The following is a 110,944-nucleotide window of genomic DNA, read 5'->3' as shown; positions in this document are numbered from 1 at the left end:
GCCTCCCGTGTCGGTGGGCGTCGCCAGCCGTACGAGGCCGTGGCCGAGGGTGAGCGCGACCAGCGCGCCCGAGATCACCGCCACCCGTGGCCGCAGGACCGCGACCGAGGCCGGGACGAACAGCAGCAGGAACGTGATGCCCCACACCCCGGTGACCGACGCGGTCTGCAGCACGGGCAGGAAGTCGGCCTGCGTGTACGCCAAGCTCCACCACGCGCCGTGCTGTCCGGCGAGGTTCATGGCGTACTCGACGGTGACCAAGACGGCCGGGAGGGCCACCGCCGCCGACAGCGGACGGCCGCGCGCCAGCAAAGTGCGGAAGAGCAGAAGCGCCAGGCCGTAGCAGAGTGCGGGGCCCGCGACGCGCTGCGGCTCGCCTCGGAGGCCGGCGCGGCCAAAGAGGCGCTCCACCGCAACGCCGCCAGGTTCCGGACCGGCATGGACCGGGCCGGGTTCTCGCTGCTGGCGGGGGAGCACCCGATCGTGCCCGTGCTGTTCCCTGACGCGGTGACCGCCGTCGCCGTCGCCGACGAGCTGCTCGCGCGCGGCGTGTACGTCATCGCGTTCAGCTATCCGATCGTGCCCAAGGACAGCCCGCGGATCCGCGCGCCGTTGTCCGCCGCGCACACCGACGAGGACATCGAGGAGGACATCGAGGAGGGCATCGACCGGTGCGTCGCCGCGTTCACCGAGGCGTGGACGGCGGTGCGTGGGTACCGCGCAACACCAGCGCCGGAGTGATCGTCCGTTCGACCGGCGTGACCTCGCCGCCGATGGCCGCCAGCAGCATCGTGGCCCCCAGGTCGGCCATCGCAGCGAGGTCGGTGCGGACGGTGGTGAGGTCGATCATCGGCCGGCTCGCCATCCCGATGTCGTCGAACCCGATGACGCTGAGGTCGGCGGGCACGCCCAGGCCGAGCCGCCGGGCCGCCGACAGGGCGCCGAGCGCGATGACGTCGTTGCCGCAGACGAGCGCCGTGGGCCGGTCACGCCGCCTCAGCAGCTCGACGGCCTCGGCCTCGGCCTCGTCGTGCGCGAACGGAACCTGTCGGGCCAGGTCACGCCGTACGGCGATGCCGCGCTGCCGCAGCCGGGCGCGCAGCGCCTGAGCGCGCTCCCGGCCGGTGGAGGTGGCCACCGGGCCGTTCAGCATGCCGACCACGGTGTGCCCGAGATCCACCACGAGGTCGGCCACCTGCGTCGCCCCGAGGCGATTGTCGACGCCGCAGCTCGGCGACTCGGCGTGGTCGAGCACGCGGTTGAGGAGCACGTGGGGGACCCCTCGCTCGGTCAGGTCGCGGGGCAGCGTGGAACGCCGTGGCGTGGTGGTGAGGATGACGCCGTCGTACGAGCCGTCGGCCAGCGCCGGCAACGACGCCGAGCCCGCGTCGTCCGCGACCACGACGCACCGGTAGCCGTTCACCTCAAGCGCGGCCCGCAGCGGCTCGACCAGCTCCGGGTAGAAGGGGTTGGTGAGCTCCCCGGCCACGATCGCCACGCGGCGGGTCGTACGCGTGACCAGCGCGCGTCCCCGGTCACTGGGGATGTAGGAGAGCTCGCGCGCCGCGGCGAGCACCCGCTCCCGCGTCTCTGGGCTGACTCCCGGCGCGTTGCGCAGGGCGCGCGACACCGTCGGCTGCGTGACCCCGGCCAGACGGGCGACGTCGAACCCGGTCGGCCCGACGTCGGCGGGGTGACGTGGGCGAGGGGGCATGTTGACAAGCATACGTATGCGGGCGAACGTCGTCGGCATGTCCAGACACTTGAAGTCGGCCGTAGGCGCAGCGGCGGACGAGGCCGCACGACGCCAGGTCGAGGCCACGGTCGCCCAGGTCATCGCCGACGTGCGCAGCGACGGCGACGCGGCGGTGCGCCGCTATTCGGAGCGGTTCGACCGCTGGTCCCCGGAGAGCTTCCGGCTCTCGCAGGACGAGATCGAGCGCATCGTCGCCGGCGTGCCCGAGCAGACGATCGACGACATCAAGGCCGTCCAGGCGCGCGTGCGCAGGTTCGCCCAGCACCAGCGCGACTCCCTGACCGACTTCGAGGTCGAGACCGAGCCCGGCGTCCACCTGGGCCAGCGCAGCATCCCCGTCGAGGCGGCCGGGGCGTACGTGCCGGGCGGACGCTACCCGCTGGTGGCCTCGGCCCACATGACGGTCGTGACGGCGAAGGTCGCCGGTGTCGAACACGTGCGGGCGTGCACGCCGCCCATCCGCGGTGAGGTGCCGGCGGCCACCGTCGCCGCCCTGCACCTGGCGGGCGCGGACGAGATCCACCTGCTCGGCGGCACGCAGGCCGTCGCGGCGATGGCCCTCGGCACCGAGAGCATCGGCAAGGTGGACCTGCTCGCCGGCCCCGGCAACGCCTACGTCGCCGAGGCGAAGCGCCAGCTCTTCGGCGAGGTCGGCATCGACCTGTTCGCCGGGCCGACCGAGATCCTGGTGATCGCCGACGACGTCGCCGACCCGTTCACGGTCGCGGTCGACCTCCTCAGCCAGGCCGAACACGGCCCCGACTCGCCGGCCGTACTGGTGACCACCTCCGAGGCCCTGGGCCGTGAAGTCATGCGGCTCGTGGCGGAAATCCTTGTCGAGATGCCCACCGCCGACATGGCCGCCCCCGCATGGCGCGACCACGGCGAGGTCGTCGTCGCCGACGACCTGGACGAAGCGTGGCGGATCGCCGACGCGTACGCCTCCGAACACGTCCAGGTGCTCACCCGCGAGCCCCGGCAGGCCCTTGAGCGAATGCGCAACTACGGGGCGCTGTTCCTGGGCGAGCGGACCTGCGTCAGCTACGGCGACAAGGTGATCGGCACCAACCACACGCTGCCCACCCGCGGCGCGGCGCGTCACACCGGCGGCCTGTGGGTCGGCAAGTACCTCAAGACGGTCACCTACCAGGAGGTCACCGACCCGGCCGCGAGCGCAGAGCTCGGGACACTGTGCGGACGCGCCGCCCGCGTCGAACTCTTCGAGGGCCACGCCCGCTCCGGCGACCTGCGCGCCCACCTGTACGGCGGCGCCCCCTTGCCGTGGGCCCCGACGAGGGAGGCCCGGTCATGAACGTCCCCACCTACGACTCCGGGTCCCGCCTCGGCATGCGCTGCTATGGCTACTCCCCCCTCCACCTCACCACGATGCACGCGAACGCCCCGATCCGCATGATCGTCACATTGCGCTCGTGCGCCAAAAGCCGTGCCACCTGCTCCTGCAGCCACATCAGCAGGAGCCCCGGCGCGTAGAACAAGAGAATGGGCCCGAACACCGCGAAGATCATGGTCACCAGGAAGGCCACGACGAAGAGCAGAACGCTGAGCACCGGGATGTCGGGCATGCGTTCGACCAGGTCCACCAGGATGAACACGTGCTCCGACACCGCCGGTATCAGAAAGAACGCCGACCCGATCGCGGACAACACCAGGAGAGCACCGGCGTTCTTGATGACGGGGGCGAGACGTTTCAGGCGCTCGGCACCGACGATGTCCAGCAGGATGGTGAGCCCGCCCACGAAGCTCAGGACCTTCCCGATGCGACCGACCCACACCATGGACATGACCCCGAACAGATCATGGCCGAGCGTGGACTTCCCTTCCCACCAGATCCCCCACGCCTCGAAGTAGCCGATGCTCGCCACACCCGGAGCGTAGGACGCTGTCGCGACCCCTTCCACCCATTACGGCCTGTCGGTGCCACTTCGATCAGCTCTGAAGCCGGCACGGATGTGGGATGCACACCGGCGTTTTGGTGCTCTACCTTTTGAGCTACACAGGCCGAAACCCGCGGCGGGACTCGAACCCGCAACCGCCCCATTAGAAGTGGTAACCGACACGCTTCGACCCGCGCCGACATCAGACCTGACCAGCCCACCAGGCCAGACAGGACGCGGATGTGCTGAGCGGGCACCGGGGTTTCTCTTTTACAGAAAGATAACCGGCACCCATTCGACCCGCGCCTCATCGGGCTCGTGAACTACATCCAACCGTACCGGTGGGCGTGACACGTCACACCTGAATTTCTAAGGAACACCCCTCGCGGACTTGAAGGGGAGCAAAGGGGCCGGTGAAACCTGTGCGAGTCATCCGTGAGTGCTGCACACCATTCCAACGAACTTCACCTCCACGGCCGTACGCCTTCGCGACATCAAGAGCGCGACGCGTTCAGGCTGGAAGGGCGCGGCCATGACCCACCGTGCCCGGGCCATGCGCGGGGAGCGCGTCCAATCTCCGATCGGAATCGACCCCGATTCGACCACGGGCCTGATCAAGACGCTGACCCAGGCGTTTCCGCTCATGGCCGTCCACATCGAGGAGATCGACCCAGATGTCTGCTACATCGGTCGTGCCCACGGGATCACCCGAGAGAAGCGCCTGCGCCACCAGGAGATCCGCCCGGCGGCGAACTGGTCACGCACCGACTCCACGAACAGGACACCGGACATCACCCGCTTCGACGTCGGCGCGGGTACATAGACGCCCTCCACGCGATCGGCGGAGACCCACCAGCGCATTGATCTTCAGCAGCAGTCCAGCCAGAACGGCGGCGGGCCGAACCAGACCCCTCACCCCGTCCATCGGCCGCCTAGCGCTCCTTGAGGCGCTGCGCTTCCTTGCGCACCTCGGCCTGAACCGACCGCTCGCGCTTGAGCCATTCGGGCTCCTCCGCCTTGATGGCGTCGATCTCGGCGGTGGTGAGCGGCCCGGTGATGCCACCCCTGGCCAGACCCGAGTTGGAGATGCCCAGCTTCACGGCGGCGACCTGCCTCGGATGCGGCCCGTTGCGCCGCAGCTCGGCCAGCCACGCCGGCGGATCGGCCTGCAGCGCGTTCAGCTCATCCCGGGAGACGACTCCCTCCTGGAACTCGGCGGGAGTGGCCGAGAGCAGCACACCCAGCTTCTTGGCCGCGGTCGCGGGCTTCATCGTCTGAGTGGTCTTGAGCTTGGCCATGGTCTCAAGGGTATGACGCGAAGCCGCCTTCCCGGAAACCGGTACCGTGATGAGGTGACTGACAGGGAATTCCGGCTGGCTTACGTGCCTGGTGTGACGCCCGCCAAATGGGTCAACATCTGGGCCGAGCGTGTACCCGACGTGCCACTCACCCTGATCTCCGTCGCCGCCGCCGACGCGGTGAGGTCCCTGCACGACGGCACCGCCGACGCCGCCTTCGTGCGCCTGCCCGTGGACCGTGAGGGACTCAGTGCGATTCCTCTCTATATCGAGACCACCGTGGTAGTAGTGCCGAAGGAGCACGCGGTGACCGCCGCCGACGAGGTGACCGTCGCCGATCTCGCCGACGAGGAGGTGTTCCATCCACTGGACGACACCCTCGGCTGGACGGCCCCGCCCGGACTACCGGCTTTCACCCGCCCCGGCACCACGGCTGAGGCGATCGAACTGGTGGCGGTCGGATCCGGTCTGCTCCTGGTCCCGCTGTCGCTCGCGCGCCTGTATCACCGCAAAGACCTGACCTACCGCCCGGTCGTGGAGACCCCGCAGTCACAGATAGCACTGGCCTGGCCCACAGAGGCCACGACCGACCTGGTCGAAGACTTCATCGGCATCGTCCGCGGCCGCACGGTGAACAGCTCCCGAGGCCGCACCCCCGCGCCGCCCACAGAAAAGACCCGCAAACAGCCCCGGAAGCCCACCCCGAACGGCTCGGCCCGCCGCGGCACCCAATCCACCCGTGGCAGAAGAGGCCACCGCCCCCGCTGAACCGCGTGCTGCCGCTCACAGATCTTGTCACCTACGGTGCCTATGCTTGCCGTCCATGAGTGCGGATCAGACTCCTGTTGTGCACGCCATAACGCTGAACGTGGGCCCCGGCAGACGCTCCGGGCGAGTACGGCCTCTTCCATGCCCTGCTCACTCGGCCGTCCGCCGAGGCCTGACACCACAGTGATCAGCCGAAACACCTGCCAGATCTCAGGTGTTCAAACTGGCCGGCCGGATGGCGGACAGGCAGAAGAAGCACTCGGATGACTACAGTAATGACGCAGATCACGATTGGCCGCCGATTCCCGGCTGCACGCCGAAAGGGTTGTCGATGGCATATCGCCAGCGCCCATCTTGCCCGCGTCGCGCGACATCAGTGGCGGTGCCCTCGATGTACACAGTGCGGCCATCACGGTCTGTGCCGTCTATGAGCCAGTCAACGATCAGCAAGGCGATGTCGCCCGTGGTGTAGACGTGCCGCGGCCGAACAGTGATCGGCAGCCCAAGTCTCAGGAATCGGCCATTGGCGGCGTGGGCCTCCTGCCCGGTCAGCGGTGAGCCCGGCTCCGGGACGAATACCGCCCCGGTCTCATAAACTTCCGCCACGGCCTCAGCATCCCCGGTGTTGAACCGCTCGGCGAACACCATGGGCACGTCCTCGGGGCGATCGGCAAGCTGCCGCATCATCGATGCATGTCCTTCCCAGCAGATAGATATCAATCAGATGCGGCAACGCTAGGAGGCGTCCTCGTGACTCACCAAACAGTTGGTCACCCAGCCCGGCCAGGCCTGCCTGACGACCCTCGCGCCAACGTCATCGAACCCACCCCCTCCTGTCCAGTGGAGATCACCCTCGCGGCACTGCATGGTCGCTGGACAACGCTGGTGATCCGCGAATTCCTGAAAGGCGACCACACCTTCACCGAACTCCGTCATGCCCTGCCCGAACTGTCGGACAAGGTGCTGTCCGATCGATTGGCGCACCTGACAGGCACCGGTGTGCTCGATCGCCGCCGCCAGCCGGGCTGGCCACCCCGGGTCCACTACACACTCACCTCGCACGGGCGCCGCCTCGGCCCTGTCCTCCAAGCACTATGGGACTGGGGCGCCCAGCACCAGCCACCCTCTTCGACCGAAACCCGATAGCCACGAGCCCGCGACATCGCTATGTGGCGGCCGTGGCAGCGCCGGTCGGAGCGTTCGCTCCGTACGCCGGGGCCAGCGCGCGGTGCCCGGCCCGGTGTCCCGCCACCGTCCTGGACCGGCCCCCAGGCCGCACGCCCGGACGGCGGGCGAGCGGCGTCCAGCACCGGAAAGCGGACCATGGTAATCCCCGATCTGATCACCGAAACGGGGACCAAAGAGTTTTGGGCCCCACCCGGCTGCCCCTTATCGGTGCACTTCCAAGGACTGTCGGCCGCAAGGCGTAGTCGGATGGCGTCCGATTTGCCCTCAAACAAGCCCGACTTCGACAAGATCAAGACGGCTCACGCGCACGCCATGCCATAGGCGGGGACGACCGCGTCCCGCCACGATCCGAAACCGCCCCAGCCCGCCGTCCCCGCACTTGCTTGACCTATCGAGATTCGATAGCTTCTCATCGTGACTCGATAGAAGGATGGGATATGGGAAAGCTGACAGTCCAGGCGCTTCGCGTCGTGCTCGTGGCGGTGTTCGCCGGCACCGTGTTCGTACAGGTGTTGACGGTGTGGGCGTTGGCCAGCGGAAACGACCCGGAGAACGGTTCGCTTCCCCTGACACCGATGCGCGTGATCACGATCCTGGGCATGGTGGCGGCCCAAGTCGCCCTGATCGGCGTATGGCGGCTGGTGACGATGGTCCGGCGCAAAACCGTGTTCTCTTCCGCCGCCTTCCGGTACGTGGACGCCGTGATCGGCGCGATCGTGGCGGCCGCCCTCCTATGGTTCGCGGTCACGGCCATCAACGCGCCGGATCAGCGGGACGACCCGGGCGTCACCGTCATCATGGGCGGCGTCGGCCTGGCCATCTTGGGGGTCGCGCTCATCGTGCTCTTGCTGCGGATGCTGCTCGCCCAAGCCATCGCGCGCGACGTCGAAGCGGCGGAGATGCAGGCCGAACTGGACGAGACGATCTGATGCCGATCGTCGTCGACATCGACGTGATGCTGGCCAGGCGGAAGATGTCCGTGGGCGACCTCGCGGACCGCGTCGGGATCACACCCACCAACCTGGCGGTACTCAAGAACGGCCGCGCCAAGGCGGTGCGCTTCACGACACTCGCGGCGCTCTGCGAGGCACTCGACTGCCAACCCGGCGATCTGCTGCGCTGGGAGGTCGAAGACGCCACGAACGGACAACATGCCCACAGCGGGGGCGAAAACGCCTGACACCACTAGCCTGACACGGCACGTCGACCGCATGAACGTGGATCGCCGCACGCAACAGCATCCCGACCTCGTTGGGCATGTTCCGGATGACTCACACCGCACGTCCTGGCCGACGACCACGACCCGCGAACGTGACCTCCCCAGCGCCCCCGTTCTTCCAGCGAGAAAGGGCGGGGGTTCGTCACAGGGGGAGCCAGGGGTTCGCCGCAGTCTCCCACAGCACGCAAGGCAAGAAGGGTGGGGTTGCCGCGTGATTAACGCACGAAGGACCTGCAGGTCTCATTCAGTCGCCGAACGGCGGCAGCTCTCGCGACTGCGGCGTTCGCATCCCTGTCGGGGTGGTCGCAGATAGCGGGGATCGGGTTGAGTTCCGCAACGCCTCTCAGGTTCAGGCAGATAAGTACCGTCGTGGTGGCAGCTGGCCAGCTGGCTGGTCGTAGCGCAGTCAAGATGCAGGCTCGCGAGAGGAGCCTTGGAGAGCGGATCGGGCACGCAACGGGCGCGGAAAGCCGAACCAGGCGGTTCACGAACAAAATCAGGCCAGGGGCATAGCCTCTGGCCTGCCTCTTTGTTGGGTGGAGCCTAGGGGATTCGAACCCCTGACTTCCTGCTTGCAAATCGGCCTGATCTTGGTTCGTATGGGCTCTGAGCTGGGCGGCGGGCTCCCCCCGAGTGACCGTGACTGACCGCTGTTGACCACCCACGCTCATGAGCAGAGCGGCAGATAGGAGCTGAAGTGGTCGACCACGATGTCTGCCACGGCCTCCGCATCGTCGAGCCCATCAACCTCAAGGACTCGTATGCCCAGGCGACGAGCGGAGCGGGCGGCCTCGTCAGCGACGAGGCGGTCTCGGGCGAGTCGGTTGCGCTGTGCTCGATCAGGGTCGCTGAGCGCGTGATGGACGGCGGCGGCACGGGGCAGTTCGCGGAGCTGACGCTCACGGAATTCCGCGCTCGGCACCATCACGATCATTCGACGGGGTGAGTCGATGATGGGGGCGACCAGCTCGGGACGCAGTCCCCACCCTTCGGCGATGATGGGGCGCCCCGATACCAGGCCACGCAGGTCGTCCAAGGCCCACTCGAACCGCGTGGGAAAGCCGGCCAGGGTCTCGTCGGCCATCTCTTGAGGGCTGGTGTTCACCCAGACGCTGTCCGGGTCGGGGTCTGCAGTGGGCTCGCCAAGTCGCGCTCGGCGTGCGATCCGACGGTCATTGTGTGCACGCGCGTCGTGATAGTCGTAGTGGTACGCGGTCAACCCGTATCGGGTGGCCAGCAGCCTGGCGACGGTGGATTTGCCGGCCCATTGGCCCCCTCCGATCCATAGGGCGTTGTGCAAAGTGCCGAACGGATCCCAGGCCTCACTATTCGTAGCGTTCACGGTTACAGTCTGACGGCGCACAGATCCCAGAAACAGCCTTGTTCTGCCTGCCCGGCCGGGAGATGATCGTAGAGAGGGAAGCGGCACACTCTCCGCTCGCAACTTGTCGAACGCCTCCGGCGCCGTAGCGCCTCCTGCCCCTTGAGTGTCCATCTGCGATCCGCCGATTCAGGGATCCAGCTCGGAGATCAGCCACGTCGCTCGGTGAGCCAAGGTGAGGAACGAACCCTGGATCGTCGATCGCCCCCATGCACGTACGGTGACCAGCCATGCAGTGGCGATCGTAGGGCTGCATCTGTGCGGCGGCGGGGCGACCCCGGTGGAGCGTTCGGTTGGTACGGCGGCGGCGGTGTGCGGTGCCCGGCCCGGTGTCCCGCCGCCGTCCGGGACCGGTTCCCAGGCCGCATGCCCGGACGGCGGGCGGGCGGAGGGCCGGGGTGCGGCGGCGCGGAGCGGCATCGCCTTGATACCTATGAGAACAATTCGGCAGTGGACCGCGCGTCAGTCGAGTAGTTCGGGTTGGCGTGTGGTCAGCGCTCGACGGGCGGTGAGGAATCGTTCGTGGAACTCTTGGGCCAGGGCTTCGCAGCGGTAGCGGTGCTGGAGGACGCGGTCGAGGTCGGCGGCGCGGTTGACGAGGTCGGTGAGGGAGCGGCGGTCGATGTCGAAGGCGGTCATGCCCTCGTCTACGGCGGCGTCGAGGTCGCCTTCGCGGGCGTGGATGATACCGAGGTCGATGCGTGCATCGGCGACGCGCATGGGGGCGTTGAAGGTGCCGTCCGGGCGGGTGTGCATGGTGATGGTCTCGCGGGCGTGTTCTTCGGCGCGGGCGTCGTCCCGTAGCCAGGTGTAGCAGGTGGCCGCGTAGAACACCCATTTGGCGTGGTCGAAGACGAAGTGGTGATCCGGGGTTGCGGGGATCGGAAGCTTGGACAGTACTTCGGCGCCACGGGTGAGGGCCTTGTCGGCTTGGCGGCGGTCACCCATGCGGGCCAGTCCGCGGGCCTCCTGCAAGGTCAGTTGGACCATGGCACTGGAGGTGCCGGCGCTTGCCTGGCCGGTGCGGGCGGCGGTCACGACGTCTTCGTAGCGGCCTTCGACCAGGGCGAACCAGGCGGACATCTCGTATGCCCAGCCCATGAGTTCGCCGTGGCCGACCTGTCGGCCCATCTCGTAGGCGGCGCGGCGGGCGGTTTCGGCCTCCTCGCGCTCCCCCAGGTCGAAGTGGACGCAGCCGAGCAGCGCGGTCAGCCATCCGGTGATGACGAGGAGTTCGCGGTGCTGGTCGAGGGTGAGGCGTCCGGCCAGAAGCCGGTTGATCTGGGCGAGGCGTTTGTGGGTGCGATCGCGCAGGGTGGCGGCGGAGACCACAGGGTAGGCCCGGCACAGCAGATCGACTGCTTCGGCGAGAGCTTCGAGCGTGCCGGTGCCGACGTCGGAGGCTTGGAGTTGCTGGGCGAGTTCCAGCGTGCCGTACAGGTCGGCCTCGGCGCGCAGGGCGTCGACGGGCATGGTGGTGGCTTCGACCAGGCGGGGCATCTGGCTCTTGGGGGCGAAGCCGAGCGCTTCGGATTGCAGGCCGGTGAGCTGGGTGAGTGCGAGCCGGTAGGGCGTGCGCGGCCAGGTGACTTCTCCCGTCTCCCACCTCCGGATGCGCTCTTCGTCGCATACCAGCCGTTCGGCGATTCCGGCCGGGGTGCCATTGATGCGGTGCGCCATCTCAGCACGGGTGAGTTGGTGCTCGTTGCGCCACGCCCGTAGCAGCACGTTAGGGACGGGTCCAGGCATCTCGCGCCTACCTCCCAGTAAGGGGAACCGAACAGGGGGGAATCAGCGGGACGTTTCGGGGTCCTGCCGATTCACGATTGCCGGTGGACTTGCCATCAAGCAACCACGGTACGTCACGCGGGCTTCCACAAGAGGGAGCACCGGACGAACTGAACAAGGAGATGGCGACGGTGGCCCGGCCAGATCAGACCAGCACGGAACGGCCTTGCCCGGCGTGTCGGGGGCGCGGGCACAAGTGGCGGAGTCCCCGTCGCGCGCTCCTGATCGCTTCCCCCAACGCAGAGCTAGGCCGGAACACGGAGGAGGAGCGAGTGTGTCTCGACTGCCTCGGAAACGGCCGGGCCGAAGGGAGCGGGCGATGAATCCGAACATGGTCGTTCAACTGACCGAGATGGCGGTGGCCGCAGGGGGTGATCCGGAGGATGAGGCGGACAAGCTGATCCAGCTACGGAATGCGTTGCTGGAATTGCAGGTGTCGGCGGAGCTGCGGGACAACGGCGCGGCGCTGCTGATCCGCAGGCCGGTGCCGGGTGCGCCGGTGTGGGTGTTCGTCGGGTACGGCGGCGTCTACTTCTCCTGGCAGTCTGCGGAAAGGCGGCATCCGGTGGCGGATGTGGATGGCGCGGCCCAGGTGCTCGCCAAGTACATCGCCCGGTAGGGACGGGCGTGGCGAGGCGGGCGCGGATCCCGGTTCGAGAGAGACCGGAATCGCCCCCACCCCGTCTCGTCATGCCATACGTCAGGCCCCGGTAGACGCTCCGAGTGAGTGCGGTTCTCACTTCCCATGCCGAGCTCGCTCGATCGTCCGCCGGGGCTTGACCGTGCCGGGACGGCTTGGCTGCCTGCGTGGACAGCATGTGCGGGTCACGCTACGCTCAACTTGGTAAAACAACCTGTCGGGTACTGGGTGGTCAATAATGTCCCTTGAGTCCGTACCGCCGAAGTACGCACAACTGGTCCAGACGCTGCAACGCCGGATCGAGTCCGGTGACTACCCGCCCGGTTCGCTGCTGCCCAGTGAGAATCAGCTCATCGCCGAGTTCGGGGTGTCCCGGCCCACGGTGGTCGCGGCGCTGCGGGTGCTGCGCGAACAAGGGTGGATCGAGTCCCAGCAGGGCAAGGGGCGGTTCGTGCGCGGGCGTCCGGCTCGCAGTGACGCCGAGCGTCCACGCCCAGGACGGGCCTACCTGACCGAACCGGAGACGGCCACGACGGGCGAGGTAGTAGAGGCCGGGGTGACCGCCGTCCCCAACCGGATCGCCGCGTTGCTGGAGAACGAGCCGGAGGGCAAGGCGTTCGTACGGCGTCGCCTGGTGCGGCGAGACGGCGAGCCCGGCGAGTTGGTGGCCTTGTGGGTGCCATTGGAGATCGCCCAGGGCACGGACCTGACCAGCGCCGAGCCGCTGCCGCAGGGGATCGGAGAGCATCTGCGTTCCCGTAAGGGCGTGCGGTTCGATCACGTGATGGAGCAGATCACCGCCCGGATGCCGAGCACGGCGGAGGCGAAGCGGCTCGGTATGGGCAAGGGTGTGCCGTTGCTGGCGGTGTACGGGGTGGTGCGGGACGCGGCGGGGGCGGCGTTGTGCGCGGTGGAGGTGTTGCTTCCGGCGGATCGGCATGAGCTGGAGGATGCCTATCCGGTGGGTTAGGGGAGTGTGTCTCGACGCGCGGAGCCCGCTTGGGTACTTGACCTACCAAGTGGGCTCTCTCTATTCTCGGAGCAGTTGACAGGTTAAGTGCCTGTCGTTCGAGTAGAGGGATCGCACTCATGGCACTACACGGCCCCATGCCGCCGGGCTGACGGTGTGGGCGTTGATCGACCCGGCCGACTTCGCCCGCTGGATCGGAATGCCGCTGCTGGCGTTCTGGCGACGCGTCTGGGTCTACCGACGGCACTGGCAGCCCGCCATGATGATCTCCGGTCTGGGCCGTCACCTGCGCGGCCGGGACTACCTGCCCCACCTGCTACGCGTGGCCTGCACGTCCTGGTCCGACCAGGTCACCGTCAAGATGCTCACCGGCCAGGCCGTCAAAGACTGGGCCGATCGCGCCGAGCACCTCGCGCACGCCGAGTCCGACAAGGGGTTGAAGCTGCGGATCACCGCCGTGCTCAAGGAAATGGGGCTGACGGGCCTGCACTTCCACGACCTTCGCCACACTGGCAACACCCTTGGCCGCACAGTCTGGGGCGAGCCTGGCCGATCTCAAGGCGCGGATGGGACACGACAGCGATCGGGCCGCGCTCATCTACCAGCACGCGACCAAGGACGCCGATCAGCGGATCGCGGATGCTCTCAGCACGCGAGTAGAGGCGGACAGGCGGAAGAGGCACCCGGATGGCTAATGGCCCGTTAATGGCCCGAGCGCCCCGTCACAAGATCAGTGGCGGGGTGTTTTGGCTGGTGGAGCCTAGGGGATTCGAACCCCTGACTTCCTGCTTGCAAAGCAGGCGCTCTGCCAACTGAGCTAAGGCCCCTCGGTCGCGTGGTCTGACCAGCGGATATGACCCGACTGGCGGACATGCACGCGTCGCATGCCGCCAGCACAGCATATAACGCCTCTGTCGGCGGTGACGGCCATCAGTGGTTTGGATGTGATCGCTAGGAGCCATGCGGCCAGGGGCAGCGCCTCGGGATCTCGCAGGGTCGGCATGGATGCCGACCGTATCTCCGGGGCGAGCGTTGATCGATCGACGGCCTCGGCCTTCTGGTAGGGCGGGAAGCGGTCGACCTTTCCAGTGGATCCAGGTGATCTACGAACGGCGCCAGCGTCGGGCGAAGCCCGACCCAAGGAGAACGTACGAGCGCAGCGAGGGCCTTTGGGCGTGAAGCTGCACGGGCGGTAGGAGCTGTGGGGGCCGCACGGACGGCAGGGCGGGGGGTTTGGGGGTTAGTGAGAGGTGGGGGTGGGTTGGGGTGGGATGGCGGGGGTTAGGAGGAGGGTGGGGAGGTCGGCGTGGGAGTCGAGGGTGTGGGTGGCGCCGCCGGTGAGGAGGCGTTCGCGGCTGTGGACTCCGGTGAGGATGCCGATGGCCGTCGGGGCGCCCGCGCGGCGGGCGGTGAGCATGTCGGACTCGGCGTCGCCCGCGACGGCTACGTGGCGGACGTCGTCGATGCCGAGGCGGAGGACGGCGGTGAGGATCATGTCGGGGAACGGCCGGCCGCGGCCCGCGTCGTCCGGGCTGATCGCCAGATCGACCTTGTCGATCCAGTTGAGGGCGGACAGCACGCGGCCGAGGGTGGCGCGGCTGAAGCCGGTGATGAGGGCGATCTTGACGCCGGAGGCGCGGATCTTGTCTAACGCCTCGACGACGCCCGGCTGGGGGACGAGCCCGGCGCGCTGGATGGCGCCCTCGTAGGCGCGTTCGAAGGTGAGGTTCGCGGCCTGGGCCTGCGCCTCGTTGGTGGGGAAGATGCCGCGGAAAACGTCGATCTTCGGGCATCCCCGGGACCGGTGCACGTGCACCATGGCACGAGCGTACGCACTGGTCCCGGGGACTATGCCCTGGGTCGCGATCGCTTCCGCGAACGCGCGCTCCACCATCGCGATGTCGCCGATGGTGGTGCCTGCGAGGTCCAGACAGAGCAGCTTCACGGGTGTGGCGATCGTCACGCCTGCACCTCCGCTGTTGTGCTCATGGACCGTCGGCGGACCCGCATTCCTGCCGCGGCGGTCAGTTCTCGCTGCCGGTCGCCTCAGTCCACAGATCGAGCTCGGCACGGTCAGCCTGCACCTTGCGCCAGATCAGCAGCCCCCCGAGAGCGACCAGCGCCAGAACGAGCAGCTTCTTCACGGTGTGACCCCACTTCTTGACGGTCTCACCTGCCGGGGTGAGACAACGCCCGGTTCCATCGGTTCTTTGCAGCCTAGCAAGGGATCGGACAGGAGCCCGGTTTGCCACGATACGCGGTTACGTGCAATCGCGCGGATTCGGGCCACCGGCAAACCACATCCACACTGTCGATGAAGTGCCCCAGAAGGGGTGATTCCGCGGTTCGCGAACACCTCACAAGGTGACCATGGGTACGGTTGGGGGGATGGTTACGGCCTCCCCGGTCTCCGCGACCGTTCCGGTGTCCGCGCCGCATCGCCTCGCCTGGCTGGACTGCCTGCGGGGTGTGGCGGCGCTGGCGGTCGTGGCCGAGCACATGCTGCCGTGGGTGGCCCCGACACTGCGCCCGTACTGGTTCAACCTTGGCATGTACGGCGTGCTGGTGTTCTTCCTGGTCAGCGGCTATATCATCCCTGCTTCCCTGGAACGAAAAGGCGATATCCGATCCTTCTGGATTAGCCGGATATTTCGCCTCTACCCCCTTTATCTGCTCATCATCGCCGTCGTCTTCGCGCTCTCCTGGTGGGTCCCCGTCCGGTCATACGTCACGCGCGACCCGTCCGCCGTCGCCGCGCACGTGACCATGCTGCACGACACCCTCAACGAGGCCGCCGTGGTCGACACCATGTGGACCCTCTCCTACGAGATGGTCTTCTACCTGCTGGTGACCGCGCTGTTCGTGGCGGGCCTGCACCGGCGCAGCGGCGGCATCGCGATCGTCTTCGGCGCGGCGGCGATCGTCGCGGGCCTGCTGCTCGACGCGCCGCTGCTGCAGGGCGCCTGGCCCGCCTACGCCTCGTTCGGCCTGTTCGCGGTCGGCATGGTCTGCCTGATCTCCGGACGGCTGCGCGCCACCGCCGCCTACGTGCTCGGCGCGATGGCGGTCGTACTGCTGATGACCGGCAGCTACGTGCCGTGGCTGGGGGCGGCGATCCTGGCGTCGATGTTCGCGGGCACGGCGATCTACCGCTGGGAGCGGAAGACCGGGCCGCTGTGGCCGGTGTTCGCCACGGCGGCGCTGATCTCGGTCAGCACCGCGTGGTCGATCCAGGCGGGGTGGTGGTGGGTCAGGCCGCAGGCGTGGATCACCACGATCGCGCTCGCGGGCGTCACGTTCGCGCTGGGGATGGCGGTGCGCAACCGGCGGATCCCGAAGGTGCTGGCCTGGCTTGGGCTGGTCAGCTACTCGGTGTACCTGGTCCACCATCCGGTGCTGAAGTACGTCCTGCACGTGACCGGGAGCCTGGAGAACGCGGCCTGGCCGGTCCAGACGGCCGCGGCGATCGGGATCCTCGCGGCCGTCCTGGGGATCAGCTGGGTGACCTACCGGCTCGTCGAGGCGCCGATGCAGCGCCTCGGCCGTCGCGTCGCGAAACGCTACGCCGTATAGGCACGCGCGTCACTCGAAGGTGTGACGCATCTCTCCGATGCCGTTGACGTAGGTGACGAGCTCGTCGCCGGGCTGGAGGAAGCGGGCCGGAGTGCGGCTCTGGCCGACCCCGGACGGCGTGCCGGTGAAGATCACGTCGCCGGGCAGCAGCGGCAGCACCGCGGACAGCCGGGCCACGATCGTCGGGATGCTGAAGATCAGGTCGTTGGTGCGGGCCTTCTGCACGCTCTCGCCGTTGATCGAGCAGCCCAGCTCGATGTCGTCGCGGTCGGCGAACTCGTCGGGCGTGACGAGCACCGGGCCCATCGGCGCGAACCCCGGGTACGACTTGCCCAGGCTGAACTGCGCCGGCGGGGCGATGAACTGCTGGTGCCGGTCGGAGATGTCCTGGCCGACGGTGAGCCCGGCGATGTGGTTCCAGCCGTCGGCCTCGTCCACCTGGTAGGCGCGCTCGCCGACCACCGCGACCAGCTCGACCTCCCAGTCCACCTTGCCCTCGGGCAGCGCGATCCGGCCGGTCGGGCCGGTGATCGCGGAGGCGAACTTGGTGAACACCACCGGGTGCTCGGGGATCTCGAAGCCGGACTCGATGGCGTGCTCGCGGTAGTTCAGGCCGATCGCGAAGATCTGCCGGGGGAGCGGCACCGGGGACCGCAGGCCGGTGATCTCGTACGGCCGGGCCTCGGCGCCCTGGAGGTCGCGGGCCCAGGCGGTGAACTCCGCCCACCGGTCGAAGACGGCCTGCGGGTCGGCCCCGAAGGACCCGCCGCTCGCCCGCTCGACATCCACCGCCCCGCCGTCGGTGATCAACACCAGCCTGCCGTCGAGATTCGCGATACGCACTGGGAACTCCCCCTACTCCAATTCATCATGATGAATATGAGGATTCTCTCCTACATGCCCTGATCTGTGTCAAGCTGGCTCCATGGCGCACAGCGAGCACGTCAGGTCCCGGCCCGAGATGGCCGCCGACCGTCTCGCCGCGATCGCGCGGGACGCCCGGCCGGGCGCGCGCCTCGGCACCAAGGAGGAGCTGCGCGCCAGTTGCGGGGTCTCGGTCGGCACCTTCAACGAGGCGCTGCGGCTCGCCCAGGCGCGCGGCCTGGTCTCAGTACGGCCCGGCCCCGGCGGCGGCCTCTTCGCCGCCGAGCAGTCGCCGATGGTCCGGCTGGGCAACGCCGTCCTCGCCCTGGACGGTGACCGGACGCCCGCCGCCGACGCGGTGAGCGACGCCGTCCGGATCCGCGACGCCCTGGACCCGCTGCTGGTCGAGGACGCCCTGTGGCACGCCTCCCCCGCCGACATCGCCGACATGCGCGGGCTGCTCGCGGAGATGGCACGGGCGATGGAGGTCACGGACGCGACCGCGTTCACCCGCGCCAACTGGCGGCTGCACGCGCGGATCGCGGAGACCAGCCCCAGCCCGGTGCTGCGGTCCATCTACACCGGCCTGCTGGACCTGATCGAGTCCAACACGCGCGCTGTGCTGTTCGACGAGCGCCAGGCCGTCCCTGAGTACCTCGCCGAACGGCTCCGCCTGCACCGTGCGATCGTGGACGCCATCGAGGACCGCGACCGGGAGCGCGCGCAGCGCCTGATCCAGCAGCACAACACCACGGGCGAGCCGGACCGGGGTTAGGTGATCCGGGCGGCGTCCACCTCGTAGTGGCGGCCCTTGCGGGCTGATCAGTTCGCCCGACCACAGGTCGCGCATCAGCGCGACGGTCTCCCGTTCCCCATCCTCCGTTTGATCACGACCAGGTCGACGGCGGCGATCACGACCACCGCGGCGGCGATGACCGCCTCGACCGTCCACACGGGCTCGCCGTACCGGACCGCCTGGACGACGAAGAACACCGTGGCCGCGAGCGCGAGCGGCAGGGCCACCGCCGAGAGGGCGGCGCGGGTGCGCAGCGGGCTCTTGGCGTTCTTCGGCTCGGTGCCGCTCCTGTCGCCCCACATGGGGTTGTCACCGCCCTCTGCCGTCATTGGGGTTGGGGTTCATTGGCCCCCTGCCCCGCCGATAGGTCCGAAACATCTGGGGGGACGTTGAGGTGGATGTTTATGATTTGACATAGATCTCGGCAAGCGAATCTAATGGTGAGCGTGTGGTTCGCGTCCTGCGGCGCGGGCGGCACCCGATTTGGCCGGGGGGATGATTCGCGTGAGTCCGCACATCATGGATAACGGCTGATCGCATCGCGTCCGCGCGCCTTCGGCGCGCTGTTCCGCATCGCGACGCGATGCTCTTCTGAGCATCTTCTTCTTCTCACCGTCACGTCTTCGCCGTCACGGAATTCACCCGTGCCGTCGCCGCCTGCCTGAGCGCGGGCCGGCCGACAGACGTGCGGTCCGCCAGGCCACTGCATGACCATGACCGCTCATTCATGCCAGGAGAACTTCAGAGCATGCCGGCAGACTTCAACCAGCAGATCATCGACGAGTTCCGCGCCAACGGCGGCAAGGTCGGCGGCCCCTTCGAGGGCGGCCGTCTCCTGCTGCTGACCACCACGGGGGCGAAGTCGGGCGCCCGCCGTACGAACCCGGTCGGCTACCTGCCCGACGGGGACCGCATGCTGATCATCGCCTCGGCCGCCGGGGCCCCCAAGCACCCCGCCTGGTACCACAACCTCGTGGCCAATCCCGAGGTCACGGTGGAGGACGGGACGTTCACCTACCAGGCGCGGGCGGAGGTCCTGGAGAAGGACGAGCGCGACGCCGTCTTCGCCCGGGCCACCGAGCAGGACCCGGGCTGGGGCGAGTACCAGCGGAAGACGAGCCGGGTGATCCCCGTGGTCGCGCTGGTGCCGACGGACGGCGACATGGACGGCTCGCCCGCCGACAATCTCAAGCGCGTCCACGACGCGTTCCGGCGTGAGCTGTCGATCGTCCGGCGGGAGCTGGCCTCGGCGGGGCCGACGCTGGGCGCGCAGCTCCGGATCAACTGCCTGACCGTGTGCCAGGGGGTGTCGACGCATCACGGCATGGAGGATCGCGGGCTGTTCCCCTACCTGGCCCAGACGCATCCGGAGCTGGCACCGGTCATCGAGCGCCTGGGCGAGGAGCACGAGGTGATCTCCCGGCTGCTCGGCGAGCTGCAGGCGCTGCTGACGGGCGGCGGGAACGGCGATGGCGGCGGGACGGCTCCCGCAGAGGCGGCGACGGCTCCCGCGGTGGCAGGGACGGCTCCCGCGGTGGCCGCCGCTCCTGCGGCGGTGGCGGCCGAGGTGGACCGGCTCATCTCCGAGCTGGAGTCGCACCTGGACTACGAGGAAGAGCAGCTCATCCCGATCCTGGCGAAGATGTAGCCGTTCGTAGCCGTGACCGGGCCGGGTGGCGGGGCCAGGCCCTGGCGCCCGGTTCGTGGCACGTCTTACCGGCGTGCCGCCCCCGTCTGTGCACGCGATGTCGGTGATCGGCGCTATCGTCCGGCCATGGGATTCGACGAACGATTTCTACGCGTCTTACCGCCTCTCAATATCGGCGGACAGATCATCAAGCGTTACCACCTCAACGCCCGCGACGCCGAGCTTGCCCCGGAGGTGGTGAAGGAGGCCGAGGCGTTCCTTCCCCAGCTCCTGCCCGACCGTGGCGTGGCGACCCCCGCCTCGTTCCTGATCCTCCACCAGGGCGAGGAGGCGTACTACGTCAACCTCTACACGTGGGTCTGGGACGGCATCGTCCTGGAGTGCCACGTGGCCATCAAGGGCAACCTGCCGATCCTTGAGGGCGCGACCGAACTGACCAAGATCGACCAGCCGTGGGCCGCGCACATCTGGGAGCTGCCCATGGTCACGTATGAGCGCTCCGCGTGGGTGCGCCACATGCTCAAGCAGATCCCCGACCTCGACGCCTATCTGTCGGACAGCATGCCGTCCGGACCTGTGGGAGCGAACTGACTGCGGCGGCCGGGGGGCGTTTCTCAGTTAGCGCTTATATAAGACGAGTCAGATATAATGGATTAATCATACAAAGTTTGACAGGTAGGACGATCCGCCGTTAGGTGGGGGTGATCGCGCACGGGCTGGGAAACTGTCCGGGGATACGATCCCCGTTGACGCGGGGCTTTCTGGCTGGAGGCGGCGGTGCGGAGCAAGACAGGAACGGCGGGGGCACGGCGGTGCGCCATGGGAGTGGGCGCGCGACCCACCACGGCGGTGGCCTCGTGAGGATCGCGATCTCCGTTCCGGGCGAGATCTCCATCAACGACGATGTCGAACTGCCCCTCGCCAGCGCCGGCAAGCTGCTCCTGCTGGCATGCGTGGCCAGAGGTGTCGCCTCCGGCGGCATCGACGCGGGCGAGATCGTCGAGACGCGCGACGACGACTACGTCGGCGGATCGGGACTCCTCGGCGCGCTGTCCGCGCGCCGATGGACCATCGGCGACCTCGCCGTGCTCACCGCGTCCGTGAGCGACAACACCGCGACCAACGCGCTGCTGCGGCACCTCGGGCTCGACCGGATCACGGCGGAGGCGGCCGAGCTCGGCTTCACTCGAACGCGCATCCTCGACCGCATCCGTGAGCCGCGCCTGGCGGACGACCCGGCGTCATTCGCCGTGGGCACGGCGGGCGAACTGTCCCGCTTCACCGCGATGCTCGACGGGCGCGAGGAATGGACCCGCACGATGCTCGGCTGGATGGCCCACAACACCGACCGCTGCCTGGTGCCCGCGCTGCTGCCGCACGACCCCGAAGACCGCGAGATCCCCGAGCAGGCCGCGCCGGGCACGATCTGGGTCGCCAACAAGACCGGCACGGACGAGGGGGTCCGTACCGACGTCGGGGTGCTGGTCGGGGCTCGCAGGATCGGCTACGCGGTGCTGGCCAGCGGCCCCACGGTGGGCGGCGACGACCATGAGCTGGTCCGGCGGGTCAGGGAGGCGGGCGTGGAGATCGCGGCCCTCGCGGGGGTCCACCGCGCCAACGCCCGCCCGGCCCATCCGGGCAACCAGTGAGACCACCGCCAGGCCCGTATCCATGCGGTCAGGCGTCGCGGCGTCGCAGCAGGAACGCGCCCGCGATCGTGGCGACCGCCACCCAGGCGAGGTAGACCCCGAAGCCGCTCCACGGGCCCAGTGAGCCGTTGCTCTGGCCGGAGACCACCAGCATGCCGGCGTTCGTGGTGAAGTACTCGGCCACTGTCCGGCCCCACTCGCCCGGGAGCTGGCCCGCCAGGGTGGGCAGCACCAGGATCAGCGCGATGGCCGACACGATCGCGCCCGGCGTGTGCCTGACCAGCGTGCCCAGCCCCAGCCCGAACAATCCGCAGGCCGTCAGGTAGAGGCCGGCTCCCAGGGCCGCCCGTGCGGCCTGGCCGAGGTCGAACGACGGCGGCTGGGAGACCGAGAGCCCGAGGCCGACCGCGCCCGCCGCCGCGACCGTGCAGACGACCATCGAGACCACCGCGAACACCACGATCTTGCCGGTCAGCAGCCGCAGCCGCCTGGGCACGGCCATGAGGGAGGTGCGGATGCCTCCCGTGCGGTACTCGCTGGAGATCACCAGGACGCCCAGGGTGGCCATGGACAGCGAGGCGAGCATCGTCCCGGCCAGGCTGGACATGATCACCCCCTCGCCCGGGAGCGCGTCGCTCGCCGAGTTGCGGACCGTGATGTTGACGAGCGCGGAGAAGCCCAGCATCAGCACGGCGGTGACGGCCAGCGTCCACATCGTCGAGCGAACCGAGCGGATCTTGGTCCATTCCGAGCGCAAGATGTCGATCATGACGTGTACTCCAGACTGTCCTTGGTGAGCTCCATGTAGGCGGCCTCCAGGGAGGGCCGCACGAACGTCAGCTCCTCCAGCGGGAGCCCCGCGCGGGCGGTGATCGTGCCGATCTCCAGCGGACTCATCGCGGTCACCCGCAGGTGGTCCGGGTGCAGTTCGCCCACCCTGATCAGCTCGGCCGCCTCGGCCAGCCGGGGCGAGCGCACCAGGACGTACCCCTGCGAACTACGCCCGATGAACTCCTCCACGCTCGTGTCCGCGATCAGCCTGCCCCTGCCGATCACGATCAGGTGGTCGGCGGTCTGCGCCATCTCGCTCATCAGGTGGCTGGACACGAAAACCGCGCGGCCCTCGGCGGCCAGGTCGCGCATCAGGGTGCGGATCCACAGGATGCCGTCCGGGTCCAGACCGTTGACGGGTTCGTCGAACAGCAGGATCTCCGGATCGCCGAGCAGCGCGGCGGCGATGCCGAGGCGCTGCGCCATGCCGAGCGAGAAGCCGCCGACCCGCCGTCCGGCCACCTCCCGCAGGCCGACCCGCTCAAGCACCTCGACGACCCGGCTCGCCGGGAGGCCGTTGCTCTGGGCGATGGCCAGCAGGTGATCGCGCGCGCTGCGACCGCCGTGCACGGCCTTGGCGTCCAGCAGCGCGCCGATCTTGCGCAACGGGTGGCGGTGCTCGTGGTACGGCCGGCCGTCCACGAGCACCGCCCCGCCGGACGGCCGGTCGAGCCCGAGGATCATGCGCATCGTCGTGGACTTCCCGGCCCCGTTCGGGCCCAGGAACCCGGTCACCTGACCCGGTTCGACATCGAAGGACAGGTCGGCCACGGCGGCGATGGCGCCGTAGCGTTTGCTCAGGTTGGTCGCTCGAATCGCACTCATGGATCAAGCGTCCGGCGACGGACGGCCGTTATCTTCCTGCCCGGGAACAGTCCTCCGGCGGGGTACTGGGAGCGTGGCCCTACTCTCCAGGTCGGAGCGGGGGCGTCCATTGTGGGGCCGGAGGCCCAGTCGGCCGGTCGGTTCAGCCCGGTCGGTTCGGTGCGGCGGGGGTCAGCAGGGGCCTGAGGTGTCCTGGACGTAGTTCAGGCTGACCAGCCAGTTGAGGGTGTGGCCGATTTGGGTGTCACTCTGGGGCGGGACGCAGATCTGCTTGACGAAAGAGGCGAAGGAGTAGGTACGGCCCCAGACGTTGATCTTAATTCCGGTGTTCTCACAGTTTCCCCAGTAGTACTTGCGTTCGTACTTCTGCCCGCCGGGGACGGGCTCCATGTGGTTTCCGCACTTCAGGGTAGATGAGCTGGTGGTGGCGGTAGGGGTTGCGGCCACGGCGGGGGACGCGGAGAGGACGAGCCCGGCAACGGCGGTGGCGGCGAGCAGAAAGCGCATACCGACTCCTGATTGGTTATTTGCGCAGCTATTTTCGCATTTATAGCATTGCTAACTCGGCGGCAGTCGATCGCCTTTTATGATTAGGGGACCGCTTAGGGGAGCTGGCATAATTCCTGTGGAATTTGGCAGGAAACCCGCTTTACCGAACGCCCGTGGCCGATCTCCAGGGGCCTGTGCGGCCTCGGACCCGATTACGGCAAGCCCCCGCCGTCCGACGCCCATGCCCGGTGACGGCCCGGTGCCCGAGCGCTTCTCAGGAGTGGGTGGCCCTCACCGTTACGGCACCGGCCACCAAGGCCCCCTTCCCGGGCCGACCACCCGTGCCACCGCCGGTCAGGCCGCTATCCGCCCCTGCAGACCGAATACCCCCTGCCCTGCCGGGGGGGCCGCGCGCCGCGTCCAACCGCCCCTTCGGGCCGGATGCCTCCGTCCTGCGGGCGGGGCCGCGCTCCGCGCGGGTCGCGACGCTCATCCCGGACTCCGACTCGAAAGATCCAGCTCTGCCTGGCATCCCCGACGAGGTCCCGGCCTCCCATTCGTGAGCAGCCGCCGCAGAGAAGCCGGTGGGGCTGATGGAACTAGATCGCCTCCATCCGCACTTCCTCATATTCCTCGCGGAGCGAATCGAAGATCGGATGATCACCGGGGAGGGCCATATCGTCGATCGCGGTGACGGGGCGAACTCCCACCGCCGCGTTGGTGGCGAACGCCGCGTGCATGGTCGAGACGTCGCGAACACCCACCGGAGCGGTAATCGTCGGTTCGTGAACCTGCTGGAGGAGCCGCATCGTCACTCCGGGCAGAACGTCCCCGCTCGGCCACACGATCCGTGCGCCGTCGAAGAAGCCGATGTTCCAGGTCGCCCCCTCAGTGACGCGTGACTCGCCGTCGACGAACAGAGCGTCGTCGAATCCGGCGAGCTGGGCCCTGCGACGTCCGTGAAGCGCACCGAAGAGCCCGAGGTGCTTCACCTCTGGCAGGTCCCGCTGGTAGGTGATCGTCTGTGCTCGCATCGGCGCGGAAGGTAGAGGGCCTGCCGGTCGCGTGGTGACCAGTACGCGCGGATGAGCCTGCGCCCCCGGATGGCCGACTTCGATGGCCGGGTCGAACACGCTCACCCGGACGATGACCGAACCGGCCTCGTCGCGCACCGCGTGGCGGACATGGTCGCGTACTCGCTCCCGGTCGAGGTCCGTGGCGAAGACCGTCCGGCAGTCACGGGCGAGGCGGTCGAGATGGTGCGAGAGGCCACGGGCACGGCCGCCTTCGATGCGCATGGAGGTGAAGTGACCGAAGTTGACCAGCCCCAGCGCCTGAAGTGCGTCTGGCCGGACGGGCATGCCGTCGAGTTCCGCCATGAGCCGAGTCTGACACCGGCGTGGTCCGTGACCGGCGCGGAGGGTCGTGCCGGAGGGGCTGGGGAGAAGAACGGTGAATGCGGCCCGGCTGACGAATGATCTTGTCGACCGAACCGCGGGTCCCGGCACCAGTAGGTCTTGCGGTGATCGTGACAGGCGCGATGGCGATCGGGAGTGCCCGGCCCTGCTGGGGAAGTGTCCTACCGGGGGCGATAGCGCCGGGCGGAGCCCGGCTTCGGGAAGGACGGCCGAGCGGAGCGAGTGCCTTGGACGCGCGGAGCGCGGCCCCGACCGCAGGACGGAGGTATCCGGCCCGAAGGGGCGGCGGGGCTGGTGGGCGGGTAACGGCCGGACCGGCAGTGGCACGGGCGGTCACCCCGGGAAAGGGGCCTTGGTAGCCGGTGCCGTAACGGTGAGGACCACCCACTCCTGAGAAGCGCTCGGGCTCCGGGCCGTCACCGGGCACGGGGGGGCGGCGGGTAGGGGGCTTGCCGTAACGCGGCCACTAGCGCACAGGGCACGGCAGCACAGTGGGTGGTCAGGCCGCCAGGCGGGTGTCCCAGTCGATGTGGTGGTGGTACATCCAGGACAGGGCGTCGGAGTTGGCCGTGCGGCGGAGGAAGATCGGCATCAGCAGGTCACGGAAGACACGGGCGATCGGGCCCGCCGCCTTGCTGTTGCTGATGGTGCGGGAGTAGGCGACGACGCGTTCGGCGCGGGCCCGGCGCAGGCGTTCGAACTCGGTGAAGGCGCGGCCGTGGTCGCCGAGGTCGCGCAGGCACTTGGCGAGGAGCAGGCCGTCCTCGGCGGCCAGCGACGCGCCCTGGCCGGAGCTGGGCGAGGTGGCGTGGGCGGCGTCGCCGGTGAGCACGACGCGCCCCCGGTGCCAGACCGGGATCGACGGCAGGTCGTGGATCGGATACGCGCGGCCGATGTCGGCGGTGGCGCGGATCATGTCGGCTGACCGGTTGGCGTCGCCCGCGAAGGCGTCCAGCAGGGCGGGCTTCCAGTCGGTGTTCGCGAGCCGTTCCCTGGACGGCTCGTCGGCCACCGGCAGGTTGGCGAACCACCAGGTCTGCCCGGAGGCCACGGTGTACCCGAAGAAGGCCCGCCTGCCGAAGATCATGTTGTAGACGCCGGGCTCGCCGGTGAAGCCGTGGCCTTCGATGATGCCGCCGAAGCCGATCAGGCCGCTGTAGCGGGGGGTGGGGGCGGCGGGGTCGAGGATCTCGCGGGTGCGGGAGCGCAGGCCGTCCGCGCCGATCAGCAGGTCGCCGACCGCCTCGGTGCCGTCCTCGAAGCGCGCGACGACGCGGCGGGGGTCGCTCCGGTCGATGCCGGTCAGGCGCTTGCCATGGTGGACGGGGACGCCCTGGGCGACGGCGCGGTCGCGCACGATCCGGTAGAGGTCGGCGCGCAGCACGGTGTGGCTGACGGTGCCGTCGTCGAGCCGCATGCCGTTGGCGACCCGGCCGAGGCGCTTGCCGGTGCCGCTGTGCATGTCCATGTGCGGGGTGGGGATGCCCGCGGCCATCACGTCGCGGTGGACGTCGAGGACGCGCAGGGCGTCCAGCCCGTTGGAGGCGATGTTGAGGAAGGACCCGGCGTGGTCGGCCACCCCCGAGTACGCCTCATAGATCTCCGCGTCGATGCCCGCCCGCCGCAGGGCCATGGCCGCGGCGGGGCCGCCGATCCCACAGCCGATGATCAGTGCCTTCATGGTGGTACCCTCGATCCGTGTAATTATTTCGTTCGGACGAACGAAATATATCTCGCAGGGACGGATCCATGTCAAGCGATATTTCGGAGCACCGAAAGAATCTGCTGGAGGAGCTGGCGGTGGCCGGCCGGGAGAACAGCAACGCGGCGGTGATGTTCCACAGCGCCGCAGGCGAGCGGATGGGCCTGGGCCTCACCGAGGAGAAGGCCATCGACCTGCTGGAACGCCACGGCCCGCTGTCCGCCGGCGAAATCGTCAGGCACACCGGCCTGGCCCCCGCCTCGGTCAGCGGCCTGATCGACCGCCTCGCCGCCAAGGGCTTCGTCCGCCGCGTCAGAGACCCCGGAGATCGCCGCAAGGTGATCGTGGAGATCGACTACTCACACGTCGCGCAGTTCGCACCGCTCTTCGAGGACATGGGGAAGGGGATGATGAGCCTGTTCGCCGACTACTCCGACGACGAACTGGCGCTGATCCTCGGCTTCCTGCGCCGCGCGACCGAGATCCAGACCGCCGCCACGGCGGCCCTCCAGGAGGACGGCCCGAAGCCACACCGCACGTGATCACCCACACCAGCGGTTTTGTCGGTGGTGGATCCTAGGATGACAGAATGATCATCATTGCCGGTTGGATCGCCGTCGATCCGGAAGCGCGTGACGCCTACCTGCGGGATTGTGTGGGCGTGGTCGAGCAGGCGCGCGCCGCCTCGGGATGCCTCGACTTCGCGATCTCGGCCGATCCGGCCGACGCCGGGCGCATCAACGTCTACGAACGGTGGGAGTCGGAGCAGCCGCTCCTCGCCTTCCGCGACTCGGGGCCCGACGACGCGCAGACCTCGATGATCCGCGACGCCGAAGTGCTCAGGTATGAGATATCCGGCGTCGGCCCGGCCTGACCGATGACCGATCGCGGCGGCGGGCCTATGGCTGCGAGGTTCCGGCGCCGACCCTGCTGAGGTAGACGCGGTGCGCGGTGCCCGAGAACACCTCGTCGGCATCGCCTCCCAGCAGTTCCCGGGCCGTGTCGATCACCTGCGCGTAGTCGGCGGCGAGGGTGTGCACACGGGCCGGTCCGAGCCGAACATCACCCTGCCGGGGCCGAAGGCGTCCAGTGCGGTGTGGGCGTAGGGGGCGAGGTCGCGCGGGCTCCAGTGGTTCCAGTCGGCCTCGGTGACCAGGCCGGAGAGTTTGCAGACGGTGTCGGGCAGCGCGGCCAGGGCGCGCAGCCCCGGAAGATCACGGAATGTGTGCCAGACCCGAATTCGAGCGTCGTTGACAAGGCTCTGCAGAATCGCGCCGAGGCGCCGGGGGCCGGGGTGAGTTGCGGGGTGCGGTTGACGGATCAGCCGTGGAGACGGTGTGCGAAGGCGCGGGTCTCTCCTGGTCTCCACAGGGCGGAGGAATGGACGGCTTCGGCCCGGCGGCTTCCACGGTTTGATCGTTTCGGCGGTCGTCCGGGGCCGGAGGGAGGTCTCTCAGCCCAGCCCCGACGTCGGGCGAAGCCCGACACAAAGAAGGCGTCCGAGCGACGCGAGGCCATTGGGCGCGCGACAGCGCGGGCCTCCGAGCCCCGTCCTCAGACGAGGCGAAGGACGATTGCAGGCGCGGAGGCCATTGGGTGTGTGGCGGGGGTGTTTCGGTTGGGGTCTGGCTAGGTGTGGGGTGGAGGTTATCAAGTCCGGGTGGGGTGGGGTGGATCGGGAGGGGCGGGGGTGGATACCGGGTAGGAACAGGGCCATGGTCATCGGAATCATCGGAATCATCGGCAGTGGGCATATCGGCTCGACGCTCGCGCGCCTCGCAGTCAATGCCGGTCATACCGTGGTGCTCAGCAACTCGCGCGGACCGGAGACGTTGTCCGCACTGGTGGCGGGGATGGGGCCGGCGGCCTCGGCGGCCACGGCGGAGCAGGCCGCGGCGCATGGGGACGTGGTCGTGGTGTCGATTCCCTTCAGCGCGCACGAGGACGTCCCGTCCGGGCCGCTCAAGGGGAAGGTCGTGATCGACACCGGCAACTACTACGCGCAGCGGGACGGGAACATCCCGGCGATCGACGACGGCCGCACCACCAACAGTGAGCTGCTGGCCGCGCATCTGGGGGACGCTCGGGTCGTCAAGGCGTTCAACGTCATCCCCTACGCCGAACTGGCCAACGAGGGCCTGCCGCCAGGCCACCCGGAGCGGCGCGCGTTGCCGATCGCGGGCGATGACGCCGACGCGAAGAAGACCGTTACCGAGCTCATCGACTCGTTCGGCTTCGACGTGGTGGACGCGGGCCCGCTCGCCGAGGGACGCCGTTTCCAGCCGGGTACGCCCAGCTATGTCACCCGCCTCACCGCCGCCGAGCTCCGCGAGGCGCTCGCCTCCGCCTAGCCGTCCCCGCTGGACGGCACGCTGACGACGTCCTCCGCGTCGCCCGGGAGGCGCAGGGCGATGACCGCGATGTCGTCTTTCCCCGTGGTCGGCAGGCCCGCCACCAATTCCTCGCAGAAGACCTCGATCGGCTCCCTGGCCAGTAGCGAGGCGTGTTCGCACAGCCGGAGCAGCCCGTCGTCCAGGTGCTCCCCCGGGCGCTCGACCAGCCCGTCCGTGTAGAGGAGCAGCGTCCCGCCCGACTCGAGAGGTTCGATGGCGCTGGGGCGGGCGATGTCGAGGCCGATGCCGAGCAGCGGGCTGTGCCCGGCCTCCAAATACCTGCCCTTCCCGTCGGCCGTGATCAGCAGCGGCGGCGGGTGGCCCGCTGCGGCGTAGTTGAGGCGCCAGCCGTCTGGTGCGCACTCCACACGGGCCAGGACGCAGCTCGCGGTGCCGGCGGTATGGAGGGACTCCATGGCGGTGTCCAGGCGGCGCAGGATGTCGCCGGGGGGCTCGCAGCGGTCCACGACCAGGCTGCGGAGCATGTTCCTGAGCTGGCTCATGGTGACGGCGGCGGGCAGGTCGTGCCCGGCGACGTCGCCGATGGTCAGGACCAGGGCGCCGTCGGGGAGGAGGAAGGAGTCGTACCAATCGCCGCCGACCTCGGCGGCGGCAGGGCTGGCCCGGTATCTGGCGGCGATCTCCAGGCCGGGCACTTCGGGTGGCTCGGCCAGCAGGCTGCTCTGCAGCGCCAGTGACATGCGCTGGGTGCGCTGGTAGCGGATGGCGTTGCTGAGCGGGCCGTGTGCGTGTTCCAGGATCTCCGTGGCGAGCCGCACGTCGCTCGGGCCGAGCGCGGGGCGGGGCGGGCAGACGCCCACGGTCACCACGGCGGCCACGGACCCGTCCACGACCAGCGGGAGCATCACCACGTCATGCATGTGGGTCGAGGCCACCCATTCCTCGGTGGTGGTGCGCATGATGCCCGATGGGAGTCCCGGGGGGTTGGGCACGTGCACCGGCTCGGCCGTCCGCACGGTTCGCGCGAAAGGCCCACTGGGCTGGAACAGTTCATGTCCGACCCCGATGGGCGCCGGGGGAAGCCCCTCCCGCACCGCGCCGGCGATCCGATCGGCGATGACCGGGGCGCTGGCGGGCCGTTCGACGGCGTCGAGCAGCAAGTAGAAGGTGCAGGTGTCGGCCAGTTCCGGGACGATGACGTGGGCGAGCCCCTCCACCGCCTCCTTCAGGCGGGAGACTCCCCCGGCCATCGCGCCGGCGCGTTCCAGCAGGGTCCGGCGCCGGTTCTCCTGCCAGCGGTCCTCGACGTTGGCGAGGGTGCCGACCCATTCGATGACTTCGCCGTCCTCGCGGACGGGGACGGCGCGGGCGTGGAAGTGGTGAAACGCCCCGGTGGCGGTGCGTATCCGGAATACGTGCTCCCACAGTGGGTCCTTGCGGGCGACGGCCTGCGCCCAGGACGCGACGACGGCGGCGCGGTCCTCCTTGTGCACGATCTGCGACCAGTCCTGGGATGCCACGATGTCGTCGGCGCCGCCGATCATGCGCTGCCAGCCGGGGCTCATGTCCAGCATGCGGCCGTCGGCCCCGGCCACCCAGACCAACTCCGCGCCGACCTTGACCAGGCTGCTGTAGCGGCGGAGCAGCCGCAGCCGTTCCTCGGAGATCTCCCGGACGTGATCCTGGACCACCGTCTGCTCGGTGGTCTCCACGCCGACGGAGAGCACGCCGCACTCGCCCTGGTCGAGTTCCACGGGGGACAGGCTGAAGCTGAAGGTCCGCTCGTCCACGCCGAGTTCGGGGTCGGGCATCCGCACGGTCATGTCGGGGACGAACACCGGCTCGCCGGTCTGCAGGACCTTGTCATAGAGCGGGATGTTGCCGGGGTCGGGAATGTCATCGAACGCCTCGGCCAGTGGCACGCCGAGCGGCCGATCGCCGAACAGCTCGCGATAGGCGGCGTTGGTGTAGACGAGCCGGTGTTCGGGGCCCGAGGTGACCGCCACGCCGACCGGCGCGAGCTCGAATACCTCCAGCCCGAGGCCGTGCACACTTCCCATCGAGCTTCCCCCTTAGCACGCGGCCCGGGATATCCCCTATACCCGGAAAATACGTGCTCCCACAGGTCGGCATCTTATGCCGCTTAAGGTCAATTATGTCCCTGTGCGGGGTAAAGCACCGCGAGGGTCTCCCGGGCAAGCTCCAGCTCTTCTCGGGGCTCGATCACCAGAATCGCCGTTTCCGCATCCGCTGCGCTGACGAATCGGTCGATATCAGTATTCCCAATCTCTGGAGGTTCCACCCCCAAGATGGCGAGTCTGCCGCATATCGCCGCGCGCACCTCCGGCTGATCCCAGCCGATCTCGCCGGTGAAGACCAGCGCGTCGAACCGGTCCAGGTTGGTCGCGGCGGCGGCGATCTCCCGGGCCACCCGGTGGTCGAACACGCCGAGGGCCAGTTCGGCGACCGGGTCGCCGGCCCGGACCAGGTCTCTGGTGTCGCCTGACCTGCCGTCCGACAGGCCGAGCAGCCCGGACCGCTCCTCAAGGCCGTCGCGCAGCTCGTCGAGCGACAGGCGGTTGCCGGTCAGCAGCCACAGCAGCATGCCGGGATCGACGCTGCCCGAGCGCGTGCTCATCGGAACGCCCTCCAGCGGGGTGAAACCCATCGAGGTGTCCACGCTGCGGCCGTCGCGGACCGCGCACACCGAACAACCCCCGCCGAGGTGGGTCAGCACCGCCTGAAGGCCCTCGACCGGGCGTTTCATCAGCTCGGCGGCCCTGCGCAGCGCCCAGGCGTAGGACAGGCCGTGAAAGCCGTAGCGGCGCAGGCCGTAGCGGCGGCGCCACTCCTCGGGCAGCGGGTACGTGGCGGCTTCCTCGGGCATGTCGGCGTGGAAGGCGGTGTCGGGGCACAGCACGTGCGGAATGCCGGGCAGGAAGCGGCGGGCGGCCTCCACCAGGGCGAGCGTGGCGGGGATGTGCATCGGCGCCAGGTCGGCGCGGGCGGCCACCTGGGCCACGATCTCGTCGTCCACGACGGTCGGCACCCGGACGGCCACGCCGCCGTGCACGAGCCGGTGCCCCACCGCCACGACCTCGTGGACCGGATCCCTGCCCAGGAACTCGGCGACGGTCTTGCCCGCCGCGTCCGGGTCCATCGCGTGCTCGCTCTGCTCTGACCGCAGCACCTCCTCGCCGCGGACGAGATCGAGCCGCAGGCTGGAGGACCCCGCGTTCACCGTCAGCACCACCGGATCGGACTTGGCCATGCAGGGTCGCGTGCCCGACAACCCGCCGCCCAAACGACGGAGGGGTTTGAAAACCTCCCTGGAGGAACTGTCCGAAGATGGACGCACTCGCATCCGTGGACGCCCCACTGGCGCGCCGCCAGCTACCTGCCCGTGGGGCAGATCTACCTGCTGGACAATCCCCTGCTGACCCGAGACCACCTGGTCATGGACGTGATCGACCGGGTGCCGGGCATCGGTGCGACGGCCGCGCACCTGCGGCGGCGAATGGTGGACGCGCGGCTGCGCGCCCGCGCGTACACACGAGAACACGGCGAGGACCCGCCCGAGATCAGCGGCTGGTCCTGGCCGGGATGAGGAGTCAACCATGAAGGCAGTCACCTGGCACGGCAAACGCGACGTGCGGGTCGACGAGGTGACCGATCCGGCGATCAAGGAGCCCACCGACGCCGTCATCAAGGTCACCACGACCGGCATCTGCGGCTCCGACCTGCACCTGTACGAGGTGCTCGGGCCGTTCATGGGCGAGGGCGACATCCTCGGCCACGAGGCCATGGGCATCGTGGAGGAGGTCGGCGCGGAGGTCGCCCAGATCAAACCCGGCGACCGGGTGGTGATCCCGTTCAACATATCCTGCGGGCACTGCTTCATGTGCGAACGCGCGCTGTTCGCGCAGTGCGAGACCACGCAGGTCCGCGACCACGGCATGGGCGGGGCGCTGTTCGGCTACACCAAGCTCTACGGGGAGGTGCCGGGCGGTCAGGCGGAGTACCTGCGGGTCCCGCAGGCCCAGTTCGGGCCGGTCAAGGTGCCGGAGGGGCCGCCGGACGAGCGGTTCGTCTACCTGTCCGACGTGCTGCCCACCGCCTGGCAGGCAGTCGAGTACGCGGGCGTGTCGCGGGGCGGCGACCTCACCGTGCTGGGCCTGGGGCCCATCGGGCAGATGTGCTGCCGCGTCGCCCGCCACCGGGGGCTGCGGGTGATCGGCGTGGACCGGGTGCCCGAGCGGCTGTCGATGGCCCAGCGGCACGGCGCGGAGGTCGTGGACGCCTCGGCGGTGGACGACGTCGGCGAGGCCGTCCGGGATCTCACCAAGGGGCGCGGCACCGAGGGGGTGATCGACGCCGTCGGCATGGAGGCGCACGGATCGCCCGTCGCGCACATGGCCCAGCGGCTGACCGGCCTGCTGCCGGACAAGGTCGCCGCGCCGATGATGACCACGGCGGGCGTGGACCGCCTGGCCGCGTTCAACCGGGCCGTCGACGTGGTGCGGCGCGGCGGCACGATCTCGGTGATCGGCGTCTACGGCGGCATGGCCGACCCGCTGCCGATGCTGCGGATGTTCGACAAGGGCGTCTCGCTGCGAATGGGGCAGGCCCACGTCAAGCGCTGGATGGACACCCTGCTGCCGCTGGTGACCGACGACTACGACCCGCTCGGCACCGAGGACCTGGCCACCCACATCCTGCCGCTGGACCAGGCCCCGCACGGCTACGAGATCTTCCAGAAGAAGCAGGACCGGGCCATCAAGGTCCTGCTCACCCCCTGATCTCCGGTCAGGGGGCGCCGCCCACGCCGCTCGTGACCTCTCCGGCCCTGCCACCGGACGGCGGGGCCAGCGGCGGCGTGTCCATCCCGTCCCGGTCGCGCAGCCCGGACGCGAACGCGCGCAGTGCGTCCACCGCCGAGTGCCGGGGCCGCCAGCCCAGCACGTGGTGGGCACGTGCCACGTCCATCACCGGCAACTTCAGCACCAGGTCCACCAGGCCGGGCGAGGCGGGCACCAGCCGCAGCCGCCAGATCGCCGCGACCAGCCCGGTCAGCATGAAGCCGGGCACCGGCACGGTCTTGGCGCCCAGCAGGTCGGCCAGCACGGCGGGATCGACGACCGGGTCCGCCGCCAGGTTGAAGGCGCCGGAGACGTCCTTGGTGACGGCGAGCCGGTAGGCCTCGCCCACGTCGTCGCCGTGGACGGCCTGGAAGACCAGCCCCGGCGCGTCCGGCACGATCGGGATCAGCTCCGGCCTGGCCAGCCGCTGCGGCACGAACGGCCCGGCGAACAGCCGGCGCTGCTCGGCCGACGCCTCCCGCTTGAAGATGAACGCCGGCCGCATCCGGACGACCCGGATGTCCGGGTGCTTCAGCTCGAAGGTGTCCAGGACGCGCTCCAGATAGGACTTCTCCCGCGAATACGCGGCACGCGGCCACCCGTGGGTGGGGTACGTCTCGGAGACCGGCCTGTCCTTCGGGCCCGGCGAGTACGCGCCCACCGACGAGGCGTGGACCAGCACCGGCACCCGGGCGTCGGCCGCGGCCCCGAACACGCGGATCGCGCCGAGCACGTTGTTGCGCCAGGTCAGCACCGGGTCCCGGGTCGGCTGGAAGAGCCAGGCCAGGTTGACCACGGCGTCGGCGCCCTCGAAGGCGGGCATCAGGTCGTCCGCGGACACGTCGGCCCGGCTCCACTCGACCTTCGCCGGACGCCACGACGGCATCCGCCGCGCCAGCCCCAGCACCGACGTGACCTGGGGATCGGCGGCCAGTGCCGCGACCACGCTGGTCCCGACGTTGCCCGTCCCTCCCACCACCACTACACGCATGTCATCTCCCCTTCAGGCGACCGGCTCGGCCGCCGGTTCGGCCGCGAACCACGCGATGGTCCTGCGCAGCCCCTCCTCCACGGGCACCTTCGGCCGCCAGCCGAGCTTCTGCTCGGCGAGCGTGGTGTCCGGACGCCGTATCCGCGGGTCGTCGGCGGCAGGCTCGATCAGCCTGATCGGCGACGACGACCCGGCCAGATCGCGAATCAGCCCGGCCAGACCGAGCATGGTCATCTCGTCGGGACCGCCGATGTTGACCGGCCCGGCCAGGCCGCTCTCGGCCAGCGCGAGCACGCCCGCGATCGTGTCGTCCACGTAGCAGACCGACCTGGTCTGCGCGCCGTCGCCGGTCACGGTGATCGGCTCGCCGCGCAGCGCCTGGCCGACGAAGGTCGGGATGGCCCGGCCGTCGGAGACGCGCATCCTGGGGCCGTAGGTGTTGAAGATGCGCACGATGCCGGTGTCCACGCCGTGCGAGTGGCGGTAGGCGGTGGTCAGCGCCTCGGCGAAACGCTTGGCCTCGTCGTAGACACTGCGCGGGCCGACCGGGTTGACGTTGCCCCAGTAGGTCTCCCGCTGCGGATGCTCCAGCGGGTCGCCGTAGACCTCGCTGGTCGAGGCCAGTACGAAACGGGCGCCCTTGTCCTTGGCCAGGCCCAGCGCGTGCAGGGTGCCCAGGCTGCCGACCTTCAGCGTCTCGATCGGATGGCGCAGGTAGTCGACCGGCGAGGCCGCCGACGCGAAGTGCAGCACCATGTCCACATTGCCGGGGACGTGCACGAACCCGGTCAGGTCGCAGTCCACCAGGCGGAAACACGGATCGCCGAACAGGTGCTCGACGTTCGCCGGGGTGCCGGTCAGGAAGTTGTCCATGCAGATCACCCGCGCGCCCCTGGTCAGCATGCGCTCGCACAGGTGGGAGCCGAGGAACCCGGCCCCGCCGGTCACGACCACGGTGCCTGGCGTCATGTCCTCACCTCGTCGGTTCGGCGGGCGTGTCCAACGGTGGCGAGCACGTCCTGCGCGGCGGCGGCCACCTGCCTGACCCCGATGTCCAGCAGGCCCTGATCGGGACGGGCGGCGTGCGGGTCGCCGGTGCGGCCCGCCCACAGCGCGACGTGGCGGTCCCTGCCGGGCGGCGGCCCCCACAGCGCGGGGGAGATCGGCCCGCAGATCATCACGGACGGCGTGTCCATGGCCACCGCCAGGTGCGCGATCCCGGTGTCACCGCTGACCACCAGCCGGGCCCTGGCCACCAGGACGGCCAGCTCGCCCAGCCCGGTGCGCCCGGCGAGCACCCGGTCGCCGGGCAGGCCGGCCAGGTCGGCGACCTGCCTGGCCAGGACGCGTTCGGCGACGCTCCCGGTGATCAGCACGCGCAGGCCGTCCGCGTTCAGCTCGGCCGCCAGCTCGGCGTAGCGGCGCGGTGGCCATCTCCTGGCCGGGGACGCCGCGCCCGGGTGCACGATCGCGGTCGCGTCGCGGCGTTCCACGCGCAGGTCGAGGGCGAGGTCGCCGGGGTCGGTGGCGATGCCGTACCAGTCGAGCATCGCGCACCAGCGGCGCACCTCGTGCAGGTCGGCCCGCCACTGCGGGCCTTCCACCTCGGGCAGCGCCGGGTGGGCGTGCGAGAGCAGCAGGCCGGGGTGGACGCGCCGCAGCGCCGTCGTGCTCTGCGGGCCCATGCCGTGCAGGTTGACGGCCACGTCGGCGCGTTCGACGGGAACCGGACCGGTGCCGGTGGTGTGGAGCAGGTCGTCCACCGCGCCGATCAGCGGCAGCAGCGGGCGCAGCGAGGACGGCGCGGCCAGCGTGATGAGGTGCCGGGGATGGGCGCGGCGCAGCGCCCGCAGCGCGGGGACGGCGGTGAGCAGGTCCCCGAGCCCGAGCGCGCGCAGCGCGACCAGAACCGGCCGGGTCACGGCCATGACGTCTCCGTGTCGGGAGGCACCACCCGATCGGCGACGACGGCGACGATACGGTCGTGATCGCCGGTGGGCGCTTGGACGTCGATGTTTCCCAGCACGATGTTCTCCCTCACTCTCGGTCATATGGCACTCTCGGTCATATGGCGCGGGTCATGCGGTGGCCGGGCGCCGCCGCCGGGCGCTGAGCACGTTGACGTAGACGGTCTCCACGGCCTCGGCCACCTTGGGCCAGCCGTACCTGGCCTGGACCCGGCGCTCGCCCGACTTCTCCAGGACGGCCCGCAGGCCCGGGTCGTCCAGCAGGTCGCGCAGCGCGCGGGCGAGCACGCGCGGACGGCGCGGCGGTACCAGCAGCCCGCAGCCGGTCACGGTGTCAAGGTGACCGCCCACCGCCGAGGCGATCACCGGCACCCCGCAGGCCATCGCCTCCAGCGGGACCATGCCGAAGGGCTCGTACCAGGGCACGGTGACCAGCACGTCGGCGGAGCGCATCAGCGCGGGCACGTCCGCGCGGGCGACGCCGCCGAGCAGCCGCACCCGGTCGGCGACGGCCCGCCGCGCGGCCAGCCGGGCCAGCCGTCGCACTTCCTCGTCGTCCGGGCCGCCCCCGGCGATCACCAGTTCCGCGTGCGGCACGTCGCGCAGCGCCTCGACCAGGGTGTCCACGCCCTTGCGCGGGACGAGCCTGCCGATGCTGAGCACCCGGCACCGGTCGCCGTCCCTGGGGGCGATCGGGCCGTCGGGGCGGAACAGGTCCAGGTCCACGCCGCACGGCACCACGCGGACCCGCGACATGGACACGCCCATCGCGCGCAGTTCCTCGGCCTCGTCGTGGCAGGTGGCCACGATCGCGTCGGCGCGCATGCCGATGTCGGTCTCGGCCTTCACCCGCTGCGGCGGGCTCGGGTCGGCGACCCCCTGCCAGCGGCGCTTCACCGTGCCGAGCGCGTGGTAGGTCTGCACCACCGGCACGGACACGCCACGGGCGGCGGCCAGCGCGGCCAGGCCGCTCATCCAGAAGTGGGCGTGCACCACGTCGGGCCGGTCGGCGGCCCAGCGCCGGGCCAGGTGCCCGGCGAAGGCGGGCATGTGGCGCAGCAGCTCGTGCTTGGGCAGCGGTACGGCGGGGCCCGCCGGAACGTACTCCACCGTCACGCCCTCGGCCATCGCCGCCGATCCCGGCTGATCCGGCGACGTGCGCCGGGTGTGCACGGTCACCGTGTGCCCCCGGGCGGCGAGCGCCCCGGCCAGCCCCGCGACGTGCACGTTCTGGCCTCCCGTGACCGCCGACCCGATGGCGGCCAGCGGGTCGGCGTGCTCGGAAACCAGATCGACTATCACGTGATCGCCTCCTTGACCGAGACCGGACGGCGATCCGCCGTCCGGTGCAGCGCGTTCACGACGCGAACACCTCCGTCCGGCGCACCACGTAGGGCCCGAGCACCAGCACGCCCACGGGGGCGGAGGCGGAGGCGAAGCATTCGAGCGCGTCGCGCGGGTCGTCCGCCATCGGGCGGCCCGCCGCTTCGAGACCGGCGTTGACCACGACGGGCAGCCCGGTCCTGGCCTCGAACTCACTCAGCAGCCGGGCCGGCAGTGGCTCTGCCGCGCGGTCAACAGTCTGGATCCGGGCCGTGCCGTCCAGGTGCACGACGGCCGGGATACGGTCGCGCCACTCCGGGCGCACGTCGTGGACGAAGAGCATGTAGGGGCTGACGGCCGGGCCGCGCCCGAACAGGTCGGCCGCTCGTTCGGCCGCCACCATGGGCGCGAGCGGGCGGAACCGCTCCCGGCCTTTGAGGTCGTTCAATCGTCCGGCGTTGGCGCGGTGCCCGGGGTGGGCGAGCAGCGAGCGGTGACCGAGGGCGCGCGGGCCGTACTCGGCGCGGCCCTGGAACCATGCGACGACCGCCTGCTCTGGGAGTTCCCAGGAGGCGAAGGGGACCGGGCGTTTGCCGTGTCTGCGCCTGCTGAAGCGTTCCTCCTCGGCGGCGGCGACGATCTCGCGGTCGATCACCAGCGCGGCGGCCGGATCATGAAATATGGCGTTGATTCCCAGAAAGCGCATACACGGCCTCCCCGGCCATGGTTCTCGTAGGTCCGGCACGCGTCACTCTGTGTGGTTCGTTACCCCGGCTCCGTGACGGGTAGTGCAGAGATTGTGGCGAGAAATGTTGATTTGCCGGATTTCACCCTGCGCTTGCCGTCCTGTTCGATCGGGACGGCGCGCTCGTGCGGCGAATCTGTCGGAGTCGTTTGACATCCTCGGGACATGAGCAGAGCACTGTCAGGCAAGGTCGCGGTGGTCACCGGCGGAACCCGGGGCGGCGGCAGGGGCATCGCCGTCGAGCTGGGCTCGGCGGGGGCCACGGTCTACGTGACCGGCCGGTCCACCCGCGAAGGGCGTTCGGAGATGAACCGCCCGGAGACCATCGAGGAGACCGCCGAGCTGGTCACCGCGGCGGGCGGCACCGGCATCCCGGTGCGGGTCGACCACCTGGAGCCCGAGCAGGTGCGGGCGCTGGCCGAGCGCGTCGATCGCGACCACGGGCGGCTCGACATCCTGGTCAACGACATCTTCGGCGGCGACCACCTGGCCAAGTGGAACACCCCGGTCTGGGAGCACTCCCTCGACGACGGCCTGCGCATGCTCCGCCTGACCATCGACACCCACGTCATCACCAGCCACCACCTGCTCCCCCTGCTGATCAGGCGTCCCGGCGGGCTGGTGGTCGAGGTCACCGACGGCACCGCCGAGTACAACGCGGCCAACTACCGGATCAACACCTTCTACGACCTCACCAAGACCGCCGCGCTCCGGCTGGCCTTCACACAGGCCCACGAGCTGCGCGAACACGGCGGCACGGCGGTGGCGCTGTCCCCAGGCTGGCTGCGCTCGGAGGCCATGCTCGACATCTACGGCGTCACCGAGGCCAACTGGCGCGACGCCCTCACCGAGGTCCCGCACTTCGCGATCTCCGAGACGCCCGCGTTCACCGGGCGCGCGGTGGTGGCGCTCGCCACCGACCCCGATCTGGCCAGGTGGAACGGCGCGTCGCTGTCCAGCGGCGGCCTCGCCCAGATCTACGGGTTCACCGACGTCGACGGCAGCCGCCCCGATGCCTGGCGCTACCTGGTCGAGGTGCAGGATCCCGGCAAACCCGCCGATGTCACGGGTTATCGCTGATGGTTGCCCCACTGACCGGGGGGTAGTCGCGACAGGTGTGGGGGGAGGCACGATGGCCGATCGAAACGACCCGGAGCTGGAACGGCTCTGGCGGGATTTCCACGGAATCGTCAACATGACGTCCGAGGAGCTGCGCGCGTGGCTGCTCACCGACGCCGCGGGAGAGGAGGCCTTCGAGCCCGGCCCCGACCTCGGCATCGAAGGGCTCGGCCGGGGCGTGCTGCACGTCCTCGGCAAACGGAAGGTCGATCTCACCGGCAACGATCTCGTGGTAATGCGCCGCACGATCGACCACGTGGCCGACCTGCTGGCCGGGGCGCCGCCCGACGCCGTGTCCGACGACACGTGGCGGCACGCCCTCATGTCGGTGGGACACGACCCATTGAGATCATCATGATGAGAGTCCAGGGAGTGCTGCCAGGAGGGCGCTGATGCGCGCTGCTTACGTCGAGCGGCTGGGCCCCGCGAGCGAGATCCGGTACGGCGAGCTGCCCGACCCGCGGTGCGGGCCGGGCGAGGTGGCCGTGCGGGTGGCCGCGGCGGCGGTCGACGGCGTCGACACCTTCGTCCGGTCCGGCGCCTACGCCACACCGGTCCCGCTGCCGCTGGTGCTCGGCCGCGACCTGGTCGGCAAGACGGTCGAGTCCGACACCTGGGTGTGGACCAACAGCCTCGGCCACGACGGCCGCCAGGGCGCGTCGGCCGAGCTGGCGTGCGTGCCCGCCGACCGGCTCTACCCGCTGCCCGAGGGCGTCGATCCGCTGGAGGCGGTGGCCGTGCTGCACCCGGCCGCCACGGCCTACACCGGTCTGGTGCACCACGCCCGGCTGCGGCCCGGCGAGACACTGTTCGTCGAGGGCGGCAACGGCGCTGTGGGGCGCTGCCTGATCCGCCTGGCCGCCGGGCTGGGCGCACGTGTGATCGCCTCCGCCCGGGGCGCGGCCAAGGCCGAGACCTGCCGGGCCTTCGGCGCCCACACGGTCATCGACTCCACGTCGGCCGACCCCAGGGCGGCGCTGGCGGCGCTGGCCGAGCTGGCGCCCGACGGCGTCGACGTCTACTGCGACACCACCGGGCGCACCCCGCCGGGGCAGGCCGTCCCCACCCTGGCGGTCCGGGGCCGCGTGCTGGTCATGGCCGGGCTCGGCGGCGACCCGGCCCCGCTCGACGCGGGGCCGCTCTATGTCCACGACCGTTCGATCATCGGCTTCGTGATCAGCCTGGCCACCACCGAGGAACTCGCCGAGGCCGCCGAGTGGATCAACGCCGAACTCACCGCCGGCCTGCGCCTCGGCACCCGGGTGATGAACCTGGAGAGGGCCCGCGAGGCCCATGAGGCCGTCGAGTCCGGCACTCGCGACGGCCGGCGGCTGATCCTGCGGGTCAGCCGAGCAGTGCGGTGAGCAGGGCCATCAGGGGGATGGAGACCAGGGTGCTGACGAAGATGGCGCCGCGGGCGAGGTTGGTGGCCGCGCCGAAGTGCAGGGCGTAGACGTAGACGTTCTGGGCGGTGGGCAGGGCGGCGAAGAGGGTGGCGGCCAGCAGCATGGTGCCCTCCAGGCCGAGCGCGTGCCGGGCGACCAGGTAGGCGACGGCGGGCACCACGACGGTCTTGAGGAAGACGGCGAGCACCACGTCCCGGCCGCCCTCCCTGGCCATCTCGCGGGTGCCGGGGCCGCTCAGGCTGACGCCGTAGGCGATCAGGATGACCGGCACCGCCGCCGCGCCGACGAGTTCGACCGGGCGCATCAGCACGTCGGGCACGTGCAGCCCGGTGACGGCGGTCAGCAGGCCGAGCAGTGAGGCGACGGTCAGCGGGTTGCGCACCGGGAGCAGCAGGGCCCGCCGCAGCGACCGGTCGGTGGACGGCGGTTCCAGCAACAGGAAGATGATCGGGGCCAGCACCAGGAGCTGGAACAGCACCACGGGCACGATCAGCGCGCCGTCGCCGAGCGCGTAGACGCTGACCGCGATGCCCAGGATGCCGGCGTTCACGTAGGTGGTGGCGATGACGCCGACGGTGGTCTCGCGCCGGTCGCGCTTCCAGAGCAGCCTGGCCACCAGCACGTAGGCGAGCTGGCCGACGGCCACCCCCGCGACGTTGGTGATCAGGATGGGCGAGAAGATCGAGCCCAGGTCGGCGGTGGCGACTGTGTGGAAGAGCAGTGCCGGGGTGGCGACGAAGAAGGCCAGGCGCGACAGCACCCGCTCGTCCTCTAGGCGCAGGACGCCGAGGGCGCCGACCACGTAGCCCAGCAGGGCCACGGCGAACAGGGCGACGAACGCCGCGAGCACGCCCGGCATCAGTTCGGATCGCGCACGGCGTCATGCCTCCATGTCCAGATGTTTCCGGCAAACAGGATATAAGCGGCACTTGCCACGGGTTGACCTGAACTTAGCTTGAGGTCGTAGCTTCCGTTTTTGTCGGAGCTATCTGGAAGGGTTCGCCACATGGACATGGAAGTCACCGCCTGGCATTCGCTGTACAACGCGATGCACGCCCAGTCCGACCAGCGGCCGTTCTCCATGGCGACGTTGCGCAGGATCGCGGGCTTCGCCCGCCCCCACCGCCGCATGCTGGCCTGGTACCTCGGGCTCGGCGTCGTGATGGCGGTGCTGGCCGTGGCCACCCCGATCCTCGCCGGGCAGGTCGTCGACGCCATCGAGAAGAGCGCGGCGGCCGGCACGGTCGTCACCCTGGCGGTGCTGATCGCCGTGATCGCCCTGGCCGAGGCCGGGCTCGGGCTGGTGTCGCGCTGGCTGTCGTCGAGCATCGGCGAGGGGCTGATCCTCGACCTGCGCCGCACCGTGTTCGACCACGTGCAGCGGATGCCGATCGCGTTCTTCACCCGCACCCGCACCGGCGCGCTGGTCAGCCGGTTGAACAACGACGTGATCGGCGCGCAGCGGGCGTTCAGCGACACGCTGTCCGGGGTGGTCAACAACATCGTGACGCTGGTGCTCACGCTGGTGGTGATGATCCAGATCTCCTGGCAGATCACGCTGCTCGCGCTGGTCCTGCTCCCGGTGTTCGTGCTGCCCGCGCGGCTGATGGGCAAGCGGCTGGCGAGCCTGGAGCGGGAGGCCGCCGACCACAACGCCGCGATGGGCACCCAGATGACCGAGCGCTTCTCCGCTCCCGGGGCCACGCTGGTCAAGCTGTTCGGCCGTCCGCGCGACGAGTCGGCCGAGTTCGCGGGCCGCGCCCGGCGGGTGCGCGACATCGGGGTCCGCACCGCCATGGTCCAGACGACCTTCATCACCGCGCTCACGCTGGTGTCCGCCCTGGCGCTGGCCCTGGTCTACGGCCTGGGCGGCTTCCTGGCGCTGCGCGGCGCGCTCGACACCGGCGCGGTGGTCTCGCTGGCCCTGCTGCTCACCCGCCTCTACACGCCGCTGACCGCGCTGGCCAGCGCCCGCGTCGAGGTGATGACCGCGCTGGTCAGCTTCGAGCGGGTCTTCGAGATCCTCGACCTCAAGCCGCTGATCGCCGAGCGGAAGGGCGCGACCGAGGTCCCTGACGGCCCGGTGTCGGTCGAGTTCGACAATGTCGGCTTCGCCTACCCGTCGGCCGAAAAGGTGTCGCTGGCCTCGCTGGAGGAGGTCGCCACCCTCGACACCCGGGGCGGCGTGCAGGTGCTCCACGACGTCTCGTTCCGCGCCGAGCCGGGCCAGATGGTGGCCCTGGTCGGCTCCTCGGGGGCGGGCAAGTCCACGATCGCGCAGCTCGTCCCGCGTCTCTACGACGTCGACTCGGGCGCGGTGCGGCTCAACGGCGCCGACGTGCGCGACCTCACCGCCGACACCATCCGCGACACGCTGGGCATGGTCACCCAGGACGGCCACCTGTTCCACGACACCGTGCGGGCCAACCTGCGGCTCGCCCGTCCCGGCGCCACCGACGAGGAACTGTGGGACGCCCTGCGCCGGGCCCGTCTCGACGACCTGGTCGCCGCCCTGCCCGACGGGCTCGGCACCGTGGTGGGCGAGCGCGGCTACCGGCTGTCCGGCGGCGAGCGCCAGCGCCTGACGATCGCCCGCCTGCTGCTGGCCCGGCCGAAGGTCGTCATCCTCGACGAGGCGACCGCCCACCTCGACTCCACCTCCGAGGCGGCGGTCCAAGAGGCGCTGGGCGAGGCGCTCGCCGGGCGCACGGCCGTGGTGATCGCCCACCGGCTGTCCACCGTCCGCGCGGCCGACCTGATCCTGGTGATCGAGGACGGCCGCGTCGTCGAGCGGGGCACCCACACCGAGCTGCTGGCGGCGGGCGGGCGTTACGAGGAGCTGTACCGTACGCAGTTCGACCAGGGCGAGCCGGGAGACCGCCGCGACCGGGCGGCGGGGCGCGAACCGGTGGCCGAAGAGGCCCTGGCCTGAGGACTCACAGCATGGTGATGATCCAAGCGAGGACAGCGATGATCAGTATGGCCCTGACCACCCATCCGTTCATCCGCCGGAGCCCGTATCGAGCCGCTCCTCCAGTCGCTCGATGCGGCGCACCAGCGGCTCGACCGCCCGCCCGACAGCCTCAGCCAGTGCCTTGGCCGGGTCCGCGGATGTGGCTGCCGCCCCCGCCCCCGCCCCCTGCGCTCGAAGGTGTACATAGCCCGCGAGCGCGGCGACCACGGCCCGCCGAGTCAGCCGTGCCTCCGCCCCCAGCGATCTGAGCACCTGCCCGCCCGCGCCGTCCGGTTCGGCGATCAGGCCGAGCAGCAGGTGCTCGCACCCGATGTAGTTGTGCCCCAGGCCGTGCGCCTCGGCCACGGCCATCTCCAGCGCGTTGGCCGCCGGGCCGCTGAAGCGCGCCGTCTCCCCGTCCGGCGTCTCCGGCGGGGCGGAGCCGCCTGAGCGGGAGGTCTGCGCGGCCAGGGCCCGCCCGACCTGCTCGGGCTCGATCTCGGCGGCGCGCAGCACGTGCAGGGCCAGGTTGGTGCCCTCGGCGAGCATGCCGCCGAGCAGGTGCTCGGTGCCCACCTCGGCCGCCCCGTCCTCCCGCGCGGCGGCCACGGACAGCTTCAGCACCTCCCGCGTGCGCGCGGTGAAGTGCGGGAATCGCGCGGCGAGGTCGTCGCCCGCGAGGTCGCCGGCCATGACCTCCCTGATCGCGGTGACCCGGCGGACGGCCTGCTCAAGCGCCCGCTGGCACACGGCGGAGACCGGCACCCCGGACGCCTTGACCGCCTCGGCCAGCTCGTCGGGCAGATAGACGTTGATCTTCGGCATCCCGAACAGCCTCCCCATTGGGGTTATGAAGGGGTTACACCTCCTTTTATAACCCCAATGGGGTTACTTTCGCTACCCTTTTCCATCGCCCGGCGGCCAACCTGAAGCCACTCCCACCGCGTTCTTCAGGGCGAAGGGAGAACCCATGGACCGCTACCAGGGCTTCCGTGAGTTCGTGGGCGCACGCCAGCAATCGCTGGTCCGCAGCGCCTACCTGCTCACCGGAGACGCCCACCTCGCCGAGGATCTTCTCCAGGACGTCCTGGTCAAGGTCGCCCGGCACTGGCCCAAGCTGGCCAGGGGAGGCAATCCCGAGGCGTACACCCGCAAGGCCCTGATCAACGAGCACATCTCCTGGCGCAGGCGGCGGCGCTCGGCCGAGTACCCCTCGGGCGACGCTCCGGAGCTCGCCCACGATCCGGGCGACACCACCGAACAGCGGATCGACCTGCGCCGGGCGCTCGCCCGGCTGTCCCCACGCCAGCGGGCCGTCATCGTGCTGCGCTACTACGAGGACCGCAGCGTGGACGAGACGGCGGACCTGCTCGGCTGCTCACCGGGAACGGTCAAGAGCCAGGCGCACCACGCGCTCGCCCGGCTGCGCGAGCTCCTCCCCGGCATCGCCCACCTCCTCCACGACACCGAGACGCACAAGCCAGAGGGGATCCGCCGATGACCACGTTCCGCGACCACCTCACCGCCGTCGCCGACGAAGCGCCCGCCGTCGATCTCGCCGGGCGCGCGCTCCACAAGGCCCGGCGCCGTCGTCGTGTCACCGGGTACGCCTCGGCCACCGCCGGGGCGGTCGCCGCGATGGCCGCCGCCGTGGCGTTCGCCGGCGTCGCGCCGTCCGGCAGCGCGGGCCGTGGCGTCATCACCAGCCAGGTCACCGACACGCTCCCGGCCTCCGGCGTCGGGCCGCTGAGTTACGCCTACTACGACTGGTGCGGCGAGGAGTGGAAGCCGGGGGTGAACACGCACCGGTTCGCCAAGGAGTGCGCGCAGTGGAACGTCGTGACGCGCGACGGCCGGAAGTACCGGATGCCGGAGGCGCTCAGCGTCTACACCGAGCAGACCGCCGACGAGTACATGAACACCAACGCCCCGCTGGTCATCTCGTCCGACGGACGGCGGGTGGCCTACTACAGCGAGCGCGACCGGGCGATCGCCGTCCGCGACCTGGACGGCGGGCAGGTGCGCCTCGTGCCGGTGCCGATCACCCGCGCCGAACTGGTGGCCGAGCCGATGCTGATCACCCTCTCGCCGGACGGCTCCCGCCTGGCCATGTGGCGCAAGGACCGGCCCGACGTGATCGTGAAGGTCGAAACCGGCGAGGTCACCCGGGTCCCGGACGGCTGGCACGTGCGGGCCCTCGACGACGCCGGTGACCTCACGGTCGTGGTCAGGGACGGCGAGGAACGCCGGTTGGGCCGCCTCGGCGGCGACGGCGAGGTGCGCCCGTTCCCGACGCTCAAGGACGAGCCGCAGGAGTTCGGCGTGCCGTCCGGCGACGGGAGCTCGCTGTCGTTCCTGAGCGGCCTGAAGACCGGCGTCACATCGTCCGGGAAGGAGCCCGGGAGCGGCCGGCCCAACGACACCGTGGTCACCATCGACCCCTGGACGGGGAAAGTCCTGCACATCGTCCGGCTGCGGGCGGATGGCCCCATCCACCCCATGCGGACGGGGGGATGGGTCGGGCCCACCGAGGTGATCGTCTCCGCGAGCAACATCGACAGGCCCTGGAAGGGCGGAGTCCCGACCCTGGGCGACCGCACCTACCGCGTAGACGTCAAGACCGGCCGGGTGACGCCGTCGGACGACTTCGGCTTCCCCGCCTGGGCGGGCAGCCTCGAACTCCCCGGCTTCTGACGGAGTCATCCCGGCCGGGCGCGCCGCCCGCCGCTACCGCGGACCGGCCACGCCGATCAGGTTCCCCTCGGGGTCGGTGAAGCGGCCGATCACCAGGTCGCCGGGCGAGCCCTCGGGGCCGAGCAGGCGCTTGCCGCCGAGCCGTTCGGCCTGGCTCAGCGCGGCCTCGACGTCGGGCACGTCCACGTAGAACAGGACCCGTTCGGTGTGGTCCGGCCCTCCGGCCACACCGCCGTTGATGCCCCCTGTGGTGTTCCCGTCCACGAACCCGTACTCGCCCGGCGACGAGACGGCGTCGCTGACCGCGTCGCCCACCTGGAACTCCCAGCCGAACAGCTCGCCGTAGTAGGTCCGCAGCCCGGCCGGGTTCCGCCCGATGACCTCGAAGTGCACCACTGGTCGTCCCATGGTTCTCTCCTCTCGAAGATCCCGGCCGCCCCCGTACTGCGGCCGGGTTCACCAATGAGACTCCGGCGCGCGCCCGGACTCATCGGGAGCGGGGCCGGTGGTGCCGCGTGGCACGTATGTGGCGGCGGGGGACCAGCGTTCGCTGACGGGAAGGCCGTCGGCGAGTTCGAGGATCGACGCGGCGACCGACAGCCCGAACCGGTGGACGTCCACGCTCATCACGGTGAGCGGCGGCGCGGTCGGCCTGGAGACCGCCAGGTCGTCCCAGGCGACCAGGCTGACCTGGCCGGGCACGGCCAGGCCGAGCGACCGCGCGGCGGCCAGCCCGCCGGCGGCCAGGACCTCGTCGTCGTACAGGACGGCCGTCGGCCGGTCCTCGCGGCGCAGCAGCGCGGCGGTCAGGCGGGCTCCGCTCTTCTCGGAGCAGTCGCCCGCGGCGAGCATGGGCGGCTCGATTCCGGCGGTCAGGCAGCCCGCGACGAGCGCGGCCGTCCTAACCCGGGTCCGCAGCAGCGACTCGGATCCGGTGACCCTGGCGATGCGACGGTGCCCGAGGGCCAGCAGGCGGTCCAGCACCTCCGCCGCCGCGCCCCGCTCGTCCGTGCGCACGGCGGGCGTCGCCGTCTCGGCGTCGTCGCACCCACCGGCCAGCACGGCGGGCAGCCCCACCTCGCGCAGGACGGCGGGACGCCGATCCCCCTCCGCGAGGTCCACCACGATGGCGGCAGCGACCAGCTTCCGCGCCGCCCAGCGCCGGTAGGTCACGATCTCCGCCTCGTGGGTGGTGACCACGCTGAGCAGCACCGGCATCTCGCGCTCCGCGAGCCCCTCCTCGACGCCCGCGACGAACTCCATGCGGAGCGGTTCGACCCCGGGCGAGCGGACCGGACGGGTGAGCACCAGCCCGATGACATCGGGGCAGCGGGAGGGATGTGCCATGGACTCCCTTTCAGGCGACGGCCGGGGGCGGGACCGACGTCAACGGAGTGCCGGGCCGGGCGACGAAGCGGGGCCGGAAGGGCGACGCCGAGTCTAGCGGCGCGGGACATGCCACCGCGCGTATCCCCGCTATCGTCCGATAACGCAGGAAACTGTGCCGACGACGGGAGGCCGCGGTGAACAAGCCCGCCAGGCACCACGCCAGCACCAGGTCCGCGGTGCTCGACGTGATCCGGGCCGCGGGGACGATCAGCCGGGCCGGTCTCGCCGACGCCACCGGCTACACCGCCGCCACGGTCTCCGTGGTGGTGCGCAGGCTCATCGACGACGGCCTGGTGCGGGAGACCGGGATGGCGGAGTCCACCGGCGGCAAGCCGCGCACCCTGCTCCAGCTCAACCGGTCGGCGCGGCACGCCATCGGCGTGCACCTCGACCACACGCAACTGAGCTACGTGCTGACCGACCTCGGCGGTTCGATCATCGGGCGGATGTCCCGCCCGGGGGCGGCCCACGACCGGGCGGGGGTCGAGGTCATGCGGATGGCCGCCGAGATCGAGACCCTGATCGAGGGCGTGGGCGTCGATCGGCGGGGGGTGCTCGGGGTGGGCGTGGTGTCCCCCGGGCCGTGCGGCGGCGTGCGGGCGAACCCGGCGGGGACGTACCGGCGTGCGGACCGGCGGCTCGGCCTGGCCCTGACCGACGCCACCGGCCTGCCGGTGATCACGGAGAACGACGCGACCGCCGCCGCCCTCGGCGAGTACTGGTCGGGCGTCGTCGGCGGCACCTCCACGTTCGCCGTCCTGTATGTGGGCGTTGGCATCGGAGCCGGGGTGGTGATCAACGGGATCGCGCACCGGGGGCCCAGCGGGAACGCCGGCGAGATCGGGCACATCTGCCTCGACGTGAACGGCCCGGAGTGCCGGTGCGGGGCGCGCGGCTGCGCCGAGGCGATGGCCGGGCCGGCCGCCGTGGTCGCCGCCGCCCGAGCCGATCAGGCCCTGGCCGGGCGCGCCGGGCTGACCGGGGCTTCCGTCGCCGCCGACTTCGCCGCTCTCGCCCGCGCCGCCCGGCGCGGGGACGACTCGGCTCTGGCGCTGCTTGAGGACTCCGCCCGCCACCTCGCCGTGCTCGCCAGGACGCTGGCCGCCGTCATCGACCTGGAGCTGCTGATCCTCACCGGACCCGGCCTCGCCACGGCGGGGCCCGTCTACCTGCCCGTGGTGCAGGACGAGCTGGACCGGGCCTTCGCGTCGCGCACCCACTCGGTGACCGTCCGGCTGTCCCGATCGGCGGCCACCGCACCGGCCGTCGGGGCCGCCGCGATGGTCCTGCACTCGGAGCTGATCCCGCTGCGCGAGGGGCTGCGCCTGCCCCACGACCTCACCGAGCCGGATCCGGTGCGCCCGGCCGTTACATAAGGGACAGATGGGGTCAATGTGTGATGAACCAGTCGCGGGCGAGAGCGGCCACCGCCTCCAACGCGCCGGGCTCCTTGAAGAGGTGCGTGGCCCCGGGAACGATCTCCAGGCGGACCTCGGTGTCCTCCATGTGCCGCATGGCCTCGGCGTTCAGCTCGACGACCTCGGTGTCGTCGCCGCCCACGATCAGCAGCGTGGGCGCGCGCACCCGGCCGAGCCGGTCGGCGGCGAGGTCGGGCCGTCCGCCCCGGGAGACGACGGCCGCCACGTCGGCGCCGTGCTCGCTCGCCGCCTGCAGCGCGGCGGCGGCGCCCGTGCTCGCCCCGAAGTAGCCCACCCGCAGGTCGGGAGCCTGGGCGCGCAGCCAGTCGGTGACGAGTTCCAGCCGGTAGGCCAGTAGTTGGATGTTGAAGACGTTCAGCCGGTCCTCGCTCTCGTCCGGCGTGAGCAGGTCGAACAGCAGCGTGCCGAGGCCCGCCTCGTTCAGCGCCTCGGCCACGAACTGGTTGCGCGGGCTGTTTCGGCCGCTCCCGCTGCCGTGCGCGAAGGCCACCACCATGGTGGAGTTCTCCGGCAGCGCGAACTGCCCCGGCAGCCGGAGCCGGAGGTCCGGCAGGGCGATCTGGACGTTGTCCTCCACCCGGGCTCATCTTCCCCGGCCGCGTGGCACGACACCGGGTTTGCCATATGCGCAGCGGGCAGGGGGAAAACATGGGCAGAAGGAACACGCCGCGCAATGAGGGGGCGGTGGTCATGACGGAGAAGAACTGGAACATCGAGATCCTGGTCGCCGAAGACGAGGTGAACACGACCGCGCGGGCCGTGCTCAGCACCACGACCGGCGAGGAACACGTCGGCGTGGGCGCCGCCCGCCGAAACCCGGCCGACGAACCGGTCGCCGAGATCGGTGACGAGATCGCCGTCGGCCGAGCCCTCGCCGACCTCGCCGAACACCTGCTCAGTCAGGGCGCGCGAGACGTCGCGAGGCTCTCCGGCCACGCCGAACAGACCCGGGCCTGGTAGCCGAACCGGCTTAATCCCAGCCGAACGCAACCCGCCCGGCGCGACCCGGCTGACGTATGTCCGCCGACGTGAACCCGGCCGCTTCACCATCGGTGGCCGGGTGGGCGCGGCGAGCTCGACCGGCAACGGGCGCTTCCCCGAAAGCGCGGGCACGGCCCCGGATTCCCCGGGGACCCCCGTGCGTCTCGCATACGCTCCCGTGGGACACGACGCCGGAGCGTCCGCCGGAAGTCACTGCCCGTCCCCGTCGGCGGCGGTCACCGGTCGCCGCCGGGCGGCCGGTGGAGACGTCGCTCAGATCGGGCATGCTCGAATCCCCCATGATTGCCACCGCGGCGGAGCGCGGCGGCCGGGGGAGAGATCGTGGTCGATTCGGAGGTGGTACGCGATCGGAGGGGTGTGAGGGCCGGGTTCAGCGGGCGGCGCGGCGGGCGAACAGCACACCCGACAGGACGACGGCGACCGCCAGGATGCCGGCACACCAGCTCAGCCCGAGCCACGGGGTGTCGCCGACGGCCTGGCCGAGCAGCAGCCCCCGCGCGCTGTCGATGATCGGCGTCGTGGGCTGGTAGGTGGCGAAGCCGTGGATGACCTCCGGCATGGTCTCGATCGGTACGAACCCGCTGCTCAGATAGGGCAGGAACAGCATGAAGAAGCCGAATCCGCCGGCCGCCTCCGGCGTCTTGGCGAGCAGCCCGATCATTGCCGAGAGCCAGGACATGGCCAGGATGTAGGCGACCAGCAGGCCGATCGTGGCGAGCCAGGCGCCGGGCCCGGCGTCGGGCCGGAAGCCGATCAGGAACGCCACCGCGAACACCAGGGTCATGGACAGCATGTTGCGCGCGGTGCTGGCCAGGACGTGCCCCGCGATGATCGCCGCCCCGCCGACGTCCATCGACCGGAACCGGTCGATGATGCCGTCCTTGAGGTCCTGGTTCAGGCTGACCGCGGTCAGCGACGCGCCGTAGCCCGCGCACAGCACCAGGACGCCGGGGAGCACGTAGGTCACGTAGTCGGTGCCGGTCTCGATCGCGCCGCCGAACAGGAACACGAACATCAGCATCATGATCACCGGCAGCAGCAGCGCGATGATCAGCGCGTCCACGCCGCGCAGCGACAGCCGCAGGCAGCGGGAGGCCATCACCGGCCAGTGCGCGCGGGCCGGGGTGGTGACCGGGTCGAGGGCGGGTTTGAAGGCCAGGTCAGCCATGCGCATGCTCCTTCTGTCCGGTCGTGGCCCGGCCGGTGAGGGTGAGGAAGACGTCGTCGAGGGTGGCGCTGTGCACGCCGAAGGTCGCCACCGCCGCGCGGCCGGGGTCCACCTCGTCCAGGACGGCCCGCACGTGCGCCGCGCCGCCGTCCGTCGCCACGGAGATCGTCAGCCGTCCCTGGTCGGCGTGCACCACCCGGCCGCCGAGCAGCGCGGCGGCCTCGGCGTACGCCTCGCGGCTCGCCATGACCAGGTCCAGCCGTGCGGCGGCGACCTGCCGTTTCAGCTCGTCGGCCGTGCCTGACGCGATCACCGTGCCCCCGTCGATGACGGTGATGCTGCCGGCCAGCCGGTCGGCCTCCTCCAGGTACTGCGTGGTGAGGAAGACGGTCACCCCGGTGTCCACCAGGTCGGTGATGATCCCCCACATGGTCTGCCTGCTGCGCGGGTCGAGGCCGGTCGTCGGCTCGTCCAAGAAGATCACCGCAGGGGGGACCACCAGGCTCGCCGCGAGGTCGAGGCGGCGGCGCATGCCGCCCGAGTAGGTGCCGACCCGGCGTCCCCCGGCGTCGGACAGGTCGAAACGCTCCAGCAGCTCGGTGGCCCTGCGGTGGGCGTCGCGGCGGGTCAGGCCGCGCAGGCGGGCCATCATCCGCAGGTTCTCCTGGCCGGTCTGCAGTGCGTCCACCGCCGCGTACTGGCCGGTCAGGCTGATGCTCCGGCGCACTTCCGAACGCTCACGGACCACGTCGTGGCCCGCGACCCGGGCCTGTCCGCCGTCCGCGCGCAGCAGAGTGGCCAGGATCCGGATCGTCGTGGTCTTGCCGGCCCCGTTGGGGCCGAGCAGGGCGGCAACGGTGCCCGCCGGAACGTGCAGGTCGACTCCGGTGAGCACTCTCATCTGGCCGAACGACTTTTCGAGGCCGCGCGCCTCGATGGCCGCGTCCATCCGGTCTCCTTACTGCGTACTTGATACACGCTATTGCGTATGGCATACATTTGTCTGCGTAGGATATACACAGAAGTGGTGGATCGGTCAACACGACGGAGCGAGATGGAGAGTGAGGACGACAACCGGCTTCCCCCGGGCGTCGAGACCGCCTGGGGACTGCGCAAACGTCCCGCGAAGGGCCCGAAACCGGCGCTCACCCTGCCCCGGATCGTCCAGGCCGCCGTGGGCGTCGCCGCCGACGAGGGCATCACCGCCGTGTCGATGAGCAGGGTCGCGGCCGAGCTGGGCGCGTCCACCATGTCGCTGTACCGCTACGTCTCGTCCAAGGACGAGCTGCTGACGCTGATGCAGGACTCCGCCATCGGGCACCCGCCGCCGATGCCGCCCGGCGTCGGCTGGCGCGAGGGGCTCGCCCACTGGGCCTGGTCGATGATCCGCGTGCTGCGCCTCAACCCGTGGCTGCTGCGCGTCCCCGTGGCCGGCCCGCCCGCCACGCCCAACAACGTGGCCTGGATGGAGCAGGCGCTGCGCTGCCTGACCGGCACCTCCATCGCCGAACCCGACAAGGTCAGCGTGGTGCTGCTCGTGACGATCTACATCCGGGGCCAGGCCACCCTCAACGCCGACCTGGAGGTCGCCTGGCAAGGCAAGCAGGACGACACCTACGAGGGCGCGCTGAACGGCTACAGCGCGTTGCTGCGCAAGGTCACCGACCGGCGCGACTTCCCGGCCCTGCACGCCGTCATCGACTCGGGGGCGTTCGAGGCCACCGACAGTGCCGACGAGGACTTCATCTGGGGGCTCGACCGCCTGCTCGACGGGGTGGAGCGGCTGCTGCGCGACGACCAGGAGTGATCTACCTGGTCCACAGGGCCTCCTGGACGGTCCGCACCACGGCCATCAGCTCGGGCGAGACCCGGTCGGGCGGCCAGGCCACCGCGTAGGCCAGGCGCAGGCCGCCGCCGTCGAACGGCACGAACTCCACGTCGTGCCTGCGCACCGACCTGACCAGCAGGTTCGGCACCGGCAGCAGCCCCATGCCCGCCGCCACCAGGTCGAGCGCGGCGGCGAGGTCGTCGAGGTCGCCGCCCACCACCCGCTGCGGGCCGCGCAGCCGGGCCGCGAACCGCGCCCACATGCCCCCGGGCGGACGGTTCCCCGGCAGCAGCACCCGGTGACGGCCGAGCCGGTCGGGACGCAGCCCCGACGACCGCGCCAGCGGATCGCCGGCGGGCACGGCGATGTGATCCACCGGCACGTGGAACCGCGCCGCCGTGGTGAACTCGCGCGGGAACGGCGCGCCCAGCAGCGCCGCCGCGACCTCGCCGGAGGACAACGCCGCCGTCGCGGCGGCCCACCCGGCCGGGCGCAGCTCGACCTCGATCGGCGGGCTGCGCCGGGCCATGCGCCGGGCGACCTGTGCGGCCAGCCCGCCCAGGAGGGATGGATAAGCGAACCGAATGGCCGGAGTGGCCTGTGCGGCCAGGCGGCCGGCCTCGGCGCTGAACGCGGCGGCGTCGTCGAGCAGCGCCTCGGCGTAGGGCAGCAGCGCGGCCCCCGCCGCCGTCAGCCGGACCTCACGGCTGGTCCGCTCGAACAACCGCAGGCCGAGCCCGCGTTCCAGACGGCCGATCGCCTGGCTGACGGCGGGCTGCGACATGCTCAGCTCGGCCGCCGCCCGGGAGAAGCCGAGATGCCTCGCCACCGAGGCGAGGCAGGCGAGGTCGCGCAGCGGCGGAGCGGGATCCATGCGCGTCATCAATGGATGATACCGGCCACCCGATGCGCTGGGCAGGATGCGCTCATCGCTGACAAGTCACAGCGACATGCCGAAGCGAGAGGAACCACCGTGACCGCAGTGCCATTTCCCGGCGCGTCCACCGTGCTCGGATACCCGAGGATCGGCCCGCGCCGCGAGCTGAAGCGGGCGCTGGAGGCCTACTGGGACGGCCGGGCCGAGGTCGGCGAGCTGCGCGCCGCCGGGGCCGAGCTCCGCGCGCGGACCTGGCGGCGGCTGGCCGGGCTCGGCCTGCCCGCGCTGCCCTCGAACACCTTCTCCGCCTACGACCACGTGCTCGACACGGCCGTCATGCTCGGCGCGGTCCCCGAGAGGTACCTGGGCGGGGAGACCCCGGAAGAGACCTACTTCGCGATGGCGCGCGGCACCGACGGGGTCGCGCCGCTGCGGATGACCAAGTGGTTCGACACCAACTACCACTACATCGTCCCCGAGATCGGCCCGGAGACCGCACTGCTGCCGCCCGACCCCGGCAAGCCGGTGAGCGAGGTGCGCGAGGCTCGCGAACTCGGATACGCCACCCGGCCGGTACTGGTCGGCCCGCTGACGTTCCTGCTGCTCGCCCAGCCCGCACCCGGCTCCCCCGCCGGGTTCACGCCGCTGGACCGGCTGGACGACGTGCTCGTCGCCTACGAGCAGGTGCTCACCGCGCTGGCCGCAGAGGGCGTGGACTGGGTGCAGTTCGACGAGCCCGCGCTGGTCGCCGACCGGAGCTTCGCCGAGCTGGCCGCCGCCCGCGCGGCCTACGAGCGGCTGTGCGCGCTGCCCGACCGGCCCGCGCTGCTGGCCGCCGCCTACTTCGGCGACCTCGGCGAGGCGCTCGCCGCGCTCGCCCCCGTCGAGGGGGTCGCGGTCGATCTGGTGCGGGGCGGCGCGGCCGGGCTGCGCTCCCTGCCGGGGATCGCCGACAAGGTGGTCGTGGCCGGGGTGGTGTCCGGGCGGGAGATCTGGCGGACCGACCGGGACCGGGCGCTGGGGGCGCTGCACGCCGTCCGCGAGGTGGCCGGGCAGGTCGTGGTCGGGACGGCCGGGTCGCTGCTGCACGTGCCGTACGACGTGGACCAGGAGACCGGGCTGGACCGCGCGCTGCGCGGACGGCTGGCGTTCGCCGAGCAGAAGGTCGCCGAGGTGGTCGAGCTGGCCGGGCTGCTCGCCTCAGGGACGCTGCCCGCGCGGAACGTGCCGCCCGCCGCGCCCGCCCCCGAGCCGCGCGAGCCGGAGGCCAGGAGCCCCTACCCGGTCCGGGCCGCCGCGCAGGCCGAGCGGCTGCGGCTGCCCGACCTGCCGGTCACCACGATCGGGTCGTTCCCGCAGACTGGGGAGCTGCGCGCGGCGCGCGCCCAGGTGGCCGAGGGCTCCCTCACCGAGGTCGGCTACGAGCGGCTGGTCCGCGCCGAGATCGAGCAGGCCGTGCGGGTGCAGGAGCACCTGGGGCTCGACGTGCTGGTGCACGGGGAACCCGAGCGCAACGACATGGTGCAGTACTTCGCCGAGCACCTGGACGGCTTCGCCGTCACCCGGCACGGCTGGGTCCAGTCGTACGGCTCGCGCTGCACCCGCCCGCCCATCCTGCACGGCGACGTCAGCCGTCCCGAGCCGATCACCGTGCGGTGGGCCGCCTACGCCCAGTCGCTCACCGACCGGCCGGTCAAGGGCATGCTCACCGGCCCCGTCACCATCGTGGCCTGGTCCTTCCGCCGCGACGACCTGCCGCTGCGGGACATGATGGACCAGGTCGCCGACGCCATCCGGGCGGAGGTCGCCGACCTGGAGGCCGCCGGGATCGGCATCGTCCAGGTGGACGAGCCCGCGCTGCGCGAACTGCTCCCGCTGCGCCGCGACGGGCACGACGCCTACCTGCGCTGGGCCGTCGGGGCCTACCGGCGCGCGACCGCCGGGGCGGCGGACTCCACGCAGATCCACACGCACCTGTGCTACTCGGACGCCGACCAGATCATCGCCGCCATCGACGCCCTGGACGCCGACGTGACCAGCGTCGAGTCCGCGAGGTCCGGCGCGCGGATCCTGTCGGAGCCCTCGGTGGGCACCTTCGCGCGCGGGCTCGGGCCGGGGGTGTACGACATCCACTCGCCCCGGGTGCCGTCCACCGAGGAGGTGGAGACCTCGCTGCGGGCGGCGCTGGACGTCCTGTCGGCCGGGCGGTTGTGGGTCAATCCGGACTGCGGATTGAAGACCCGCACGTATCCGCAGGTCGAGGCCGCCCTCGCCAACATCGTCACGGTTACTACCGCTCTTCGCCGCGAACTCTCACTGAATGTGTAAGAGGATGCATATCGGTTCTACCTACGCTTGTCGGCTCGGTCACCTGACTCCGCACGAAAGGGGAATCGCATGAAGTGGAAGATCGCCACAGGCTCGCTCATCGTGGTCGGCGCACTGCTGGCCACCACGAGCCCGAGTGCCGCGGCCACCGGACGGCTGAACCTGTACGGGCGCGTGATCGCGGTATCGCATCTCAACCCCGCGCCCGGCTGCTACAAGGGCACGGGCGAAGGCACCACCGTGGAGAACAAGACGGACAGCCCGTTACTGCTCTTCCCGGACGGCAACTGCACGACCAAGGTGTACTGGCCCGTCAAGCCGGGCGAGACCACCAAGAACCGCAACGTGGGCAGTGTCCGCGTGCTGAAGTGAGCCAGATCGCGGCCGGTCCCTCGGGACCGGCCGCGACCCTTGTCGACAGGGATCAGCGGCCGAAGACCACGGCGCGCAGGAAGCGCGGGTACGACATGTGCCGGTGGGTCTGCAGCTCCCGCACGATCGTCTGCTCCTCCTGCTCGGCGGTCTGGTGGTCGGCACGGGCCGTGGCGAGCCGCCGCTGAGTGTCGGCCATCGCTCGCGAGGTCGCCTGCGTCGCCACGTTGTGGCCGTCCGTGATCTGCCGGATCTCGCCCGCGTGCCGCTGCACGATGTCGTTCCGCAGGCTCTGACGGGCCTGCTCGGCGAGGGTCCGCTGCTCCTGGAGGCGCTTCTCCTCCGCCTGGTGGCCCAGCTCGATGCGCTGGCGGGTGGCGGGCGGCAGCGTGGTGGGCATGCTCGGCTGGGCCATGGCCGCCTGCACGTGCAGCAGCCGCCAGTTCTCCAGCGCCGACGCCCGGGTCTCGCCGACCCCCTGGACGTGCACGGACCGCCCGTCGGGCAGCAGGAAGTGGATCTCCGGGGTCTGCTCGTGGCCCACCGCCACGGAGTGGATGCCGACGAAGTCGGCGGGCGTGACGATGCCGGCGGCGCGCAGGCCGTCCACCGTGGCCGCGCCGACGCCCTGCACGTCGCCGGGACCGAGGCTCACCCGTTTCAGGTACGCGAGCGTGTGGTTCTGGCGCAGCAGGTCGAGCGCCCCGCTCAGCTCCGCCGCCTGCCGGGCAGGAAGTGCCTGGATCTGCTGGTAGAGCGGGCTGAGCTGCTGCGCCGTGGCCCGGTCGAAGGTGCCGAGTTCTAGCCGGTGGCGTCCCTGGAGGTCGTGCAGCTCCTTGGCGTTGGCCGTCATGCGGCGGGCGTGGTCGGTCTGGATCTTGTTGCCCTCGCTCTCCACGCCCGACACCGCGCGCAGCGCCCGTTTGGTCTTCTGCGCGGCGCGGGTGCGCCGCGACACGACGGCCTTGCGGGCCTTCGGGCCGGGCAGCGTGGCGTACACCGCGCGGCTCACCCCCAGCCCCACCAGCAGGACGGCCCCCGGGACGGCGCCCCGCACCATCAGCGGCAGCGCCGTCAGCCACAGCACCACCCCCAGGGCGGCGCACAGCCCGAGGAAGGTCAGCCGCGTGCCCTTCATCGCGCCCGGGTGGTCCTTGAAGCTGTAGACCGGACGTGGCGGCGCGAACGGCACGTGCCCGCTCATCCACGCGGGCAGACCCCGCGCGGCGGGCGCGCGCACCTCGGACGGCTGGGTGGCCGGCGGTGGCAGCGTGGGCAGCGCGGTGAGCGGCTGGACCGCCAGGTCGCTGATCCGCATGGCGAAGTCGCGGATCTCGGCGGTGCCGTGCCCCCTGAGGTTCGCCATCCGGGCCGAGGTGCCCGGGTGGATGAAGTCGTCGTCGACCAGCAGCAGGTACTCGCCGTCCTGCTCATGCAGGCCGTGCCACAGCGTGGGGTCGGCGGCGATGGAGGCCAGCGACATGTGGATCAGCCAGGCGGAGAACCGGTCGAGCTCGGGCCCGAACTCCGCGCCGGTGCGAAGCGGCGACTGGTAGTGACGGTGCCCCTTCTCGCTGGCCGGGAACCCGGACAGCGAAGGGACGTACATCCCGTCGTAGTCGACCAGCTTGAACCGGCCGTCGGCCTCCACCAACAGGTTGCCGTGCTGGAGGTCGCCGTGCGCGATGCCCGACCGGTCGAGGTCGGCGACCAGCTCGGCGAACCGGTCGGCGAGCCCGCGCAGCGCGGCCTGGTCCCAGCAGTGCTCGTCGATCCAGCGGGTCAGGCCGACGGCCTCGACCCACTCCATCTTCAGGATCGGGAACCAGTGCCCGCCGACCATGACGCCCCGGGGCTGGTAGTCGAAGCCGACCTTCCAGTCGTACGGCAGCGCCCGCAGGGCCTCGCTGATCGCCAGATAGCGCTTCTCCTGGTCGGGGACCTCACGGGTGAAACACTTGATCGCGTATCGCTTGGCCGACGCGGTGGTCAGCGAGAACACGCTGGCGAAGTTGCCGGAGATCGGCTTGGGCCGTCCGAGCCGATCGACGTGCGGGGCCGCCGTCTTGAGTTCGGGGTCGCTGAAGCAGAGCCGGGGGTTCTGCAGCGCCTCGACGTAGTCGCCGCCACTGGGAAAGCGCCTCACAGGAGCCGCCATCGGTCACCACACGTCCACGTGGACCAGGGTCGCGTCGTCGTTGCGCATGCGCCGGCTCGACCGCTGGCGCCGGACCAGCTCGTCGAAGTCCGGGCCCTCGCCCGTGCTCAGGTCGCGCAGGATCTGCCAGGGGCGTCGCCCGCGTTCGGTCTCGGCCAGGAACCACGCACCCACGGCGTCGGTGCACAGGAACACGTCGTCTCCCGTCCGCACCCGCCCGGACCGCAGCGTCACCCGGTCCGCGACCAGCGCGGGGTTCGGGGTCCGGCTGCTGAGCAGTGCCGGGCTGGTGCCGAAGTCGGCGGAGGCGCTCATCGGAAAGGCTGTCAGCAGTTCTTCATCGCGCACGTGAAAAAGGACGCAGTCACCGATCGCGGCGGCGGTCCACGTCACCTCCTCCACCGGGTCGAGAATGTCGCACTCCTGTCCGGCGGCGGTGAAACCGATGGTGAGCAGGGTGGCGTACGCGCCTTTGTCGATCTTCGGTTGCTCGTACCATCGGATGGGCCGCCCGTCGGCCGCACGGGCGGCGACGTATTCGCCGACCGTGGTCGACCACATTTTCGCCGCCGATGCCACATGATAAGCGAAACCTTCGGCCGAACCGATGACGTCGTCAGGATCGGCTGTCACGAAATGGCCTACCAGTAATTGCGCCCAGCGCCCGGCGAGGGCGCTCTCCGAAGCACCGTCGGAGATGGCGACGCGAAAACCCGGAAGATACACGTCCGCTGTGCGAGAATCCTCGGGGTATATCGCGTGCGCGTCTTCGTACTCGCTGGCAGAACCGCCTCCCTTATGCAAGTGATAAGAAACGATGCTTGCCCGCACCGGGTCACCGCAGATCGGTGGCGCGGGTGCCGATGTCGAGGAACTGCACGACTGACACGATGTCGGCGTTGTAGACGAAGCCGCGGGTCGCCTCGTTGACGGTGAAGCCCTCCTGCGCGGCGTACGACCGCATGTGCTCGGGCAGCGGGCTCGACATCCCGAACAGCGTGCGGGCGTAGCTGTCGGGGAGCCCGCCGTCGGTGTCGGGGAAGGTCACGGGCTGGCCGCCCGCGTCGGAGACGTGCAGGTTGAACAGCAGTACCGGGCCGTCGGCGCTGGACTGCGAGCGGATGCTGGTGGCCGGGATGGTGGGGTCGCCGTCGTTGGCCTCGCCGTCGGTGAGGTTGAGGACGATCGGCGGAAAGCATGCGGGGTGCTCGGCCAGCCACTTGTCGACGAGCTGGTGGGCGTACTCCAGGGCCTGCCGCATGGGCGTGCCGCCGTTGGCCACCGGCTCCATCCAGATGGGGAAGCGGACGGTGGTCTCGATCAGGCCGCCGGCGCCGTCGGGCACCTTCTTGACGCGGTCCTCGATGCGGGCGGGGTTGTCGGCGACCTGGCTGAGCGGGACGAGATCGCGCCCTGCGAGGGCGCCGCCGAAAGCGGATCCGACGGTACGGTGACCGTAGCCGATGACCGCGACGTGGAAGTAGTCGCGGACGCCTTCCTCCTTGGCGCACTTCACCGAAAGCTCGGTCAGCAATCGGTTGATGGCGTCGGAGACGACCGATGCCTTGCTCGTCTGCACCTCACCGCCGATGGCGTCGCTCATGGACGCCGACTGGTCGATGAGGAAGATGAAACAGGTCGGGTTCGACCGGCTTATCTCAACTGTGTAAGCCACAGGTGTGTCCTTTCACGGGCATGCTCGCCCACCGCCGCCCAAGGCAACGCGGGAGGACACGATTTTAAAACATATGGCAATACATGTCTACCGAACTTATCAAGTCCGAGGGCGTATGTCCACGTTTCGCACCGTTATCGACAAGAAATGCTAGCGCAGTTTCTCGGTAGTGATAGTCGGCGGCACGTTCCAAGCCGAGAAAACGTCCGGCGCCGCCGGGGGCGGAGAGAAGAAACGAAAGGCGGGAACGGTCAGCCGGCCCGCAACGCACCCCGGGATACGACGGCACGCTCACCCCGGGAGACCCAGCGGACCAGCACGTTCTCATGCCCGGCCTGCACTCCGGTACGCGGATCGACCTGGAAGGCCCCGAAGAAGGTCCGCGTGTCGAGGGACGCGGCCACGTCCCAGAGCGCCTCCCGCGCCGTGGCCCCGGCCAACCGAGCACAGTACACCGCCAAGATCGCTGCCGCCACGGCCTGCACGCCCGGGTAGTCAGGCACCCGCCGCCACACCGCCACCAACTCCCCCTCAGAAGGCCCAACCCACGCCCCCCGACCGGCCCGCCCAGCAGGCACAACCCGCCCGCCCCGCGTGCCGTCCGGCTGCGTGCCGTCCGCCCGCCCGGGGGAACCGGCGCGGCCCTGGGCCCCCCGCAGATGGTCCGTCGGCCTGTCGCCTGTCCGGTCGGGGGATTCCGGGCGCATGGCGAGGGCGGCCCACTGGGCCATGCCGTACACGCCCTCGGGGCGGTCGGCCGCCGTGCCGAAGCGGCCGACGCCGGCCGCCGTGGCGCACACGTGGCGGGGCGGGCAGGGGGCCGCCGTCGCCGCGTTCACCGTCGCGATGTCTTCGCCGAACGATCCCGCGCACAGCAGGTCCCATACGCCGGAGGACGGCATGTCGCCCTCCGCCACCACGATGCCGAGGCCGCGCGCGGTCTCCCGTGCGCCGCGTTCCACCTGCCGGGCGAAGTCGCCCTTCCCCCGGGCGATCCACAGCGGCGCGGGCGGGGCCGACCGGGCCAGGTGGGCGATGAACGGCTCGGCGTACCGGCTCGCGGGGGTCGGCACCGAGATGAGGTGCCCGGGATGGGCGGCCTGGACGTCGTCACCGGCCCCGCCGTGGTTCCACAGCAACCGCCCGGCGTCGGCGGCGACCCGCGCCGCGGCCCGTGTCAGACCGGTCGCGTAGGGGCCGAGCACGAGGTCGCAGCGCGCGAGCACGTTGGGCAGCAGCGCCTCCAGTATGCGGGCCTCGCCCCGGTCGTCCTCCACGACGAGTTCCACGGAGGGATCGAGCGAACTCCAGGCCGCCAGCGCCTCACCCGCCTGCCGTCCGAACCCCGCGTACCTCCCGCTCAGCGACAGGCAAACCCCGACCCGCACCCGGGCCTCTCCCTCACTCACCCTCGCCATCCTGCCCAGCCGTGGACCCGATCGCCACCCGGCATACCGAACTGCGGGCCGAACTCGACGCCGCCAGTGCCCGTTTCCTGCGCCGGGCCGAGGACGGCCTGCGCGCCGCCGGAGTCGCCGACCCGCCAACGCCGCCCGCATGTTCGCCGCCCAGCTCGACGGCGTGCTGTTCGCCGCCCTGGCCCGCCCGCACGCCGGCCCGGACGCCGAGTCCCGCTGGATCCGCCACGCCGCGGATACCATCGTGCGCGGTCTGTAGCCTGGCGCGGGTGAAGTACATGCTGCTGATCTACGGCAACCACGCCACCTGGAACACCTGGGGCGAGGCGGAGCACGCCGAGACCGCCCGCGCCCACGGGGAGCTGATCCGGGAGCTGGTCGCGTCGGGGGAGTACGTCGCCTCCGAGGGGCTGACCACGCTCGGGGCGCGGACCGTCCGCGTGGGCCCGGAGGGCGCGCCCGCCGTCACGGACGGGCCGTTCTCCGAGGCCAAGGAGGTGCTGGCGGGCTACTACCTGGTGGACTGCGCGAGCGCCGATCGGGCCGCCGAGATCGCGGCCCGCCTGCCGGAGGCCCGCCACGACCCGATCGAGGTCCGCCGGGTGATGGACAAGTCCGAACTCGGCATGTGACACCGCACCGCGGCCTCAGACCTCGGCCACCGGCAGGGTGACGATCATCGTGAGCCCGCCGCCCGGGGTCTCCTCCGGAATCAGGGTGCCGCCCATGGCCTCGGTGAGCCCCCGGGAAAGGGCCAGGCCGAGGCCGACGCCGCTGTGGCTGTTCCGGTCGCCGAGCCGCTGGAAGGGCAGGAAGACCCGGTCGCGGGCGTCGGGCGGGATGCCGGGGCCGCGGTCGATGACGCGGATCTCCACATGGTCGCCGTGGCTGCTGGCGGTGATGTGGACCGGGCTGCCCGGCGGGCTGTAGCGAACCGCGTTCTGGGTGAGGTTGGCCAGGACCCGTTCCAGCAGGACAGGGTCGGCGGCGACGTCGGGCAGGTCGTGAGGTACGCGCAGCACCGGGGGTTCCGGGCCGCCGCGCACGCCGGGCACGACCTCCTCCAGGGAGACCGGCTGGAGCCGGACGCCCAGCACACCGGCCTGCAGGCGGCTCATGTCGAGCAGGTTGACCACCAGGTGGTCGAGCTCGGCAAGGGACTCGTGCGCGGTGGCGAGGAGTTCGGCGCGGTCCTCGGGGCTCCAGGTGACGTCGGTGGCGCGCAGGCCGTCCACGGCGGCGGTGGCCGCGGCCAGCGGGGTGCGCAGGTCGTGGCTGACGGCCGCGAGCAGGGCAGATCGCATGCGGTCCGCCTCGGCCAGCGGTTTGGCCTGGTCGGCCTCGGCCCGCAGCCGCTGCTCGCGCAGCGCGACCGCGGCCTGCGCGGCGAAGGCGGCCAGCACCCGGCGGTCGGCGGCGGGCAGGATGCGGCCGGTGGCGGCGAGGTTGAGGGTGTCGTCGATGGGCACGTCGGTGTCGGCCGCGGCGGGCGTGACGGCGGGCGGCCCCCCGCTCGTGGCGGCGATGCGCCAGGCGCCGCCGGTGTTCTCCAGCAGGGTGGCCGACTCGAAGCCGAAGGTCTCGCGCACGCGCCCCAGCAGGGACGGCAGCGCCGCCTCACCGCGCAGCACGTGCCCGGCCAGGGTGGAGAGCAGTTCGGCGTCGGCCCCGGCGCGGGCGGCCTCCCTGGTGCGCCGCGCGGCCAGGTCCACGGTCGCGCTGACGGCCACCGCGACCACCACGAACGCCATCAGCGCGAACAGGTTCTCCGGCTGGGCTATGGTCCAGTTCTCGATCGGGGGCGTGAAGAACCAGTTGAGCAGCAGGAACCCGCCCACCGCCGCGGTGATCGCGGGCCACAGCCCCCCGGCCAGCGCGACCCCGAGGACCAGCAGCAGGAACACCAGGATCTCGCTGGGCAGCGCCAGCCGGTCGCGCAGCGCGTAGAGCACGGCGGTCAGCAGCGGCAGCCCGAGCAACGCGAGCGCCCACCCGGCCGCCCGCCGGGCGCGGGTCAGGGCGGTGGGCGGCCGGGCCGGCCGCCGTCCCCGGCTGGCCTGCGGGTGGGGGATCATGTGGACGTCGATGGAGCCCGACCGGGCGATGGTCTCCGCGCCGACGCCGCGCGCCAGCAGTTGGGCGAACCGCCCCCGCCGTGACGCCCCGAGCACCAGTTGGGTGGCGTTCACCCCTTTGGCGAAGTCCAGCAGCGCGCCGGGCACGTCGTCGCCGACCACCTGGTGGTAGCCGCCGCCCAGGTCCTCGACCAGGCCGCGCAGCCTGGCGACGCCGGCGGGGTCGGCCCCGGCGAGGCCGTCCGCGCGGGTGACGTGCACGGCGAGCAGGTCGGCGCCCTTGGACCGCTCGGCGATCCGCGCCGCCCGCCGGATGAGCGTCTCCCCCTCCGGGCCGCCGGTCAGCGCGACCACCACGCGTTCCCGCGCCTCCCAGGTCGCCGCGATGCCATGCTCGGCCCGGTAGCGCCCGAGCTGGTCGTCCACCCTCCCGGCCACCCACAGCAGGGCCAGCTCGCGCAGCGCGGTCAGGTTGCCCACCCGGAAGTAGTTCGCCAGCGCGGCGTCCACCTTCTCCGGGGCGTAGACGTTGCCGTGGGCCATCCGCCGCCGCAGCGCCTCGGGGGACATGTCCACCAGCTCGATCTGGTCGGCCCGGCGCACCACCTCGTCGGGGATGGTCTCCCGCTGGGTCACGCCGGTGATCCGCTCGACCACGTCGTTCAGCGACTCCAGGTGCTGCACGTTGACCGTGGTGACCACGTCGATGCCGGCCGCGAGCACCTCGTCCACGTCCTGCCAGCGCTTGGCGTTGCGCGAGCCGGGCACGTTCGTGTGGGCCAGCTCGTCGATCAGCACCAGCTCCGGACGGCGGGCGATCACCGCGTCGGCGTCCAGCTCGGTGAAGGCCGTGCCCCGGTAGGAGATCGTCCGGCGGGGGACGATCTCCATGTCCTCCAGCAGCGCGGCGGTCAGAGCGCGGCCATGCGTCTCGGCCAGGCCGACCACCACGTCACGCCCGCGCGAGATCGCCCTGCGTCCCTCGCCGAGCATGGCGTAGGTCTTGCCCACCCCGGGGGCCGCCCCCAGGTAGACCCGCAACCGCCCCCGCCGTCCGCCCATCCGGCGTTTCTCCCCCCGTATCGCTCACCTCAATGATGTCCGGGCGGGTTCGGCGGGCGACGGCGAGGGCCGCCGGACGAGCAGCAGGCGCGCGGCCCAGCCGGGGAGCCACCAGTTCCACTCGCCCATGGCGGCCACGACGGCGGGGACGAGCACGCCGCGGATCAGCGTCGCGTCGAGCAGGATGCCGAGGGCGAGGCCGCTGGCGAACACCTTGACGTCGAGTTCCGGGGTCATCGCCAGCGCGGCGAAGGAGATGAAAAGGATCAGCGCGGCAAGGGTGACCAGCCGCCCGGTACGGCCGACGCCCTCGACGACCGCCCGGTGCGTGTCGCCGGTCCTGTCGTACTCCTCGCGCATCCTGGCCAGGATGAAGACCTCATAGTCCATGCTGAGGCCGTAGAGGAAGGCGAAGACGGTCAACGGCACGTACTCCCCGATCGAGCCGGTGGGCTGGATGTCCAGCAGTTCCCTGGTGCCCCAGCCGAACTGCCAGAGCAGCACCATCGCGCCGAGCACCGCGCCCAGCGAGAGCAGGTTCAGCGCGATGGCCTTGAGCGGGAGCAGCAGCGAGCGGAACGCCCTGGCCAGCATCACGAAGGTGACCAGGCCGATCAGCGCGAGCATCCAGGGGAACGCGCCGTAGGCGTGGTCCAGGTAGTCCAGGCTCTGGGCCGCGTAGCCACCGACCCGCGCCTGCGGCACGGCGGCGCGCACCCGCTCGATCGTGGCCGCCCCCTCCGGCGTGCCGCTCTCGGCCACCGGCAGCACGGACAGCACCGCCGTGTGTCCGCGCCGCCAGGACGGCGCTTCCGGCGCGAGCACGGCGGACACGCCCTCCACCGCGCGGAGGCGGCCGGCGGCCACGCCGGGGTCGCCGGTCACCATGACCTCGATGGGGGTGATCGCCCCGGACGGCACGCCCGCCGAGGTGAGCGCGGTCAGGCCGTCCCGGCCGGGGCCGGTGGGCAGCAGGTCGCGGCTCTGCGGCAGCCCCAGGTCGATGCCCAGCCCGGCGACGGCCAGCGCGGCCAGCAGCGCGCCCGCGCCGAGCGCGGCGGGCACGCGCCGCCGTACGACCAGGCGCGCCCACGCCGACCAGGCCCTTCCCGCCCTTGCCTCACCGGCGAACCGGTCACCGGAGCCCGCCCGGCGGTCCAGCCGGCGGCCGGTGAGGGCCAGCAGCACCGGCAGCACGGTGAGGGTGGCCAGCACGCTCACCGCCGCAATGATCATCCCGGCCAGCCCCAGACTGCGCAGGAACGGCACCGGCAGCACCACCATGGTGGCCAGTCCCACCGCCACCGCGAGGCCGCTGAACAGCACCGCGCGCCCCGCGCCGGCCATCGCCCGGCGCACGGCCTCGTCGCCCCGGTGCCCGGCCGCCTGCTCCTCGCGCCAGCGCGCGACCAGCAGCAGCGAGTAGTCCACCGCGATGCCGAGACCGAGCAGCGGCATGGTGGTCAGGGCCACGTCGTGCACGGTCATGACCAGGGTGAGCAGCAGGATCACCAGGAAGGCCAAAAAGATCGCGAGAGTCGCGATCAGCAGCGGCACCAGGGCCAGCGCCGAGCGGAACACCAGGAGCAGCACGACCACCGCCGCCAGCACGCCGATGCCGATCTTGGCGGGCACGTCGATGCCGCCCGCGTCCACACCCGGCACCAGGGTGTCCACGCCCGTGACGCGCACGACGGTCCCCGGCGGCAGGTGCGGGGTCATCGCCTCGGCGATCAGCGGGCCCTCGTCGGGCGCCTCGCCGATGCCCATGCCGGGCGGCGCGCCGTCGGAGGCGGGGCCCGGGAAGACCAGGCCGAAGGTGGTCCGGCCGTCCGCGCCGATCAGGCGGGGGTCGCCGGTCATCGGGTACGACACGACGCGGGCGTTCGGCAGCCGGGCCGTCACGGCGTCGAACGCGGCGGTGATCCGCGCGGCGGCCGTGCGGGCGTCACGCCCCGGCGGCAGCACGATCACGGGCACGAAGGGACGCTGGGCGCCGCCGTTGCCGAAGATCCGGACGATCTCCCGGTTGGCCTCGTAGGCGGGCACCCCGGGATGCGCGTACTCCTCAGAGAGCCGCTGGATCGCGAACGGGGTGGCGGCCAGCCCGGCCAGCAGGCCGAGCGCGGCGAGCAGCGCGACGAGTCCCTTGCGCCGCAGCACGAAGGCAGAGAGCTTCTCCATGCCCCCGAGTGCAACAAAACGATCTTCAGGCGCTCTGTGCGCGCTCTGCGGGCATTCACATAGTTCTCTATGGGGTTCGCTATGGGTCATCCGGCAGCCGGCGGGCCAGACTGGGACGGGTGAGCCGGATTCTGGTCGTGGACGACGAGCCCTATCTCGCCGATCTGGTCGCCACCGCGTTGCGGTACGAGGGATACGCGACGGCGATCGCGCCCACCGGGGCGTCGGCGATCGCCATGACCGGCACGTTCCGCCCCGACCTGATCGTGCTGGACGTGATGCTCCCCGACGTGCTCGGCACCGAGGTCTGCCGCCGCCTCCGTCAGAGCGGATCGGACGTCCCGGTGGTCTTCCTGACCGCGCGGGACGCCACCGAGGACCGCGTCGGCGGGCTGCGCGCGGGCGGCGACGACTACGTGACCAAGCCGTTCAGCCTGGAGGAACTGGTCGAGCGGGTGCGGGCCGTGCTGCGCCGTACCGGGGGGCGGGGCGAGCCCCAGCGCGGCCGGTCGTCGTTCGCGGACCTGGTCATCGACGACGACGCCTACGAGGTACGGCGGGCGGGCGCGCTGCTCGACCTCACCCCCACAGAGTTCAAGCTGCTGCGCTTCCTGCTGACCAACGCCGGGCGGGTGATGACCAAGCGCCAGATCCTCGACCACGTGTGGGAGTACGACTTCGGCGGCAACGACGGCGTCGTCCAGACCTACATCAGCTACCTGCGCCGCAAGGTGGACGCCACCGGGCCGCCGCTGATCCACACGGTCCCCCGCGTCGGTTACGTGCTGCGCCTGCCCAGGAAGGAGTGAACGGTGTCGCTGCGCACCCGGCTGGTGGTGACGATGGTGGGGCTGCTCGCGGTGGCCCTGGCGGTCGCGGCGGGCGCGACGTTCGGCGCGATCCAGGACTGGCGCGGCCCCGGCGGCTCGCGGCTGCTCGAACTGAGCACGCCAGGCGAGGTCCGCGCCGCCTACGACGAGCTGTCAGAACGCGTGGCGCTGGTGCTGGTGGGCTCGTCCGTGGCCGCGCTGGTCTGCCTGACCCTGGTCGCGGCCCGCCTGATCCGCGCCGGGCTGCGCCCGCTGGACCGGATCGTGGCGACGGCGGCGGCCATCGGCGGCGGCGACCTGGGCCGCCGCGTCGAGCCCGGAAGGCCGGGCACCGAGGTCGGACGGCTCGGCGCCGCGCTGAACGCGATGCTCGGCCAGATCGAGGGCGCGTTCCGCGAACGGGAGGCGTCGGAGGACCGGCTGCGCCGCTTCGTCGCCGACGCCTCCCACGAGCTGCGCACCCCCGTGGCCACCATCCGCGGCTACGCCGAGCTGTTCCGGCGCGGGGCGGCGGGCGACCAGGCCGGGCTGGCCAAGGCGATGAGCCGGATCGAGGCCGAGGCGACCCGGATGGGGGCGCTGGTGGACGAGCTGCTGCTGCTGGCCAGGCTCGACCAGGGCCGCCCGCTGGAGCGAGCCCCGGTGGAGCTGACCGAGCTGGCCGCCGAGGCGGTGGCCGACACGCTGGCGATCGACCCCGGCCGCCCGCTGTCGCTCGACCACGAGGGGCCGGTCGTGGTGCCGGGCGACGCGGCCCGGCTGCGCCAGGCGGTGGGGAACCTGCTGGCCAACGTGCTCGACCACACGCCGGAGGGCACGGGGGCACGGGTGTGGGTCGGGGTGGAGGACGGCCACGCGGTGGTCGAGGTCGCCGACGAGGGCCCGGGGCTGACCGAGGAGCAGGCCGGGCTGGTCTTCCAGCGGTTCTACCGGGCCGAGCACACGGTTTCGGTGGGCGGGCGCCGTACGGGCGGGGCGGGGCTGGGGCTGTCCATCGTCGCCGCGATCGCCGCCGCGCACGGCGGCGAGGTGACCGCTCGTACCGGCCGGGACATACGAAAAGGCGCGGTCTTCAGAGTGCGGCTCCCGCTTTCCCCACCCAGGCGATAGGGATCAAATCGGGCTGTGCGAATGTATGTCCATGACGATTGCCGACCCATCGACCGCGGCTGGCGGTCGGACCACCGTCGACTTCTACTTCGACCCCGCCTGCCCCTTCGCGTGGATCTCCTCCCGGTGGATCCTGGAGGTCGAGCGGCACCGCGACCTCGACCTCCGGTTCCGGGTGATGAGCCTCTACGTGCTCAACGAGAACCGTGACCTCTCCGACGAGTACCGCGAGATCGTCGACCGGTCGCTGAAACTGGTCCGGGTGCTCACCGCCGCCGCCGAGGCGCACGGCGATGGCGTGCTGCGCGACCTCTACACGGCCATGGGAACCCGGATCCACGAGGGCGGGAACTCCGACTTCGACCAGGTCGCCGCCGAGGCGCTGGCCGAGGCCGGGCTGCCAGCAGAACTGGCGTCGGCCGCCGGCTCGGCCGACCACGACGCGGCGCTGCGCAAGAGCCACCACGAGGGAATGGACGCGGTGGGCGACGACGTGGGCACGCCCACGATCCACATCGACGGGGTCGCGTTCTTCGGCCCGGTGCTGAACAAGATCCCCCGTGGCGAGGACGCCCTCCGCGTCTTCGACGGCGCCCGCCTGCTGGCCGGATATCCGCACTTCTTCGAACTGAAGCGCACCCGCGTGGGCGACCTCGACTTCACCTGAGACTTGATCACGCCCGCCGTTCGGCGATCATTTGAGGATGCTGAAGATCGTGGCGGCGGCGTCGGCGGCGCTCGGGCGAGAACTGACCGATCCGGAGGACCTCGGCGGCGGGCGGCGGACCACGGTGCTGCGCTGCCGGGTGCCCGGTGAGGGAAGCGTCGTGGTCAAGACATACCGGGACACCCCCGAGGGGGCCGGGTGCTTCGCGGCCGAGGCCGCCGGGCTCACGCTCGGCGGCCCCGGGCCGCTCCTGCTCGCGGTGGACCCCTCGGTGCCGCTGATCGTGATGTCCGACCTCGGCGGCGCGCCCAGCCTCGCCGACCGGCTGCTCGGCGACTCCCCCGGCGAGGCCCGCGACGCCGTGCTCACGTGGGCGCGGGCCTACGGCGAGATCGCGGTGGCCACTGCCGGGCGGCAGGGCGAGTTCGCCGAGATGACCGCCCGCTTCGCGGGCCACGGCCGCCCGCGCCCCTCCGTCTACGCCCGGATCAAGGGCATCACGAAGCTGCTGCCGGACGTGCCGCCTGGCCTGTCCGGCGAGCTGGCCACGCTGGCGGCGGACGCCGAGGGCTTCCCGGTGTTCTCGCCGGGGGACATCTGCCCGGACAACAACCTGCTGACGCCGTCCGGGCTGCGGGTGCTCGACTTCGAGTGGGCCGGGTTCCACTCGGCGTTCCTGGACGCGGCCTACACCCGCATGCCGTTCGCGACCTGCTGGTGCGTGTTCCGCATGCCCGAGACGGTGGCCGCCGAGGCGGAGGCCGCGTACCGGGCCGAGGTGGTGCGGATCCACCCCGGCCTGGCCGACGACGCCGTATGGGACCGTGGCGTACGGCACGCGATCGCCACCTGGACCCTCGATCTCACCGTGGCGCTCCTCGAACGGGTGCGGGAGCACGACCTGCCCGCGCACCGTACCCGGCAGCCGGTACCGACCGTCCGGGAGCTGCTCAGGCACCGCTGGTCCGGGCTGCTCGCCGAGCTGGAGCGGACCGGCGACCTGCCCGCCGTGGCCGAGACGGTGCGCGGCCTGCTCGCCGGGACCACCGGCTGGCAGGTCGATCCGCTGCCGTTCTATCCCGCCTTCCGGGCCTGATCGGGCAGGCCGAGGGCCCGTCGGAGGAAGCCGAGCTGGTGGACGAGCAGGTTCGCGGCCACGGACTCGTCGGCGGGCAGGTGGGTGGCGCGGGGGAGCGGCAGCACCTCGTGCGGGCGGCCTGCCGCCAGCAGCGCGGCGGACATCCGCAGGGTGTGCGCGGCCACCACGTTGTCGTCGGCCAGCCCGTGCGTAGGTCCACCAGGCGCGTGCCGCGGTGACCTTGCGCAGCGCGGGCCCGCCGTAGGGGTCCACCAGCACCGGCAGCGGGGCGTCGCCCTCGCGATGCCAGGACGGCAGGAACAGCGCGGCCCGCAGTTCGCGGGGGCCGAGGGAGAGCATCAGCGGCTCCTTGTCGTAGAGCGTCGGGAAACGCGAAAAGGCCGCTATCCGATCGCTCGGACAGCGGCCTGCGCTTGTGTCTGGGGAAAGCGTCATTTTACCGCATCTCACGTCACCCTTACGATCTCGGCCGCGCGCAGCCCGCCGTCCTCGATGGTGAGGACCCCGATCGTGCCGTACGGCTGACGCCGCCGGTCGGTCGGCGACCCGGGGTTGAAGACGCGCAGCCCCTCACCGGATTCGTCCAGCGGGATGTGCGAATGCCCGAACACGACCAGGTCCGCGTCCGGGAACCGGCGCCGCAGCCGCGCCGTCCGCCCCCGCGCCGGGCCGCTGTCGTGGATCATCCCCACCCGCACCCCGCCCAGGTCGAGCAGCAACGTCTCGGGCGCCTCGACATCGGGCCCGTCGTTGTTCCCCTTGACCACATGCACCGGCGCGTACACGGCCAGCTCGGAAAGCACCGACGGCACGCACACGTCCCCCGCGTGCAGGATCACGTCCGCCCCCACCAACTCCTCCGCCACCCGCGGCGGACACCCCTTCCACCGCCTCGGCGCATGCGTATCGGACAACACGACGACTCTCACACCGCCATCCTGCCCACCGTTCAGTCGTGGGTGTCCTCCGCCACGACGTGCCAGTAGGCCGGCCGGCCGGGGCGTCGATTGACAGGGTGCACCCCCCGCCGGTTATCTTTCTTGTATGAACAGTTCTTCAGATAAGCAACTGATCAACCTGGACGGCTGCGCCGTCCGGGTCGTCGACGCCCATCGGGTCGCCGCCGTCCGGGAGCGGATGCCGGGCCCCGAAGACCTCGACGACACCGCCGATGTCTTCGGCCTGCTGTCCGACCCCGGCCGGCTGCGGCTGCTGGTCGCGCTGCTCGACGGCGAGCTGTGCGTGTGCGACCTCGCGGCGGTGACCGGCCAGAGCGAGTCGGCCGTGTCCCACGCGCTACGGCTGCTTCGCGCCCACCGTATCGTCGCGGTCCGCCGCTCCGGCCGGATGGCCTATTACCGCCTTGAGGACCCGCACGTGCGGATGCTCCTCGACCTGGCCATCGCCCACACAGAGCACACCCAGGCCATCCACCCCGAACGGGACGAGCAGGGCTGATGGGCACCGGACACGGCCATGGGCACGGGCAGCTCTCGGGGTCCGGCCGCCACCGCTGGCGGCTGGCGGTGTCGTTCGCCCTGATCGCCGTGTTCTTCGTGGTCGAGCTGGTCTACGGCCTGCTCTCCGGCTCCCTGGCGCTGCTGTCGGACGCCGGTCACATGGCCGCGGACGTGGTCACCCTCGGCGCGGCGCTGGTCGCGACCCGGATCGCGACCCGCCCCGACACCACCGGCCGCCGCAGCTACGGCTCCTACCGCGCGGAGGTGTTCGCCTCACTGCTCGCCGTGGTGCTGATGCTCGGCGTCGCCCTCTACGTGGCCATCGAGGCGATCGGCAGGATCGGCGCGCCCGCCGAGGTCGCCACCGGCCCGATGCTCGTGGTCGGCGCCATCGGCCTGCTCGTCAACCTCGTCGCCCTGGCCCTGCTGCGCGCCGGGGCCGCCGACAGCCTCAACGTCAAGGGCGCCTACCTGGAGGTGCTGGCCGACACCGCCGGATCCGTCGGCGTCATCGCGGCGGGCTGGCTGATCTCCGTCACCGGCCAGGCGTACTGGGACACCGTCATCGCCCTGGGCATCGGCGTGTTCGTCGCCGTGCGCGCCGTCTCCCTGGGCCGCCAGGTCTTCGCCGTGCTGGGCCAGCACGTCCCCGAGGGCATGGACGCCGCGGCGGTGACCCGCGACCTCGCCGCCATCGAGGGCGTCCGCGACGTGCACGACCTGCACCTGTGGACCCTGACCTCCGGCATGAACGTCGCCACGGCCCACCTGGTCACCATCGACCACGCCGACAGCCACGCCGTCCTGGACCGGGCCCGTCACGTGCTGCGCGAGCACCACGGCGTCGCGCACGCCACCCTGCAGGTCGAGCCGGCCGATCACACCGGCTGCGACGAGCTGGGCTGGTGACCGAGGGTCAGCTCCCGGGGGGCGGCGTGGCGTCGCCGACCTCGAACGCCCCCGGGTCGTCCACGACCCGGCAGGGGGCGATCGGGCCGACGGCCAGCCGTCCGGAGAAGGCCCAGGCGACGCCCGGCCGTTCCCGGCTCACCTGCTCCGGGTTCTCCATGACCTCGATCAGCACCTTCTGGTCCCGCTCGATGAACCGGGGGTAGATGGTGATGCCGTCCTCCGGCCGGATGGCCCGATAGGACGGCTGCGCTCGCGTGGCCTTGCGGATCCGCTCCCGCACGGCCGGGTCCTTGCTCTGAAGCTCCTCCTTGGCGAAGCCGGTCATGTCCCCGGGGATGGGACGCGCCCTGCCGGCGTCACACCGCTTGCCGAGCGGCAGATAGGTGATGTCCGCCGTCACGCCCAGCTCGGCGAGGTCCCGCTCGACCTGGTCGGCGTCCCTGAACTCGGTGATGGTGAGGTTGATGGAGCCGTCCGGGCGTTCGGTCACCGCGTACGCCGGGGTCCCCTGGCCGCTCACCAGCGGCACGGCGACCAGCGCCGACGCGGCCGCCCCCACGACACCGGCCCCCCACATGAGCCGCCGCCGGACGGCCGGCCGGCGGCCGCGCTCCTCGCGTTCGATCATCTCCGCCTTCAGCTCCACGAGCAGCCTGTCCTTGAACGTGCCGGTCATTTCGTTCCTCCGATCGCGTTGACGAGGCCGGGAACCCGCTGAATGGAACGTCTGGCCCGGTGCAACCTGACCCGGGCGGTGCCCTGCCGGATGCCGAGCGCGGCGGCGGCCTCCACCGTGCTGAGGCCGTCGATCGCCACCAGTTCGAGCAGGGCCCGGTCCTTCTCCGGCAGTTCGGCCATCCGCTCGATCGCCAGGCGCGCGGGGCGCTCGGCGTCGATGCGCTCCTCAAGGCGCGCGATGTCGTCGGCCGCGAGCAGCCGCCGCCCGGCCAGCCGGTCGTTGGCACGCCGCTCCCTGACCGAGCGGCGCCGCTCGGCGAGCAGGGTGTTGCGGGCCACGCCGTACAGCCAGGCGATCTCGCTGCCCTTGCCAGGCCGGTAGGTGTGCGCCGAGTCGAGCACCGCCAGGAAGACCTCGGCCGTGAGGTCGGCCACCGAGCCGGGGTCGATCACCCGCCTGGCCAGGAACCGGGTCACGTCATCGAAATGACGCTCATAGAAGGCCTCGAAGGCCGCGGGATCCCTGCCGAACGGCGCGGTTCCCGTCTGTTTGAACTGCACCAGAGCTCCTTCGTCATCCGTCCCGACACCCCCTCCTTTGACGAAGGCCTCTCGACCGTTACAGCGGGCCCGAATCCGCATGTCCGGCGGCGTATACGAAAGCTATACGGCGATGCAGCTGAATAAGTGCGGGGCCATCGCTCGTCCGCAGGGAGTCGATCTCGATGGAAGACGCCTGGAAAGTACGGCCCGATGTCTCGGCCGATGTCACGGGGGCCGGCCAAGACACGACCCGCCATCCTTCGGGATCGCCCGCGTTCCTGATGCGCGCGTGTGTCATTCGTCCATGGCGTGATCAGGACAGGATCTGGGCGGCCTCGGCGCGGCACCCGTCACCCGCGCCGAGGTCGCCCCTGGCCGTGTACGCGTCGGCCAGGAGGAGCAGCGTGCGGGCCAGGTACGAGGCCCACCCCCGGGCCCGCCACAACGCGACGGACTCCTCCAGATGACCGACGGCCGCAGCGACGCGCCCCTCGGCGAGGTCGAGGGTGCCCAGCACGCACAGGGCGTCCGCCAGGTGGTGCGACAGGTTGTACTGCCTGCTCATGGACTCGGCCGTCTCGGCGGTACGGCGGGCCTGCGCGTCGCCCTGCGCGGCGTAGCAGCGGGCCAGCACGGTGAGCGTCAGCGTCTCGGCGGAGGGGTCGGAGAACGTGCGGCAGATCTCCAGGGACCCGGCCAGGCACTCCTGCGCCTCCTCATAGCGCCCGGCCACCGTGTGCGAGATGCCGAGGAACTGCAGCGCGGTGGCCTCCAGGCGGCGGTTGCCCAGCTCGCCGGCCACCTCCAGGGCGTGCCGCAGATGCGGGACGGCCTGCTCGACCCGCGCCTCGCCGTACGCCACGGCCATGGCGACGTGCGCCCGCGCCTGGCCGCCGAGGTGGTCGGTCTCCCGGGCCAGGCGCAGCGCGAGACGGCCGTGTTCGAGCGCCTCGTCGCCCTCGCCCATCGCGGCGAGGCCCCAGGCGCGCATCGCGTGCGCGTCGGACAGGCCGCGCTTCTCTCCGATCTCGCCGAACATCTCCACGAGCAGTTGCGCGTTGGTGTTGAGTGCGTACATGGCGGCGCCGTCGTAGCCGGCGCCGATCCAGGTCATGACGTCGAGCAGGCCGCGCAGCATCACCGCCTCACCGAGCCGGTTGCCGGTTCGGCGGCACAGCTCCAGGGCGAGCTCGTTGACCCCCCGGCAGTCGTCGAAGAAGCCCTTGACGTCGAAATAGCGCTCCATGCAGGCGGCCAGGTCCCAGGCCAGGTCGTCGAGGGAGTGCGCGCACGCCTGACGCACCGCGGCGATCAGCGCCCGGCGCTCGTCGGCGAACCAGGCCACCGGGTCGGACAGGCATTCGCGCAACACGGACTCCGGCGGCTCCCAGCGGGGGGACGGGCCATGAATGACCGCGTAGGGAGCCGCCGGAACCTTGAGCATCGCGCGCTCGGCCAGGGCCAGCCACCCGCCGAGCGCGCGGCTCAGGGCCACGCCGTCCTCGGGGGAGGTGTGCTCCCTGGCGTACAGGCGGACCAGGTCGTGAAACCGGTACCGCAGGTTCCCCGCGCTGTCCGCGCCGAAGACGCCGAGCAACTGGGCGTCCACCAGCTCGTCGATCAGGTCCTCGCCCTCCTCAAGGGTGCGGTCGAGGAGCGCGGCGGCCACCCAGGCGGCGAAGTCGGGGCAGTCCAGCAGCCCGAGCAGGCGGAACGCGCGGCGGGCGGGCTCGCTCAGGCCGACGTAGCTCAGCGACAGGCTGGCCCGCACCGCCTGGTCGCCCGCGACGAGCTGGTCCAGCCGCCCGTGCTCGTCCCGCAGCCTGCGCGCCAGCCACGCGACGGTACGCCCTGGTCGCGCCACCAGACGCGCCCCGGCGATGCGCACCGCCAGCGGCATCTTGCCGCACAGGTCGATGATCTCGGCCGCCGCCTGGCGCTCGGTCTCCGCGCGTTCCCGGCCCACCACGCGGGCGAACAGCTCCATCGCCGCCGGTCTCGGCAGCACGTCGAGATCGACCAGGTGCGCGCCCTCCAGCCCGGACAGCCGGGCCCGGCTGGTGGCCAGCATCGCGCAGGTCGGGCTGCCCGGCAGCAGCCATCGCACCTGGCTCTCCGAGGTGACGTTGTCCAGCAGGATCAGCACCCTGCGCCGGGACAGGTGGCTGCGGAACAGCGCGGCCCGCGCCTGGAGGTCCTCGGGGACGCTGCGGCCGTCGATGCCCAGCGCGGCCAGGAAGACGCTCAGCACCGACCCGGGGTCGGTGCTGCCCAGGTTCGCGTAGAGCTGGCCGTCCGGGTAGGCGTCCAGCATCCGGTGGGCGACGTGGACGGCGAGCGCCGACTTGCCAACCCCGCCCATGCCCGAGATCACCACGACGGGCACCGAGCGGTCGTCGGCCAGCCGTCCGAGCAGTTCGCCGACCTCCTTCTCGCGGCCGGTGAAGTCGGGGATGTTCAGCGGGAGCTGGGCGGGCGAGGGCTCCCGGCCGCTCAGGTCGTCGCCGCGCAGGATGCTCAGGTGCAGGTCGCGCAGTTCCTCCCCCGGCTCGACGCCCAGTTCGGCGGACAGCATCCGCCGGGTGTCGGCGTACAGGGTGAGCGCCTCGGCCCGCCGTCCGGTGCGGGCCAGCGTCAGCATGAGCTGGCCGCGTAAGCGCTCGCGCAGCGGGTGCGCGGCGACCTCGCCGACCAGCTCCGCCACCAGTTCGGGGCCCCGGCCTAGCGCGATCTCGGCCTCGACGCGGTTCTCCACCGTGGTGAGCCGGGACTCCTCCAGCCGCAGCGTCTCCTCGCCGGGATCCAGCTCCGCGTAGGCCGTGCCGCGCCACACCCGCGCGGCCCGCGCCAGCAGGGCGGCGGCCTCCTCGTGGTCGCCCCTGCGCAACGCGGCGGCGCCGTCGTCGGCGAGCGTGGTGAACCGGTGCAGGTCAAGCTCTTCCGGGCGCACGGTGAGCTGGTAGCCGCCGTGCCGCCGCACGATGCGGTCCGCGCCGAGGGTACGGCGCAGCCTGCTCGCGTACAGCCGCAGGTTGTCCCCCGCCGTCCGTGGCGGGGAATCGCCCCACAGCGCCTCCGCCAGCAGGTCGTCCGAAACCGGCCGGTTGGCGTATCTGATCAGAGTCACCAGCATCGCGCGCTGTTTCTGACCGCCCAAAGAGAGCCGGTTTCCGTCTGCCCAGACCTCTACCGGCCCCAAAATCGCGAAATCCATGACGCCCCCCACAGGAAGACGTCATCAATCTGCACGGATCTCTGTGGAAGCGTCAACCGAATCCGACTCTCCACCGTAAGGATGTCCTATAAGTTCTCCGGAAGATCAACGGAGCGTAACGAAGCCCTGGCGCCACGATGGGTGGGAGGGGGTCCAGCCGAGGTTCAGCCGGGCATGACGGTTGGCGGCGCCGCGGAGGGTGGGGGCGCGGGGCGTGCCGTCCGGCTCGGGGACGGGCGCGCCGACCGCCCGGCAGAAGGCCGGAACCCATTCGGTCGGTCAAACACCCTTACGCATCTCCCATGTCATCCGTCATATTTCCATCGCTTGGGTCAGTCGGTGGTGGGGGCGGCGTCGGAGAGGGCGTCGGCGAGGGTGCGCATGAGGTGGACGTATTCGGAGAGGACGGTGTCGTCCACCGTGGACTTGACCAGGCTGACCGCGACGGCGGCGCTGGCCGAGGAGGTGCCGGGGGCGGCGATCGGGACGCCCAGGCAGACCATGCCGGGGGCGGTCTCCTCGTCGTCGATCGCGTAGCCGCGCTCCCTGGTCTTGCGGAGGTCTTCGATGAGCTGGCCGAGGTCGGGCTCGGCCGCCGAGCGGGAGACGGAGTAGATCTCGCCGACCTGGTCGTCGGAGACGGTGCTCAGTGACGCCTTGCCACTCGCGGTGGTGTGCGCGGGCAGCCGCATGCCGAGGTGGTAGTTGACCGCGAGCGGCCGGTTGCCGGGCCGCTGTGCCAGGTAGACCACCTCGTGCCACTCGCGCACGGCCAGCACGACCGTCTCGCGGTTGTCCGGGAGCACGTCGCGGCAGGCGCGCATGAACAGCGCCGGGAGCCGGCCGCGGGTGTACTGCTCGGCGAGGGCGAGGACGCCTGGGCCGAGGACGTAACGCCGCTCCCGGGTGCGGTGGGCGAGCCCGGACTGCCGCAGCGTGGTGCAGATGGCCAGCGCGCTGCTCGGCGGGAAGTCGAGTGCCCGCGCGACCTCGGTCAGCGTGAGCCCGTCGGGCGCGGAGGCGAGGAGTTCCAGAATACGGACGGCTCTGGCGACGGACGGCACGATGGCAGCGCTGTCCTTGGAACCTGCCATGGTCTCTCTCCTGCTCCTGGAACGCCTGCCCACGCTGCCGTTCGGCGCATATCGGTATGGCTCGAATGCTACGGCACCCGTCCACCCCTCATTTCGGTCCTGCGGGAACCCCGGTTTGAGGTCTTGACACGGTCCAGGTTCCGGCCGCATGATCCCAGTGTTACAGAAATATGAAAAAAGCATCGACTATCTGAAGCCGTCGCCCGCCCACCCCGGCGACGCCACCCCTCTCCCCCCTCTCGATCCCTCCGTCCGGATCGCTTTCAGGAGTAACGATGGCCCTTAGCAATCCCTGCGTGCCGCGATGGCTACGCACCGGGGTCGCCCTGCTCACCGCGGGCGTCCTCGTCGCGTGCTCGCCACCGGCCGCACCAGGTGACTCGGGCACGCGGATCGGCGCATCCGTGAACCAGAAGACCGGAATGATCGGCGTGAAGGACGGGGGGACGCCGGTCAAAGGCGGCACGCTGACCTTCGCCGCCGTCGGCGAGACGGCGGTGCTGGATCCCGCCAAGAACATCTACAGCGCGACCACCGGCGGGACCGAGATGAGCGCGATCTTCGACGTGCTGATGCGCTGGGACAGCGCGTCCGGCAAGGTCGTGCCGCAGCTCGCCGAGGACCTCTCCGCCTCGGAGGACTTCAAGACCTGGACCCTCAAACTACGCGACGGCGTGGCGTTCACCGACGGCACCCCGCTCGACGCCGAGGCGGTCCTGTGGAGCATCCGGCGCTATGTGGAGAAGAAGGGCTCCGAGGCGCCGCTGTGGAAGAAGAACGTCGCCGAGATGAAGACGGACGGCACGTCCACCGTGGTCTTCACGCTGAACGCCAGGTGGCCCGGCTTCGACAACATGCTCGCCGGGGGCCCCGGTCTCATCGTGGCCAAGGCGTCCGACGCGGGCAAGGCGTTCACTCCGGTCGGCGCGGGGCCGTACACGTTCGCCCGCTACGCGCCGCAGGAAGAGCTGCTGCTCCGGGCCAACGAGAAGTACTGGGACGGCCGGCCGTACCTGGACCAGGTCCGGGTGATCTTCCTCAACGACCCCACCGCCACCCGCGACTCGCTCGACGCCGGCAGCGTGGACATCGCCATCCTGCGCCAGCCCGACCTGGTGAACCGGGCCCTCGCCGACGGTCTGCCCGGTTACCTGAACCTGCTCGCGCTGACCGGCCTGCCGATCATCAACGGCGCCGAGGGCCGTCCCGGCCACGACAAGCGGGTCCGCCAGGCCATGCAGCTCGCGATCGACCCCAAGCTGATCTCAGAGCGTGTCTACAAGGGCGAGGGCATCCCGGCGGCGGAGATCTTCGCCTCGGGGTCCCGCTGGCACACCTCGGCCGCGCCGCTGCCGCACGACCCCGACCGGGCCAGGAAGCTGCTCGCCGAGGCCAAGGCCGACGGCTACGACGGCCGGATCGGTTTCCTGCACACCCAGGACGTCAGCTCGCGCAACATGGCGCTGGTCGTCAAGGCCCTGCTCGACCACGTCGGCTTCAAGGTCGAGCTGGAGGCCGCCAGGACCACCCAGGACGTGATCAGGAAGGTCGCCGTCGAGCGCGACTACGACTTCGCCGGGTGGGGGATCACGCTGCGCGAGTCGGACCCGTTCAGCCGGATGTTCGCCGCCCTGCACAGCGAGGGCGGCCTGACCCATGGCGTGCCCACCGGCCCCGCCATGGACGCCGTGATCGAGGACTTCCAGGCCGCCGAGACCCAGGAAGAGCAGCTCAAGGTGATGGCCCGCTTCCAGGAGCAGTGGAACGAGGACGTGCCCGCGCTCACCTTCGGCCCGATCAGCGAGTTCATCACCTGGCGCCACCAGGTGCACGGCGTCGCCGGCAGTGCCACCAGCGTCGTCCTGCTCGGCAAGGCGTGGATCTCATGAACGGAGTGTCGCCATGGTGCGCAAGCTGATCCGGCGCGTCGTCGAGCTGGCCGCCGTGCTGCTGCTGGTCAGCTTCGGCACCTTCAGCCTGGTCTCGCTGATGCCGGGCGACCCGGCCATCGCGGTGCTCGGCGAGGGCCGCGCGCCCGAGGAGTACGCGGCGGTCCGCACGGAACTCGGCCTCGACGACCCCTTCCCGGTCCGCTACTGGGACTGGCTGACCTCGGCCGTCACCGGCGACCTGGGCCAGTCGGTGGTGCCCCCGAACAGCAATGTGCTGGAGCGGATCGGGGCCGCGCTCCCGATCAGCGCCGAGCTGGCCGTGCTGGGCCTGGTCATCGCCCTGGTCGTGGCGGTGCCGCTGGCCATGTGGTCGGCGAGCAACGAGGGCGGCCGGGTGGACCGGATGATCAGCGCCGGGACCTTCGCGGTGCTGTCCGTGCCGAGCTTCCTGGCCGGTCTGCTGATCATCATGGTGGTGGTCAACGGGCTCGGCTGGTTCCCCCGCAACGAGTGGGTACGGCTGAGCGAGAACCTCGGCCTGAACCTCTACCACGCCTTCCTGCCCGCCTGCGTGATCGCGCTCACCGAGATCGCGATGTTCACCCGCATCCTGCGCGCCGACCTGATCACCACGCTGCGCGAGGACTTCATCCTGTCCGCCAAGGCCAAGGGCATGTCCACCCCGCACGTGCTGGTCAGCGACGCCCTCCGGCCCTCCTCCTTCTCGATGATCACCGTGCTCGGCGTCAGCCTCGGCCGCCTCATCGGCAGCACCGTGATCGTGGAGTACCTGTTCGCCCTGCCGGGGATGGGCTCGCTCGTCATCGGCTCCGCCTCGACCGGCGACTTCACCATGGTCCAGGGCGCCGTGCTGGTCATCGCGCTCATCTACCTGGTGGCGAACGCCCTCATCGACGCCTCCTATGGCTATCTCGACCCCCGGATCAGGAGGACCCATGTCTGACGTCGGGGCCGTGGCCGCGGGCTTCCGGTTCGACCGGTCCGCCGTGCCGCCGGCCGTACTGTCCGTCGCGGGGCTGGGCGCGGTGCTGCTGTCGCTCGGCCCGATGCAGGGCTCGCCCGCGCAGATCCCGATGCTCGTCGTGGCGCTGGTCTTCACCTACCTGACATTGGCGCGGCTGTGCGCCCGCCTGTGGGGGCCGCGGTTCGACCTGGCCACGACGCTGTGCGCGGCGTGGGTGGCGCTGATCGTCGGCGCGGCCGTCCTGGCGCCGCTGCTGCCGCTGGGCGAGCACGAGAACATGGCCGACACCCTCGACGCGCCCACGCTCGCGGGGCCCGACGTGTTCTCCGCGCACCCGCTCGGCACCAACAACTTCGGCCTGGACGTGCTGGCCCGCATCGTCTACGGCGCACGGGTCTCGCTGGTGGTGTCGCTGGCCGCGGTGATCATCGGCATGGTGGTCGGCGGCGCGATCGGCATCCTGGCCGGATACCTGCGCGGCCCCGTGGACACCGTGGTCGGCGTGCTGACCAACTCGCTGCTGGCGATGCCACCGCTGATCCTGCTGATCGCGCTGGCCACCGTGCTGGCGCCGAACCTGCGCAACATCACCATCGGGCTGACCCTGCTGGCGCTGCCCAGCATGATCCGGATGGCACGTGCCAACACGCTGGCGTTCGCCCAGCGCGAGTTCGTGCTGGCGGCCCGGTCGATGGGCGCGGACAAGCTGCGGATCATGGTCAAGGAGCTGCTGCCGAACGTCTTCCTGCCGCTGGCCTCCTACGGCATGGTCATCGTCTCCGTGCTGATCGTGGCCGAGGCGTCGCTGAGCTTCCTCGGCCTGGGCATCAAACCCCCGGAACCGTCGTGGGGGAACCTCATCGCCGAAGGTGAGGGCGGGGTGTTCCAGGAGCACCCGCACATCGTGCTGATGCCCGGCCTCGCGCTGTTCCTGACCGTCTTCTCACTGAACCTGCTCGGTGAGAAGGCCCGCAACCGCTGGGACTCCCGGAAGGCGAAGATCTGATGGCGATCACCGACGCCGTGCCGTCCGTACCGCCCTCGAAGCCCGGCGACGAGCGGCCACTGCTGATCGTGGACGACCTGCGAAACACCATCCACACGCCGCGCGGCGACATGAACGCGGTGGACGGGGTCTCCTTCACCCTGCGTCCAGGCGAGACGCTGGGCATCGTCGGGGAGTCCGGCTCCGGCAAGTCGGTGCTCGGCCGCACCATCATGGGGCTGTACCGCAGCGGCCCCGGCATGACGGTCAGCGGCCAGGTGCGGATCGACGGCCAGGACGTGCACGCTCTGTCCGGGCGCGCGCTGCGCGGCCTGTGGGGTTCGAGCGTCGGCATGGTCTTCCAGGACCCGATGACCGCGCTCAACCCGGTCAAGAAGATCGGGCCGCACCTCACCGAGAGCCTGCGCAAGAACGGCGGCCACTCCCGCGCGTCGGCGACGGCCCGCGCGGAGGAACTGCTCGGCCTGGTCGGCATCCCCGAGCCCCGGCGCAGGCTGGGGCAGTATCCGCACGAGCTGTCCGGCGGCATGCGCCAGCGGGTGGTCATCGCCATGGCGCTGGCCAACCAGCCCCGGCTGCTGATCGCCGACGAGCCCACCACGGCGCTCGACGTGACCGTGCAGAAGCAGATCCTCGACCTGCTCGACCGGCTCCAGGCCGAGTTCCACACGGCGGTCATCCTGATCAGCCACAACCTCGGCGTGGTGGCCGGGCGGGCCGACCGCGTGGCCGTCATGTACGCCGGGCGGATGGTCGAGACCGCCGCCTCCGGCGTCGTGTTCAGCCGGGCCCGCCACCCCTACACCGAGGCGCTGCTGCGGTCGATCCCCCGCCTGGAGGACCCGCCGCACGCCCGCCTGATGGCGATCGGCGGATCGCCGCCCGACATGACCGCGCCGCCGCCCGGCTGCCGGTTCGCCCCGCGCTGCGAGCACGCGCGGCCGATCTGCCGCGAGGAGCCGCCCGCGATGTGCCCGTCCGACGCCTCCGGCCACATGTTCGCCTGCCACAACCCCGTCACCGCAGGAGCGCAGCGATGAGCGGCACCGTGCACATGCGCCCGGACGGCGAGCGCGTCCTGGTCGTCGAGGACCTGGTCGTGGAGTTCCCCGCAGGGCGCGACCAGAAGGTCCACGCGGTCTCCGACATCAGCTTCGACCTGCTGAACGGCGAGACCCTCGGCATCCTCGGCGAGTCCGGCTGCGGCAAGTCCAGCGCGGGCCGGGCGATCATGCAGCTTCCCCCGCCGACCTCGGGCAGCGTCACGCTCTCCGGGCAGCGCCTCACGGGCGTGCCCGCCGGGGAGATGCGGCGGCACCGCCGCAAGCTGCAGATGATCATGCAGGACCCGGTGTCCGCGCTCAACCCGCGCCGCAAGGTCAAGGACCTGGTGGCCGAAGGGCTGGACATCTGGGGCGAGAAGCCCAGCGAGGACGACGTCCGGGCGATGCTGACGGCGGTCGGCCTGCCGCCCGATGTCGTGTGGGACCGCCGCCCGCACGAGCTGTCCGGCGGCCAGTGCCAGCGGGTGTGCATCGCCCGCGCGCTGATGCTGCACCCCGGCGTGCTGATCTGCGACGAGCCGGTCTCCAGCCTGGACGTGTCGGTCCAGGCGCAGATCCTCAACCTGCTCCAGGAGAGCAAGGCGCGGTTCGGGCTCAGCATGATCTTCATCGCGCACGACCTCGCGGTGGTGAAGAGCGTCAGCGACCGAATCATGATCATGTATCTGGGCAAGGTCTGCGAGATCATCGGCTCCGCCGACCTCGTGGAACACGCGTCGCACCCCTACACCCGCCTGCTGCTCGCCTCGGTTCCCGAGGCCGCGCTGAGCGCGGTGCCGGCGCAGGCCGTCGAGCAGAAGCCGACGGCCGGCGAGACGACGGCCACCGAACTGCCCTCCCCCCTGTCTCCGCCGTCCGGCTGCCGCTTCCGCACCAGGTGCCCGCTGGCGAACGGCCGGTGCGCCGAGGCCGAGCCGGAGCTGAGGGAGGTGGGGCCGGGGCGGTTCCTCGCGTGTCACAACGTCTGACCAGGTTTTTCGCGTGAAAGGCAGTGTTCATGGACTTCATGTTCGGCAAGGGCTTCCAGGTACGTTCCTTCTTCCACGCCACCAGCGTCGTCTACGACATGGGGCTGATCGCCGACCTGCACAAGCGGGTCTTCGGCGTGGAGACGACCACCATTCCCTATATGAGCGCCCGGTTCGCCCACTTCACCTTCATCGGTGACGTGCCGATCGAGGCCACCAGCCCGAACCTGGCTTACGCCACGCCCAAGCGGATGTTCCTGCAGCTCGCGGGCAACCACTGGAGCCCGGCCGTGTTCTGGATCGACGACGCCCTGGACTTCACCCATCTGACCGGCCTGCGCCACGGCTATCGCTATACGCACCTGATGGACGGCAAGCCGGTGGAGGGCGTCCCCGAGAACCGCCCCGAGCATGCCATCCACCTCTACTCCAACCCCTTCCAGACCGGAGTGGACTGGGGCATGTACGAGATGGACGAGAACTCGCCCAACACCAAGGCCACGTACCGCAACGTGGACCCGTTCGAGGAGGCGGGCTCCTACACGCCGCCGCCCGCCCGCGACGACGTGGTCAGCGTCGTACGGCACGCGCAGCACTCCGTCGTCACCGACGACCCCGCCAAGACCCTGCGCTTCCTCGTGGACGCGCTGGGCGGCGAGGTGTTCGCCGAGACCGAGAACAAGACGCTCAACACCCGCAGCACCTTCCTCACCCTCGGCAAGGTGCGGCCCTTCACCGTGGAGGTGGCCGAGCCGTACGGTCCCGGCGGCCCCGCCCAGGACCTTGAGAAGAACGGCAGCATCTACCACCGCCTCGACTTCAAGGTGCACGACCTGGACGCCGCCGTCCGGCACCTGGAGCGGGAGAACATCGGCCTGGAGGCCAAGGGCGACGACTTCGTGGTGCTGAACCCCAAGGACACCCACGGTCTGCGCTACGGCCTGTTCGCCGATCTCCAGCCCGGCGACCCGAGGAACGGCTGACGCCGGATCCCGGCGAATCGCCGGTCATCACACCATTCATTAGGAGACCTTCACCGTGACCATCGTTGACCACTTCGTCGCCGGACGATCCTTCACCGGCACCGGGGAGCGCCTGGGACCCGTGTTCGACCCTGCGCTCGGTGTCGAGACCAAGCGGGTACGGCTCGCCGCCCCCGCCGACGTGGACGCCGCCGTCGCCGCCGCGGCTCAGGCGTTCCCCGGCTGGCGCGACAAGTCCTGGGCCCGCCGCCAGGAGGTGCTGTTCACCTTCCGCGAGCTGCTCAACGCGCGCAGAGGGGAACTCGCGGAGATCATCACCTCGGAGCACGGCAAGGTGGTCTCCGATGCGGCGGGCGAGATCGCCCGCGGCCAGGAGGTGCTGGAGTTCGCGCTCGGCATGCCGCACCTGGCCAGGGGCGGCTACTCCGAGAACGTCAGCACCGGCGTGGACGCCTTCACCCTGCGCCAGCCGCTCGGTGTGGTGTCCATCGTCAGCCCGTTCAACTTCCCGGCCATGGTGCCGATGTGGTTCCTGCCGATGGCGCTGGCCACCGGCAACACCGTGGTGCTCAAGCCGAGCGAGAAGGACCCCTCGGCGGCCAACTGGCTGGCCGCGCTGCTGTCGGAGGCGGGGCTGCCCGACGGGGTGTTCAACGTCCTGCACGGTGACAAGGTCGCCGTGGACGGGCTGCTCGAACACCCTGACGTGCAGGCCGTCTCGTTCGTCGGCTCCACGCCCATCGCCCGTTACGTGTACGAGAACGCGACCCGCGCGGGCAAGCGCGTGCAGGCGCTGGGCGGGGCCAAGAACCACATGCTGGTGCTGGCGGACGCGGACCTGGACCTGGCCGCCGACTCGGCGGTCAACGCCGCGTTCGGGTCGGCGGGCGAGCGCTGCATGGCGATCAGCGTGCTGGCCGTGGTGGACTCGGTCGCCGACGACCTGATCGGGCGCATCTCCGAGCGGATGGGCCGGATCAAGGTCGGCGACGGCCGCCAGGGCTGCGACATGGGCCCGCTGGTCACCAGGGAGCACCGGGACAAGGTGGCCGACTACGTCGAGCTGGCCGTCAAGGAGGGCGCCTCGGTGGTCGTGGACGGCCGCGACGTCGAGCCGGCGGGCGCGGCCGAGGGCTTCTGGCTCGGCCCGACCCTGGTGGACCGGGTCGGCCGGGACTCCCGGATCTACACCGAGGAGATCTTCGGCCCGGTGCTGTCGGTGGTGCGGGTCCGCGACCTCGCCGAGGGCATCGAGATCATCAACGACGGCGCCTACGGCAACGGCACCGCCATCTTCACCACCAGCGGCGGCGCGGCCCGCCGCTTCCAGCGCGAGGTCGAGGCGGGGATGATCGGCATCAACGTGCCCATCCCCGTGCCGGTCTCGTACTACTCGTTCGGCGGGTGGAAGCAGTCCATGTTCGGCGACACCAAGGCCTACGGCGAGCAGGGCGTGCACTTCTTCACCAGGGAGAAGGCGGTGACCTCCCGCTGGCCGGTCACCGCCGGCGCGGGCGGCTTCGACCTCGGCTTCCCGCAGAACGCCTGACGTCCCCGCGCGGCCCCGCCGTCCACCGGCTGGCGGGGCCGCGCGGCTCCCGGCGGAATTGAGCCGATCGGCGCCCGCGATCGTTGAAGAAGTATGAAGATGTGGCGAGTTTCCACGGCGTCGGCGCTCGTTCTCGCGCTGTCGGCGTCCGGCGTCGCGCCCGCCCAGGCACAGACGCAGGCACAGGCACAGGCCCAAGCACAGGCACAGGCACAGGCGACGGCGGCCAGAAAGGTGATCGTCGAGTTACGCGAGCAGGGCGGTTTCGCCGGCTTCGACGACAGGGTGGCCGTCTACTCCGACGGCTGCGCCCGGGTGACCCCGCGCCAGGGGCGCGCGATACGGCGCTGCCTGAACGGCACCGAGCTGCGCAAACTGCGTCGCGAGCTGGCCCGCCTGCGGCTGGGCCGTTCCCAGCGGCAGCCGCCGGGGGCGGACCTGATCAAGTACACGCTGATCTACAAGCACCGGCGGGTCAGCCGCTACACGCTGCCCCCCACCTGGAAGCCGGTGGTGCGGCGACTGGAACGGCTGATGCACCGGTAGCGCGCGGCGTGCGTCCCCGGCCCGTTGAAGGTGTGGCTGCGGGAGAACGCCGGGATGGTGTAACCCTCGCCCGACTCGTGCTCACACCTGCCGGTGGAGACGCTGACCCTGGTCCCGTCGCTGTGCTCGATCTCCAGCCGGCTCCAGCCGAGCCACGAGGGCTGTCCCTCCCAGGCGACGGTCACGGTGAGCGAGGACCCCGGGTACCCGCGGGACGGCTCCGGGCTGAACCGGAACGTTCCGCGGCCGGGCATGGCGGCCTCACTGCAGGTCTCCGCCGACGCCGCCGTCGGCCGCCACGTGTCCTCCAGGGACGCCCTGCTGGCCCGCGCCATCGAGGACGGCCTGACCACCCCGGACGAGGTCCGGGAGTATCGGTCGCTCGCCGCCTCGGACGAGTAGCGGCCCCGGCGTCAGGTCGTGCCGGCCGTGCCCGCCGTGCCCGGTGTGCCGCTGAGGTTCGACAGCCGGTCGTGGTACTCCTCGGTGGAGATCTCACCCCGGGCGTAACGCTCGGCCAGGAGGTCCCTGGCCCGGTCGATCCCCGAGGGGCCGGTCGGCGCCGCCCGCCGCGCGGCCGACCTCATCACCAGCCAGACCGCCAGCGCGGTGAGCGCGACCAGCACCACCAGCACGAGGGACGTCCACAGCCAGGCCGACCCGCCGTACCACGAATGACCCCAACCGCGCCCGGGGCGAGAAGTAACGAGAGCGAGGTGCATCGGTGTCCTCCTTCGTCGTTGCCTCCAGCATCACGGCTACGGCCCGTACCGCAAGCGAAACGGCGGATCCCGCTCTCACATCGGCGGGTCCACGGCGGGAAGTTCGACGGTCACGGTCAGCCCGCCCTCCGGCCGGGGCACGGCGGTGACGGTGCCGCCGTGGCCCTCCGCGATGACCCGCACGATCGACAGCCCTAGCCCGCTGCCCCGGTCGGAGCGCAACCGGTCGCCGTGCAAGCGGCGGAACGGCTCGAAGATGGTCTCGATCTCGTAAGGCGGCACCGGCAGCCCGGTATTGGCCACGATCACCTCGACCCGGTCCATCCGGTGGCGGGTGGTCACCCACACCTCGCCCTTGGGGTGGTTGTGCCGGATCGCGTTCTCCACCAGGTTCTGCACCAGCCGTTCGACGAGGACGGCCTCGCCCGCCGTCGGGGCCGGGTCGAGCAGGCTGTGGATCATCACCTCGCCCGCCTCCGCCTCCGCCGCCGCCTGGTCGAGCACGTGCTCGGCCACGTCGCACAGGTCGAAGGGCCGCCTGTCGAGGCCCGCCCGCTCGCCCTCGACGAGCGCGAGCAGGCCGTCGATGAGCCGTTCGTGCCTGGCGTTGACCAGCAGCAGCGACTCGCCGAGCCGCCGGACGTCGTCGGTGGCGTCGGGCCGCCGCACGGCCACGTCCACCAGCGTCCGGTTGATGGTGAGCGGGGTGCGCAGCTCGTGTGAGGCGTTGGCGACGAAACGGCGCTGGCCGTCGAAGGAGCGGCCGAGCCGTTCGAGCATGGTGTCGAAGATTCCGGCCAGCTCGCCGAGTTCGTCGCCGGATCCCCGGTAGTCGATCCGCTCGCCCAGGTCGTGGCTCTGCGCGACCCGGCGCGCGGTCGCGGTGACCGACCTGACCGGCCGTACCACCCAGCCCGCAGCGGCCCAGCCGAGCCCGAACGCGCCGAGCGACGCCACGAGCACGATCAGCGCGCCGACGTTGATCACGCTGTTCAGCGTGGCCTGCCGGTAGAGGTCGTGCACCTGCATCGCGACGGCCCTGGCGTACTCGTAGCCGCTGTCGAACCGGGGCACGGCCCGGCCGTTCACCTGGAACCAGCGGGGGGTGACGAAGTCGGCGCGGTACTGGAGATTGGACCGCACGAGGAAGTACAGCGCGGCCACCACCAGCGTGCCCACCGCCAGGAAGACCCCCGCGCAGGCCAGGGCGAAACGCGACCGCAGGCTCATGGGAGGCGGTACCCCACTCCCGGCACGGTCTCGATCACCTGGGGCTCGCCGAGTTTCCTGCGGAGTTTCATCACGGTCGTGCGCACCGTGTTGGTGAACGGGTCGATGTGCTCGTCCCAGACCTTCTCCAGCAGTTCCTCCGCCGAGACCACCGCGCCCTGCGCGCGCAGCAGCTCGGCCAGCAGGCCGAACTCCTTGCGGGCCAGCGGCACGTACACGCCGTCCCGGAAGACCTGCCGGTGCGCCCGGTCCAGGCGGATCCCGGCCCGCTCCAGCATCGGCGGGTCGGCGGGCCTGGCCCGGCGGCCGAGCGCGTGCACCCGGGCCACCAGCTCCTCGAAGTCGAACGGCTTGGGCAGGTAGTCGTCGGCGCCCAGGGAGAGCCCGGCCACCCGTGAGCGCACGTCTCCCGCCGCGGTCAGCATGAGCACCCGCACCAGCCCGCCCCGCGCGACCACGGCCCTGCACACGTCGTCGCCGTGCACGGCGGGCAGGTCGCGGTCGAGGATCAGCACGTCGTAGTCGTGCACGGAGAGCCGTTCGAGCGCGGCGTCGCCGTCGTAGGCGACGTCCACGGCCAGCGCCTCATGGCGCAGCCCCTCGGCGATCGAGTCGGCGAGCATCCGCTCGTCCTCGGCGATCAACACCCGCACGGCGTCCCCCTCGGTAAGTGCCGACATTCTGATCAAGCCCGTATAACGCCGCCGTAACCAAATCCGGTGACGGCCGGGTTATCAACCGCTCGCTGAACTACCTCCCCTACGGCCTGAGCCGTGTCCGGGCCGCCTACGGGGGAGATTTCATGACAGCCATTCTGCTTGAAACGCGACCGGAGGAGGGGATCGCCCCGAAACGCGGCGGGCATCGGATCTTCGCGTGCGCGCTCGCCGCCGGGGCTCTGCTGCGCGTGGCGGTCATGCTCGGATACGACACGGCCCAGCTCTACTGGTACGACTCCTTCACCTATCTCGACGCCGCCGTGCACATGCGCCCGCAGGGCGCCTTCCACCCGGCCGGGTATTCGTGGTTCCTGTGGGCGCTGTGGCCCTTTCACAGCGTGGCGCTGGTGGCGGCGGTCCAGCACGTGATGGGGCTCGGCCTGGCCGCGATGATCTACACGGTGCTCCGCCGCCGGTCGGTGCGGGGGTGGGCGGCGACGGCGACCACCGTCCCGGTGCTGTTCGCGCCCTCGTTCGTCCGGCTGGAGCACTCCGTACTGTCCGACCTTCAGGTGATGTTCCTGGTCGCCGCCGCAGTCCTGGCCCTGATGTGGCGGCGGGAGGTGTCGGCACGGGCCGCCGCGGGGGCGGGGCTGCTGCTGGCGCTGGCCGGGCTCACGCGGACCGCCGCGATCCCGCTGATCGGGGTGGCGCTGCTGTTCCTGCTGCTGCGCCGTACGCCGTGGCGGCGGACCGCCGTGCTGGCCGTCTGCGGGGCGCTGCCGCTGCTGACGTACGCCGGGTGGTACGCCCAGCACCACGGCAGGTTCGCGCTGAGCGGTTCGGATGGCGTCGCCCTGTGGGCCAGGACCATGACCTTCGCCGACTGCTCGATCATCGAACCGCCGCCCGCCGAGGCCGCCCTCTGCCCCAATGGCACCGTCGTGGACGCCGCCTCCGAGTACGTCTGGGCCCCCGGCGCCTCGCTCAACCGCCTGCCCGGCGACCGGTTCTCGCACAACGACCTGGCCAGGTCGTTCGCCCTCTCGGCCATCGCCGCCCAGCCGCTGGACTACCTGGCGGCCGTGGCCCGGGACACCTCGCTGGCCTTCACCTGGGAACCGGTCGCCCACCCACGGCGGGTCGGCGTCCCCGGAGGGTTCCCGCACGGCTCCTGGACACTGCCCGAGGAGCATCGCCTGATCGGCGAGGTGCGCCGGGAGTACGACGACGACATCAAGGGAATGCGGTCGGTGGAGCCGTTCGGCTCGATCCTCGCCGCCTACCGCTACCCGTGGCTCCTGCAGGGCGGTCCGCTGCTGGGCGTCGTCCTGCTCGCCGGAGGGCTGGGCGGCGTCTTGGGGGGTGCCCGTCGCCGGGAGGCCCTGCTGCCGTGGTCGTTCGCGGTGGCGCTGCTGGTCGGGCCGGTGGCCGCGCTCGGCTTCGACCACCGCTACGTGCTGCCCGCCGTACCGTTCGCCTGCATGGCCGCCGCGCTCGCCCTTAGGGAGTCCGTTACGTCACCACCCGCACGTCCATGACCGCCGAGTGGCGGAACACCACCGTCCTGGTCGGCGACGCCGCCGAGACGGTCGCCGAGGTCAAGGCCACCGCCGATGGCGAGATCATCGTCCAGGGCAGCAGCGAGCTGATCGGCGGTCTTCAGCGCGCCGAACCGGTGGACGAGTACCGCCTGCTGGTCTTCCCGGTGGTCCTCGGCAAGGGCAGGCGGCTCTTCTCCGAAAGGGCCATCCCGGCGGGGCTGCGGCTGACCGGATCGACCGTCACGAGCACCGGTGTCAACTACGTCACCTACGATTGGGCGGGCAAGCCCCTCTCTGGTTCGGTCGCCTAGCTGCGCGCGAAGCTCCCGTCACCGCCGCCGCCTCGTGTTTCGCCCCCGGTCGCCCGGGTAGTGCGTCGGCGGCGCGGGCCGGCGAGGAGGCCGGGATCGGGAAGGTGGCGTGGGTGACACTCAGCGCTGAGACGCAGATCACGGATCTGACGATCAACGATCACGCGTGTCTGACCTTCGGTGAACCGGAGGAGCTGCTCGACCTCACCGCCGCCTTCGTCCGTGACGGCCTCGCGGAGGGCCGCCGGGTGATCTGGCTGGCCGAGGAGCCGGAACGCCGCCTGGCCGAGCTGCGGCGGCGCGGCGTCATCGCCCCCTCCGCCACGGTCAACGGGCAGATGGAGGTCCTGGCGTGCCAGGACGGCCTGCTGGAGGGGCAGGCGTTCGAGCTGGAGCACGCCATGGGCTGGCTGCGCGACCAGATGGCCTACACGACGGGCGAGGGGTTCGCCGGCCTGCGGGTGGCGCTCGACATGAGCTGGGCGCTGCGGCCGGTGGCCGGGATCGAACAGCTCCCGGCCTTCGAGGAGGAGATCGCGGCGGCCCTGGAGGGTGCCAGCGCGGCGGTGCTCTGCCAGTACGACCGCGAGCGCTTCGATCCGGTCACCCTGGCCTCCGTGTCGGGGTTCCACACCCGGTCGGTCGCCGCGGCCACCTACCACCACGACGCGCTGCTCCGGATCTGCCGGCAGTACGCGCCGCCGGGGGTCCGGCTGGCCGGGCAGCTCGACCGGGCGGCCGAGGGCGCGCTCGGGCAGGCGTTGAGCGAGGCCATCAGAGTCGACGGAGACATCACCGTTAACATGGCGGAACTGTCGTTCATCGACCTGTATTGCGCACGTATGATCATCGATGCCGCCCGAAGTCTCCCCCGGTCCCGTGTTGTCGTGCTGCGCTGCTCGCCCGCGATCAGCGCGCGGTTCGTGCTGCTCGGCGCCACCGCGCTGCCCGGAATCCGGCTGGTGACGGTAAATGACGGGTGACCGGCCGCGGGCTCGCGTGCCGTCCGGGGCTGACGGCACGGTGAGCGACGGCTGGCCGGGGCTCGACCAGGGGTTCGACGCCGACACGCTGTACGCGCTGCGGGCCGCGCTGGAGGCGCACGCCGTCCAGGCCGGGCTGCCCGAAGGGCGGGCGTCAGACCTGGTGCTCGCCGTGCACGAGCTGGCCACCAACGTCATCCTGCACGGCTCGGGGGCCGGCCGGGTGCGCATGGAGACCCGCGACGGCATGCTGGAGTGCCAGGTCATCGACGACAAGGTCGCCGGCCCGGAGCCGGTCACCCCCGACTGGCCGTACGAGTCGCACCATGGCCTGTGGATCGCCCGCTCTCTCGCCGACCGGCACACCCTGACCCAGGGCCCCGACGGCACCACCGCCACGGTCGGCTTCGCGCTGCCCCGCCCGGGGTCTCCGTTCCGGCTCACCCGGCACGACCTGGAGGGCCGGTTCACGCTCCGGCTGGTCGGCAGCCTGGACCGGCACGCCGCCCCCGAGATCGCCGTCGCCGTGCGGGCCATGCTCGCGCCGCCCCGCCGGTTCGTGCTCGACCTCAGCGGCATGACGTTCTGGGACTCCGACGGCATCGCCGCCCTGTTCACCGCGCAGGGCCACGTCAACGCCGTCCCCGACGCGTCCATGGCGCTGGCGGGCCTGTCCGGCGACTTCCGCAGCCGTCTCGACGCCCTCGCCTTCGCCCCGCTCACCTACGACGACGACCCGGTGGGCTAGCCGCCCCCGGCGACCCTGCGCAGCAGCGGCTCCACCCGGTAGCCGACCAGCTCGCGCATGACCAGCGCCGTGTCGGTGCGCTCGACGCCGGGCACGGCGAGGATTTGCTCGGCGATCCGGTAGAGGTCGTCGGCGTCCTTGGCCACGATGTGCACCAGCAGGTCGATGTGACCGCTGAGGCCGAGCACGTGCAGGACCTCGGGGATCCGCTCCAGGGACGAGGCGACCTCGTCGAGCCTGCGCTGGGTGACCCGGGTGGTGACGAACGCGGTCAGCGGGTAGCCGAGCGCCTCGGGGGCGATGCTGCGCTCGATGGAGCGCAGTGCGCCGCGCCCCTGCAGCGCGGCGAGCCTGGCCTGCGCGGTGTTGCGGGAGATCCCCGCCCGCTGGGCGAGCGCGACGGTGGTCGCGCGCGGCTGCTCCGCGAGCGCCAGCAGTAGCCCCGCGTCGATGGCGTCGATGGGCCGCTCCACGGGCACGATGCTCACTCTCCAAGGCGTCGCCGTTTCCGGTCTGGGCGTTCTGCTTAATATTGACCGACAGTATTGTGCAGAAACCAGGTCAGTGGTGGGCTTACGACAGCCGAACGCCCATTTCACGCCCAGAGGTTGTCCAGTGACCAGTTCCGAATCCGCGCCCCGCAGCGCGCTCTCCGAGATCGAGCGGCGCGTCCTCTGGCTGTCCACCGCGATCGTCCACCACGCCAACCGGGTGCGGCCCAACACCTCCGGCCTCAAGGTCGGCGGGCACCAGGCGTCGTCCGCGTCGATGGCGTCGATCATGACAGTGCTGTGGTTCCGGCACATGCGCCCGGCGGACCGCGTCTCGGTCAAGCCGCACGCCTCGCCGGTGCTGCACGCGATCAACTACCTGCTCGGCGACCTGGACCCGGCTTACCTCACCACCCTGCGGCAGATGGGCGGGCTGCAGAGCTACCCGAGCCGGTCCAAGGACCCCGACACGGTGGACTACTCCACGGGCTCGGTCGGCATCGGCGCCACCGCCCCCATCTGGGGCGCCATCGCCCGGCGTTACACCGCCACCCTCGCCGACCGGGACGGGCGCGTGGAGGGCAGGCAGTACTCGCTGCTCGGCGACGCCGAACTCGACGAGGGCGCGGTCTGGGAGGCCGTGATGGACCCCGGCGTCGCCGGGCTCGGGGAGATCGTCTGGATCGTGGACCTCAACCGGCAGTCACTGGACCGCGTGGTGCCGGGGATCGCCGCCAACCGGCTGCGGGACATGTTCGCCGCCGCCGGGTGGCAGGTCCTGGAGACCAAGTACGGCCGGCTGCTCGGCGAGCTGTTCGACCGGCCGGGCGGCGCGGAGCTGCGCGAGCGGATCGACGGGATGCCCAACCCGGAGTACCAGCGGCTGCTGCGCTGCCGTCCGGAGGAACTGCGCGAACGGCTGCCGGGCGCGGGCCGGGGGGCCGGGGCGGTGCGCCGCCTGCTGACGGAGATCGACGACGAGACTCTGATGGCCGCCGTGCGCAACCTGGGCGGGCACGACCTCGCCGCGCTGGACGACGCGCTCGCCGCCGTCGAGGACCACCGGCCCACCGTGATCCTGGCCTACACCATCAAGGGCTACGGCCTGCCCATCGAGGGCCACCCGCAGAACCACTCGGCGCTGCTGACAGCCGACCAGATGACCGGCCTGGCCGGGACGCTCGGCGTGGACCCGGAAGACCCCTGGCGACGGTTCGACCCCGAGGGGGAGCCCGGACGGCTGTGCGCGGCCACGGCCGCGCGGCTGCGCAGAGAAGAGGTCACGGCCGAGCCCGCGCCACCAGTGCCGGCCGACTTCGGCCGCACCCCGAAGGGCGTGCTGACCTCGCAGGCCGCGCTCGGCCGGGTGCTGCTGGACCTCACCCGCGATGCCCCGGAGGCGGCCAGGCGGGTGGTCACGGTGAGCCCCGACGTCAGCTCGTCCACCAACCTGGGCGGCTGGGTGAACAAGGTCGGCGTGTGGTCGCCCACCGAGCGGCGGGACTGGTTCGCCGACGACGCCGAGACCATCCTGCACTGGCGGGAGAAGCCGGGCGGCCAGCACATCGAGCTGGGCATCGCGGAGACCAACCTGGTCGGCCTGCTGGGCGAGCTGGGCGCGACCTGGAGCCGGTGGGGAAGCCCGCTGCTGCCGATCGGGGTGGTCTACGACCCGTTCGTGGGGCGGGCGCTGGAGCCCTGGTCGTTCGGCATCTACGCGGGTGGGCAGTCGATTCTGGTCGGCACGCCGTCCGGGGTGTCGCTGGCCCCCGAGGGCGGCGCGCACCAGTCGATCCTGACCCCGTCGATCGGGATCGAGCAGCCGGGCTGCGTGTCCTACGAGCCCGCGTTCGCGCTGGACGTGGAGTGGACGTTGCTGGCCGCGCTGGGACGGCTGGGCAGGCCCGACGGCGGCTCGGCCTACCTGCGGCTGTCCACCAGGTCGGTGGACCAGTCGCTGGCGCGGGTGCCGGAGGACCCCGCCGCGCGCGAACGTCGGCGGCGTCAGGTCGTGGCCGGGGCGTACCCGCTGCGCCGGGCCGAGGGGGCGCGGGCCGTCATCGCCGTCATGGGGGCCATGGTCCCGGAGGCGCTGGCCGCCGCCGAGCGGCTGGAGCGCCTCGGCGCACCGGTGGACGTGGTCTGCGTGACCAGCCCCGACCTGCTCTTCCGCGCGCTGCGCGCCCGGCAGGGCCACGGCGAGGCCGAGACGTGGATCCTGGACCAGGTGTTCCCCGCCTCGCGCCCGCTTCCCGTGGTCAGCGTTCTGGACGGTCATCCGCACACGCTCGCCTTCCTCGCCACCATCAACCGGGTGCCGGGCGTCACCCTGGGCGTGACGGACTTCGGCCAGTCAGGCGGGCCCGAGGACGTCTACCGTCAGCACGGCATCGACGCCGACGGCATCGTGGCGGCCTGCCTGGATCTCACCGACCAGCTCTAGCAAGGGGCCGGGGGCCCGGCTGCCGGCCTCGCACGGCGCGCGCCTGGAGATCGTCGGCGAGCCGCACCCGACCGGCGCCTGGTCGGCGTGGACCCGGTGGGCTCGACCATCTTCGGCCAGCCCGCCAGGTCGCGGCTGATGCGCGGGCTGGGCTCCAGCATCCATCCGCGCGACGTCGCCTACGACGCCTTCCGCGAGGTGTACTGGGTCGCGCCCGCCGAGGCGGCGTGGGCGTGCCGCACGCTGGCCGCCCGGCACTACGTGTCGGGTGAATGGAGCACGGGGGCGGTCGCGCTTCGTCTCGGCGACGGCGGTCATGCGCCTGGACCGCCGGGGCCGACTGCGGGCCCCCGCGCCTCATGCACCGGAGACGGCGGGCCGTCCTTCCTGACGGGGCGCACGACAACGAGGAAGGCTGGGATGAAAGCCCCATCGGACCCCATTGCATAGGAAGGTTTCCTATTTAATACTGCGATCAGTACGAGATTGCCCCTGGTCACAGCCCATCACCCTCCTTGGCGGTGCACTTCACCATGCCCGCCAACCACCTTCCCCTGAATCTTGGAGGTTCCATGTCTCGTCGTGTCGCCGCGCTCGCGATCTCGGCACTCGCCTGCCTCGGCACGCTGGCCGTCACGGCCGGTCCCGCCCATGCGGCCGTCGTCGAAACCGTCTACAGCCCGCTCTCGCTCGGCGACTACTGCGCCGCCCAGGTGAACTCGTCGTCCGGCATCGGCTTCTACAACGGCAGTGTGAGCTGCTACCGGTTCGCCGGTTCCGGCCTCGCGTACACCGGTGGCGGCAGCGCGTCGGCCGCCTGCACCTATTACCACCCGACCTGGACTCTGATCGGCTACTCGGCGGGCGTCAGCCAGGCGCTGGTCTGCAAGTACTCGGTCTGATCACCGCCGCGCCGGGTTAGGCGGGCGTACGGTTTCGGGAAGCAAGTCGTCACGGCTGGAGCGGTTACCCCGCATCGTCTTCGTCACGCAGAGTATCGGAACCAACGCGATACGCGATCGAAGGAGTGTCCGTGAAGGCGATCGTCTTCCTGTCCGCGCCCGCCGTGCCCGCCCTGCTCGCGGCCAGCATCATCGCCGGCCCCGCCGTCGGCACGGGCGCCGCCGCGAGCGCCCCGCCCGTGCCCACCTACACCTGTGACCGGGTCGCCGTCGGCAACCCGGTCATCGGGGTCGGCGACTGCAGGCCGTCGAAGGGGGCGCCGCGCACCGGCGACCTCGGGCCGGGCGAACGCGTGCTGGTCGGCCGGGATCCCGCCGTGCGCGCCACCTGCCACGGCCCGGGGCGGGTCGAGACACCGCTCAGCGTGGTGCTCGGCGCATGCCACTCGCCATGACTGGCACCGTGATGAAAATGTTCCACGAATGGTAATCGAACTGACACGGAAAGTGCGACGCGCATGGGCATCGGCCGCCGTAGCGTTGAGGTGTGGACCGTTCTCAGTACATCCTCGATGTGCTGGCCACGGAATTCGCCACGGCCATGCGGCGCGATCCGGTGGCCTTCCGGCGCAAATTCCGAAAAATGGCAGCCTCGCCGTTCGCGTTCTACCGGGGTAGCGCCTGTCTGTTCTACGCGGACATGACCGAGGCGTTCGCCGCACGCGACTTCCTCGACAAGCAGACCTCCCGGGTGTGGATTCACGGCGACCTGCACGCCGAGAACTTCGGCACCTACATGGACGCCTCCGGCGTACTGGTCTTCAACGTCAACGACTTCGACGAGGCCTACGTCGGCCCCTACCTGTGGGACCTCAAACGCCTGGTGGCCAGCCTGGCGTTGATCGGCTACGCCAAGGCGCTCTCCGACGACGCGATCACCATGCTGGTCCGCGCGTTCGTCTCGGCCTACCTGGCCGAGCTGAACGGCATCGTCCGCGACGGCGACGAGACGATCGGCTCGCTCACCCTGCAGAGCACCACCGGCGTGCTGCACCGGGTGCTGCAACGCGCCCGGCTCAGCACCCGCGTCGCCCTGCTCGACGCCGAGACCACGATCGAGGACTACGACCGGCGCTTCGCCTTCATAGAGGGCAGGCGCCCGGTCGATCTCCGCACCCGCCAGGCGGTGGAGGCGGCGTTCGCCGACTACCTGGGCACGCTGTCGCCCGCGTCGGGGCGCCAGGCGCTGGAGCACACCGTCAAGGACGTCGCCGTGCGCACCGGCGTGGGCATCGGGTCGGCCGGGCTGCCGTCCTACAACCTGCTGCTCGAAGGCCACACCCAGGCCCTGGAGAACGACGTCCTGCTCTACATGAAGCAGGCCCAGACCCCGGCCGTGGCCCGGCACATCGACGACGACCGCGCCCGTTCCTACTTCCACCACCAGGGCCACCGCACCGCCGAGTCGCAGCGGGCCCTGCAGTCGTGCGCCGACCCGTGGCTCGGCTACACCGAACTGAACGGCATCGGCCACGTGGTCGCCGAGATCTCGCCGTACAACGGCGACCTGAACTGGGACGACATCGTCGAGCCCGCCGAGCTCACCCACGTCGTCACCGACCTCGGCACCGCCGTGGCCCGGATGCACTCCGTCGCCGACGACGCCTCCGACCACGACCTGGTCGACTTCTCCACCGAAGACGCCATCGTCGCCGTCATCGGCGGCGACGACGAGGGCTTCACCGCCGCGCTGATCGAGTTCGCACATGCCTACGGCGCCCGTGCCCGTGACGACCACCGGCTGTTCGTCGACCTGTTCCGCAACGGCCGCCTGCTCCCCTGAGCCCGCCCGGTGATCCGGGGCGGCCGGTCAGGCCGACGGACGGGCGTGGCGCAGGTGCGCGAGCAGCTCGGCGACCAGATGCCACGCCACCCCGGCCAGCGCGGCCAGCCAGAACAGCGCGAACCGTTCGAGGTCGGCCAGCGTGCCGACAGTCAGCACGCCGTCGCTGTTCACCAGGAATCCCGTGGTGAACGCCCACGCGAAGATCGCGGTGACCAGCGCCGGGAGCGGTCGCCGGACGGCGGCGGAGTAACCGCCCACGGCGACCGCGACGACGACCACCTGGGCCACCGTCTCTCCCCGGGAGAAAAGCGCGGCGGCTCCGAGGCAGGCGAGCAGCGCGACGGCGAATCCGCCCGCGACCTGGAACCCGGTCGATCCGTTCCCATTTCCAGCCATGCGAACGTCCCGAGATCGTGAGGAGAAGTTCCTGCCATCTCAGTTAACCGGGAAGTGCCCCGCGAGGCAGCGATCCTGACGCCGAACCGATGCCATCTCCACGGCCACATTCGCTTTCCCTACGCGGGTTCCTCATCCGGCTTCCTCAAGCGGTTCCTCAAACGGGGAGGTCCATCAGCAACAACGGCGTCGTGGTCGGCAGCTCCGAGCCGCCTGCCGGTTCCACCGTCACGCCGATCTGGTCCACCCCCGCCTCGGCGGGAGCGGGCAGCGGGCCTCCGGAGGTCAGCAGCCCGGCCGAGGTGACGCGTCCCGGGGCCAGCCGCCAGACCTGGTAGACCCGGCCGGCGGGCGGATCCGGCAGGCCGGCCGTCCAGAACACCATCGCGCCCCGCGAGCGGGACACGACCACGGTGCCTCGCGCGGTTCCGGCCTTCGTCGTGACCGTGCGCGCGTCGCGGGCGGTCAGCACCTCGGCGATCCGCTGCCCGGCCAGCCTGGCCTGCGCCAGTTCGCCGCGCGTCTGGATCGTGGTCGTGCCGAGCACGGCCACCGCCGCCACCAGCGCCGCCGCGACCGCTCCCGCCGCCCAGCCCCGCCAGCCGGCCGCGCGCGCACGCGGACGGCCACGCCGTCCGGGGACGGCGGGCGGCGCCTGCCGCACCCGGCCGACCTCGCTCATCACCCGCGCCCGCAGGCCGGGCGGCGGCGCGGTCGCGACGGCCGCGCCGAGCCTGGCCGCCGCCTCCATCAGCGTCCCGATCTCCCTGGCGCACTCCTCGCACCCGGTCAGATGGCGTTCGAACCGCCGCCGCTCCACGTCGTCGTCGATGGCGTCCAGCGCGTACGCGCCGACCAGGGTGTGCGGGTCGAACCCGCCCTTGGCCGCCCTCATCGGTGCACTCCCAGGCAGTCGCGCAGCCGGATCAGCCCGTCGCGCATCCGGGTCTTGACCGTTCCCAGCGGCGCCCTGACCAGTTCGGCGACCTCGCGGTAGGAATAGCCGCCGTAGTAGGCGTAGGTGACCGACTCGCGCTGGAGTTCGGTCAGCCCCGCGAGGCAGCGGCGCAGCCGCTCGCGTTCCAGCCGGTCCTCCACCAGTTCGGCCACCTCGTCGTACGGCCGGTGCGGCTCCAGCCGCGCCGCCCGCACCTCGCGGTCGAGCCCCGACTGCGCCGAGCGGACCCGGTCGATCGCCCGGCGGTGGGCGATGGTCAGTATCCAGGTCATGCCCGAGCCCTTGCCCGGTTCGTAGCGGGCCGCGCCGCGCCAGACCTCGATCAGCACCTCCTGCGCCACCTCCTCGCTCTGCGCCGGATCGCGCAGCACGCGGAGCACGAGCCCGTAGACGCGGTCGGCGACCGCGTCGTAGAGCCGCTCGAAGGCCGCCCGATCACCTCGCCCGACCAGTTGCAGCAGTTCGTCCACACCCTGCGGACGACCGTCCGGACGGCCCTCGCCGATCCGTGACCGATCACGAACGCCCATGCGTCTCTCCCGCCCGGCCGGAACCGCACCGGCCGCATGGGTTTCGAAGCGAGGGGCCCCCGTGGATGGGCCGGGCTCATCCCAGGAAGGTCACGGTCTCCGTCACGAACCGGCCGGGTCGTCGAGCCAGGGGAAATGCCCGGCCCCCGGTTGCACCACATATCGGGCATCCGGGCCGACCGGCCTGCCGAGCGCCACCTGGACCGACCGTTACCTCGACTGGCTCCGGCAGTCGGGGTTGGCGGGCCGGACCGGCGGCTGACCTGCTCGCACGCCTTGCCGGGGTCGTCGCCGTATCGCCCATCCCCCTCTATCCGGCAAAAGCCGGACCAGGTGGGGTTTCCGCCTGCCGTCCGCCGTGCACCCTGACAGGTGAGGCCCCACGCCGACCGAGAGACGGGATGGGCGATGACCGGACCGAACACCGGCGCCAGGGCTCCGGCGACGCCCGACGACCGGGAATGACATCGCCATCTGGATCGGCGTCCTGGCCGGCCACCGCCTCTGGGACCGCGCATGAGCATCATCATCGCCGTGTTCGTCGGCGGCGTGATCGGCGCCTGGCCGCGCTCGCCCTGGGGTACCTGGTGGGCAGGGCCTTCACCACGTGAGCCCCAGGGACTTGGAGGACCGATGCTCGGACTGCCGGACGAGGTCCAGGCCTGCCTGTTCGACATGGACGGCGTGCTGACCCGCACCGCCTCGGTGCACGCCGACGCGTGGAAGACGATGTTCGACGACTTCCTCAAGGAACGCGCCCGTCGCACCGGTGAGCCGTTCGTGCCCTTCGACAAGGCCGACGACTACGACCGCTACGTGGACGGCAAGAAGCGCCTGGACGGAACCATCTCCTTCCTGCGGTCGCGAGGCATCGAACTGCCGGAGGGATCGCCGGACGATCCCTCCGACGAGCCCACCGCCTACGGGCTGAGCAACCGGAAGAACGCCATCGTCGCGCGGATCATCGACCGGCAGGGCGTGGACGTGTTCCCCGGCTCCGTCCGCTACCTCAAGGCCGCGCGCGACGCAGGCCTGCGCATGGCCGTCGTCTCGTCCAGCGCCAACGCCGAGCGGGTCCTGTCGGCCGCCGACCTCACCGGCTACTTCGCGGCGCGGATCGACGGCGTGACCGTCCGGCGGCGGAACCTGGCGGGCAAGCCCGCCCCCGACATGTACCTCGCCGCCGCCGAGGCGCTCGGGCTGACGGCCGCGCAGGCGGCCGTGTTCGAGGACGCGCTCGCCGGGGTCGAGGCGGGCCGCGCCGGGCATTTCGCCCGCGTCGTCGGCGTGGACCGCGCCGGGCACGCCGACGCCCTGCGCGAGCACGGCGCGGACCTCGTGGTCGGCGACCTCGCCGACCTGCTGCCGGAGGAGTGAGCGGGCACGATGATCCAGCATCCGGCCTTCGCGGTGGAACCGTGGACGCTGACCGAGTCCCACCTGGACCTCGGCGTCCTGTGCCAGGCCGAGTCGCTGTTCGCGCTGTCCAACGGGCACATCGGGCTACGGGGGACCTTCGAGGAGGGCGAGCCGTGCGGGGAGCCGGGCACGTACCTCAACGGGTTCTACGAGCTGCGGCCGCTGCCGTACGCGGAGGCCGGGTACGGCTATCCCGAATCCGGTCAGACGGTGGTGAACGTCACCAACGGCAAGATCATCCGGCTGCTGGTCGACGACGAGCCGTTCGACCTGCGGTACGGCACCCTGCACCAGCACGAGCGGACCCTCGACCTGCGAACCGGGATCCTCACCCGCAAGGTCGACTGGAGCTCACCGACCGGCGGCCGGGTGCGCGTCACGTCCACCCGCCTGGTCTCCTTCACGCACCGCGCGGTGGCCGCCATCCGCTACGAGGTCGAGGCGATGGAACACCCCCGCAGCGTGGTCGTGCAGTCCGAACTGGTCGCCAACGAGACCCGCCAGGCCGCGGACGGCGACCCCAGGGCCGCCGCCGCCCTGGGGTCGCCGCTGGTCCTGGAGGAGAACATCTCGGCCACGGACGGCATCGCGATCATGGTCCACCGCACCCGGGCCAGCGGCCTGCGGGTGGCCGCCGCGATGCGTCACGAGGTGGACGGCCCCGAGCAGACCCGGGTCGAGGCGGAGGGCGCAGGCGACGTCAGCCGGGTCACCGTCACCACGCGCCTCCCGCCCGGCGGGAAGCTGCGGCTGGTCAAGCTGTTCTCCTACGGGTGGTCGGCGCAGCGCTCCCGGGCCGCCATGCACGACCAGGTCGTCGCGGCACTGGCGGCGGCGCGGCTGGCCGGCTGGGACGGCCTGTGCGCCGACCAGCGCGGCTTCCTCGACACGTTCTGGCAGGGCGCGGACGTCGAGATCGAGGGCGATCCCGAGGTGCAGCAGGCCGTCCGGTTCGGGCTGTTCCACCTGCTCCAGTCGGCCGCGCGGCTGGAGAACCGCCCCATCCCCGGCAAGGGGCTGACCGGCTCCGGCTACGACGGCCACGCCTTCTGGGACACCGAGACCTTCGTGCTCCCCGTGCTCACCCACACCCACCCGAGGGCCGCCGCCGACGTGCTGTCCTGGCGGAAATCCACCATGGACCCGGCGCGGGCCCGCGCCGGGCAGCTCGGCCTGTCCGGCACCGCCTTCCCCTGGCGGACCATCAACGGCCAGGAGGGCTCCGGCTACTGGCCGGCCGGAACCGCCGCGTTCCACGTCAACGCCGACATCGCGCACGCCGTCTCGGAGTACGTCGAGGCCACCGGAGACGCCCAGTTCGAGCGCGACACCGGCCTGCCGCTGCTGGTCGGCACCGCACGGCTGTGGTCCTCGCTCGGCCATCACCACACCGACGGCCGGTTCCACATCGACGGCGTGACCGGCCCCGACGAGTACAGCGCCATCGCCGACGACAACCTCTACACCAACCTGATGGCCCAGCGGAACCTGCGCGACGCGGCCGCCGCCGCCGAACGCCACCCCCGCCGGGCCGAGGAACTCGGGGTCGACGAACCGGAGCTGGCCGACTGGCGGGACGCGGCCGACGCGATGACCGTGATCTTCGACGACCATCTCGGCGTGCATCAGCAGAGCGAGGGATTCACCCGGCACGCGCGCTGGGACTTCGCGGCCACCCGCCCTGACCAGTACCCGCTGCTGCTGCACTTCCCCTACTTCGACCTCTACCGCCGCCAGGTGGTCAAACAGGCCGATCTCGTGCTGGCCATGCACCTGCGCGGCGACGCCTTCACCCCCGAGCAGAAGGCCCGCAACTTCGCCTACTACGAGGCCCTGACGGTGCGCGACTCGTCGCTGTCCGCCTGCACCCAGGCGGTGATCGCCGCCGAGGTCGGGCATCTCAGCCTCGCCTACCGCTACCTCGGCGAGGCGGCCATGATGGACCTCGCCGACCTGCAGAACACCACGGTCAACGGGCTGCACATGGCCTCGCTGGCCGGGATCTGGATCTCGCTGGTCGCCGGGTTCGGCGGGATGCGTCCGGAACAGGGCCGGCTGTGCTTCGCCCCCAGGCTGCCGCCGGACCTCACCCGGCTGTCCTTCCGGCTGCGGTACCGCGACAGCCTGGTCTGCGTCGTCGTGGACGGCGACACGACGACCTACCGGCTCCACGAGGGGCCGCCGGTCACGGTGAAGCACCACGGCACGCCGTTCGGCCTGGGCGAGGAGCCGGTCACCCGGCCCAACCCGCCCGCGCCGGAGCCCGGCGAGCCGATCAGCCAGCCGCCGGGACGCGCGCCGGAGGCCCGCCGTACGGCCTGGGCACGCTGAGGCCAACGGCTGTACCCGGTTGCGGCAACCCGGGTTCATGGATGGTTTTGTGCTGATCGGCGCGGTTCATACTCACAGGGTGACGCCCCCCGTGGACGACGAATCGAGGGTGGGCGATGCCGACCGGCTTGAACACCGGCGACTCCGCGTGGGTGCTGGTCAGCACCGCCATGGTGCTCCTCATGACGCCCGGCCTGGCGTTCTTCTACGGCGGGATGGTCCGCGCGAAGAACGTGCTGACCATGCTCTTCATGAGCTTCGTCTCGATCAGCCTGGTCACGATCCTGTGGTTCGCGTTCGGCTACGGGATCGTCTTCGGCCCCGACGTCGGCGGCCTGGGGCTGATCGGGTGGGGTGACCTGCGGTTCGCCGACATCACCCCCAGCATGCTGCACGGCCAGGTGCCGACCTACGCGTTCGCGCTCTTCCAGCTCACCTTCGCGATCATCACCGTCGCGCTGATCAGCGGATCGGTCGCCGGGCGGGTACGGCTCGGGCCGTGGATCCTGTTCTCGATCGTCTGGGTGATCCTGGTCTACTTCCCGGTCGCGCACTGGGTGTTCGACACCGGCGGCTGGATCAACAAGTGGGGCGTGCTCGACTTCGCGGGCGGCCTGGTCGTCGAGCTCAACTCCGGCATGTCCGGACTCGCCCTGGCGATCGCGCTCGGCCCCGGCATCCGCTTCCGGCGCAAGGAGCCGCCGCAGCCCAGCAACATCCCGTTCGTCATGCTGGGCCTCGCGCTGCTCTGGTTCGGCTGGTTCGGCTTCAACGGCGGCTCGGCCATGGCCGACGGCCGGGTCGCCGTCAACGCCTTCCTCAGCACGATGATCGCCGGCGCGGCGGGCATGCTGACCTGGCTGGTCATGGAATGGCTCCGGGCCCGCTCGTTCACCCGGCTCGGCTCGGCCACCGGCGCCCTGGCCGGACTCGTCGCGATCACCCCCTCCTGCGCGTATGTGAACCCGGAGGGCGCGCTGGTCATCGGCATCCTCGCGGCCGTCGTGGTGTCCTTCGCGGTGGAGTGGAAACTGGTGCTCGGATACGACGACACCCTCGACGTGGTCGGCGTGCACGGCGCGGCGGGCATCGTCGGCACGCTCCTGATCGGCCTGTTCGCCACCGGGATGACCGGCAGCACCACCAAGGGCCTGTTCTACGGCGGGTCGATCGCGCTGCTGGGCAAACAGCTCGTGGCCATCATCGCGGTGGGCGTCTACGTCTTCGTCGTCACGTGGGTGATCGGCAAGGTCGTGGACGGCCTGGTGCGGATGAAGGAGACCGAGGCGGAGCAGCTCGCGGGCTCCGACACGCAGCTTCGCGGCGACGAGTGACCCGCGCCGGGGTAGGGCCGGCAGGGGGATGATCCGGGTGGCTGCCCTCAATGTCTTCCCAGGTGGGCGTTGAAAGAGTGAGCCCCGTATTGAACAGGCGTACGGGGAGACATGATGATTCGTTCGCGCGCGGCGGTCGCCGCCGGGCTTGGCCTGTCACTCGCACTGACGACCGGGGTGGCGTCGGCCACCGCCGACCGGGGCGCCCTGGTAACCACCGACGGCGGGCGCTTACAGGGCGTCGTCGCCGATGACCACCGTTCCTTCTCGGGGATCCCGTACGCGGCTCCCCCGGTCGGCGAGCTGCGGTGGGCCTCGCCGCGGCCCGCCGTCCCGTGGGCCGGACGGCGCGACGCCACCCGGCCCGGCCCCGCCTGCGCGCAGACCGCCGGGATGCTGGGGGAGAAACGAAGCCTGAGCGAGGACTGCCTCTACCTGAACGTGACCACCCCGCGCCGGGCGAGCGCCCGTCCCCGGCCGGTGATCGTCTGGCTGCACGGCGGGGGCTTCCGGAACGGCTCGGGCGACATGTACGGCGCGGACCGGCTCGCCGTCCGGGGCGACGCCGTCGTGGTCACCGTCAACTACCGGCTCGGCGTCTTCGGCTACCTGGCCCATCCCGCGCTGGACGGCGGGAACGCCGAGAACCTGTCCGGCAACTTCGGCATCGAGGACCAGCGGGCGGCGCTGCGCTGGGTCCGCCGCAACGCCGCCTCCTTCGGCGGCGACCCCGGCAACGTCACGGTGGCGGGGGAGTCGGCCGGCGGCGCGAGCGCCTGCGCCCATCTCATCTCACCGGGCTCGGCCGGCCTGTTCCAGCGGGCCATCGTGCAGAGCGCCCCGTGCACGATGGCCCGCTGGCCCGCCGGCTGGAGCTGGCTCCCCCGCCCCAGGGCCCAGGCCTACCGCCACGGCGAAGCCACCGCCGAACGCCTGGGTTGCCCCGCGGCCTCCCCCGCCGCCGTGGCCGCCTGCCTGCGTGCCAAGTCCCCCGCCGAACTGCTCGCGCACAGCCAGAACGAGTTCGCGCCCGTGATCGGCGGCCCGCTGCTGCCCCGCGACCCCGCCACGGCCTTCGCCGCCGGCCGCTTCAACCGGGTGCCGGTGATGCACGGCATCACCCGCGACGAGCACGTCACCTTCGGCCAGGAACTGGCGGGCGCGCCGCCGCTGACCGACGACGGCTACGTGCGGGGGATCCGCGCCTACTTCGGCGACCAGGCCGCAGATCGGGTGCTGGCCCGCTACCCCCTGGACAACTATGGCGAGCCTGGGACGAGCCGGGCGGGCGCCGCCATGCAGTCCGTCATGACCGACCACCTCTGGGCGACTCCCGCCGTCGAGACCAACCGGCTGCTCGCCGCCAAGGTGCCGACCTACGCCTACGAGTTCGCCGATCGCGGGGCCCCGTGGGTGTCCGGCACCCCTGTGGTGCCGAGCTTCCCGACCGGCGCGTTCCACGCCTCCGAGCTGCAGTACCTCTTCGCGGCCGACTACTTCGCCGGGCGGACCCTGTCACCGGCCCAGGCCCGGCTGTCCGACACGATGATCGCCTACTGGAGCCGGTTCGCCAGGACCGGCGACCCGAACGGGCCGGGCACGCCGTACTGGCCCGCCGTGGACGCGGGGGAGCCGGCCGTCCAGCGCCTGGCCCCCGGCCCCTCCGGCATCCGCCGCACCGATCTGTGCCGTGAGCACCGCTGCCGCTTCTGGAACTCCTTCTAAGGAATGACCATGCCCGGTTTGCGGGCGGCGAGACGTTCGATGATGCCGAGCTTGAACCGCTCGTGCCGCGTGACGTCGAACCCCGCCGCCCGCACCCACCGCAGCGGGCGGCGGCGGAAGTGCTCCCCGCTCGTCGGCACCGAGAACGCGTCCATCAACGCCTGCAACGCCCATACCGGCCAGACCGTCGAACCCACGTGGTCGGCCAGCAGGAGCAGCCCGCCGGGGCGCAGGACGCGGGTCATCTCGGCGAAGGCCGTGCGGGGGGAGGGGATCCCGCACAGCGCGAACGTGCACACGACCGTGTCGAAGCTTCCGTCGGGGAAGCACAGCTCACGCGCGTCGCCCTGCTCCAGGACGGCCTGCCGTCCGAGCTCACGGGCCCGCCGCCGGGCCACCTCCAGCATCGAGGAACTCCACTCCACCCCGGTGACCTGGACATCCTCCGGATAGTGCGGCAGATTCAGCCCGGTCCCGACCGCGATCTCCAGCACCTCCCCGACCGCCTGCCCACACAACCACGGCCGGGTGTCGCCGAAGAACCGCTCTTCGGCGAACGCGATCCGCCGATCGTAGGTACCCGCCTGACCATCCCAATAGCGCCGCAACCGCACATCACGTGACGAACTCTCAGACACCACCTCACGCTAGCCCGTCCACGCAAAATCCAGAGGCCGAGCGCTCGCCCCGGCGGCTAGGGTTTCGGCCCATGCCCGAACTCGACCGCCTCCGCTGGCAGCTCGACGTGTCCTGGACCCTGCTCACCATGCACCTGGACAAAGTGACCGACGAAGAGGCCCTCTGGGAGCCCGCCGCCAACTGCTGGAGCGTCCGCCCCCGGCCGGACGGCACCTGGGCCGCCGACTTCGCCATCCCGGAACCCGAGCCGATCCCGGTGTTGTCGGCCGGCTGGGTGATGTGGCACATCGGCTTCTGGTGGAGCAACGCCCACCGTCAGTGCTTCGAGCCGACGACCGAGCCCTTCGACTGGTCGTCCGCCGCCGCGGCCACCCCCTGGCCGGGCGACGTGTCCTCCGCCGTGAAGTGGCTCACGGCCTGCCATGACCGCTGGGCGGCCGCTTTGAAGCCCCTCACCGACGCGGACCTCGACTCCACCACCCAAAGCACCTGGTTCGCCGACGGAACCCTCACCCTCGGCCACGTCATCGCCTGGACCAACGTCGAACTGATGAAGAACGCCGCCGAACTGGGCGCCCTCCGCCACCTCCACAACGCCGACCGCTGCTGAGCGCATTTACCGCCCCGGCGACGCCCGGGGCGACCTCGCGAATGGTGTCCTCCGGCCGCCGGGCGTGGGTAAGGCCCCACACCAGGTCTCTGTCCAACCCCCGCACGGCCGACCAGGCATCCCAGATCCGCCGATGCGTCGCGCTGGAATCGAGCAGCACTCCGTCCACATCGAACAGCAACGCCTTGATCGCCATGGACAGAGGATGCCACAAAGGCCCTAGACCAGGGAGAACCGCTCGGCGAACACGGCCATCTCCTCGCGCTGCTCCGCCACGTCCGTGGCCGTGGCACCCACGACGACGCGGGTCACGCCCTCCGCGGCCAGCGCCTCGGCCTGATCAACGGTCATGTCGATGGACCCCGCCCGCGTGTACTCCAGCGCCCGCGGGTCACGTCCGGCCTCGACGGCGGTCGCCCGCGCGAGCTCCCACTGAGCC

General features: G+C 71.2%; 112 protein-coding genes, 1 tRNA gene and 3 pseudogenes (2 of these 116 cut by a window edge). 61 read left to right on the top strand and 55 right to left on the bottom strand.

What is annotated here, in order from left to right:
• Nucleotides 1-312: the 5' portion of a hypothetical protein gene (locus P3X83_RS10020; RefSeq protein ID WP_277304650.1), read on the bottom strand. It extends 225 nt beyond the left edge of the window; the window shows 312 of its 537 coding nt (coding positions 1-312); it begins with the start codon at nt 310-312; its stop codon lies off the left edge, out of view.
• On the opposite strand from P3X83_RS10020, the gene P3X83_RS10015 reads away from it, so the two are divergent.
• A complete protein-coding gene (locus tag P3X83_RS10015) occupies nt 220-741 on the top strand; it encodes an aminotransferase class I/II-fold pyridoxal phosphate-dependent enzyme (protein ID WP_277304649.1) in 522 nt (173 codons plus the stop codon). The two genes, P3X83_RS10020 and P3X83_RS10015, sit on opposite strands and share 93 nt — an antisense overlap.
• Here P3X83_RS10015 and P3X83_RS10010 read toward each other — a convergent pair.
• Complete coding sequence (locus P3X83_RS10010) at nt 686-1,714, bottom strand: LacI family DNA-binding transcriptional regulator (RefSeq protein WP_277304648.1); 1,029 nt, start codon at nt 1,712-1,714, stop codon at nt 686-688. The genes P3X83_RS10015 and P3X83_RS10010 overlap by 56 nt on opposite strands.
• 37 nt (nt 1,715-1,751) lie before the next feature.
• Here P3X83_RS10010 and hisD point away from each other — a divergent pair, with 37 nt between their 5' ends.
• Nucleotides 1,752-3,068, top strand: a complete 1,317-nt coding sequence (hisD, locus tag P3X83_RS10005; protein WP_277304647.1) for a histidinol dehydrogenase — start codon at nt 1,752-1,754, stop codon at nt 3,066-3,068.
• 49 nt (nt 3,069-3,117) lie between these two features.
• Here the strand turns inward: hisD and P3X83_RS10000 are convergent, their stop codons facing one another.
• Nucleotides 3,118-3,639, bottom strand: a complete 522-nt coding sequence (locus P3X83_RS10000; RefSeq protein WP_277304645.1) for a hypothetical protein — start codon at nt 3,637-3,639, stop codon at nt 3,118-3,120.
• Between the two features lie 451 nt (nt 3,640-4,090).
• On the opposite strand from P3X83_RS10000, the gene P3X83_RS09995 reads away from it, so the two are divergent.
• Complete coding sequence (locus P3X83_RS09995) at nt 4,091-4,474, top strand: hypothetical protein (RefSeq protein ID WP_277304644.1); 384 nt, start codon at nt 4,091-4,093, stop codon at nt 4,472-4,474.
• 109 nt (nt 4,475-4,583) lie between these two features.
• On the opposite strand, the gene P3X83_RS09990 is transcribed toward P3X83_RS09995, so the two are convergent.
• Nucleotides 4,584-4,949, bottom strand: coding sequence for a DUF5997 family protein (locus P3X83_RS09990; RefSeq protein ID WP_277304643.1), 366 nt, complete (start codon nt 4,947-4,949; stop codon nt 4,584-4,586).
• A gap of 54 nt (nt 4,950-5,003) precedes the next feature.
• On the opposite strand from P3X83_RS09990, the gene P3X83_RS09985 reads away from it, so the two are divergent.
• Nucleotides 5,004-5,717: a LysR family substrate-binding domain-containing protein gene (locus tag P3X83_RS09985; protein ID WP_277304642.1), complete on the top strand. Its 714-nt coding sequence runs from the start codon at nt 5,004-5,006 to the stop codon at nt 5,715-5,717.
• Between the two features lie 285 nt (nt 5,718-6,002).
• Here the strand turns inward: P3X83_RS09985 and P3X83_RS09980 are convergent, their stop codons facing one another.
• Nucleotides 6,003-6,404, bottom strand: coding sequence for a DUF4440 domain-containing protein (locus tag P3X83_RS09980; protein ID WP_277304641.1), 402 nt, complete (start codon nt 6,402-6,404; stop codon nt 6,003-6,005).
• 153 nt (nt 6,405-6,557) lie between these two features.
• Here P3X83_RS09980 and P3X83_RS09975 point away from each other — a divergent pair, with 153 nt between their 5' ends.
• The 3 genes from P3X83_RS09975 (at nt 6,558) to P3X83_RS09965 (ending at nt 8,085) form a co-directional block, all read left to right on the top strand.
• Nucleotides 6,558-6,863 carry a helix-turn-helix domain-containing protein gene (locus tag P3X83_RS09975; RefSeq protein WP_277304639.1) on the top strand — a complete coding sequence of 102 codons (306 nt, stop codon included), beginning with the start codon at nt 6,558-6,560 and terminating at the stop codon, nt 6,861-6,863.
• Nucleotides 6,864-7,381: 518 nt separating this feature from the next.
• The gene (locus tag P3X83_RS09970) at nt 7,382-7,834 is read left to right on the top strand and encodes a DUF2975 domain-containing protein (protein ID WP_277304638.1); all 453 of its coding nucleotides are present in this window, start codon (nt 7,382-7,384) and stop codon (nt 7,832-7,834) included.
• Nucleotides 7,834-8,085 (top strand): helix-turn-helix transcriptional regulator, encoded by a 252-nt coding sequence (locus P3X83_RS09965; protein ID WP_277304637.1) that lies wholly within the window; start codon nt 7,834-7,836, stop codon nt 8,083-8,085. Before P3X83_RS09970 ends, P3X83_RS09965 begins: the two co-directional genes overlap by 1 nt.
• Before the next feature lie 706 nt (nt 8,086-8,791).
• On the opposite strand, the gene P3X83_RS09960 is transcribed toward P3X83_RS09965, so the two are convergent.
• On the bottom strand, nt 8,792-9,466 hold the full coding sequence (locus P3X83_RS09960) for a hypothetical protein (RefSeq protein WP_277304636.1): 675 nt from the start codon (nt 9,464-9,466) through the stop codon (nt 8,792-8,794).
• Between the two features lie 501 nt (nt 9,467-9,967).
• Nucleotides 9,968-11,254 carry a hypothetical protein gene (locus tag P3X83_RS09955; protein WP_277304635.1) on the bottom strand — a complete coding sequence of 429 codons (1,287 nt, stop codon included), beginning with the start codon at nt 11,252-11,254 and terminating at the stop codon, nt 9,968-9,970.
• Between the two features lie 358 nt (nt 11,255-11,612).
• Between P3X83_RS09955 and P3X83_RS09950 the strand changes: the two genes are divergently transcribed.
• From P3X83_RS09950 to P3X83_RS09940, 3 genes are all read left to right on the top strand, one after another.
• The gene (locus P3X83_RS09950; RefSeq protein ID WP_277304634.1) at nt 11,613-11,912 is read left to right on the top strand and encodes a hypothetical protein; all 300 of its coding nucleotides are present in this window, start codon (nt 11,613-11,615) and stop codon (nt 11,910-11,912) included.
• Nucleotides 11,913-12,171: 259 nt separating this feature from the next.
• Nucleotides 12,172-12,903, top strand: a complete 732-nt coding sequence (locus tag P3X83_RS09945) for a GntR family transcriptional regulator (RefSeq protein ID WP_277304633.1) — start codon at nt 12,172-12,174, stop codon at nt 12,901-12,903.
• A 163-nt stretch (nt 12,904-13,066) separates the two neighbouring features.
• Entirely contained in the window at nt 13,067-13,609 is a 543-nt protein-coding gene (locus tag P3X83_RS09940) for a hypothetical protein (RefSeq protein WP_277304632.1), read from the top strand.
• A 45-nt stretch (nt 13,610-13,654) separates the two neighbouring features.
• On the opposite strand, the gene P3X83_RS09935 is transcribed toward P3X83_RS09940, so the two are convergent.
• The 3 genes from P3X83_RS09935 to P3X83_RS09925 form a co-directional block, all read right to left on the bottom strand.
• Nucleotides 13,655-13,730: transfer RNA gene (locus P3X83_RS09935), tRNA-Ala, on the bottom strand.
• 413 nt (nt 13,731-14,143) lie between these two features.
• A complete protein-coding gene (locus tag P3X83_RS09930; RefSeq protein WP_277304631.1) occupies nt 14,144-14,866 on the bottom strand; it encodes an HAD-IA family hydrolase in 723 nt (240 codons plus the stop codon).
• Between the two features lie 61 nt (nt 14,867-14,927).
• Nucleotides 14,928-15,047 carry a DLW-39 family protein gene (locus P3X83_RS09925; RefSeq protein WP_013130296.1) on the bottom strand — a complete coding sequence of 40 codons (120 nt, stop codon included), beginning with the start codon at nt 15,045-15,047 and terminating at the stop codon, nt 14,928-14,930.
• A gap of 244 nt (nt 15,048-15,291) precedes the next feature.
• Between P3X83_RS09925 and P3X83_RS09920 the strand changes: the two genes are divergently transcribed.
• Nucleotides 15,292-16,476, top strand: a complete 1,185-nt coding sequence (locus tag P3X83_RS09920; RefSeq protein ID WP_277304630.1) for an acyltransferase — start codon at nt 15,292-15,294, stop codon at nt 16,474-16,476.
• A 9-nt stretch (nt 16,477-16,485) separates the two neighbouring features.
• Here P3X83_RS09920 and P3X83_RS09915 read toward each other — a convergent pair whose 3' ends face one another.
• A complete protein-coding gene (locus P3X83_RS09915) occupies nt 16,486-17,319 on the bottom strand; it encodes a fumarylacetoacetate hydrolase family protein (RefSeq protein ID WP_277304629.1) in 834 nt (277 codons plus the stop codon).
• Between the two features lie 82 nt (nt 17,320-17,401).
• Here P3X83_RS09915 and P3X83_RS09910 point away from each other — a divergent pair, with 82 nt between their 5' ends.
• Nucleotides 17,402-18,115, top strand: a complete 714-nt coding sequence (locus tag P3X83_RS09910) for an FCD domain-containing protein (RefSeq protein WP_277304628.1) — start codon at nt 17,402-17,404, stop codon at nt 18,113-18,115.
• Between the two features lie 74 nt (nt 18,116-18,189).
• On the opposite strand, the gene P3X83_RS09905 is transcribed toward P3X83_RS09910, so the two are convergent.
• Nucleotides 18,190-18,465: a DUF6343 family protein gene (locus P3X83_RS09905; RefSeq protein ID WP_277304626.1), complete on the bottom strand. Its 276-nt coding sequence runs from the start codon at nt 18,463-18,465 to the stop codon at nt 18,190-18,192.
• Between the two features lie 419 nt (nt 18,466-18,884).
• Here P3X83_RS09905 and P3X83_RS09900 point away from each other — a divergent pair, with 419 nt between their 5' ends.
• From P3X83_RS09900 to P3X83_RS09890, 3 genes are all read left to right on the top strand, one after another.
• The gene (locus P3X83_RS09900) at nt 18,885-19,784 is read left to right on the top strand and encodes a nitroreductase/quinone reductase family protein (protein ID WP_277304625.1); all 900 of its coding nucleotides are present in this window, start codon (nt 18,885-18,887) and stop codon (nt 19,782-19,784) included.
• A 126-nt stretch (nt 19,785-19,910) separates the two neighbouring features.
• The gene (locus P3X83_RS09895; RefSeq protein WP_277304624.1) at nt 19,911-20,375 is read left to right on the top strand and encodes a hypothetical protein; all 465 of its coding nucleotides are present in this window, start codon (nt 19,911-19,913) and stop codon (nt 20,373-20,375) included.
• Between the two features lie 266 nt (nt 20,376-20,641).
• Nucleotides 20,642-21,433 (top strand): serine hydrolase, encoded by a 792-nt coding sequence (locus tag P3X83_RS09890; protein WP_277304623.1) that lies wholly within the window; start codon nt 20,642-20,644, stop codon nt 21,431-21,433.
• Between the two features lie 28 nt (nt 21,434-21,461).
• On the opposite strand, the gene P3X83_RS09885 is transcribed toward P3X83_RS09890, so the two are convergent.
• From P3X83_RS09885 to P3X83_RS09865, 5 genes are all read right to left on the bottom strand, one after another.
• Nucleotides 21,462-22,202: an ABC transporter permease subunit gene (locus tag P3X83_RS09885; protein WP_277304622.1), complete on the bottom strand. Its 741-nt coding sequence runs from the start codon at nt 22,200-22,202 to the stop codon at nt 21,462-21,464.
• Nucleotides 22,199-23,089, bottom strand: coding sequence for an ATP-binding cassette domain-containing protein (locus P3X83_RS09880; RefSeq protein ID WP_277304621.1), 891 nt, complete (start codon nt 23,087-23,089; stop codon nt 22,199-22,201). The genes P3X83_RS09885 and P3X83_RS09880 overlap by 4 nt, the downstream gene beginning before the upstream one ends.
• Before the next feature lie 171 nt (nt 23,090-23,260).
• Nucleotides 23,261-23,596, bottom strand: a complete 336-nt coding sequence (locus tag P3X83_RS09875; protein ID WP_277304620.1) for a hypothetical protein — start codon at nt 23,594-23,596, stop codon at nt 23,261-23,263.
• 581 nt (nt 23,597-24,177) lie between these two features.
• Nucleotides 24,178-24,957 (bottom strand): aminotransferase class IV family protein, encoded by a 780-nt coding sequence (locus tag P3X83_RS09870; protein ID WP_277304619.1) that lies wholly within the window; start codon nt 24,955-24,957, stop codon nt 24,178-24,180.
• 538 nt (nt 24,958-25,495) lie between these two features.
• Nucleotides 25,496-26,677: an FAD-dependent monooxygenase gene (locus P3X83_RS09865; RefSeq protein ID WP_277304618.1), complete on the bottom strand. Its 1,182-nt coding sequence runs from the start codon at nt 26,675-26,677 to the stop codon at nt 25,496-25,498.
• Between the two features lie 68 nt (nt 26,678-26,745).
• On the opposite strand from P3X83_RS09865, the gene P3X83_RS09860 reads away from it, so the two are divergent.
• Nucleotides 26,746-27,240, top strand: coding sequence for a MarR family transcriptional regulator (locus P3X83_RS09860; protein WP_277304617.1), 495 nt, complete (start codon nt 26,746-26,748; stop codon nt 27,238-27,240).
• A gap of 47 nt (nt 27,241-27,287) precedes the next feature.
• Nucleotides 27,288-27,572 (top strand): antibiotic biosynthesis monooxygenase family protein, encoded by a 285-nt coding sequence (locus tag P3X83_RS09855; protein WP_277304616.1) that lies wholly within the window; start codon nt 27,288-27,290, stop codon nt 27,570-27,572.
• Nucleotides 27,573-27,597: 25 nt separating this feature from the next.
• Here the strand turns inward: P3X83_RS09855 and P3X83_RS09850 are convergent, their stop codons facing one another.
• The gene (locus P3X83_RS09850; protein WP_277304615.1) at nt 27,598-27,738 is read right to left on the bottom strand and encodes a hypothetical protein; all 141 of its coding nucleotides are present in this window, start codon (nt 27,736-27,738) and stop codon (nt 27,598-27,600) included.
• Entirely contained in the window at nt 27,705-28,067 is a 363-nt protein-coding gene (locus tag P3X83_RS09845) for an amidohydrolase family protein (RefSeq protein WP_277304614.1), read from the bottom strand. Before P3X83_RS09845 ends, P3X83_RS09850 begins: the two co-directional genes overlap by 34 nt.
• Before the next feature lie 346 nt (nt 28,068-28,413).
• On the opposite strand from P3X83_RS09845, the gene P3X83_RS09840 reads away from it, so the two are divergent.
• Nucleotides 28,414-29,049, top strand: a complete 636-nt coding sequence (locus P3X83_RS09840; protein ID WP_277304613.1) for an NAD(P)-binding domain-containing protein — start codon at nt 28,414-28,416, stop codon at nt 29,047-29,049.
• Here P3X83_RS09840 and P3X83_RS09835 read toward each other — a convergent pair.
• Both P3X83_RS09835 and P3X83_RS09830 read right to left on the bottom strand, forming a co-directional pair.
• Nucleotides 29,046-31,112 carry a SpoIIE family protein phosphatase gene (locus P3X83_RS09835; RefSeq protein ID WP_277304612.1) on the bottom strand — a complete coding sequence of 689 codons (2,067 nt, stop codon included), beginning with the start codon at nt 31,110-31,112 and terminating at the stop codon, nt 29,046-29,048. The two genes, P3X83_RS09840 and P3X83_RS09835, sit on opposite strands and share 4 nt — an antisense overlap.
• Nucleotides 31,113-31,201: 89 nt before the next feature.
• Nucleotides 31,202-32,323, bottom strand: coding sequence for an acetate kinase (locus P3X83_RS09830; RefSeq protein ID WP_277304611.1), 1,122 nt, complete (start codon nt 32,321-32,323; stop codon nt 31,202-31,204).
• A 165-nt stretch (nt 32,324-32,488) separates the two neighbouring features.
• Here P3X83_RS09830 and P3X83_RS09825 point away from each other — a divergent pair.
• Nucleotides 32,489-32,659 (top strand): annotated as a pseudogene (locus P3X83_RS09825) (hypothetical protein); the annotation flags it as partial.
• A gap of 10 nt (nt 32,660-32,669) precedes the next feature.
• Nucleotides 32,670-33,851 carry a zinc-dependent alcohol dehydrogenase gene (locus tag P3X83_RS09820; RefSeq protein ID WP_277304610.1) on the top strand — a complete coding sequence of 394 codons (1,182 nt, stop codon included), beginning with the start codon at nt 32,670-32,672 and terminating at the stop codon, nt 33,849-33,851.
• A gap of 7 nt (nt 33,852-33,858) precedes the next feature.
• Here P3X83_RS09820 and P3X83_RS09815 read toward each other — a convergent pair whose 3' ends face one another.
• The 5 genes and pseudogenes from P3X83_RS09815 to P3X83_RS09795 form a co-directional block, all read right to left on the bottom strand.
• On the bottom strand, nt 33,859-34,902 hold the full coding sequence (locus P3X83_RS09815; RefSeq protein WP_277304609.1) for an NAD-dependent epimerase/dehydratase family protein: 1,044 nt from the start codon (nt 34,900-34,902) through the stop codon (nt 33,859-33,861).
• 12 nt (nt 34,903-34,914) lie between these two features.
• The gene (locus P3X83_RS09810; RefSeq protein WP_277304608.1) at nt 34,915-35,871 is read right to left on the bottom strand and encodes a UDP-glucuronic acid decarboxylase family protein; all 957 of its coding nucleotides are present in this window, start codon (nt 35,869-35,871) and stop codon (nt 34,915-34,917) included.
• Nucleotides 35,868-36,830, bottom strand: coding sequence for a glycosyltransferase family 9 protein (locus P3X83_RS09805; RefSeq protein ID WP_277304607.1), 963 nt, complete (start codon nt 36,828-36,830; stop codon nt 35,868-35,870). The genes P3X83_RS09810 and P3X83_RS09805 overlap by 4 nt, the downstream gene beginning before the upstream one ends.
• Before the next feature lie 150 nt (nt 36,831-36,980).
• Nucleotides 36,981-38,171 (bottom strand): glycosyltransferase, encoded by a 1,191-nt coding sequence (locus P3X83_RS09800; RefSeq protein WP_277304606.1) that lies wholly within the window; start codon nt 38,169-38,171, stop codon nt 36,981-36,983.
• A 55-nt stretch (nt 38,172-38,226) separates the two neighbouring features.
• Nucleotides 38,227-38,742 (bottom strand): annotated as a pseudogene (locus P3X83_RS09795) (carbamoyltransferase C-terminal domain-containing protein); the annotation flags it as partial.
• 360 nt (nt 38,743-39,102) lie between these two features.
• Here P3X83_RS09795 and P3X83_RS09790 point away from each other — a divergent pair.
• The 3 genes from P3X83_RS09790 to P3X83_RS09780 are packed head-to-tail and all read left to right on the top strand — an operon-like array spanning nt 39,103 to nt 41,420.
• On the top strand, nt 39,103-40,017 hold the full coding sequence (locus P3X83_RS09790; RefSeq protein ID WP_277304605.1) for an SDR family oxidoreductase: 915 nt from the start codon (nt 39,103-39,105) through the stop codon (nt 40,015-40,017).
• 52 nt (nt 40,018-40,069) lie between these two features.
• Nucleotides 40,070-40,414 carry a DUF3140 domain-containing protein gene (locus P3X83_RS09785; RefSeq protein ID WP_277304604.1) on the top strand — a complete coding sequence of 115 codons (345 nt, stop codon included), beginning with the start codon at nt 40,070-40,072 and terminating at the stop codon, nt 40,412-40,414.
• Between the two features lie 34 nt (nt 40,415-40,448).
• Nucleotides 40,449-41,420, top strand: a complete 972-nt coding sequence (locus tag P3X83_RS09780; RefSeq protein WP_277304603.1) for an NADPH:quinone reductase — start codon at nt 40,449-40,451, stop codon at nt 41,418-41,420.
• Here the strand turns inward: P3X83_RS09780 and P3X83_RS09775 are convergent.
• Nucleotides 41,401-42,321, bottom strand: coding sequence for an AEC family transporter (locus P3X83_RS09775; RefSeq protein ID WP_277304602.1), 921 nt, complete (start codon nt 42,319-42,321; stop codon nt 41,401-41,403). The genes P3X83_RS09780 and P3X83_RS09775 overlap by 20 nt on opposite strands.
• Nucleotides 42,322-42,468: 147 nt before the next feature.
• Between P3X83_RS09775 and P3X83_RS09770 the strand changes: the two genes are divergently transcribed.
• Nucleotides 42,469-44,394: an ABC transporter ATP-binding protein gene (locus P3X83_RS09770; RefSeq protein ID WP_277304601.1), complete on the top strand. Its 1,926-nt coding sequence runs from the start codon at nt 42,469-42,471 to the stop codon at nt 44,392-44,394.
• A 69-nt stretch (nt 44,395-44,463) separates the two neighbouring features.
• Here P3X83_RS09770 and P3X83_RS09765 read toward each other — a convergent pair whose 3' ends face one another.
• On the bottom strand, nt 44,464-45,240 hold the full coding sequence (locus P3X83_RS09765) for a Clp protease N-terminal domain-containing protein (protein ID WP_277304600.1): 777 nt from the start codon (nt 45,238-45,240) through the stop codon (nt 44,464-44,466).
• Between the two features lie 145 nt (nt 45,241-45,385).
• On the opposite strand from P3X83_RS09765, the gene P3X83_RS09760 reads away from it, so the two are divergent.
• The gene (locus P3X83_RS09760) at nt 45,386-45,916 is read left to right on the top strand and encodes a SigE family RNA polymerase sigma factor (protein ID WP_277304599.1); all 531 of its coding nucleotides are present in this window, start codon (nt 45,386-45,388) and stop codon (nt 45,914-45,916) included.
• Nucleotides 45,913-47,109 carry a hypothetical protein gene (locus P3X83_RS09755; protein ID WP_277304598.1) on the top strand — a complete coding sequence of 399 codons (1,197 nt, stop codon included), beginning with the start codon at nt 45,913-45,915 and terminating at the stop codon, nt 47,107-47,109. Before P3X83_RS09760 ends, P3X83_RS09755 begins: the two co-directional genes overlap by 4 nt.
• Before the next feature lie 33 nt (nt 47,110-47,142).
• Here P3X83_RS09755 and P3X83_RS09750 read toward each other — a convergent pair whose 3' ends face one another.
• The gene (locus P3X83_RS09750) at nt 47,143-47,517 is read right to left on the bottom strand and encodes a VOC family protein (RefSeq protein ID WP_277304597.1); all 375 of its coding nucleotides are present in this window, start codon (nt 47,515-47,517) and stop codon (nt 47,143-47,145) included.
• A gap of 48 nt (nt 47,518-47,565) precedes the next feature.
• Nucleotides 47,566-48,456: a substrate-binding domain-containing protein gene (locus P3X83_RS09745; protein ID WP_277304596.1), complete on the bottom strand. Its 891-nt coding sequence runs from the start codon at nt 48,454-48,456 to the stop codon at nt 47,566-47,568.
• A 176-nt stretch (nt 48,457-48,632) separates the two neighbouring features.
• Here P3X83_RS09745 and P3X83_RS09740 point away from each other — a divergent pair, with 176 nt between their 5' ends.
• The gene (locus P3X83_RS09740; protein ID WP_277304595.1) at nt 48,633-49,874 is read left to right on the top strand and encodes an ROK family transcriptional regulator; all 1,242 of its coding nucleotides are present in this window, start codon (nt 48,633-48,635) and stop codon (nt 49,872-49,874) included.
• 13 nt (nt 49,875-49,887) lie between these two features.
• Here P3X83_RS09740 and P3X83_RS09735 read toward each other — a convergent pair whose 3' ends face one another.
• Nucleotides 49,888-50,514, bottom strand: a complete 627-nt coding sequence (locus tag P3X83_RS09735) for an alpha/beta fold hydrolase (RefSeq protein ID WP_277304594.1) — start codon at nt 50,512-50,514, stop codon at nt 49,888-49,890.
• 71 nt (nt 50,515-50,585) lie between these two features.
• Between P3X83_RS09735 and P3X83_RS09730 the strand changes: the two genes are divergently transcribed.
• Nucleotides 50,586-50,897: a DUF1876 domain-containing protein gene (locus P3X83_RS09730; protein ID WP_277304593.1), complete on the top strand. Its 312-nt coding sequence runs from the start codon at nt 50,586-50,588 to the stop codon at nt 50,895-50,897.
• Nucleotides 50,898-51,309: 412 nt separating this feature from the next.
• Here P3X83_RS09730 and P3X83_RS09725 read toward each other — a convergent pair whose 3' ends face one another.
• On the bottom strand, nt 51,310-52,107 hold the full coding sequence (locus tag P3X83_RS09725) for an ABC transporter permease (protein ID WP_277304592.1): 798 nt from the start codon (nt 52,105-52,107) through the stop codon (nt 51,310-51,312).
• The gene (locus P3X83_RS09720; RefSeq protein ID WP_277304591.1) at nt 52,100-53,056 is read right to left on the bottom strand and encodes an ATP-binding cassette domain-containing protein; all 957 of its coding nucleotides are present in this window, start codon (nt 53,054-53,056) and stop codon (nt 52,100-52,102) included. The genes P3X83_RS09725 and P3X83_RS09720 overlap by 8 nt, the downstream gene beginning before the upstream one ends.
• A gap of 105 nt (nt 53,057-53,161) precedes the next feature.
• Between P3X83_RS09720 and P3X83_RS09715 the strand changes: the two genes are divergently transcribed.
• On the top strand, nt 53,162-53,914 hold the full coding sequence (locus P3X83_RS09715) for a TetR/AcrR family transcriptional regulator (RefSeq protein WP_277304590.1): 753 nt from the start codon (nt 53,162-53,164) through the stop codon (nt 53,912-53,914).
• 1 nt (nt 53,915) lies between these two features.
• Here the strand turns inward: P3X83_RS09715 and P3X83_RS09710 are convergent, their stop codons facing one another.
• A complete protein-coding gene (locus P3X83_RS09710) occupies nt 53,916-54,818 on the bottom strand; it encodes a LysR family transcriptional regulator (protein WP_277304589.1) in 903 nt (300 codons plus the stop codon).
• Nucleotides 54,819-54,908: 90 nt separating this feature from the next.
• On the opposite strand from P3X83_RS09710, the gene metE reads away from it, so the two are divergent.
• Both metE and P3X83_RS09700 read left to right on the top strand, forming a co-directional pair.
• The gene (gene metE, locus P3X83_RS09705; protein WP_277304588.1) at nt 54,909-57,140 is read left to right on the top strand and encodes a 5-methyltetrahydropteroyltriglutamate--homocysteine S-methyltransferase; all 2,232 of its coding nucleotides are present in this window, start codon (nt 54,909-54,911) and stop codon (nt 57,138-57,140) included.
• Nucleotides 57,141-57,209: 69 nt separating this feature from the next.
• Nucleotides 57,210-57,512: a hypothetical protein gene (locus tag P3X83_RS09700; RefSeq protein ID WP_277304587.1), complete on the top strand. Its 303-nt coding sequence runs from the start codon at nt 57,210-57,212 to the stop codon at nt 57,510-57,512.
• 52 nt (nt 57,513-57,564) lie between these two features.
• Here the strand turns inward: P3X83_RS09700 and P3X83_RS09695 are convergent, their stop codons facing one another.
• The 4 genes from P3X83_RS09695 to P3X83_RS09680 form a co-directional block, all read right to left on the bottom strand.
• Nucleotides 57,565-59,670, bottom strand: coding sequence for a hypothetical protein (locus P3X83_RS09695; RefSeq protein ID WP_277304586.1), 2,106 nt, complete (start codon nt 59,668-59,670; stop codon nt 57,565-57,567).
• 3 nt (nt 59,671-59,673) lie between these two features.
• Nucleotides 59,674-60,501, bottom strand: a complete 828-nt coding sequence (locus P3X83_RS09690) for a hypothetical protein (protein WP_277304585.1) — start codon at nt 60,499-60,501, stop codon at nt 59,674-59,676.
• Nucleotides 60,502-60,505: 4 nt separating this feature from the next.
• Nucleotides 60,506-61,345, bottom strand: a complete 840-nt coding sequence (locus P3X83_RS09685; RefSeq protein WP_277304584.1) for a vWA domain-containing protein — start codon at nt 61,343-61,345, stop codon at nt 60,506-60,508.
• A gap of 251 nt (nt 61,346-61,596) precedes the next feature.
• Nucleotides 61,597-62,754 carry a hypothetical protein gene (locus P3X83_RS09680; protein ID WP_277304583.1) on the bottom strand — a complete coding sequence of 386 codons (1,158 nt, stop codon included), beginning with the start codon at nt 62,752-62,754 and terminating at the stop codon, nt 61,597-61,599.
• 287 nt (nt 62,755-63,041) lie between these two features.
• On the opposite strand from P3X83_RS09680, the gene P3X83_RS09675 reads away from it, so the two are divergent.
• Nucleotides 63,042-63,395 (top strand): YciI family protein, encoded by a 354-nt coding sequence (locus P3X83_RS09675; RefSeq protein ID WP_277304843.1) that lies wholly within the window; start codon nt 63,042-63,044, stop codon nt 63,393-63,395.
• A gap of 15 nt (nt 63,396-63,410) precedes the next feature.
• On the opposite strand, the gene P3X83_RS09670 is transcribed toward P3X83_RS09675, so the two are convergent.
• The gene (locus P3X83_RS09670) at nt 63,411-65,900 is read right to left on the bottom strand and encodes an ATP-binding protein (protein WP_277304582.1); all 2,490 of its coding nucleotides are present in this window, start codon (nt 65,898-65,900) and stop codon (nt 63,411-63,413) included.
• A 24-nt stretch (nt 65,901-65,924) separates the two neighbouring features.
• Complete coding sequence (locus tag P3X83_RS09665) at nt 65,925-68,084, bottom strand: MMPL family transporter (protein ID WP_277304581.1); 2,160 nt, start codon at nt 68,082-68,084, stop codon at nt 65,925-65,927.
• Between the two features lie 119 nt (nt 68,085-68,203).
• Here P3X83_RS09665 and P3X83_RS09660 point away from each other — a divergent pair, with 119 nt between their 5' ends.
• Genes P3X83_RS09660 through P3X83_RS09645 form a run of 4 tightly spaced genes read left to right on the top strand, consistent with a single transcriptional unit; the run spans nt 68,204 to nt 71,787 of the window.
• Nucleotides 68,204-68,893: a response regulator transcription factor gene (locus P3X83_RS09660; protein WP_277304580.1), complete on the top strand. Its 690-nt coding sequence runs from the start codon at nt 68,204-68,206 to the stop codon at nt 68,891-68,893.
• Nucleotides 68,894-68,896: 3 nt separating this feature from the next.
• Nucleotides 68,897-70,024, top strand: coding sequence for a HAMP domain-containing sensor histidine kinase (locus tag P3X83_RS09655; protein ID WP_277304579.1), 1,128 nt, complete (start codon nt 68,897-68,899; stop codon nt 70,022-70,024).
• A gap of 31 nt (nt 70,025-70,055) precedes the next feature.
• A complete protein-coding gene (locus P3X83_RS09650) occupies nt 70,056-70,691 on the top strand; it encodes a DsbA family protein (RefSeq protein ID WP_277304578.1) in 636 nt (211 codons plus the stop codon).
• Between the two features lie 37 nt (nt 70,692-70,728).
• On the top strand, nt 70,729-71,787 hold the full coding sequence (locus tag P3X83_RS09645) for a hypothetical protein (protein WP_277304577.1): 1,059 nt from the start codon (nt 70,729-70,731) through the stop codon (nt 71,785-71,787).
• Here the strand turns inward: P3X83_RS09645 and P3X83_RS09640 are convergent.
• Both P3X83_RS09640 and P3X83_RS09635 read right to left on the bottom strand, forming a co-directional pair.
• Nucleotides 71,766-71,978: pseudogene (locus P3X83_RS09640) on the bottom strand (prolyl oligopeptidase family serine peptidase); the annotation flags it as partial. The gene P3X83_RS09645 and the pseudogene P3X83_RS09640 overlap by 22 nt on opposite strands.
• Before the next feature lie 258 nt (nt 71,979-72,236).
• On the bottom strand, nt 72,237-72,707 hold the full coding sequence (locus P3X83_RS09635) for a metallophosphoesterase family protein (protein WP_277304842.1): 471 nt from the start codon (nt 72,705-72,707) through the stop codon (nt 72,237-72,239).
• Between the two features lie 127 nt (nt 72,708-72,834).
• Between P3X83_RS09635 and P3X83_RS09630 the strand changes: the two genes are divergently transcribed.
• Together P3X83_RS09630 and P3X83_RS09625 are read left to right on the top strand one after the other, a co-directional pair.
• A complete protein-coding gene (locus P3X83_RS09630) occupies nt 72,835-73,248 on the top strand; it encodes a metalloregulator ArsR/SmtB family transcription factor (protein ID WP_277304576.1) in 414 nt (137 codons plus the stop codon).
• Nucleotides 73,248-74,159: a cation diffusion facilitator family transporter gene (locus tag P3X83_RS09625; RefSeq protein WP_277304575.1), complete on the top strand. Its 912-nt coding sequence runs from the start codon at nt 73,248-73,250 to the stop codon at nt 74,157-74,159. The genes P3X83_RS09630 and P3X83_RS09625 overlap by 1 nt, the downstream gene beginning before the upstream one ends.
• 7 nt (nt 74,160-74,166) lie before the next feature.
• Here P3X83_RS09625 and P3X83_RS09620 read toward each other — a convergent pair whose 3' ends face one another.
• The 4 genes from P3X83_RS09620 to P3X83_RS09605 form a co-directional block, all read right to left on the bottom strand.
• Complete coding sequence (locus tag P3X83_RS09620) at nt 74,167-74,838, bottom strand: hypothetical protein (protein ID WP_277304574.1); 672 nt, start codon at nt 74,836-74,838, stop codon at nt 74,167-74,169.
• A complete protein-coding gene (locus P3X83_RS09615) occupies nt 74,835-75,401 on the bottom strand; it encodes an RNA polymerase sigma factor (RefSeq protein ID WP_277304573.1) in 567 nt (188 codons plus the stop codon). The genes P3X83_RS09620 and P3X83_RS09615 overlap by 4 nt, the downstream gene beginning before the upstream one ends.
• A 295-nt stretch (nt 75,402-75,696) precedes the next feature.
• The gene (locus P3X83_RS09610) at nt 75,697-78,597 is read right to left on the bottom strand and encodes a BTAD domain-containing putative transcriptional regulator (protein ID WP_277304572.1); all 2,901 of its coding nucleotides are present in this window, start codon (nt 78,595-78,597) and stop codon (nt 75,697-75,699) included.
• Between the two features lie 332 nt (nt 78,598-78,929).
• Complete coding sequence (locus tag P3X83_RS09605; RefSeq protein WP_277304571.1) at nt 78,930-79,691, bottom strand: IclR family transcriptional regulator; 762 nt, start codon at nt 79,689-79,691, stop codon at nt 78,930-78,932.
• A 275-nt stretch (nt 79,692-79,966) separates the two neighbouring features.
• On the opposite strand from P3X83_RS09605, the gene P3X83_RS09600 reads away from it, so the two are divergent.
• From P3X83_RS09600 to P3X83_RS09560, 9 genes are all read left to right on the top strand, one after another.
• Nucleotides 79,967-81,580: an ABC transporter substrate-binding protein gene (locus tag P3X83_RS09600; protein ID WP_277304570.1), complete on the top strand. Its 1,614-nt coding sequence runs from the start codon at nt 79,967-79,969 to the stop codon at nt 81,578-81,580.
• Between the two features lie 13 nt (nt 81,581-81,593).
• A complete protein-coding gene (locus P3X83_RS09595; protein ID WP_277304569.1) occupies nt 81,594-82,547 on the top strand; it encodes an ABC transporter permease in 954 nt (317 codons plus the stop codon).
• Entirely contained in the window at nt 82,540-83,574 is a 1,035-nt protein-coding gene (locus tag P3X83_RS09590; RefSeq protein ID WP_277304568.1) for an ABC transporter permease, read from the top strand. Before P3X83_RS09595 ends, P3X83_RS09590 begins: the two co-directional genes overlap by 8 nt.
• The gene (locus P3X83_RS09585; protein ID WP_277304567.1) at nt 83,574-84,614 is read left to right on the top strand and encodes an ABC transporter ATP-binding protein; all 1,041 of its coding nucleotides are present in this window, start codon (nt 83,574-83,576) and stop codon (nt 84,612-84,614) included. Before P3X83_RS09590 ends, P3X83_RS09585 begins: the two co-directional genes overlap by 1 nt.
• Complete coding sequence (locus P3X83_RS09580; RefSeq protein WP_277304566.1) at nt 84,611-85,606, top strand: oligopeptide/dipeptide ABC transporter ATP-binding protein; 996 nt, start codon at nt 84,611-84,613, stop codon at nt 85,604-85,606. Before P3X83_RS09585 ends, P3X83_RS09580 begins: the two co-directional genes overlap by 4 nt.
• A gap of 29 nt (nt 85,607-85,635) precedes the next feature.
• Nucleotides 85,636-86,589: a VOC family protein gene (locus P3X83_RS09575; RefSeq protein ID WP_277304565.1), complete on the top strand. Its 954-nt coding sequence runs from the start codon at nt 85,636-85,638 to the stop codon at nt 86,587-86,589.
• Nucleotides 86,590-86,650: 61 nt separating this feature from the next.
• Nucleotides 86,651-88,138: a CoA-acylating methylmalonate-semialdehyde dehydrogenase gene (locus P3X83_RS09570; protein WP_277304841.1), complete on the top strand. Its 1,488-nt coding sequence runs from the start codon at nt 86,651-86,653 to the stop codon at nt 88,136-88,138.
• 99 nt (nt 88,139-88,237) lie between these two features.
• Nucleotides 88,238-88,684, top strand: coding sequence for a hypothetical protein (locus tag P3X83_RS09565; RefSeq protein ID WP_277304564.1), 447 nt, complete (start codon nt 88,238-88,240; stop codon nt 88,682-88,684).
• Between the two features lie 93 nt (nt 88,685-88,777).
• On the top strand, nt 88,778-89,086 hold the full coding sequence (locus P3X83_RS09560; protein WP_277304563.1) for a hypothetical protein: 309 nt from the start codon (nt 88,778-88,780) through the stop codon (nt 89,084-89,086).
• 11 nt (nt 89,087-89,097) lie between these two features.
• On the opposite strand, the gene P3X83_RS09555 is transcribed toward P3X83_RS09560, so the two are convergent.
• The 3 genes from P3X83_RS09555 to P3X83_RS09545 all read right to left on the bottom strand — a co-directional run bounded on the left by P3X83_RS09555 (nt 89,098) and on the right by P3X83_RS09545 (nt 91,289).
• Nucleotides 89,098-89,406, bottom strand: coding sequence for a hypothetical protein (locus P3X83_RS09555; RefSeq protein WP_277304562.1), 309 nt, complete (start codon nt 89,404-89,406; stop codon nt 89,098-89,100).
• A gap of 75 nt (nt 89,407-89,481) precedes the next feature.
• A complete protein-coding gene (locus P3X83_RS09550; RefSeq protein WP_277304561.1) occupies nt 89,482-90,636 on the bottom strand; it encodes a HAMP domain-containing sensor histidine kinase in 1,155 nt (384 codons plus the stop codon).
• Complete coding sequence (locus P3X83_RS09545; protein WP_277304560.1) at nt 90,633-91,289, bottom strand: response regulator transcription factor; 657 nt, start codon at nt 91,287-91,289, stop codon at nt 90,633-90,635. Before P3X83_RS09545 ends, P3X83_RS09550 begins: the two co-directional genes overlap by 4 nt.
• A 149-nt stretch (nt 91,290-91,438) precedes the next feature.
• On the opposite strand from P3X83_RS09545, the gene P3X83_RS09540 reads away from it, so the two are divergent.
• The 4 genes from P3X83_RS09540 (at nt 91,439) to P3X83_RS09525 (ending at nt 94,881) form a co-directional block, all read left to right on the top strand.
• Nucleotides 91,439-92,836 (top strand): hypothetical protein, encoded by a 1,398-nt coding sequence (locus P3X83_RS09540; RefSeq protein ID WP_277304559.1) that lies wholly within the window; start codon nt 91,439-91,441, stop codon nt 92,834-92,836.
• Nucleotides 92,833-93,150, top strand: a complete 318-nt coding sequence (locus P3X83_RS09535; protein ID WP_277304558.1) for a dihydrofolate reductase family protein — start codon at nt 92,833-92,835, stop codon at nt 93,148-93,150. Before P3X83_RS09540 ends, P3X83_RS09535 begins: the two co-directional genes overlap by 4 nt.
• Nucleotides 93,151-93,263: 113 nt before the next feature.
• Nucleotides 93,264-94,133 carry an MEDS domain-containing protein gene (locus P3X83_RS09530; RefSeq protein ID WP_277304557.1) on the top strand — a complete coding sequence of 290 codons (870 nt, stop codon included), beginning with the start codon at nt 93,264-93,266 and terminating at the stop codon, nt 94,131-94,133.
• Nucleotides 94,123-94,881, top strand: coding sequence for an ATP-binding protein (locus P3X83_RS09525; RefSeq protein ID WP_277304556.1), 759 nt, complete (start codon nt 94,123-94,125; stop codon nt 94,879-94,881). Before P3X83_RS09530 ends, P3X83_RS09525 begins: the two co-directional genes overlap by 11 nt.
• On the opposite strand, the gene P3X83_RS09520 is transcribed toward P3X83_RS09525, so the two are convergent.
• Nucleotides 94,878-95,369, bottom strand: a complete 492-nt coding sequence (locus P3X83_RS09520) for an Lrp/AsnC family transcriptional regulator (protein ID WP_277304555.1) — start codon at nt 95,367-95,369, stop codon at nt 94,878-94,880. The two genes, P3X83_RS09525 and P3X83_RS09520, sit on opposite strands and share 4 nt — an antisense overlap.
• A 127-nt stretch (nt 95,370-95,496) precedes the next feature.
• Here P3X83_RS09520 and P3X83_RS09515 point away from each other — a divergent pair, with 127 nt between their 5' ends.
• The 5 genes from P3X83_RS09515 (at nt 95,497) to P3X83_RS09495 (ending at nt 100,560) form a co-directional block, all read left to right on the top strand.
• Nucleotides 95,497-97,815 (top strand): pyruvate dehydrogenase, encoded by a 2,319-nt coding sequence (locus P3X83_RS09515; protein WP_277304554.1) that lies wholly within the window; start codon nt 95,497-95,499, stop codon nt 97,813-97,815.
• A 96-nt stretch (nt 97,816-97,911) separates the two neighbouring features.
• A complete protein-coding gene (locus P3X83_RS09510; protein ID WP_277304553.1) occupies nt 97,912-98,265 on the top strand; it encodes a hypothetical protein in 354 nt (117 codons plus the stop codon).
• A 122-nt stretch (nt 98,266-98,387) separates the two neighbouring features.
• Entirely contained in the window at nt 98,388-98,717 is a 330-nt protein-coding gene (locus P3X83_RS09505; protein ID WP_277304552.1) for a hypothetical protein, read from the top strand.
• Between the two features lie 131 nt (nt 98,718-98,848).
• A complete protein-coding gene (locus P3X83_RS09500; protein ID WP_277304551.1) occupies nt 98,849-99,172 on the top strand; it encodes a hypothetical protein in 324 nt (107 codons plus the stop codon).
• Between the two features lie 92 nt (nt 99,173-99,264).
• The gene (locus P3X83_RS09495; RefSeq protein WP_277304550.1) at nt 99,265-100,560 is read left to right on the top strand and encodes a DUF2252 domain-containing protein; all 1,296 of its coding nucleotides are present in this window, start codon (nt 99,265-99,267) and stop codon (nt 100,558-100,560) included.
• 27 nt (nt 100,561-100,587) lie between these two features.
• Here P3X83_RS09495 and P3X83_RS09490 read toward each other — a convergent pair whose 3' ends face one another.
• From P3X83_RS09490 to sigK, 3 genes are all read right to left on the bottom strand, one after another.
• Nucleotides 100,588-100,959, bottom strand: a complete 372-nt coding sequence (locus tag P3X83_RS09490) for a hypothetical protein (protein ID WP_277304549.1) — start codon at nt 100,957-100,959, stop codon at nt 100,588-100,590.
• Nucleotides 100,960-101,116: 157 nt separating this feature from the next.
• Nucleotides 101,117-101,854, bottom strand: a complete 738-nt coding sequence (locus P3X83_RS09485; protein WP_277304548.1) for an anti-sigma factor — start codon at nt 101,852-101,854, stop codon at nt 101,117-101,119.
• Nucleotides 101,851-102,447: an ECF RNA polymerase sigma factor SigK gene (sigK, locus tag P3X83_RS09480; RefSeq protein WP_277304547.1), complete on the bottom strand. Its 597-nt coding sequence runs from the start codon at nt 102,445-102,447 to the stop codon at nt 101,851-101,853. The genes P3X83_RS09485 and sigK overlap by 4 nt, the downstream gene beginning before the upstream one ends.
• 633 nt (nt 102,448-103,080) lie before the next feature.
• Here sigK and P3X83_RS09475 point away from each other — a divergent pair.
• From P3X83_RS09475 to P3X83_RS09460, 4 genes are all read left to right on the top strand, one after another.
• Nucleotides 103,081-103,824, top strand: a complete 744-nt coding sequence (locus tag P3X83_RS09475; protein ID WP_277304546.1) for a beta-phosphoglucomutase family hydrolase — start codon at nt 103,081-103,083, stop codon at nt 103,822-103,824.
• 9 nt (nt 103,825-103,833) lie between these two features.
• Nucleotides 103,834-106,197: a glycosyl hydrolase family 65 protein gene (locus P3X83_RS09470; RefSeq protein WP_277304545.1), complete on the top strand. Its 2,364-nt coding sequence runs from the start codon at nt 103,834-103,836 to the stop codon at nt 106,195-106,197.
• A 116-nt stretch (nt 106,198-106,313) separates the two neighbouring features.
• Complete coding sequence (locus P3X83_RS09465; RefSeq protein WP_277304544.1) at nt 106,314-107,531, top strand: ammonium transporter; 1,218 nt, start codon at nt 106,314-106,316, stop codon at nt 107,529-107,531.
• Between the two features lie 111 nt (nt 107,532-107,642).
• A complete protein-coding gene (locus P3X83_RS09460) occupies nt 107,643-109,256 on the top strand; it encodes a carboxylesterase/lipase family protein (RefSeq protein ID WP_277304543.1) in 1,614 nt (537 codons plus the stop codon).
• Here P3X83_RS09460 and P3X83_RS09455 read toward each other — a convergent pair.
• On the bottom strand, nt 109,253-109,894 hold the full coding sequence (locus tag P3X83_RS09455) for a class I SAM-dependent methyltransferase (RefSeq protein WP_277304542.1): 642 nt from the start codon (nt 109,892-109,894) through the stop codon (nt 109,253-109,255). The genes P3X83_RS09460 and P3X83_RS09455 overlap by 4 nt on opposite strands.
• A gap of 71 nt (nt 109,895-109,965) precedes the next feature.
• Between P3X83_RS09455 and P3X83_RS09450 the strand changes: the two genes are divergently transcribed.
• Nucleotides 109,966-110,505, top strand: coding sequence for a DinB family protein (locus P3X83_RS09450; RefSeq protein WP_277304541.1), 540 nt, complete (start codon nt 109,966-109,968; stop codon nt 110,503-110,505).
• A 219-nt stretch (nt 110,506-110,724) separates the two neighbouring features.
• Here P3X83_RS09450 and P3X83_RS09445 read toward each other — a convergent pair whose 3' ends face one another.
• Nucleotides 110,725-110,944, bottom strand: partial view of a TIGR03619 family F420-dependent LLM class oxidoreductase gene (locus P3X83_RS09445; protein WP_277304540.1) — the end only. Its footprint extends 635 nt past the window's final position; 220 of the gene's 855 nt are visible here — the last part of the coding sequence; the start codon falls outside the window, past its right edge; it ends in the stop codon at nt 110,725-110,727.

This window comes from Spongiactinospora sp. TRM90649 (assembly GCF_029382225.1).
Classification (GTDB): domain Bacteria; phylum Actinomycetota; class Actinomycetes; order Streptosporangiales; family Streptosporangiaceae; genus Spongiactinospora.
This window is presented reverse-complemented; position numbering and strand designations above follow the sequence as displayed.

Coding starts and splice junctions, on each gene's coding strand:
- P3X83_RS10010 (WP_277304648.1), bottom strand. CDS start 1,714: ATGCCCCCTCGCCCACGTCACCCCGCCGACGTCGGGCCGACCGGGTTC.
- hisD (WP_277304647.1), top strand. CDS start 1,752: ATGTCCAGACACTTGAAGTCGGCCGTAGGCGCAGCGGCGGACGAGGCC.
- P3X83_RS09990 (WP_277304643.1), bottom strand. CDS start 4,949: ATGGCCAAGCTCAAGACCACTCAGACGATGAAGCCCGCGACCGCGGCC.
- P3X83_RS09980 (WP_277304641.1), bottom strand. CDS start 6,404: ATGATGCGGCAGCTTGCCGATCGCCCCGAGGACGTGCCCATGGTGTTC.
- P3X83_RS09965 (WP_277304637.1), top strand. CDS start 7,834: ATGCCGATCGTCGTCGACATCGACGTGATGCTGGCCAGGCGGAAGATG.
- P3X83_RS09955 (WP_277304635.1), bottom strand. CDS start 11,254: ATGCCTGGACCCGTCCCTAACGTGCTGCTACGGGCGTGGCGCAACGAG.
- P3X83_RS09950 (WP_277304634.1), top strand. CDS start 11,613: ATGAATCCGAACATGGTCGTTCAACTGACCGAGATGGCGGTGGCCGCA.
- P3X83_RS09945 (WP_277304633.1), top strand. CDS start 12,172: ATGTCCCTTGAGTCCGTACCGCCGAAGTACGCACAACTGGTCCAGACG.
- P3X83_RS09920 (WP_277304630.1), top strand. CDS start 15,292: ATGGTTACGGCCTCCCCGGTCTCCGCGACCGTTCCGGTGTCCGCGCCG.
- P3X83_RS09910 (WP_277304628.1), top strand. CDS start 17,402: ATGGCGCACAGCGAGCACGTCAGGTCCCGGCCCGAGATGGCCGCCGAC.
- P3X83_RS09905 (WP_277304626.1), bottom strand. CDS start 18,465: ATGACGGCAGAGGGCGGTGACAACCCCATGTGGGGCGACAGGAGCGGC.
- P3X83_RS09900 (WP_277304625.1), top strand. CDS start 18,885: ATGCCGGCAGACTTCAACCAGCAGATCATCGACGAGTTCCGCGCCAAC.
- P3X83_RS09895 (WP_277304624.1), top strand. CDS start 19,911: ATGGGATTCGACGAACGATTTCTACGCGTCTTACCGCCTCTCAATATC.
- P3X83_RS09885 (WP_277304622.1), bottom strand. CDS start 22,202: ATGATCGACATCTTGCGCTCGGAATGGACCAAGATCCGCTCGGTTCGC.
- P3X83_RS09880 (WP_277304621.1), bottom strand. CDS start 23,089: ATGAGTGCGATTCGAGCGACCAACCTGAGCAAACGCTACGGCGCCATC.
- P3X83_RS09875 (WP_277304620.1), bottom strand. CDS start 23,596: ATGCGCTTTCTGCTCGCCGCCACCGCCGTTGCCGGGCTCGTCCTCTCC.
- P3X83_RS09870 (WP_277304619.1), bottom strand. CDS start 24,957: ATGGCGGAACTCGACGGCATGCCCGTCCGGCCAGACGCACTTCAGGCG.
- P3X83_RS09865 (WP_277304618.1), bottom strand. CDS start 26,677: ATGAAGGCACTGATCATCGGCTGTGGGATCGGCGGCCCCGCCGCGGCC.
- P3X83_RS09860 (WP_277304617.1), top strand. CDS start 26,746: ATGTCAAGCGATATTTCGGAGCACCGAAAGAATCTGCTGGAGGAGCTG.
- P3X83_RS09855 (WP_277304616.1), top strand. CDS start 27,288: ATGATCATCATTGCCGGTTGGATCGCCGTCGATCCGGAAGCGCGTGAC.
- P3X83_RS09840 (WP_277304613.1), top strand. CDS start 28,414: ATGGTCATCGGAATCATCGGAATCATCGGCAGTGGGCATATCGGCTCG.
- P3X83_RS09835 (WP_277304612.1), bottom strand. CDS start 31,112: ATGGGAAGTGTGCACGGCCTCGGGCTGGAGGTATTCGAGCTCGCGCCG.
- P3X83_RS09830 (WP_277304611.1), bottom strand. CDS start 32,323: ATGGCCAAGTCCGATCCGGTGGTGCTGACGGTGAACGCGGGGTCCTCC.
- P3X83_RS09820 (WP_277304610.1), top strand. CDS start 32,670: ATGAAGGCAGTCACCTGGCACGGCAAACGCGACGTGCGGGTCGACGAG.
- P3X83_RS09815 (WP_277304609.1), bottom strand. CDS start 34,902: ATGCGTGTAGTGGTGGTGGGAGGGACGGGCAACGTCGGGACCAGCGTG.
- P3X83_RS09810 (WP_277304608.1), bottom strand. CDS start 35,871: ATGACGCCAGGCACCGTGGTCGTGACCGGCGGGGCCGGGTTCCTCGGC.
- P3X83_RS09805 (WP_277304607.1), bottom strand. CDS start 36,830: ATGGCCGTGACCCGGCCGGTTCTGGTCGCGCTGCGCGCGCTCGGGCTC.
- P3X83_RS09790 (WP_277304605.1), top strand. CDS start 39,103: ATGAGCAGAGCACTGTCAGGCAAGGTCGCGGTGGTCACCGGCGGAACC.
- P3X83_RS09785 (WP_277304604.1), top strand. CDS start 40,070: ATGGCCGATCGAAACGACCCGGAGCTGGAACGGCTCTGGCGGGATTTC.
- P3X83_RS09780 (WP_277304603.1), top strand. CDS start 40,449: ATGCGCGCTGCTTACGTCGAGCGGCTGGGCCCCGCGAGCGAGATCCGG.
- P3X83_RS09775 (WP_277304602.1), bottom strand. CDS start 42,321: ATGCCGGGCGTGCTCGCGGCGTTCGTCGCCCTGTTCGCCGTGGCCCTG.
- P3X83_RS09770 (WP_277304601.1), top strand. CDS start 42,469: ATGGACATGGAAGTCACCGCCTGGCATTCGCTGTACAACGCGATGCAC.
- P3X83_RS09765 (WP_277304600.1), bottom strand. CDS start 45,240: ATGCCGAAGATCAACGTCTATCTGCCCGACGAGCTGGCCGAGGCGGTC.
- P3X83_RS09760 (WP_277304599.1), top strand. CDS start 45,386: ATGGACCGCTACCAGGGCTTCCGTGAGTTCGTGGGCGCACGCCAGCAA.
- P3X83_RS09755 (WP_277304598.1), top strand. CDS start 45,913: ATGACCACGTTCCGCGACCACCTCACCGCCGTCGCCGACGAAGCGCCC.
- P3X83_RS09750 (WP_277304597.1), bottom strand. CDS start 47,517: ATGGGACGACCAGTGGTGCACTTCGAGGTCATCGGGCGGAACCCGGCC.
- P3X83_RS09745 (WP_277304596.1), bottom strand. CDS start 48,456: ATGGCACATCCCTCCCGCTGCCCCGATGTCATCGGGCTGGTGCTCACC.
- P3X83_RS09730 (WP_277304593.1), top strand. CDS start 50,586: ATGGGCAGAAGGAACACGCCGCGCAATGAGGGGGCGGTGGTCATGACG.
- P3X83_RS09725 (WP_277304592.1), bottom strand. CDS start 52,107: ATGGCTGACCTGGCCTTCAAACCCGCCCTCGACCCGGTCACCACCCCG.
- P3X83_RS09720 (WP_277304591.1), bottom strand. CDS start 53,056: ATGGACGCGGCCATCGAGGCGCGCGGCCTCGAAAAGTCGTTCGGCCAG.
- P3X83_RS09715 (WP_277304590.1), top strand. CDS start 53,162: ATGGAGAGTGAGGACGACAACCGGCTTCCCCCGGGCGTCGAGACCGCC.
- P3X83_RS09710 (WP_277304589.1), bottom strand. CDS start 54,818: ATGACGCGCATGGATCCCGCTCCGCCGCTGCGCGACCTCGCCTGCCTC.
- P3X83_RS09700 (WP_277304587.1), top strand. CDS start 57,210: ATGAAGTGGAAGATCGCCACAGGCTCGCTCATCGTGGTCGGCGCACTG.
- P3X83_RS09695 (WP_277304586.1), bottom strand. CDS start 59,670: ATGGCGGCTCCTGTGAGGCGCTTTCCCAGTGGCGGCGACTACGTCGAG.
- P3X83_RS09675 (WP_277304843.1), top strand. CDS start 63,042: ATGCTGCTGATCTACGGCAACCACGCCACCTGGAACACCTGGGGCGAG.
- P3X83_RS09670 (WP_277304582.1), bottom strand. CDS start 65,900: ATGGGCGGACGGCGGGGGCGGTTGCGGGTCTACCTGGGGGCGGCCCCC.
- P3X83_RS09665 (WP_277304581.1), bottom strand. CDS start 68,084: ATGGAGAAGCTCTCTGCCTTCGTGCTGCGGCGCAAGGGACTCGTCGCG.
- P3X83_RS09650 (WP_277304578.1), top strand. CDS start 70,056: ATGACGATTGCCGACCCATCGACCGCGGCTGGCGGTCGGACCACCGTC.
- P3X83_RS09645 (WP_277304577.1), top strand. CDS start 70,729: ATGCTGAAGATCGTGGCGGCGGCGTCGGCGGCGCTCGGGCGAGAACTG.
- P3X83_RS09630 (WP_277304576.1), top strand. CDS start 72,835: ATGAACAGTTCTTCAGATAAGCAACTGATCAACCTGGACGGCTGCGCC.
- P3X83_RS09625 (WP_277304575.1), top strand. CDS start 73,248: ATGGGCACCGGACACGGCCATGGGCACGGGCAGCTCTCGGGGTCCGGC.
- P3X83_RS09620 (WP_277304574.1), bottom strand. CDS start 74,838: ATGACCGGCACGTTCAAGGACAGGCTGCTCGTGGAGCTGAAGGCGGAG.
- P3X83_RS09610 (WP_277304572.1), bottom strand. CDS start 78,597: ATGGATTTCGCGATTTTGGGGCCGGTAGAGGTCTGGGCAGACGGAAAC.
- P3X83_RS09605 (WP_277304571.1), bottom strand. CDS start 79,691: ATGGCAGGTTCCAAGGACAGCGCTGCCATCGTGCCGTCCGTCGCCAGA.
- P3X83_RS09600 (WP_277304570.1), top strand. CDS start 79,967: ATGGCCCTTAGCAATCCCTGCGTGCCGCGATGGCTACGCACCGGGGTC.
- P3X83_RS09595 (WP_277304569.1), top strand. CDS start 81,594: ATGGTGCGCAAGCTGATCCGGCGCGTCGTCGAGCTGGCCGCCGTGCTG.
- P3X83_RS09590 (WP_277304568.1), top strand. CDS start 82,540: ATGTCTGACGTCGGGGCCGTGGCCGCGGGCTTCCGGTTCGACCGGTCC.
- P3X83_RS09585 (WP_277304567.1), top strand. CDS start 83,574: ATGGCGATCACCGACGCCGTGCCGTCCGTACCGCCCTCGAAGCCCGGC.
- P3X83_RS09580 (WP_277304566.1), top strand. CDS start 84,611: ATGAGCGGCACCGTGCACATGCGCCCGGACGGCGAGCGCGTCCTGGTC.
- P3X83_RS09575 (WP_277304565.1), top strand. CDS start 85,636: ATGGACTTCATGTTCGGCAAGGGCTTCCAGGTACGTTCCTTCTTCCAC.
- P3X83_RS09565 (WP_277304564.1), top strand. CDS start 88,238: ATGTGGCGAGTTTCCACGGCGTCGGCGCTCGTTCTCGCGCTGTCGGCG.
- P3X83_RS09555 (WP_277304562.1), bottom strand. CDS start 89,406: ATGCACCTCGCTCTCGTTACTTCTCGCCCCGGGCGCGGTTGGGGTCAT.
- P3X83_RS09550 (WP_277304561.1), bottom strand. CDS start 90,636: ATGAGCCTGCGGTCGCGTTTCGCCCTGGCCTGCGCGGGGGTCTTCCTG.
- P3X83_RS09540 (WP_277304559.1), top strand. CDS start 91,439: ATGACAGCCATTCTGCTTGAAACGCGACCGGAGGAGGGGATCGCCCCG.
- P3X83_RS09535 (WP_277304558.1), top strand. CDS start 92,833: ATGACCGCCGAGTGGCGGAACACCACCGTCCTGGTCGGCGACGCCGCC.
- P3X83_RS09525 (WP_277304556.1), top strand. CDS start 94,123: ATGACGGGTGACCGGCCGCGGGCTCGCGTGCCGTCCGGGGCTGACGGC.
- P3X83_RS09505 (WP_277304552.1), top strand. CDS start 98,388: ATGTCTCGTCGTGTCGCCGCGCTCGCGATCTCGGCACTCGCCTGCCTC.
- P3X83_RS09490 (WP_277304549.1), bottom strand. CDS start 100,959: ATGGCTGGAAATGGGAACGGATCGACCGGGTTCCAGGTCGCGGGCGGA.
- P3X83_RS09485 (WP_277304548.1), bottom strand. CDS start 101,854: ATGAGGGCGGCCAAGGGCGGGTTCGACCCGCACACCCTGGTCGGCGCG.
- sigK (WP_277304547.1), bottom strand. CDS start 102,447: ATGGGCGTTCGTGATCGGTCACGGATCGGCGAGGGCCGTCCGGACGGT.
- P3X83_RS09475 (WP_277304546.1), top strand. CDS start 103,081: ATGCTCGGACTGCCGGACGAGGTCCAGGCCTGCCTGTTCGACATGGAC.
- P3X83_RS09470 (WP_277304545.1), top strand. CDS start 103,834: ATGATCCAGCATCCGGCCTTCGCGGTGGAACCGTGGACGCTGACCGAG.
- P3X83_RS09465 (WP_277304544.1), top strand. CDS start 106,314: ATGCCGACCGGCTTGAACACCGGCGACTCCGCGTGGGTGCTGGTCAGC.
- P3X83_RS09460 (WP_277304543.1), top strand. CDS start 107,643: ATGATGATTCGTTCGCGCGCGGCGGTCGCCGCCGGGCTTGGCCTGTCA.
- P3X83_RS09450 (WP_277304541.1), top strand. CDS start 109,966: ATGCCCGAACTCGACCGCCTCCGCTGGCAGCTCGACGTGTCCTGGACC.